Below are 115343 nucleotides of genomic sequence, written 5' to 3'. Positions count from 1 at the left end.
GACCCCGGACGTACGGCTGCCGCTGCTCCCGGCGAGCCCGTCGGCGGCGGCCGCGGTGCTCACGGCCCTCGTGGCGGTGGAGGGCGCCCCGCGGGAAGCCGGAGTCGCGGCCGCGGCCGGCCCCGGCCGTCTCGCCCCGTGAAATCGCGCGGCGCCCCACGCCCGGGCCGGGGGATACTCGAAACGGACGGGCACCCCCAGACAGGCATGATCGGAGAGATACCGCAATGAGGATCGGAATCGTCGGAGCGACCGGACAGGTCGGCGGGGTCGTCCGCAAGGTGCTGGCCGAGCGGAAGTTCCCCGTCACGCAGCTCCGCCTCTTCGCCTCGGCCCGTTCGGCGGGCCGCACCCTTCCGTGGGAGGGCGGCCCGGACGGCGCCACCGTCACCGTCGAGGACGCGGCGAGTGCCGACTACTCCGGTCTGGACATCGTCATCTTCTCCGCGGGCGGCGGCACATCCCGCGCGCTGGCGGAGAAGGTCGCCGCACAGGGCGCCGTCGTGATCGACAACTCCTCCGCGTGGCGACGCGACCCGGACGTCCCGCTGGTGGTCTCCGAGGTCAATCCGCACGCGATCGCGGCCCGCCCGAAGGGCATCATCGCCAACCCGAACTGCACCACGATGGCCTTCATGCCGGTGATGCGCCCGCTGCACGAGGAGGCCGGGCTGGTCGCGCTGGTCGTCGCCACCTACCAGGCCGTATCCGGCTCGGGCCTGGCCGGCGTGGCCGAACTGCACGGCCAGGCGGTGAAGGTCACCGAGCAGGCCGACGGCCTCACCTTCGACGGGTCGGCCGTCGAGTTCCCCGCCCCGGCGGTCTACCAGCGGCCCATCGCCTACAACGTGGTGCCGCTCGCCGGGAACCTGGTGGACGACGGCAGCTTCGAGAGCGACGAGGAGCAGAAGCTGCGCCACGAGTCCCGCAAGATCCTGGAGATCCCCGAGCTGAAGGTGTCCGGCACCTGCGTACGGGTCCCGGTCTTCTCCGGCCACTCGCTGCAGATCAACGCCCGCTTCGCCCGCCCGATCAGCGTCGCGCGGGCGTACGAACTGCTCGCCGCCGCGCCCGGGGTGGAGATCTCGGAGATCCCCACCCCGTTGCAGGCCGCGGGCGCCGACCCCTCCTACGTGGGCCGCATCCGGCAGGACGAGACGGTCGAGAACGGCCTCGCGCTGTTCGTCTCCAACGACAACCTGCGCAAGGGCGCCGCGCTCAACGCGGTGCAGCTCGCGGAGCTGGTGGCGGCGGAGCTCGGGGCGGCGGAGCTCGGAGCGGTCACGGTCTGAGGGGTCATGGTCTGCCAGGTCACCGCCTGGCGTCGGGGCGGTGCCCGGTCGACGTCACCCGTGGGCCACGGCCAGCCGGAAGGCCGCCAGCACCGCCTCGGACTGGACCCGCACCTGCTCGTCGACCGGCACCCAGACCGGGTCGTGGCCGAGGGTCAACTCGTCTGCCCAGCGGACGAGTTGGCGCTCGCATACGACCTTGACCTCGGCGGTGGCCGGGCCCGGGCGGCCGTCGAGGAGCCGTAGCAGCGTGCCGGCGGCCCGCAGGGGAATCCTGCGGGCCGCGATGTCGAGAGCCGCGAGGTGCGCGGCGGTCAGCGGGACCGCGTCCGGGGGCATGCGCTCCCACTCCGCGGCGACCTGCGGGCAGGCCGCGGCCAGTTCCGTCGCGACCCGCAGCAGGTGGGCGCGGTCCGGGGCCGTGGCCGGCAGCACCGCCCGCACCTCCGCGATCAGCACCTCGACCCGGCGCGCGTGAGCCCGCAACTGCCGTCCCAGCCGGGCCAGTTCGCCGGCCGCCTGCGGATGCGGAGCGGGGTCGGTGACCGTACGGGCCGACCACATCGGCACCTCGAACAGCGCGGTCATCCCGCCGTGGCGGTGCGGCCGGGTCCAGGTCGAACGGTCGACGTCCGCCGGCAGCCGGTCCGACCTGGCCCGCGCGCCCGGCTCGGGCAGCACGTAGACACCGGGCCCTGACACCGTCCACCGCAGCGCGTCATAGGTGCCGGTCTGCACCGGAACGTCGTGCTCGGCCGCCAACTTGCCCAGCGGCTCGGCGAGTCCGGGTATGTCGCGGGTCAACTGCACCCAGCAGCCGCCGAGGTCGTTGCCGTGCAGCGAGCACTGGAGGACCGGCCGCAGCTCGTCGATCAGGTCCAGCAGCACCTGGGACTCCGGGAGTTGGTCGTCCGGCGGCCGGATCGACGGGGCCCACTCCGGTTGCTCGTCGGGCGGCGGGCGGTACGCGTGCCGGAAGTGCGCGGCGGGGGTGCGGCGTATCGGCGGCCCGGCTTCGTGGCGCACCGCGCCGTCGGGGTCCAGGCACAGCAGCAGGTGCCAGGTCGCGTCGGCGCCGGCGTGCAGCAGCGGGTCGTGCGCGACGCGTTCGGCCAGCCGCAGGGCGGTCGCCGCCCCCACCCGCTCATCGGAGTGCGGCCCCGCCACCACCAGGACGTTCCGCCGTCCGTGCCCCACGGTCAGTACGTGCAGCGGGCGCCCGGCCCGCGATCGGCCGACCGCCCGCAACTCGCACAGGCCGGGATGGAAACCGGCGAACGCCGCCGCCGTCGCCACCACCCCCGCGACACTCGGATAGGCGTCGGCCATCGCCGAAGTCACGCTCCGCCGGTCGTCGTTGCCACGGGATCTCCTCGCTGTCCAAATCAACGGCCCCACGATGAAGTTGACGGGGTAATCGCCGATTTGCCCGATGCCCCGCCAAGGTTCCGACCCCTTCGTCCCCCTGTCAAGACCGCCTCGCGCCCGGAAGCGGACCGGCACTCCCACGGCGTCTCGTGCCGCCTCACCCGCCTCACCCGAGCCCCGCGGCGGCGGCCAGCACCGTCCGCGCCTGCAATTCCATCTGCTCGGAGATCGGCACCCACACCGCGTCCATCGCCGCGATCAGGTCCCCCGCACCCGCATCGAGGCGCCGCTCCAGCCGGGCCCGCAGCCGGGCGGGCGGGCTGTCCGGGTCCTCGTCCAGCCGCGCCTCGTCGAGCAGCCGCAGCAGCGTCCCCGCCGCCCGCAGCGGCGCCCGCCGCGCGGCGATGTCGAACGCGGCGACGTGCGCCATGGTCAGCGGCACCGGCGACTCCCGCCCGATCGCGTCGAAGTCCTCCGCGAGCGCCGCCCACCCGTTGACCGCCTGCCGTGCGGCCCGCAGCACCGGCCCGTCCGCGGCGTCCCCGAGCAGTTCCAGCGCCTGCTCGAACGCCTCCTCCCCGGTGGTCCCCTCGTTCCGCAGCCGCGCCGCCAGCACGGCCAGCGCGTACGCCGGGTCCGGGTGCGGCTCGGCGTACGCCACCCGCCGGGTCGCCCACATCGGCACCTCGACCCGCAGTTCCGGTCCGTACTGCCGCCCCGGCCCCGCCGGCCGGACGAAGACACCGGGCCCGGCGCCGTGCGAGGACAGCGCTTCGTACGTGCCGGTCTGCACGGGGATGTCGAGTTCGGCGGCGATCTTCCCGAACGGCTCGGCCAGCCCCGCCACTTCGGCGGAGAGCCGGACCCAGGCGCCCCCCACGTCGGTGCCGTGCAGCGAGCAGCGCAGCACCGGCCGCAGCTCGTCGACGAGGGCGGACAGCGCCAGCGTCTCGGGGAGCCGGCCGGCGGCTGCGGGCAACGAGGCGGCGGCGTAAGGGCGTTCGGAGGAGGCGGGGCGGTAGGCGTGCCGGAAGTGCACCGCGGGCGGGCGGGGACCGGCCGGGCCCGTCTCGTTGAGGAGCGCGCCGTCGGGGTCGAGGCAGAGCAGGAAGTCCCAGGTCAGCCCGGCTTCCTTGAGCCGTCGCCGGTCGTGGACGGCCTGCTCGGCCAGCCACAGCACGGTGCCGCCGCCCGCCTGCTCGTCGCAGTTCGCGCCGGCCACCACGAGGATGTGCCGGCCGCTGTCCCGCGGGTGCCCGACGGACAGCAGCCACAGGGGCCGCCCGGACCGGGACTCGCCGGCCAGCCGCATCCGGCACAGGTCCGGGTGGCGCAGCGTGAGCATCCGGGCCGCCGCGGCGACACCCGCCACCGTCGGAAACGCGTCTGGCCCGCGCATGACCGCTCCTTCGCTGCCGTCGCCCGCCGTCCGGCCGTACAGCCGTGCCTGCACGTGCGGGGGCGGTGCCTTGCCTGCTGTGCGTTGCGTGCTGTGCCTGCTGTGCGTGCTGTGCAACGGAGTTGGCGGCGCGGCTCGATCGGCGGTGGTGCGCCCCGCCCCAGCGTCGGCGGGCGGCCCGCGGGTGTCAAGAGTGCCCAGCGGCCACTCCGGCGGCGTGCGAACGGGCGATGTCGGGCCCGCGGTACATGTCCTCGGGGATGCTCGCCAGCGCGGACTCCCGCAACCGGCCGCCGAGTCCGTACAGTTCCTGGAAGCTCATCAGCAGCGGCCGCCAGCGGTCGGGGTCGATCCGGTCGCGCGTGCCGGGCATCCGGATCGCGTCGTGCACGAGCACTCGCTGCACCCGCACCTCGAACACCACGATGCCGCCGCGCTGTTGGGGGTCGTCGTCGGCGAGCGGATGGGTGGCCTCGACCACCGCCTCCATGGCCACCGGGCACTGCGCGGCGCGCGGCGGCCGTACGGTTTCCGAGTCGACCGGGGTGAGCCCGGCGCGGGCGAACTTCTCCTTGTGGAAGCGGTATCCGCGCTTCTGCTTGCCCTCGGGCACGGGGTCGCGGCCGGTGGTCAGGGCGAGCGCGTCCACGGCCGCGGCGAGCGAGTCGTCCGGCAGGTTCAGCACGCATTCGCCGGTCCTGAGCAGGTTCAGCGTGGTCTGCGACCTCGCGCCGAGCCCGAGCATCGCCCGCCAGCCGAGCCAGAACGCGGACGACATCGGCGCGAGGTTCGCGCTGCCGTCCTCGTTCTCGGTGGAGAGCAGCACCACGGGGGTGCCGAAATAGAGGATGCCGGGCTCGATCCGGGTGTGCTGGGCGGCGGGGCCGCCGGTCCGGCCGTCGGCGTGGTTCTGGGCGTTTCGCGTGGTCATACGGCCAGTCTTGTCACGGGTGCGGGACGGTGCTGGCGGGAATCGGACGTCGCGCGGGCCGTACGGGCCGTACGCGGTTGCACGCGTCGCACGCGGTTGTGCCGTCCGGACCGGCCCGCGCGGGGGAGCACCGGCCGGCACGGATCAGGGTGCGGCGTTCCCCGGTGCCCCGCCGACCGTCCAGCCCGTGTCCGCCGCCCACCGTTCGGCACCGGCCATCAGCACCTCCGTGGCCGTCGCCTTGATCTGGCCGTAGTCGAAGATGTCGGGCACGCTCGCGGCCAGCCGCCGCTTGAACGCGCCCCAGCCCGCGCGGGCGGCCTCGTCCGCGCGCAGGTAGTCGCGGAAGAGCAGCGCGAAGCGGGAGTTGGGGCCGTCAGCCCGCCGCAGGTGCACGTTGCAGGAGCGCGCCCCGGGCGGCGGCGCGAAGACGAGCTTGCGGCACTCCCGCCCGCCCGACACCTCCGTCCGGTTCCACGGCTCGGGCCGGCACCGGAAGCCGATCGCGGCGAGCAGCGGCTCCAGCCGTGCCTCGTCCACGTCGCCCACCCGCACCTGCACGTCCACGCAGTCCTTCGCCGCCAGGCCCGGCACGGACGTCGAGCCCACATGGTCGATCGCGACCGCCTCCGCGCCCAGCGCCCCACCCAGCACCCGCGCCAGCTCCACGAAGTCCGCCCACCACGTGCTCTGGTACGGCACGACCCGCACCGGCTTCAACTCGTCCTCGAACGGCATGGTTCGGCACGCTACCAAGCCCGGGCGCCGGAGCCGTCGTAGGATCTTCACCCGCTGCCGGAGGGAGCCGCGCGATGTTCACGGTCGAGGAGCGGGACCGCCTGCGGGAGCGGCTGGTCGCGCGCGCGGAGGCCGATGCCGCCGTGGTGGGGGCCGCGTTCACGGGCTCGTACGCGGCCGGCGCCGGCGACCGCTGGTCGGACACCGACCTGGTGCTGTCCGTACGCGGGGAGGTCGCGGACACGGTGGCGCGCTGGACGCGGTGGCTCACCGCCGAACTCGGCGCCCTGCACCACTGGGACCTGCCGGTCGGCACCGGCACCGTCCGGGCGTTCCTGCTGCCCGGCTGGCTGGAGGCCGACGTCACCTTCGCACCCGAGGCCGAGTTCGGCCCGCGCGGACCCAACTGGCGCCTGCTGTTCGGTACTTCGCAGCCGCTGCGGCCCTACCGGGACCCGGACCCCGACCTGCTGACGGGCCTGCTGTGGCATCACGCCCTGCACGTCCGGATCTGCCTGGCGCGTGGCCGCCTGTGGCAGGCCGAGCACTGGATCGGCGCGATGCGCGAGCACATCCTCACCCTCGCCTGCCTGCGCCTCGGGCTGCCCACGGCCCACGCCAAGGGCGCCCACCTCCTGCCCGACGAGGTCACCGACCCGCTCGCCGCGACCCTCGTCCGCGCCCTCGACGCCGCCGAGATCCACCGCGCGCTGCGCGCCACCCTCACCGCCGCGGGCGCCGAACTCGCCCGCGCCGACCCGCGGACCGCGGCCGCTGCCGCCCGACTGGAGCCGCTGCTCACCGAGTTGGCGGAGGCCGACATCCCCCTCTGATCCGTCTGACCCGTCTGACCGCGGCCACCGGCGGGCCGAGCACGCCGCGGACCGGCTCAGACCGGCTCAGACCGGCTCAGACCGTCGCCTCGTCGAGGAGGAAGGTCCCGCCGGCCGCCTCGGCCAGCTCGGGGCCGAAGAGCGCGCCGGGCGTGTACGCCCCGGGCTTCCCCTCGCCCCGCGCGAGGCGGCTCGCGACCTCCGAGGCCACCGCGGCCGTGAACGACATGCCGTCGCCCGCCCGCAGCCACCCTTCGCGGTGGCCGCCGTCGGCGTCCTGGACCAGGGCGCGCGCCCAGGAGAACTCCCGGTTCCGTTCGCCGGGGCCGACCTGGACCCGGGCGAAGCGGCGCTTCACCGCGTTGCCGAGCGGGCGGCGCGCCAGCAGGAAGGCCGCCGCCGGCAGCACCGCGCGGATCGCCCGCCCGGCCGGCATCGCGCCCGACGCGGCGACCACGAAGGGCGCCCCGCTGGCCCGGTGGGCCGCCTCCAGCTCGCCGGACGGGCCGCCGGCGCTGTGGGCCGCCGAACCGTCGGGCAGGGCGAACCGCTCGAAGTCGCCGCCGAGCCGGGCGGACACCAGTCGCCCCCGCTCGTAACGGCGCCCGCCGACCGAGATCGCGTCGACGATGCTCGCCGCCAGCGCGGCCCCGATCGCGCCGGGCTCGTTCTCGACCGCCGCCAGCGCGTCGACCCGCACCCGCGCCGGCGCCGGCCGGCCCGCGCACAGCTTCAGCACGACGCTCTCGGTGGCGAGCACGCCGAACCCGGCGCCGGTCACCAGGCAGCGGCCGTCGGCGGCGGCCTCGTCGTGCAACCCGAGCAACCCGGTGACCGCGAGGAGTTCGTTGGCGAGATCGAGGTAGTGGGTGCCGGGCGGGCACGCGCGGGCGATCGGCAGCGCCGTCTCCGTGAACGGGCCGATCGTGTTGACGACCACGGCGGGCGCGGCCGCCGCGAGCTGCGCGGTGATCGCGGCGACGGTGGCGGCGGAACCGTTGGTACGTCCCCGGCGGGCATCGCCTGTGCCATTGGTACGGGCTGAACCACGGTTGCCGGCTGTGCCATTGGCATCAGCCGATCCATGGGTATCGGCTGTGCCATGGGGCCCGGCCGCCCCTTCGGTTCCGGCGGCCGGGCCGATCACCACGGTTCGCGAGGTGCCGCCGATCGTCCCGGCCAGCTCGCGCAGCCGCACGGCATCGCGTCCCACCAGGACCAGCGGGGCGTCACCCGCCGCCAGCAGCGCGGCGATCGCGCGTCCGGTCCGGCCGGTCGCTCCCAGAATCCAGATCTCGTTCATGGTCGGCTCGTTCCGCTCGTTCCGCTTGTCCGCTCGTGCCGGTCGCGTTGCCACGGGCCGGGCCGTCCGCGACGTGCCCGGGACGGCCGTACGGTGGCGCCCGGCCCGTGCTGCCACCTTGCGGGCGAGCGGCGCCACGGGTCCAATGAATGTTCCGGAATGCGCATCCCGATATTCGCAACATCGCAGGTCAGGCCGTAGGCAAGCGGTGAAGCGGCCAGGTGCGGCCGCTACGCTGAAGTCATGACAGACCCGCCCGTGCCCCGCGAGGACCTCGACCTGCGGCTCGTGCGCTCCTTCGCCGCCGTCGCCGAGCACCGGCACTTCGGGCGGGCCGCCGCGGCCCTCCACCTCACCCAGTCCTCGCTGAGCCGCCAGATCAGCCGCCTGGAGGAGCAGGTCGGCGCCCGCCTGCTGGACCGCACCCCGCAGGGCAGCCGGCTCACCGGGGCCGGCGAGGTCTTCCTCCCGCTCGCGCGGGCGCTGCTGCGCTCCGCCGCCCAGGCTTCCGCGCGGGCCCGCGCCGCCGCCGAGCCCAGCCGTATCACCATCGGCTACATCACGAACATCATCATCACCCCGGCCGTGCGCGAGCTGCGTCGCAAGCACCCGGACGCCGACGTGCGCACCCACCACCTGCTCTGGCACGAAGCGGGTGAGGCTCTGCGCGACCACCGGATGGACGCGGTGGTCACCCGGCTGCCGTTCGCCACCGGCCGGCTGCACGTGACGGTCCTCTACGACGAGCCGCGCGTCCTGCTGGTGCCCTACGACCACCGCCTCGCCGGGCGGGAGTCGGTCACCCTCGACGACGTCGCCGACGAACCCATGCCCCGCGTCGCCGACCCCGCCTGGAACGCCTTCTGGCGGATCGACCCCCGCCCCGACGGCAGCTCCGCGCCCGGCGGTCCCGTGGTGGACTCCGTCGAGGACAAGATCGAGCTGATCGCCGCCGGGCAGGCCGTGGCGATCGTGCCGCTCGGCTCCGGCACGATCGGCCCCCGCCCCGACCTGGCCCTGATCCCGCTCGAAGGCGTCGAACCGAGCCACGTGGTGCTGGCCACCCGCGCCGGCGACCACAGCCGGCTGGTGACCGCCTTCCGCAAGCACGCCGAGGCCCTCCTCACCGGCCCGGGCGGCGCACCCGGTGGGCCCGCGGGCCGGCCGTAGACTGGCCGGGTGATGATCGAGGACCTCGTCCGGCTCCGCAAGGCCAGAGACGCGATGGACCGCGACTACGCACAGCCCCTCGACGTGCCGGCGCTGGCGCGGGTCGCGCTGATGTCTCCCGGGCACTTCTCCCGCAGCTTCCGCGCCGCCTTCGGCGAGACCCCGTACAGCTACCTGATGACCCGCAGGATCGAACGGGCCAAGGCGCTGCTGCGGCGGGGCGACCTGAGCGTGACGGACGTCTGCTTCGCGGTCGGCTGTACGTCGCTGGGGTCGTTCAGCTCGCGCTTCACCGAACTGGTCGGCGAGAGCCCGAGCGCGTACCGGGCCCGCAGCCATGACCCGGGCGCGGCCATCCCGGCGTGCGTGGCCAAGATCCTCACCCGGCCGGTGCGCAACGGTCCGGCCGGGCGTGGAGGCGCGGATTCCGCCGCCCGCCCGTAGCGTGAAGTCCATGGACATCAGGCTTTCGCAGTGCTTCATCGCCGTCGACGACCACGACAAGGCGCTTGCGTTCTACCGCGATGTGCTCGGTCTCGAGGTGCGCAACGACGTCGGGTTCGAGGGGATGCGCTGGGTGACGGTCGGCTCGCCGTCGCAGCCGGACGTGGAGATCGTGCTCGAACCGCCGCTCGCGAACCCGAACGCCTCGCCCGCCGACAAGGACGCGATGGCCGAACTGCTCGCCAAGGGGATGCTGCGCGGCGTGATCTTCGCCACCGACGACGTGGACGCGACCTTCGAGCGCATCCGCGCGGCGGGCGCCGAGGTGCTCCAGGAGCCGGTCGACCAGCCGTACGGCGTCCGCGACTGCGCCTTCCGCGACCCGGCCGGCAACCTCCTGCGCTTCAACCAGCCGCGCAAGCGCTGACGGAGAGCGAGGGCCGACGGCCCCCACCACCCCGGTGAGGTGTGTGTGGCGACGGTGCGGCTCATCGGCGCGGCCGCGGTCCGGATCGAGCTCGACGGCGAGCCGGCCGCGGTGAGCCTCGTGGTGGCGGACGGGCGGATCACCCGGATCTACGTGGTGCGGAACCCGCGGAAGCTGACGCGGATCGCGGAACCGGCCGAACTCGGCAGGTAGCGGGCGTGGTTGGGGCGCGGTTCGGGCGGTGCGCGCCGTCCGGACCGCGTTGCGGGTGCGTGCCCGTACCCGCGCGGGCGAACTCCCCGCGGTGCGTGGTGCGAAGCGCGGACTGGCCCTCGACCGACTTGAGGGCCCTACGGTCGGCGGCCATGGCCTCACTCGACACCACCGACCCGGTCGTCCCCCCTCCCGCGCGGACGGCGCTTCCCCGGTCGTACCTGCTCTGGCTCGCGGGGACCCGGGCCTCGCTGGCAGGTGACGCGGCTCTCGCCTTCGCCCTGGGGTGGGCGGCCAGTGCGCACGGCGGCCGGACGGCCGCGCTGGTGCTGACCGCGATCACGCTGCCCCGGACCGTGTTCCTGCTGGTGGGCGGGGCCGTCGGGGACCGCTTCGGGGCGCGCCGGGTGATGATCGCTGGGGACGTGGTGATGCTCGCGGCCGTACTCGCTCTCGCTGTGGCGGGCCGGGCGTGGGGCACGCCGCCGGCGATGCTGCTCGGGTTCGCCACGGTTGTCGGGACGGTGGACGCGTTCTATCTGCCCGCGACGGGGTCCATGCCGCGCCGCCTGGTGGGCAAGGAGCAACTGCCCCGGGCGCTGGCCGTGCGGCAGGCCGGCGGCCAGGTCGCCGCCCTGCTCGGGGCTCCGCTGGGGGCGGTGCTGGTCGCGGTGGCGGGCCTGAGCGGCACCGCGCTGGTCGACGCGGCCACGTTCGCGGCGGTCCTCGCCGTCATGGCGTGGGTGCGGCCGGCCGCCGAGGCGCGACGGTCGCCGCGTCGGGAGGACCCGGGCGGGGACGTTCCGGGCGGGGACGTTCCGGGTCGGGAAGCCCTGGGCCGGGAAGACCAGCGTCGGGACGTTCCGGGTCGGGAAGTCCCTTGTACGGAAAGCCTGTTCGCGGGGATCGCCGGCGGGGTGCGGCTGGCCGCGGCCGATCCCGTGCTGCGTCCCGCGCTGCTCCTGACGGCCGTGGCCGCCGCCGGAGTGCTCCCCGTGGTCGGCCTGCTCGCGCCGCTGCTGGCGCGGTCCGACGGCTGGGGGCCGGGTACGGCGGGCCTGGTCGCCGCCGGTCAGGGCGCCGGCGTACTCCTGGCCGCGCTGGTGGCCGCCCGTCGCGGACCGCTGCGGCGGATCGGCGCGGGCGCGGGCCTGGGGCTGGTGTCCGCGGCGGTGGGAGCCGCCGCGCTCGCGGCCGTTCCGGCGTCCGCCCCGGCCGCCGCCGTCGCCGCGGCCGTCCTCGTCGGCACCGGCTCGGGCGTGTTCGCCTGCCACCTGGGCCCCCTGGTCCTCGCGGGCGCCCCCGACACACACCTGTCCCGCGTCCAGTCGCTCCTCGCACTCGTCCAGAGCCTCGCCCTGGTGGTCGGCAACAACGCCCTCGGCTGGCTCGCACACGCCTCCGGCCCCAGACCCGCGATCGCCCTCTGCGCCACCCTCGCCTGGCTGGCCGGCCTCGCCGCCCTCACCACCCCACCCCTGCGATCCCTGCGCCACGAAGGTCCGTAGCACCGGCGCGTCCACGGGCGGAGCCACGTCGGTCCGCCGGCGAACTCACCTTCCGTGGAAGGGGAGTTCGCGGGCCAGGAAGTCGCCGACCACGGCGCGGAACGCGTGGGGCCGCTCCACCCAGGGGAGGTGGCCGGCGCCGTCGAGCAGCGTCCGGGAGACCCGGGGGAGGGCCTGCTCCAACGAGTCGAGCGCCCAGTCCGGCCGGATGTCCTCGGCGCCGTGCACGATCAGCACGGGCACCTCCAACTCCTGGCAGGCCGCGAGCAGTTCGGGTGTGCCCGAGGTGCGGTTCACGTCGGCGTTGACGGTCGCGTTGCAGGCGAAGTTGACGCCGAACCAGGGTGTGGCCGATTCCTCGGCCTGTTCCCGCGCCTTCTCCCGGTCGGCGTAGTCGGCCGACCACTGCAGCACGCACCACTCCCGGATCTCCGCCTCGGTGCGCTGCTCGCGGTCGCCGAGCGCCTCCCAACGGTCCACGTCCGCACCGAGGTTGGCGCGCAGGTTCCGGTGGTAGGCCGACCGCCAGGTGTCGCGCGCGTCGATCCCGCTGCCGGAGACGTAGACCAGCGCGCTGACCCGCTCGGGGTGGTCCAGCGCGTACTGAAGGGCCAGTTGGGCCCCGTACGAATGCCCCAGGAGCGCCATCCGCTCCAGCCCGAAGTGGCGCCGTACGGCATCCAGGTCGGCCACCGACCGGGCGACCGAGTACGGCCCGCGCCGCTGCGACCGCCCGCATCCGCGCTGGTCCCAGCGGTACACGGTGGCCCGGTCCGCCAGCAGCCCGGCCAGGTCCCCCAAGAAGTCCCACAACCCGGGCCCACCGTGGCAGCACACCACCGGGGCCCCCTCGCCGCCCCGGGTCGCCCACAACCGCGTCCCGTCCTCCGCCGTGACCACCTCATCCGCACCCATCCGCCCCACGGTGCCACCCCCACCGACCCCTGTCACCACCCCCCGGCGGGTGGAGGGAAACAGTTGCAAGCGGGTTGCTTGCAAAAGTTAGCGGGGTGGGGCACGCTGGGGATATGGGTGCGTTGAAGGTGGGCGAGCTGGGGGAGTTCCTGCGGGAGCAGCGGCGCAGCGCGCAGTTGAGCCTGCGGCAGCTCGCTGATGCCGCGGGGGTGTCGAACCCCTATCTGAGCCAGATCGAGCGCGGGCTGCGGAAGCCGAGCGCGGAGATCCTGCAGCAGCTGGCGAAGGCGCTGCGGATATCGGCGGAGACCCTCTACGTGCAGGCGGGAATGCTCGACGCGCGGGAGCGGGACGAGCTGGAGGTGCCGGCGGCGATCCTGGCCGACCCGTCGATCAACGAACGGCAGAAGCAGGTGCTGATCCAGATCTACGAGTCCTTCCGCAAGGAGAACGCCGCGGCCCCTGAGGGGGCGGACGGCACGGGCGCCGCGTGGGAAGCGGGTCGGGACGGGGCGGCCGCTTCGGTGGTGGCGGGCCGGGCAGCACCCGGCAGGACCGGCGGGCAACCGCCGAACGAGTGACAAAGCAAGCGATGAGCAAGTGACGTGCAAGCGACGAAGCAAGGAAGAAGAGGGACGAGAGCAATGACGATCACCGATGACATCGTGAAGGGCCTGCGCAACCCGACCCCGCTCTACGCGGTCGCGGGCACCGCGGACCTGGCCGCGGAGAAGCTGCGGGAGGTCCCGGGCCTGCTGGAGAAGCTGCGCGAGCAGGCGCCCGAGCGGTTCGAGAAGCTGCGGGCGACGGACCCGAAGGACGTGCAGCAGCGCGTCACCGAGGGAGCCAAGGACGCCCAGAGCAAGCTCAACGAGACCTTCTCCGACCTGGACCTGAAGGAGCTGCGGCCGGACCTCCGCAAGATCGGCGAGTCCGTGCAGGGCTTCGCGCTCCAGGGCGTCGGCCGCGCCGCGGAGTACGCGGTGCGCACCCGCGAGACGTACGACGAGCTGGCCGTGCGCGGCAAGGACGCCGTGGCGAAGTGGCGTGGCGAGCAGGCCGACGAGGTCGTGGACTTTCCCGCCGTGGGGCACACGTCGAAGTCCGGCTCGGCATCCGGATCGGCCTCGGCGTCCGCCGCCAAGCCGAAGCCGCAGTCGGGCAAGGCCGCGACCGAGTCCCCCAAGCCCGCCGCCCCGAAGAAGCCGGCCGCCCAGCGCCGTACCACCCCGCGCAAGCCGGCGGAGTGACCCGCCCGCCTCGGCGCGGCCGACCGGGACCGACCGGGGCCGCACGAGGTGAAGACCGACCGATGGACCGGGCACCGGATGCGCGCCCGGTCCGTTAGGTGGGTAGGACCGGTACGGTGGCCATGACCAGACAGTGACTGAGAGGCGGTGGACGACTTGCTGATCACAGCGTTCTTTTCGGTGGTCGGCCTGATCTCGTTGGCGCTTTTCCTCTTCGCGCTCTTCGCGTTCGTCGACGCGGCGATCCGTCGTGAGGACGCCTATCGGGCAGCGGACAAGAACACCAAGGCGTTCTGGCTGATCATCCTCGGCATCGCGGCCGCGGTGATGAAGCTGTTCAGCATCATGTCGTTCCTGCCGGTCATCGGCCTGATCGCCGTGATCGTGTACATGGTCGACGTCCGCCCGGCGGTCCGCGCCGTCAGCGGCCGTGGGCGTAGCGCCGGTGGCGGCGGTGGCCGCTTCGGTCGCCGTGGCGGCAGCCGCAGCGGGGGCAGCAGCAGCGACGGCCCGTACGGCCCGTACAACGGCCGCCGCTGAGAGTCCGTACCGGGTCCTACGCCTGCCGCTCCAGCAGCACCACGGCCACGTCGTCCGTCAGCTCACCACCGTTGAGTTCGCGCACCTTCGCCATGGTCGCGTCCAGCAGTTCCTCACCGCCGAGGCCCGCGGCCATCAACTGCCCGGCGAGCCCGATCATGCCCTCCTGGCCCAGCCGCTGCGTGCCCTTGCCGATCCGGCCCTCGATCAGGCCGTCGGTGTAGAGCATCAGCGACCACTCGCCGTCCAGCCGGACCCCGATCCGGTCCCAGGAGGCGTCCGGCAGCAGCCCGAGCGCCGGCCCGCCCGCCTCGAACGGCAGCAACGCCGGCGGCCGGTCGGGGGCGGCGAGCATCGGGGCCGGGTGCCCGGCCAGGTGCAGCTCGGCCGAGCGGCCGTCCGGCGCGATGTCGACCGCGCACAACGTGGCGAAGATCTCCTCGTCGGCCCGCTCGTGCACCAGCACGTCCTGCATGGTGCGCAGCAGTTCCTCGCCGCCCAGCCCGGCGAAGGTCAGCGCCCGCCAGGCGATCCGCAGTTCCACGCCGAGCGCGGCAGCGTCCGGGCCGTGCCCGCACACGTCGCCGATCATCGCGTGCACGGTCCCGTCGGGGGTGCGCACCGTGTCGTAGAAGTCGCCGCCGAGCAGGGCCCGGCTGCGGCCCGGCCGGTAGCGCGAGGCGAACCGCAGCCCGGTCGCGCCCTCCAGCAGCGGGGTGGGCAGCAGCCCGCGCTCCAACCGCCGGTTCTCCTGGGCGAGCAGCCGGGTCTGGGTGAGCTGGCGCTGCGCGAGGTCGGCGCGTTTGCGCTCCACCGCGTAGCGCACGGCGCGGGTGACGGTCCCACCGTCCACGCTGTCCCGTACGAGGTGGTCCTGCGCGCCGACCCGGACCGCCTCGGCGGCGGTCTCCCCGTCGTCCGTGCCGTCGGTGAGGACGAGGACCGCGGTGCCCGGCGCCAGTCGCAGCACCTGCTGGAGGCCGCCGAGCACGTCCGGCAGATCGAGCAGGATGCAGTGCACGTCGTCGGTGAGCAGCCGCCCCGCCGCGGTCAGGTTGCGCGCCCGCAGCACGCGGATACGGGGGCCGCCCGACTCGTGGAAGTAGGGCGCGGTGAACGCGCCGGCCGGGTCGTCGCCGATCACCAGCAGGGTCAGTACGAGCGGGTCCGGGACGGTGTCCTGGCGCTGCCGGGGCAGCGCCAGCGTCTGACCGGCGGCGGTGGAGCCGGTGGCGGTCGCGCCTGCGGGCGCCGGATCGGACGAGGAGGCCGGTGCCGGTTCCGGCGCCGGGGGCTCCTGGGGAGCGTCGTGCCGCGTCGAGGCGTCCGCGGGCACGCCTGCACGGCCCTGGGCACCGCGGTGGGTGTCCGAGGGCCGTTCGGTGCCGCGCCTGGCAGCGGACATCACTCGGCTCCTTCCCTCCCCCTGAGGTCTCGGTCTGGCGACCCTAGTGGTTCAAGCGGACGGGACGGGAGTGCCGAAAGTGAATCCCCCGTGCCATATGCCGGTACGGGCGGGCGGTTTGGGAGCCAATGGGGGTATCCGCCCATGACCAAGGTCACGCGTGACGGGTGCAACCGTGTGGCGTACGCGACCCTCTTCCGGGTCCAGGGTCCTTCTCGGGGCGCCCCGGACCCCGCGAGGCGCGGCCTCTCACGGCGCGACGGACTCCCACGCCAGCGTGATCTCGCCCTGGCGCCAGCGGGTGGGGCCGTCGCGCACCGGCCAGCCCTGGTCGCGCAGGTCGCGTACCGCCCTGATCCAGCGCTGCCGCGCGCCGAGCGAGGAGAGGGGCGCCGCGGACGCCCAGGCGCGGTCGAACGCCGTGAGGAAGGCGTGGACGGGTTCGCCCGGCACGTTGTGGTGGATGAGCGCCTTGGGGAGGCGCTCCGCGAGGTCGGACGGGCGGTGGAGCGAGCCGAGCCGGGTCGCGAAGGTGATGCTGCGCGGACCCTCCGGGCCGAGCGCGACCCAGACGTGCCGGCGCCCGATCTCGTCGCAGGTGCCCTCGACCAGCAGGCCGCCGGGTGCCAGCCGGGCCCGTAGCGCGGCCCAGACGCCGGCCACCTCGGCCTCGTCGTACTGGCGCAGCACGTTCGCCGCGCGGATCAGCAGGGGGCGGCGGCCGCCGGGCAGCGGGAGTTCGAAGCCGCCGTGCAGGAAGGTCAGGCCGTCGCGGATATAGGGGAGTGCCGCGGCGACCCGGGCGGGCTCGATCTCGACGCCGACCACCTCGGCCTGCGGCCGTACCCGGCGCAGCCGCGTCAGCAGCTCGACGGCGGTCCAGGGCGCGGCGCCGTATCCGAGGTCGACGGCGAGCGGGTCGGCGGCGCCGCGCAGCTCCCGGGCGAGGGTGGCGGCGATCCAGCGGTCCATCCGGCGCAGGCGGTTGGGGTTGGTGGTGCCCCTGGTCACCGTGCCCACCGCGCCCACCGCGCGCCCGCCGCTCATGGGCACGAGGGTAGACGAGCGTGAACGGGCGGACCGGACGAGCGTGAACGGGCGGACCGGGGGCATGCGCCCCGCGAAGGGCCCGGCCGCGCGATACACCGGGCGCCGGCCGCCGGGCACGGGGCTTCGCACGAGGGAGCGCACGGTCACGCCGTCGTCGTACCGGCACGGGTACGGTCATGGCCGGTCACGTGGGTCATGCCGATCGTGACCCCGGGCGCCGTGGTAACGACCTGACATCGGTGCGGAAGATCGGAAATGGAATCGCACATTCCGGTGTTGTGCGAGGTTGACGACGGGGGTACGGCTGCCGGAAGGATCGCATGGTGACCACGTACACGTCCCGGCTCGGCGCGCGCCGCGGAACCCCGCACAAGAGGTGGACGGTCGGGCGCCGGGTACGGCGGGTGGCGATGCTGAGCGTGCACACCTCTCCTCTGCACCAGCCGGGCACCGGCGACGCCGGCGGCATGAACGTGTACATCGTGGAGCTGGCCAGACGGCTGGCCGAGCGGGACATCGAGGTGGAGATCTTCACCCGGGCCACCACCGGCGGCGCGCCCCCCGCGGTCGAGCTGGCCCCCGGCGTGCTGGTGCGGCACGTGGACGCCGGCCCGTACGAAGGGCTCGCCAAGGAGGACCTGCCGGCCCAGCTCTGCGCGTTCACGCACGGCGTGATGCAGGCGTGGGCCGGTCACCGCCCGGGGCACTACGACCTGGTGCACTCCCACTACTGGCTCTCCGGCCATGTTGGCTGGCTGGCCGCCGAGCGCTGGGGCGTACCCCTGGTGCACGCCATGCACACCATGGCCAAGGTGAAGAACGCCGCGCTCGCCGCCGACGACTGCCCCGAGCCGACCGCCCGGGTGATCGGCGAGACGCAGGTGGTGGCGGCCGCTGACCGGCTGATCGCGAACACCGACGAGGAGGCCGCCGAGCTGGCGCGGCACTACGACGCGGCGCCCGGCAAGGTCGCCGTCGTCCACCCCGGTGTGAACCTCGACCGCTTCCGGCCCGACGCCGGCGGGCGGTCCGCCGCCCGGGCCCGGCTCGGGCTGCCGCAGGACGCGGTGATCCCGCTCTTCGCCGGGCGGATACAGCCGCTGAAGGCGCCCGACGTGCTGGTCCGCGCCGTGGCCGTGCTGCTGGAGCGCGACCCGGCGCTGCGCGAGCGGCTGGTCGTGCCGATCGTCGGCGGCCCCAGCGGCAGCGGGCTGGCCAAGCCCGAGGCGCTGCACAAGCTGGCCGCGCGGCTCGGCGTGTGCGACGTCATCCGGTTCCAGCCGCCGGTGGACCAGGCGCGGCTCGCGGACTGGTACCGCGCGGCGACGGTCCTGGTCATGCCGTCCTACAGCGAGTCCTTCGGGCTGGTCGCGATCGAGGCGCAGGCGTGCGGCACCCCGGTGGTCGCCGCCGCGGTCGGCGGGCTGCCGGTCGCGGTCGCCGACGGCCGCACCGGCTTCCTCGTCCCCGGGCACGACCCGCGGGACTACGCCGAGGCGCTGCGGCGCTTCGTCGACCACCCGCACCTCGCGGACGACCTCGGCGCGGCAGCGGCCCGGCACGCCCGCGGCTTCGGCTGGGGCGCCGCGGCGGCGGACACGGCCGAGGTGTACGCGGCGGCGCAGCAGGAGCACCGGCGTCACCTACGATCGGCCCATGGCTGACGCTTCCCCGGAGCACCCCGAGTCCACGGAGCCCCCGAAGTCCACGGAGTCCTCCGCGCCGAGCGCGCCGAGCGCGCCGAGCGAGCCGTCCGCGTCCTCCGCGCCGGAGGGGTCTGCCGAGCCGCCGGAGCCCGCGGACGCCGGCCGTGCGCCGTCGCCGGCCGCCGCCCGCGCCCGGGCGGCGGTGGAGCAGGCGCTGCGCGAGGCCGAACTCCCGTGGGAGTCACCCCGCGTGGGCACGTACGTCACCCAACTCCCGGGCACCCGCAAGCTGTCCACCACCACCCAGCTCATCGTCGGCGAGCACACCCTCTCCCTCAACGCCTTCGTGATCCGCCACCCCGACGAGAACCACGACGCCTTCCACCGCTGGCTGCTCGAACGCAACCTCCGTACGTACGGCGTCGGTTACGCCATCGACCGGCTCGGCGACGTCTACCTCGCCGGCCGGCTCCCGCTGGCCGCCGTCACTCCGGCGGAGGTCGACCGGCTCCTGGGCGCGGTCCTGGAGAACGCGGACGGCTCCTTCAACGTGCTGCTCGAACTCGGCTTCGCGTCCGCGATCCGCAAGGAGTACGCCTGGCGGGTGGCCCGCGGCGAGTCCACCCGAAACCTGGACGCGTTCACCCACCTGACCAGGCCGTCCTCCGAGGAGTAGCGGGCCGCCGCCCACCCCGGCGCCCGCCCTCTCCCCAGACGTCCACGTCTGCTGGAGGAATCCGCGGCAGGCGGGTCTTCCCCGTTCCCGTCGGAAGCCATCCCGCGTATCGTACCGGCGGACGCATGAGTGAATCGTATTCAGATTCATGAACTCGGTGGAAGGGCGGGGTCATGGCGGAGCACCCGGGCGGCGGGATGTGGGCGGAGTTCGCGGCGAATCCCTACGCGCACCCGCAGATCCCCTACGTGGCGCAGGCCGGCTGCGCGGACGGCGCCACCGACTTCCCCCGGCGCCAACTCCGGGCGCGCGTCGAGGAGTTCGGTGCACGGGCGGACGGCACGGCGGACGCGGCGCCCGCGATCAACCGGGCACTGCGTGAGGTGGGGGAGTCCGGCGGCGGGGAGGTGCTGCTGGGCCCCGGCACGTACCGGATCGACGACGTGGTGCAGGTCGGCTGGAGCGGTACCGCGCTGCGGGGCGCGGGCAGTGGGCGGACCACGCTGTACGCGACCCGCCCGCTGGAGGAGATCGTCGGTGGCTACGGCAGCAGGTACGGCGGCGACAAGTCCAGCTGGTCGTGGGCGGGCGGCCTGGTCTGGATGTGTCCGGCGGCCCGCTACCGCGAGTTGACCGGCGCGATCCGCGAGCGGGACTGGCCGTTCGAGGGCTGGACCGGCAACCGCCGAACGGACTTCGAGCCGCTGGCCCGGGTCACCACGCAGTCCCGGCAGGGCAGTTGGAGCGTGCGGGTGGACGACCCCTCGTCGCTGCGGGCCGGCGACCGGGTCCTGCTGCAGTACGCCGACACCCCGTCCCATGGCCTGCTGCGGCACATGGCCGGCGATGTGCCGGGCGCGGCGGCGTACGACTGGTCGGACAAGACGAAGCTGCTGTCGTACCTGCCGTACGAGTGGCCGGTGCGGATCGTGTCCGTCGACGGGGACGAGATCGGCCTCGACCGGCCGCTGCCGCTGGACACCCGCTCGGAGTGGCAACCGACGTTCACCACCTGCGTGCGGCCGCTGACCGGCTCCGGGGTGGAGGGCCTGACGATCGCGACGGCGGCCGGCGAGCAGGGCCCGCACCTGCGGGACCGGGGCTGGAACGGCCTTGCCGCGCAATGCACTTGGGACTGCTGGGTGGACGATGTGCACGCGGTCGACGTCGACAACGGCTTTCTGATGGTCGCGGCGAAGGCCACCACCTTCCGGCGTACCCGCGTGGCCGGCCGCGGCTGCCACCACGCGTACGCCTGCCGCGAGGGCTCGCACGACAACCTCGTCACCGACTTCGCCGTCGAGCGCCGCACCACCCCGGCCCCGCCCGACGCCCAGCTGCACGGCATCAACGTGGAGGGGCTGTCGTCCTACAACGTCTGGGCGGGCGGGCGGATGGAGATGGGGACTTTCGACACCCATCGCGGGCTGCCGTTCGCCTGCGTGCGTACCGACATCAGCTGCGAGAACGACGGCCGGCACGGTGGCGACCTGACCGCCGGGCCGCTCTACGGCGCCCGGTTCACCCACTGGAACATCACCGTCACCAACGGCCGGGCGGGCTGCGTCCGCATCGACGAGGTCGCCCCGCGCAGCGCGACGGTCGCGGTCTCCGAGGTCACCGAGTTCGCCCAGACCGACACCCCCGACTTCGCCGGCCCGCTCGACACCAGACTCCAGTCCTACGGTGCCCCCGGTCCGGCCGCGGACGTCCCCGCGGATCTGTACCGGGCGCAGCGCGAACTGCTGCGGTGAAGGGGGTGCGTGGCGGGGGTGCGTGGTGGGGGTGCGTGGCGGGGCGGGCGGAGGCGGTGCGAGGGCAGTGCGGAGGCGGGTGCGGTCAGACCGGGTCGAGGTCGTTCCCGGTCGGCGCGACGGGTGTTGGCGTCTGTGCGGCGAGCGGCGCCGCCGGAGCGGGCACCTCCGCGAGAAGCGGCGCCGCCGGAGCGGGCACCTCCGCGAGAAGCGGCGACGTACGTGTACGGAGCAGGCCGTAGTAGCCCGCGCCCGCCAGGGTGCCGACGGCCGCGCATCCCCACCAGACGGCGCCCCGCCCGAGGTGGTCCAGGGTGACGCCGCCCGCGAGCGGCCCGGCGAAGGCGGCGGCGGACCAGGACAGCGAGAACATGCCCTGGTAGCGGCCGCGCGCGGAGGCGGGGGCGAGGTCGGCGACCACCGACATGGACGCGGGGGCGTGCACGATCTCGCCGACCGTCCAGATCACGACGGTCAGCGCGTAGACCGCCACGGACCCGGCGAAGGCGGTGGCCCCGAACCCCCAGGCCATCAGCAGCGACCCCGTGGCCAGCAGGCCGGCCGCGCTGCGCGAACGCAGTGCCCGGGTGAGCGGGATCTGGAGCAGCACGATCACCAGGCCGTTCAGCGCGATCACCAGGCCGTACTGCCGCGCGGAGTAGCCGTCGGCGCCCATGTCGACCGCGAGGGTGGAGGAGCCCTGCTGCATCACCGCGCCGACCAGGAAGGTCAGGCCGACCACGGCCATGAAGCGGCGGTCGCGGGCGACGTCGGCGAGGGTGATCGGGCGCGCGGGGCCGGTGGTGGTGCGCGGATCGCGCTTCCCGGCCGCGGCGGTGCGTGCGGCCCTGCGGCCGGGCGCGGCACCCGACGTGGCGTGCGGCGCGGCACGTGGCGCGGTGCTCGGCGCGGCATTCGGCGCGGCGCTCGGCACGTCGTTCGGCAGCGTCTCCCGGACCTTGGCGAAGACCACCAGCGCACACAGCAGCGTGGTGACCGCGTCGCCGAGGAACAGCCAGAGGTAGCCCTCGGCGGCGACGAAGCCCGCGACGGCCGCCGAGACGCCGAACCCTATGTTGATCGCCCAGTAGTTGAGGGAGAACGCGCGCACCCGGTCCTCCGGCGGCACCAGGTCGGAGATCATCGCGGAGAGCGCGGGGCGGGAGGCGTTGCCGACGAGGCCGAGGAGCGCGGCGACCGCGGCGACGGCGAGCGGTGCGGTGACCAGGCCGAGCACGGCGGTGGCCGCGGCGGCGCCGACCTGCGCGGTGAGCAGGGTGATCCGGCGCCCGATCCGGTCGGCCAGCACCCCGCCGAGCACGGCGCCGCCGGCCCCGCCCAGGCCGTAGAGCGCGGCCACCAGCCCGGCGTACGAAGGGGAGTAGCCGCGCTGCGCCGTCAGGTACAGCGCGAGGAAGGTCGCGACGAAGCCGCCCAGCCGGTTGACCAGGGTGCTTGTCCACAACCACCAGAACTGCCGGGGCAGCCCCGACATGGTCTCCCGCACCGTCGATGTAATAGTCGCTCTCACGATGCGCAGATTACATAGGCCGGTCGCGGGGCGCCACTCGATTTCCATTACGCTCAGAGGCATGGCTGCTGCTGCGTACAAGCTGATCCTGCTCCGCCACGGCGAGAGTGAGTGGAACGCGAAGAACCTCTTCACCGGCTGGGTGGACGTCAACCTCAACGACAAGGGTGAGAAGGAGGCGGTCCGGGGCGGCGAGCTGCTCAAGGACGCCGGCCTGCTCCCCGACGTGCTGCACACCTCCGTACTCAAGCGCGCGATCCGCACCTCCCAGCTCGCCCTGGAGGCGGCCGACCGGCTGTGGGTTCCGGTGCGGCGCTCCTGGCGGCTGAACGAGCGGCACTACGGTGCCCTCCAGGGCAAGGACAAGGCGCAGACCCTCGCGGAGTTCGGCGAGGAGCAGTTCATGCTCTGGCGCCGTTCCTACGACACCCCGCCGCCGGTGCTCGCCGACGGCGCCGAGTACTCCCAGTCCGACGACCCGCGCTACGCCACGATCCCGCCGGAGCTGCGTCCCCGCACCGAGTGCCTCAAGGACGTCGTCGAGCGGATGCTCCCGTACTGGTACGACGGCATCGTGCCCGACCTGCTCACCGGCCGCACCGTGCTCGTGGTCGCCCACGGCAACTCGCTGCGGGCCCTCGTCAAGCACCTCGACAGCATCTCCGACGCCGACATCGCCGGCCTGAACATCCCCACCGGCATCCCCCTCGCCTACGACCTCGACACCGACTTCCGCCCGGTCACCCCCGGCGGCACCTACCTCGACCCCGACGCCGCGGCCGCCGCGATCGAAGCGGTCAAGAACCAGGGCAAGAAGTAGCCCGTCCACCCCGACCATGCCCCCGACCTGCGGGTTCGTCCGCGGGAAGGGGGCATGCGCGTGTCCGGGGCCGTGTCCGCGCGAAGGCGATCGGGGCTCTGCCGAAGGCCCGAACGTGGGTCGCTGGCGAGTGCGGACAACTGGGAGGCGAAGGGCGCGAGTCGACGCCCCGTTTGCAGTCGATGCCGACCGGGGCGACTGGTTGGGGTGCGAGCCCGGCGACCAGGTGGCGCAGGTAGATGGACTTGTCCGCCAGGGTGGCGCCGAGGGTGAATTGGTGGGGTATCGCGCGGTAGTCCCGCACGAAAGCCGTCGCGTCCTCCCGCAGTGCCACCGGCAGCTTGAGTAGACCGCCGGGCGCACGACGCGGCATGCGGACCTTCCGCAGGACGTCGAAGCCGACGCCATAGTTCGACCACGCCGGGCTTGACCAACTGTCACGTAGATGGCGTGGACTCCCCAGGCGGGCTGGAGCCGTTCGGCTGAGGTCGCCACGTCGGCGGGTTCCTGGCCGAGAGCCAGCCGCAGCCGGAGCCGTAGGCCGGTCGACGTCGGGCGGATGATGCCCCGCCGAGGTGGCGCCCTCAACCCCGCCCAACTCCGACATCGCCGCCAAACTCCGCGCCCAAGCAGACCACCTTGACCACGAAGTCCGCCCCGCCCTCATCGCAGCCCGCGGAGACTGGACCGCCCACCACGCGACCTGAACTTCGTTCGTACCAGACCCCCGGCACCGCCAGCAGACGCGACGGCCGGGGTTTCACCGTCCCCCCACTGAGTAACAAACCTTCTCTACGAGTTCAACGCACCCGGCTGCGCTCCGCCCCGCCGGGCGCTCGTCCGGCTTCCGGCCGCACCCGCTCCTGTCTCCGCCCCGCTCCAGCCCGGCCGAAGCCCGTGCTGCGCTCACAGCAATCAGTGTCTGATGCCAGGTGCGCCCTGGTGCTGAGAGGCCTCAGCCATCCAGATCCCGGAACGCCTGCAGGCGACGGAGGCCTTGTAGATGCGGCAAACTTCTGCATCGAGGCGTACACCGATGCTACATTCAGTGGAATAGTGCCTTTGATGGGGGGAATCCTTCAATGCCGAAGATGCCCAGTAATGCGCAGACCTTGATCCTGCGAATCTTTGACGCATGGAAAGAGGAGAACCTTCCTGCTGCTGACGGAGGAATCGCTTTCGAGGTCTTTTCCTCGGAATTGTCATTGCGGTCTTTTGGGCTCGGGATTGAGGAAATTGAAGCTGGTGTCGTAGGAGGGGGGCAGGACGGTGCGATCGACTCAGTCTATGTTTTTTTCGATGACGCATTGCTAGATGAGGATTCAGACGTTGTCTCGGAAACGAGCCGCCCGTCCGATTTTGGCCAAGATAGAAACTTGGAACTCTGGATAATCCAAGCGAAGAGAACGCCTAGCTTCGCCGAGGACGTGGCGGAGAAGCTTGAGAACACTATGCGTCGGCTGCTGGACCTATCGCTGTCGATCGATTCCTTGTCCGTTCTGTACAACCCTACTCTCCTCACGCGATTTGCCATCTTCCGCGACGCCTGGGAGAAGCTGATCACCCGCCGACCCCGGATCAGCGTGAACGTCATCTACGCAACTCCGGGCGACTCCAGTAGTATCACGCCGCAATTTGAGGCTAAGCTGAGCGCCTTGAAGCAAGTGATCACTTCGTCCGTTCCCGATGCGCGGACAGTATCTGTGGAGCTTCTGGGCGACAAGGAACTGCTGGCGAGATACAACGAGCGCCCGCCGTACACTCTTGCAATGAACTACCAGGAAAGCGCCACGAGCGGGGAGTCGCACGTAGCTATCGTAAAGTTGAGGGACTATTACGATCTTATCGTCGACGATAACGGACGCCTTCGTCGCCACCTCTTCGAGTGGAACGTGAGGGATTATCAAGGGAGTGTGTCGGTGAATCAGGAGATTCGCCAGTCCCTTACGTCGTCTGATAGCCCCGAGTTCTGGTGGCTGAACAACGGCGTCACCATCATTTGCAGCGAAGCCACCAGCACCGCCAAAACATACTCACTCTCGAATATTCAAATTGTAAACGGCCTGCAAACGAGCCACGAAATATTCGAGTCGCTCAGGGGTGGCGATTCGGCAGAAGCCGGAGAGCGCATGTTGCTGGTTCGGATCATCGTGACCGATGATGCCGCAACGAGGGACCTGGTGATCAGGGCCACGAACCGGCAGACTGCAATTACGGATGCCTCTCTTCGCGCAACCGACGAAGTTCAGCGCAATATTGAAAATTACTTCTTGACTCAAGGTTGGTACTACGACAGGAGAAAGGGTTATTACAAGAACGACGGGAAAGATCCCGCAAAGATTGTAAGCATCCAATTTCTCGGGGCATCTGTCACCGCGATGGGTCTGGCGCGACCCGACAAGTCGCGCGGCAAGCCGTCATCGCTACTGAAGAACGACGAGGATTATCGGCTTGTTTTCAATTCGTCAATCGACCTCCAAGTCTACCTCTGGGCTGCCAAGCTTCAGCGTCAAGTAGATAGTTTCATCCTGTCTGAAGCTGCCGAAGCGAACGTCTCGCAGAAAAGCAACCTAAAGTTCCATCTGTCGATGCTCATTGTAGAGCTACTGAATGGTTCCCCCGTTCGTCGACCGCAGCAACTTCGTGCACTATCATCGGCGAATGCTGCGGTGGTCGACGTGGTACTCAAGGATCTTTTCGAGAAGCTCAAAAGGTGGTCTGGTGCTTACCTTCAGCGAGAAGGCGTCATTTTGGAGAGGGCAACGAAATCTCAGCGGTTCAGTGAATATCTGCTGGACCGAGCACGGTATCTCCGGGAAGCCAACTCGTAGCCTTTGGGTGCATGGCGGTGCGTCGGTGTAGCAACGCCGGAAGCCAAGGCCCTTTACCACAGCGGCGCTTCCGTCGGCGTGGCTTGCTCTGGTCTACGGCACCGGCAGCGAGGCTGAGGTGGTGGGGGTGCAGCGAGGCACACGCGCGCCTGATCGATCGTCGCACCCGCGGTCGTGTCTGACAGTCGGCGGCTGAGGTTCAGACGCGCCGCATCAGAAGCTGCCCTGCTGTCACGCGGCCCTGCACCGGGGCAAAGCTGGGCCGTCCCCGGGCCGTGCGAGAGTGCTAAGGAGCTGGCCGATGTCGACTGTTGACGACCGCTGCCGCCGGGGCGTCAATGGGCCTGACTTGGGATGACCCAAGGTCGCTCCCTCGTTCGGCGAGAACCAGGGCGCGAAGTAGCCCTTCGAGCCCGACCATGCCCCCTGCCTGCGGGTTCTCCGCGGGAAGGGGGCATGCGCGTGTCCGGGGCGGCCTGTGGGCCGTCAGGCGCGGCGGTGCGGCGACGGACGCGGATGTCGAAGATGGTCGCAAACGCCACAGGGACCACGATCTCGGCCGAGCAGCGGCCCAGAGTGTGAGCGTGCAACCGGCTGTCCCAATGAGAGTGATTGGCAGGCCACGGGGACGGATTTCGACGGTGACGCATGTAGGTGGTGGGTTCATGGCGATTCCGGATGTGGTCGGCTGCCAGGTGCGGCGTCCGAGCGCGGAACGTAACGCGGATTCTCCGGGACCACTTTGGGACCACACGCTGTGCGCGCGACCGAACAACGCCGGCTCGGGCACGCGGCCGGGCATGAACCAGAATTCCACTGAACTGCGGAAACGCTTGGACCCGTGATCTGGGGGTCAAGTGCGCCAGGGTCGCCTACGATTGGCCCCGGTCTCTCATTAGCCTCTGCGCATGGACGAGGGGCATGGGAGGCGCCAGCGTGAGTGATGAGTTGCTGAGGACAGTGGTGAAGGCGATGGCGCAGATGATCAGTGCCATCGATATGACGACCGATGATGAGGTCGACCCGGACCTGGCCACCACGTGGTTCGAAGATGTTGCGGCACAGTTCGATGGGCTCAGCGATGAGGACCGGCGGGGGCTGGCGCAGCTCTTTCGGCAGGTAGCGGCAGGGGAGACCCAGCTGCGTCTCCGGGAGGCGATGATGTCCATCCCCGAGAGCTTCGGGCTGGAAGACGACGAGGACGCGTAGCCGTCACGCGCCGGCCACCGTCAAACCGGCAGGATTGGGCTTGAACTCGCCCTATTGCTCCCCGCACCCACGTGCTCACACTCGAAGGTATGGGTGGTGGGCGCACCGAACAGCGGCATGTGTGTGAGGACTGCGGTGATCCGAGCCGGCCGGCGCAGAAGCGCGGAGTGGCGATACCGCTTGAGGTGGTGCGGTGCGATCCGTGTTGGAACCGGCTTGCCAATGAGATGGCGGGAATCGACGGGGCAACGGCCCGGCCAAGGCCCGACCCAGGTCCGGAGGGCTTCGAGTCGATCGAGCCCGACGAGTGCCCCAAGTGCGGCATGGAAGTGCGGACCGCGCTCACCAACTACGACCGCTGGGTGCATCTGGCGACCAGACCGATGCGAGCCAAGGAGGTGCCCCGTCGGTACTGGTGGCGGATCGAGCCGAACAGGGCCGGTTGCTCGACATACGTTGTCGGCTCAGTCGCCGTACGGATCAGAGGGATAGAGCCGTTGCCCGACGACCTTGTGGTGCCGGCGCACGCCGTCGTCTGCGCGGACCCCGACGCGATCGAGGAGGTGCGTTGGGCCCGCCTCGCCGACGTGGAACGGCAGTACCGATTGCCGCCGTCCGTCGAGGAGTTCGAGGACGAGTAGCCGGCCCGGCCTCAAAGGCGCCGTACGGTGCCCCACATGGTCGCGGCCAGGGCCGCTGCACTGGTCTTCCGGGGTAGGGATGAGCGGTGCGGCCTCTTGCTGGCATGATTTGCCTCATGTCCGAGTACACGTGGCCGCCGGAGCTCGGATTCTCGGTGCAAGAGGATATCCGCCGAAGTTGGCCGGCGACCGTGTCTGCTCTGCCGATCGGAGCATCGGTCGGCGGCCGTGTCATCGGTCGCCAACCATTCGGCGTGTTCATCCGGATCGATGGCGTGCCCAATGCTCTGGGCCTGGCCGAGATCACGGCTATGCCGCACGAGATGGATCTACCCCCCGTGGATGCCGTGGTCACGGGCCGGGTGATCTGGCATGCCGATCACAATCACCAGGTGAAGCTCAGGCTCGATGATTGGGCGCGCCCGTAGGGGCTTGATCGTCTGCCGGGCCGTCTCTGGGCCGTCCGACGCCGCTCGGGGGTGCCCAACGACGACCGTTGACGACCCTCTGGCACGCACGACATCAGCTCCGACCTGAGAAACCCAGCTCACCCCCACCCCCCAGCAACCAGGGCAAGAAGTAGCCCTGCCACCCCGACCATGCCCCCTGCCTGCGGGTTCGTCCGCGGGAAGGGGGCATGCGTGCGTTCGGGGCCGTCTGTGGGCGATCAGGCGTGGCGGTGCCGGCGACGGACGCGGGGAACCTCCCTTTCCTGAGGCTTGGTTGTGGCGTAGGCAGGGGAGCCAGTAGGCAGGTGCCTGCGCCGGCCTGCGTTCGGGGAGGGGTCTCGCGCGGGTCGGGCGGTGGGGGATGGGATGGGCGAGCGAAGGCGTTGGCGTCTGCTGATCATTGCGCTGTGCGCCTGGGCTGTTTTCTGTGTCGCCGTGGATCGGTGGGTCTTTGGCGAGTCGTGGCGGCAAGTGGCCTTCATTCCCCTGCTCGTGGCACTTCCGATCCCCGTCGGGGAGTTCAGGCGACGGCGGCAGCGGAAGCGTTGCGCGCCGCCACCGCCGTTGTGATTTCCCCTGTCGGAGCTGGGTGGCGGGGTGGGGTCAGGCATGGAGCGCGTCGTGGAGGGTGGTGGCGGCGAGGGCGATCGTGGCCTGGGCGGCGTGGGTTTCGCGGAGGGCGTCGACCATTACGGAGTTGGGGATGATGCCGCTGGTAGCGGACAGCGGTGACCGGTACGCCCGCGGCGCGCAGCACGTCCGCCTCGCCGGTGAGCACCAGGACCGGGGGCAGGTCGGCCGGTTGCTCGGTGGCGGCCCGCAGTGGCGAGGCGGCGATCTCGGCGCGCTCCGCCTCGCTGGTCGTGTGCTGGCCCCAGATCCACCTCATGCCCTCGCGGGCGGCAGCTCACCGCCGACGTGACGGCCGGTTGGCTCCCGCGCGGACGTACGCCGGCGCGGCTGCACCGGCCCGCTGGGCTGCCGGCCCCGGCATGCGTGGGCTCCGCCCGGTCGACCGGGCGGAGCCTGGATACGCGTGCTGGTGGGAGGACCTAGTGGGAGCAGCCGCTGCACTGGCAGGGGCTGCCGGACTGGCAGCCGCAGCCGCAGCCCGAGCCGCAGCCGCAGGCGGCGACCAGGGGGAGCGGGGTGCGCAGGGGGGACGCGTTCTCTGGCGCGGGGCGGTCGCGGTCGCGGACGGGCGGTGGGGTGGGGGACTGCGGCATCGGTGACACCCTCCTCAGGCTTGCCTGACCACCAGTGAACCCCGGCGTGTTCCGGTGTTCAAGGGCGCACGAGCGCATCCCGGGCAGGCGCCGACGTCGCGCGCGCCCCCCTCCGCCTGGCCGTCGCGCGCCCCACGCCGCCGGCCCCGGGCCGCGACTGTCGACCGTTGACCAGGACCCGGACCCGGCGGCCCTGCCGTGCGCCGCCGCCGGCCCGCAGTCGCTGACCGACCCGCCGTAGGACGCGCCTCACCGTAAGACGCGCGCGCCCCCGCCGTTACGCGCCCTCGACCGACGTCGGGGTCGGGCTCAGCTCGTCCGCGTGCTCGCCCGTCACCAGGTAGACCACCCGCTTGGCGACCGAGACCGCGTGGTCGGCGAAGCGCTCGTAGTACCGGCCGACCAGTGTGACGTCGACCGCGGTCTCGATGCCGTGCTTCCAGCGGTCGTCGAGGAGGTGCTGGAAGAGCGTGCGGTGCAACTCGTCCATGCGGTCGTCGTCCGCTTCGAGCTGGAGCGCGTCGTCGACGTCCTTGGTGATGATCACCTCGGCGGCCTTCGCCATCAGCCGCTGCGCGAGCTGGCCCATCTCCAAGATGGTGCTGTGCAGGTCGCGCGGCACGGCCGACTCCGGGAAGCGCAGCCGGGCGAGCTTGGCCACGTGCCGGGCCAGGTCGCCGGAGCGCTCCAGGTCGGCGCTCATCCGCAGGCTCGTCACGACGATCCGCAGATCGGTGGCGACCGGCTGCTGCCGGGCCAGCAGCGTGATCGCGCGGTTCTCCAGCTCGCGCTGGAGGTCGTCGACCTTCTCGTCCGCGGCGATCACGCTCTCCGCGACCTTGAGGTCCGCGTCCAGCATCGCGGTGGTGGCACGGCCGATCGCGGACCCGACCAGCCGGGCCATCTCGACCAGCCCGTCACCGATCGAGTCAAGCTCCTCGTGGTATGCGTCCCGCATCGCTTTCCTTCCGTACAGGCCGAGGGCACACATGCCGTGGCCGAAACGTGTGCTCAGAAACTGTGCTCAAAAGAGAGGCTTCTCCTCCACGCTCACACGCTGATGGGTGTACGCGTACCGATCGCGCCTCGCAGATGAATCAGGACCTTCCTCAAGGTGAACTCTTGGCAACGTACATCCGAGAGCTCGCTCCCGGGGTTGTAAAGCAATTGAGCAGGCCACCTAACCTGTAGGTGTGGACGTGAACGCGGCAGTAGCCGCCGCCAGCGCGATAGCCGGTCTCCTGACCGGCGCCAGCGCCGTACTCGCGTTCCGGTGGAGCGAGCGGGAACAGGCCCGGCCCACCCGCAAAGCGCAACGGACCGACAACATGACCGCTGTACTACCGCCGGGCGTGGACACCGTCCTGTCCGTGCTCCGTTCCTCCGCCGTCGTCCTCGACGAAGGCGACACCGTGGTCAAGGCCAGCTCGGCGGCGTACGCCCTCGGGCTGGTCCGCGGCGGCCGGCTGGCCGTCGACCAGATGCTCCAGATGGCCCGCGAGACCCGCAGGGACGGTGAGATACGCCAGGTCGAGCTGGACCTGCCACGCCGCGGTGCCGGCCGGGGCGAGGGGCTGGCGGTCTCCGCCCGGGTCGCCCCGCTGGGCTCCCGGCTGGTGCTGCTGCTGGTGGAGGACCTGACCGAGGCCCGCCGGATCGAGGCGGTGCGCCGCGACTTCGTGGCGAATGTCAGCCACGAGCTGAAGACCCCGGTCGGCGCCCTTTCGCTGCTCTCCGAAGCGGTGATGGACGCGTCCGACGACCCCGAGGCGGTCAACCGCTTCGCCGGCCGCATGCAGATCGAGGCCACCCGGCTGACCAGCCTGGTGCAGGAGATCATCGACCTGTCCCGGGTCCAGGACGACGACGCCCTCGTCGACGCCGAGCCGGTCGCCGTGGACGACCTCGTCGCCGAGGCCGTCGACCGCTGCCGGCAGCCCGCCAACTCCAAGCAGATCACCATGGCCACCGGCACCACCCCCGATCTCTTCATCTGGGGCAACCGGGGCCAGCTCGCCGCCGCCCTCGGCAATCTCGTCGAGAACGCCGTCAACTACAGTCCGGCCCGCACCCGGGTCGGCATCGCCGGCCGCCGGATCAGCGCGGCCGGCGGGGATCTGATCGAGATCTCCGTGACCGACCAGGGCATCGGCATCTCCGAGCGGGACCGCGAACGGGTCTTCGAGCGCTTCTACCGGGTCGACCCGGCGCGCTCGCGGGCCACCGGCGGCACCGGTCTCGGACTGTCCATCGTCAAACACGTGGCTGCCTCGCACGGCGGGGAGGTCACGGTGTGGAGCGCCGAGGGACAGGGCTCCACCTTCACGCTGCGCCTGCCCGAGGCAGCCCGCGGCCGTCCCCCGGAACCGGGCTCCGGATCGGACCGATCCGACCGCTCCGACCTGCCCCACCAGCCGGAACGGTCCCACCCGTCCGCCCGTTCCGACCCGGACGAGCAGTACGACGACGCCGTCGACGAGCCGACGGACGACAAGCTCTTCCAGACCCTCCCCGAACACATCCCCGCCCCGGAGGTCCTCCCGTGACCCGCGTACTCGTCGTAGAGGACGAAGAGTCCTTCAGCGACGCGCTGTCGTACATGCTCCGCAAGGAGGGCTTCGAGGTCGCGATCTCCGCGACCGGGCCCGACGCGCTGGACGAGTTCGAGCGCAACGGCGCCGACCTGGTACTGCTCGACCTGATGCTGCCGGGCCTGCCCGGCACCGAGGTCTGCCGCCAGCTTCGGCTCAAGTCCAATGTCCCGGTGATCATGGTGACCGCCAAGGACAGCGAGATCGACAAGGTGGTCGGCCTGGAAATAGGTGCCGACGACTATGTGACCAAGCCCTTCTCCTCCCGGGAGCTGGTCGCCCGTATCCGTGCGGTGCTGCGCCGCCGTGGCGAGCCGGAGGAGATCTCGCCGGCCGCCCTGGAGGCCGGTCCGGTCCGGATGGACGTGGACCGGCACGTGGTCACCGTCGGCGGCGGCAAGGTGGACCTCCCGCTGAAGGAGTTCGACCTGCTGGAGATGCTGCTGCGCAACGCCGGGCGCGTGCTCACCCGGATGCAGCTCATCGACCGGGTCTGGGGCGCGGACTACGTCGGCGACACCAAGACCCTCGACGTCCACGTCAAGCGACTGCGGGCGAAGATCGAGCCGGACCCGGGCGCGCCGCGCTACCTGGTGACGGTCCGCGGCCTCGGGTACAAGTTCGAGCCGTAGGCCGGCCCGGCGCGCCGCGAACGGTAAGGGGCTCGACACCTGGTGTCGAGCCCCTTACGTCGTCTACCTGCGCGTGCCTACGCCTTGGGCGTCTCCGTGCCGGTCGGCGTGCCCGTCGACGTGCTCGACGAGGTGCCGGACGTCTTGTCCGAGGACTTGCCGGACGACTTGCCTGACGTCTTGTCCGAGGACTTGCCGGAGGTCTTGTCGGACGACCCGGGCGAGCCGGTCGGCGTGGAACCCGTCGACGGCGTCGTCGGCGCGGTCGTCGTGGGCAGCGAACCCGGCCCGTACGGCGCGAAGTAACTGCTCGCCGGCGTCACGTTGACTTCCATCTTCACCGCGCCGGACGAGCTGAAGGAGAAGACCGCGTTCTGGACGTCGCCGTCGCGCAGCGCCTCGTTCCGCCCGGGCAGGACCGCCGCGGGGTTGCCCTTGCCGCCGATCAGCACGCTGCCGTGCGCCGGCACGCTGATCGTCGACCCGCCGTGCGCGCCCTTGAGCGTGGCCATCGTGGTCCCGCCGATCTGCACGGACTGCAGGCTCTGGGCGGAGGAGCCGTTGTTGAACAGGCGGGCGGTGAGGGTCGCCGGTCCGCTCGGGTCGGTGAGCACGAAGGCGTTCTGCACCTTCACGTTCCCCGTCGACCCCGAGTCGCTGTCCGGGTGAACCTCCAGCGTCGCCGCGTCGTTGCCGGCCGAACAGGCGGCGGCGAGAGGCGCGAGCGAGAGCGCGAGTACGGCGGCGAGAGCGCCGCGACGGATGCTGCGGACCACGGCGGCGGCATCTCCTTGGGCAGGGTACGGAAGATCTTCCAGCGGCCTTACATTACCGACGCCACGCCCTCGGCCGCGCACCGGCCCCGCCATTAGGGCGCGTTGATTACCGGCGCGCCCCAAGATCGGTCACGGGGCCTTTTCCATGATCGGGCAAAATTCGATCTTCGGACGGCCGGTAACCGGCCACCGGCCCGAACGGCGTAGCGATGGTGCACTCCAGTGGAAGCGACAAATCGGGACGTATCGCCCGTTGTTCGGGGCCGTTCGGGGCTGTAACGGGTACGTTTCGGGCCCGGCGTATACCGGCTCCGACCTGCGAATACCCCGTCGCGGGCGCCCCCTCCAGCACGTTCCGGGGGCGGTTGTCAAGCCCCGAGATATGCCCTGACCTGCGGAAACGCCATTCAGAAGACGCCGTTCCCGTGTTACCCTGGATAGCCACGGAAGGGGTACCTGTCACATGACGTTCAAGGTTGGCGACACCGTGGTCTATCCCCATCACGGGGCCGCGCTGATCGAAGCGATCGAAATTCGCCAGATCAAAGGCGTGGACAAGACCTACTTGGTGCTCAAGGTCGCCCAGGGCGACTTGACGGTACGCGTGCCCGCGGACAATGCGGAGTTCGTCGGCGTACGCGACGTGGTCGGTCAGGACGGTTTGGACCGGGTCTTCGAGGTGCTGCGCGCGCCGTACACCGAGGAGCCCACCAACTGGTCCCGCCGCTACAAGGCAAATCTGGAGAAGCTCGCGTCCGGCGACGTCATCAAGGTCGCGGAGGTCGTGCGCGACTTGTGGCGGCGCGAGCGCGAGCGCGGCCTGTCGGCGGGTGAGAAGCGCATGCTCGCCAAGGCGCGACAGATCCTGGTCAGCGAACTCGCACTGGCCGAGAACACCAACGAGGACAAGGCCGAGACGCTGCTCGACGAGGTCCTCGCGTCGTAAGACCGTCCCTTTTCGGACGTTCTCGTGTCGCGTCCTTGCCGGTGTGAGACCCCACGCCGCCCCATGTGACGTACCGACTTACGCAGACGCACCCCCGGCCACCCCCGGGGGACCTGCCGCGGCACCCGGTTGAGCAGGATGACCGGGTGCTGCGGCGTGCTGATGCCACGGCATGCCCCTCGTGCCGGGCGAGCGAAGGTCCTCCGGAGGTCACGGAAGGGGTCCGGAGGAACACCGCGCCAGGCACTCTGAGTGCGATACCCATCTGACACAAGGACACAAACCTGCGTACCGCCGCTGTCATTCCCGCCGCCGGACGTGGCGTCCGGCTCGGCCCCGGCGCGCCCAAGGCGCTGCGCACCCTTGGCGGGGTGCCGATCCTCGTCCACGCGGTCCGCGCGATGGCCGCGGCCCGGGCCGTCCAGGTCATCGTCGTGGTCGCCCCGCCCGACGGCGCGGCCGAGGTCAGGGCGCTGCTCGACGCCCACGAACTGCCCGAGACGACCGCCGTCACCGTCGTCCCCGGCGGCGAGTCCCGGCAGGACTCGGTACGGCTCGGCCTGGCCGCGCTGCCCGACGACGTCGACGTGGTGCTGGTCCACGACGCGGCCCGCCCGCTGGTGCCGGTGGAGACCGTCGAGGGCGTGGTCGAGGCGGTGCGGGCCGGCGCGCCGGCCGTCGTCCCCGGCCTCCCGCTCGCCGACACCGTCAAGAGCGTGGAACCGGAGACCGGCGCGGTCACCGGCACCCCGCAGCGCGCTCTGCTGCGCGCCGTGCAGACCCCGCAGGGCTTCGACCGGGCCGTACTCGCCAAGGCGCACGCCACCGTCACCCAGGACGTCACGGACGACGCGAGCATGGTCGAGCAGCTCGGCGTGCCGGTCCGGGTGGTGCCCGGACACGAAGAGGCGTTCAAGGTGACCCGTCCGCTGGACCTCGTGCTCGCCGAGGCCGTACTCGCCCGCAGGAGGGCCCATGGCCACTGAGGAGCACAGCGCAGGACCGTACGACGGCGGGCTGCCGGGGCTGCCGCAGGTCGGCGTCGGCACCGACATCCACGCCTTCGAGGAGGGCCGCGAGCTGTGGTGCGCGGGCCTGAGGTGGGAGGGCGAGGGGACCGGCCTCGCCGGGCACTCCGACGCCGACGTGGTCGCGCACGCCGCGTGCAACGCGCTGTTCTCCGCGGCCGGGCTCGGCGACCTCGGCGCGCACTTCGGCACCGGGCGGCCCGAGTGGGCGGGGGCGTCGGGGCTGACGCTCCTCGCCGAGGCCGCCCGGATCGTCCGGGACGCGGGGTTCGTGGTCGGGAACGTGGCCGTCCAGGTGGTCGGGCAGCGGCCCAAGATCGGGAAGCGGCGCGACGAGGCGCAGCGGGTACTGGCCACCGCCGTGGGGGCGCCGGTCTTCGTCAGCGCCGCCACCACGGACGGGCTGGGCTTCACCGGCCGCGGTGAAGGGCTCGCCGCGATCGCCACGGCGCTGGTGGTACGGACCGCGCGCACGACCGCGTCCTGACGGTTCCCGGACCGTCCGTGCGGGGCCGGCCGGCCGTGGTGTGTCGAGGAGATGTCAGGATCGGGCAGAGGGGGCGGGCCGCTCACGTGGAGCCACTACCCTTGTCCCCGTGACTATTCGCCTGTACGACACCAACGCGCGCCAGGTTCGTGATTTCGCCCCGCTCACGCCGGGCCGCGTCTCGATCTACCTGTGTGGCGCCACCGTGCAGGCGGCCCCGCACATCGGCCATATCCGGTCCGGTCTGAACTTCGACATCATGCGCCGGTGGTTCGGCTACCGCGGCTACGAAGTGACCTTCGTGCGCAACGTGACGGACATCGACGACAAGATCATCAGGAAGGCGGCCGAGCAGGACCGCCCCTGGTGGGCGATCGGGTACGAGAACGAGCGCGCCTTCACCAGTGGTTACGACGCGCTCGGCTGCCTCCCGCCGACGTACGAGCCGCGGGCCACCGGCCACGTGCCGGAGATGATCGCGATGATGCGCGGCCTGATCGAGCGCGGCCACGCCTACGAGGCCGACGGGAACGTCTACTTCGACGTGCGCTCGTTCCCCGACTACCTGGAGCTGTCCAACCAGGAGCTGGACAACCTGCGGCAGCCGGAGGGCGACGGCGAGACCGGCAAGCGCGACCAGCGGGACTTCGCGATGTGGAAGGCCGCCAAGCCCGGCGAGCCGTCGTGGGAGACCCCGTGGGGCCGCGGCCGGCCCGGCTGGCACCTGGAGTGCTCGGCGATGGCCCACAAGTACCTGGGCCGCGTCTTCGACATCCACGGCGGCGGCATCGACCTGATCTTCCCGCACCACGAGAACGAGATCGCCCAGGCGAAGGCGTACGGTGACGAGTTCGCCCGGTACTGGGTGCACAACGCGTGGGTCACCATGAGCGGCGAGAAGATGAGCAAGTCGCTCGGCAACTCGGTGCTGGTCTCCGAGATGGTGCGGCGCTGGCGGCCGATCGTGCTGCGCTACTACCTGGGCACCCCGCACTACCGCTCGATGATCGAGTACAGCGAGGAGGCCCTGCGCGAGGCCGAGTCGGCGTTCGCCCGGATCGAGGGCTTCGCGCAGCGCGTGGTGGAGAAGGCGGGTGTGGTCGAGCCGGCCGCCGAGGTCCCGCCGGCCTTCGCCGAGGCGATGGACGACGACATGGGCGTCCCGCAGGCACTGGCCGTGGTGCACACCACGGTCCGGCAGGGCAACAGCGCGCTCACCGCCGACGACAAGGAGACGGCGGTCGCGCGTCTGGCCGAGGTCCGTGCGATGCTCGGAGTACTGGGTCTCGACCCTCTCGACCCGCACTGGAGCGGCTCCGAGGGCGGCGACGACCTGCACGGCGTCGTCGACTCCCTGGTGCAGCTGGTCCTGGAGCAGCGGCAGTCCGCGCGGTCCCGCAAGGACTACGGCACCGCCGACGCCATCCGCGACCAGCTCGTCCAGGCGGGTCTGGAGATCGAGGACACCCCGACCGGCTCGCGCTGGACGCTCAGGGGCTGACCTCGGCGACCGGCCCGCAGGGGCCGGTCTTCCAGGGGTTGGCCTCCGGGGTCGGCCTCCGGTGTTCACCGGCTCGCGGGACCCGTGGAGCTTTGCAGCGTTCGACCGAAGAAGTGAGAGTGTCCCATGGCCGGGAACAGCCAGCGCAGGAACCGCCGTACGTCCAACAAGAAGGGCGCCACGGTCGGCAGTGGCGGGCAGCGCCGCAAGGCCCTCGAGGGCAAGGGCCCCACGCCGCCGGCCGAGGTGCGCAAGGGGCACAAGAAGAACCGGGTCGCCAACGCGCAGGCCCGCAGGACCGTCTCGTCGCAGTCCCGCCGGCCCTCGGGCCGCGGTGCCAAGTCGACCTCGGAGATGGTGGTCGGGCGCAACCCGGTGGTCGAGGCGCTGCGCGCCGACATCCCCGCGACGGCCGTCTACGTCCAGCAGTACATCGAGAACGACGAACGGGTGCGCGAGGCCGTGACGCTCGCCACCGACCGCGGGGTGCCGCTGCTGGAGGCGCCGCGGCCGGAGCTCGACCGGATCACCGCGGGGCTGAACCACCAGGGGCTGGTGCTCCAGATCCCGCCCTACGAGTACGCCCACCCCGAGGACCTGGTGGCGTCCGCCGCCGGCCGCGGCGAGGACCCGCTGATCGTGGCGCTCGACGGCGTCACCGACCCGCGCAACCTCGGCGCCGTGGTGCGCTCGGTCGCCGCGTTCGGCGGGCACGGCGTAGTGGTGCCCGAGCGGCGCGCGGCGGGTATGACCGCGGGCGCCTGGAAGACCTCCGCGGGCACCGCCGCCCGGGTGCCGGTGGCCCGCGCCACCAACCTCACCCGCACCCTTGAGGCGTACCAGAAGGCCGGGCTGACCGTGGTCGGGCTGGCCGCCGACGGGGAACTGGAACTCCAGGACCTGGAACTGCTGGACGGCCCGGTGGTCGTGGTGGCCGGCAGCGAGGGCAAGGGGCTGTCCCGGCTGGTCGGCGAGACGTGCGACGTGCGGGTGCGGATTCCGATGCCGGGCGGCGCCGAGTCGCTCAACGCGGGTGTCGCGGCCGGCGTGGTGCTGTACGAGGCGTCCCGCCGCCGCGCGTCACGCTGACGCCGCCAGGGGAGCACGGGGTGAACGGGGTGCCAGCGGGGTACGGGTGCGGGGTGCCAGGGGTGTAAGGGCTGCCGCCCAGGCGCGGTGCCCTTACCGGCCGGGCGAGCCCGGGAGTGGCCCACCGGGTTCCTAGCAGGGGTACTCCCACTTGCGGGTGATCGCGCGCAGCGGCTCCGGGACGTCCTCCGGGCTCGGCAGCGGACGCGGTGCCTGGACCCGCCCCGACTTGATCTTGTCGCTCCAGTCGCCCATCGCGACCTGGAACGGGCCGTGGTCCTGGCGCCCGTAACGCACCATCTTCGGCGTCCAGTCGACGCCCAGGAACGTACACAGCCGCCGGCACTCCGCCTCGGGGTCGGCGGTCAGGTCCTCGTAGCGGACGGTGAGGCCGTCGAGCGCGCCGCGGGCGGCGTCGACCTGCTCGACGTAGCGCCGGATGTGCCGGACCGTCCAGTCGATGCCCTTGTCCGGCCGGGAGTCCATCTGGGAGGCGACCACCGAGGCGGGGTGGCGCAGCAGGAAGATGAACCGGGCCCGGGGCCACGCCTCGTGCAGCCGCTGCCACTGGTCGGCGTTGCCCGGCGTCTTGTCGACGATGACCTTCTTCTCGCTGCGCACCAGCTCGCGGTGGAGCACCCGGTCCCACAGCAGGTGCTCCAACTCCCGCTGGTCCAGGTCGAGCAGGCCCATCGCCTTCTCGGTGTAGGGCTCGGCGTAGGTCAGGGTGAGGGTGCGCAGGTGCATCTCGTGCGGGGCGCGGACGTCGGGATGGCTGTTGAGCAGCACCCGCAGCAGCGTGGAGCCCGAGCGGATCGAGGAGATGACGAACACCGGGTCGGGCACCAGGCGGGTCGCCTCGGGCCCGAGCACCGGGGGAGGCGCGGTGATCACCCGCCGGGCCTTGAGGCGGACCCGCCGGGCGAGCCGGCGCACTCGGGGGTCGTGCAGGATCATCGCACCGCTCCTGGACCGGGACTTGGGCTGTCCACCGCATCCTGCTGGCGGTTTCTTGGTGCCGCCTTGGTGACACCATGGGAGGGGATGAGATTTCGGTGAGATCCGCCGACGGGTGGAACGGATCGGCCGGTTCCTCCCTCGGGGTCCGACGGCCCGAGGGCTCGACCGGTCCGCGGCGCGGGTGGTCTGACGGGGGACCGTCAGGCAGTGTCCTAAACGACCGTCACTCGGTTAGATGAGTGTGGACACCAGAACACCCCGCACCTCCACGGGGGGAGGGGCGCCCGGGTTTGATGAGCGCGTGATGACCATGGCACGGGTGCCGAGCGATCCCGCCCAGGTCATCGTCAACCACGCGAGCTTCCGGGTGCAGCTCGGCGCCGCCTCGACCCGCGCCCTCGGCGTCGCGGACACGGTACGGATGCCGTCCGCGCGTCGCGGCAAGCCCGTTGTGTGGTCCGGCCACACCTCGCCCGAGTTGACGCAGGCGGTGCGCCGGCAGGCCGGCGCCGCGGCCGGTCCGGGGAGCGCCGGAGCCGCGACGCAGGTGCTGCCGCGGATCGACGACACGTCCGTACTGCCTGCCGCGGCTCCCACGGTGATCGGCCAACGCGCCCCCTTCGACGAGCCGTTGATCGGCAGGAGCGGTCGCGGTTACGACGACCGCGACGGCGACGGGCCCGACAGCGGCGACCGCGGCCGCGCGCGCGGGCGCCGCGGCGACGCGGTCAGGCACGCGTACTACCCGCACCGGCGGATGAACCTCGGCATCGTGCTGCTGCCGCTGCGGGTCTTCCTCGGCTTCGTGTCGATCTACGCGGGCATGGGCAAGCTGTGCGACCGGGTCTACTTCGACGGCGGCCACCGCGGCTCGATGGTCAAGTGGCTCTCCTCGCTGCACCCTTGGGGCGCGGCCGAGCCGCTGCGCGACGCCGCGCTCAACCACCCGGTGGGCGCGGGTCTGTCCATCGCCTTCCTGCAGGTCGTGGTGGGCGTGCTCACCGTCTTCGGTCTCTGGCAGCGGATCGCCGCGGCGTTCGGTGCCGCCGTGTCGATCGCCCTGCTGGTCACGGTGAGCTGGCGGACCGTCCCGGTCTACGACGCGCCCGACTTCATCTACCTGGCCGCCTGGAGCCCGCTGGTGATCGCGGGTGCCCCGGTCTACTCGATCGACGGCCACCTCGCGAGCGACGCCTGGCGCCGGCTCGGTCCCCGCGTCACCCTGTGGGACCTGCGCCGCCGCGTGCTGCGCAGGGGCGCCGTGCTCGCCACGGTCACCATCGGCCTGACGCTGCTGGTCGGTTCGGTGCTCGGCGCGGCCGTCCGCTCCAGCAGCACGGAGCACGGCCACTCCGGCCCCGCGTCGACTCCCGTGAACAACCTGCCCGGTTCGCCGCTGCCCGAGGTCTCCGGCGGTGACAGCGACGGGGGTACGACCGGTGCCTCGGCCGACCCGACGCGGTCGTCCGGCGCCGGCAAGCACGGGAAGGGCGGCGCCGACGGGGCGCAGCCCGGCGCGGAGCCGAGCCACACGCACTCGTCGGTCGGCAGCACCGCGCCGCAGAGCACCCACACCACCATCGGTACGGGAGGCGGCTCCACGGGGTCCGGCACCGGTACCGGGTCCGGGTCCGGCGGCTCGTCCGGGGGCTCCTCCGGCAGTTCCCCGGTGACGCACGCGCCGCCGCCCGCCGAGACGCAGGCTCCGCCGCCGCCCGCACCGCCGGCGAAGCCCTCGCAGGGCGCGATCGGCGGGCTGCTCGGCAGCGGGCCGCTGCTGGGTCTTTCGGCGGGGCCCGCGGGCCACTCGGAAGCCCCGCAGAACATGGCCTGACCGTCTGGCACACCGCGCAGGGGCGCCCCCTTTCGAAGGGGGCGCCCCTGCGCGTTCGTTCTGCCTGCCGCGAGGGGGAGGGGCGGCCTGGGCCGGGGCCGCGGAACGGGCCCTGAGGACGGCTCCGCGGAACGGGCCCTGGGACGCCTTCCGGGGTGCGGTGCTCCGGGATGGCCGTGGGAGGGCCCTGGCGCGGTCCCGACGCGGCTCTGGAAGGGCCCTGGGACGGCTGCCGGGGTGCGGCGCCTGGGACATCACCCCTGGTGCGAACCCAGCTCCTTGGCGGCCTCGTTGAGGTCCTTGGCAGTGTCGATGGCCCGCCAGTACGCACCGTGGGGGATCGGGAACCCGGCGAGCCGGCGTTCGCGGGCGAGCCGGGGGAAGGTGGTCCGCTCGTGGTCCCCGAGGTCGGGCAGCATCGCGGTGAACTCGGGCGCGAAGACGTACACGCCGGCGTTGATCAGGTAAGGCGACGGGGGCGCCTCGATGAAGTCCAGCACCTGCCCGAACTCGTTGGTCTCCACGGCGCCCCAGGGGATACGGGGGCGGGCCAGCGCGAGCGTCGCGACGGCGCCGCGCTCCTCGTGGAACTCGGCCATCTCGTGCAGCGGGAAGCGGGTCCAGATGTCGCCGTTGGTGGCGTACCAGGACTCGTCGGGGCGGGGCAGCGAGGCGGCCGCGTACTTCAACCCGCCGCCGCGGCCCAGCGGTTCGCGTTCGATGACGGTGGTGACGTTGAGCGGGAGCGGGGTCCCGTCCAGCCACTCCTGCAGTACCTCGGCGAGGTGGCCGCAGGAGATCACGGCGTCCGTGACGCCTTCCGCGGCCAGCCAGGCCAGTTGGTGGCCGATGATCGGCGTCCCGGTGCCGGGGATCTCCACCATCGGCTTGGGCCGGTCGTCGGTGTACGGCCGCAGCCGTGACCCCTGGCCGCCGGCGAGCAGTACCGCCTGGGTGACCGAGGTGGAAGCTCCGCCACCGGTGTCCCGGGCGGCGGTGGATGAGGCGGTGGTACGGGGTCGTTGGTCGGCGCGCTTCATGGAGCGCACCCTATGCGACGAGGGGCGTACGGCCCGTGTGGTGCGGGCCGTACGCCTGTCCGCGTGCCGTCAGGGCGGGGACCGTTCAGCCGACGGACGCCACGCCCGTCGCGAACGAGGTGTCGCACACCGGGCGCGACCACGCCTGGGCGCGGTGGGCGGCACCGTCGTACTTGGCGACGGCCGCGCGGCCCAGCGAGCGGGCGATGTCGACGCAGTAGCGCGCCAGGCTGGGCTGCTTGGCCATGGCCACCTGGAGGTCGGTCAGGGCGGCGCCCGGGTCCTTCTCCTGGAGTTCGGCCAGCAGTTTCTGGCGCAGCGCCTCCTGGGGCGCGAGGGCCGCTTGCTTCTTCGACGACGCCGCGGTCAGCACCTGTCCGTCCGAGGACGAACCGGCCCACGGCACGCGGGTGACGGCGAGCGTCCCCGACAGCACGAGGACGACCGGAAGAACGAGCGCGAATGTCTTGCCGAGACGGCGAGCTACCTGGTTCACGCATCGGATCGTAGCGACTGGTGATGATTTGGCGACATTTAGTCACTCTGACGAGGGAGGTGAAACAGGGCAGGCGCAGTCACCGTGTTGACGAACCCACCCGAAAGGCCGGATTTGCGGATTTATGTCGGGTGGTGGGGCGGGCCGGGGTGAACGGTGCCGAGCGGAGCGGGGCATACGCATACGGCGGCGGGCCGGTACGTCCGTCCTGGGCGTACCGGCCCGCCGCCGTGTCGCTCGTGTCAGCGCTGGTGTCAGCCGCTGAGGCGCTCGGTCGCTCAGTCGCTGAGGCGCTCGCCGGTGGAGGTGGCGAACACGTGGCTCTCACCCGGGCGCGGCACGACGTGCAGCACGGCGCCCTTCTCCGGGATCTCGCGGCCGCCGACGCGGAGCACCAGGTCCTTGTGCTCGCCGCCGACCTCGGCGGAGCCGTACACGTAACCGTCGGCGCCGAGTTCCTCGACGACGTTGACGGTCACGGCCAGGCCCTCCGGGCCCTCCTTCGACAGGCCGCCGGCGCCGGAGGTGATGTCGAAGTGCTCGGGGCGGACGCCGACGGTGACCGTCTTGTCACCCTTGTCGGCCGCGGCCTTCACCGCGTCGCGCGCCACGTTCACCACGGTGTTGCCGAACTTCACGCCACCGTCGGTGATCGGCACCTCGACCAGGTTCATCGCCGGGGAGCCGATGAAGCCCGCGACGAAGAGGTTGGCCGGGCGGTCGTACATGTTGCGGGGGCTGTCGACCTGCTGGAGCAGACCGTCCTTGAGCACCGCCACGCGGTCGCCCATCGTCATGGCCTCGACCTGGTCGTGGGTGACGTAGACGGTGGTGACGCCCAGCCGGCGCTGGAGGCTGGCGATCTGGGTACGGGTCTGCACACGCAGCTTCGCGTCGAGGTTCGACAGCGGCTCGTCCATGAGGAAGACCTGCGGCTCACGCACGATCGCGCGGCCCATCGCGACACGCTGCCGCTGACCACCGGAGAGCGCCTTCGGCTTGCGCGCGAGGTACTCGGTGAGGTCGAGGATCTTCGCGGCCTCTTCCACCCGCTTGCGGATGTCGGCCTTGTTGACGCCCGCGATCTTCAGGGCGAAGCCCATGTTGTCCGCGACGGTCATGTGCGGGTACAGCGCGTAGTTCTGGAACACCATCGCGATGTCCCGGTCCTTCGGCGGCAGGTGCGTGACGTCGCGCTCACCGATGCGGATGGCGCCGGCGTTGACGTCCTCCAGCCCCGCGAGCATGCGGAGCGAGGTCGACTTGCCGCAGCCGGACGGGCCGACCAGCACCAGGAACTCGCCGTCCCCGACCTCGATCTCGAGCCCGTCCACCGCGGGCTTGTCGCCGCCCGGGTAGATCCGGGTCGCCTTGTCGAACGTGACAGTTGCCATGACTGTTCACAGTCCCTTCACCGGCAGGAACGTGCCGGACGATCCGAGTAAAGGAAGCTTCCGGAGTGGCTCCGGAGGTGTTCCGCGAAATCGAACAGCCCGCCTCACCAGCGGGCTCACCGTGACGCTACCTGCCGATTTCCGTCTTGTCACCAGCCCCCGGGGCAAGATTTTCGCCACACCCCCACACCCCTGGCCCGGTACACTGGCCCCCGCGCCTCCTTAGCTCAGTTGGCCAGAGCGACGCTCTTGTAAAGCGTAGGTCGTCGGTTCGAACCCGACAGGGGGCTCCATATTTGTCCCTTTCGCGGCTTTCCCGGCGGTGGGCCGCCGCCGCGAGGGGTGCCGATGGCCGGCGGTGACGAGGCGGCCGCGGGCCGCGGGCCGCTTCCCCGGACGGGTCGACCGCGTGGGGATCGTATGCGGACCGTCGAGACCGAGACCGAGACCGAAACCGAGTGGGCGCGGCATGGGCTGCCCGCTGCCTGTTTCGGTTGGGGACGGCGGTGCGGTGGTGCCTGCGGTGCCGGCGGGTGTCCGGCCCGGGCCGGGCGGTAGGGGCAGCGTGACCGGTCGGGCTGCTGTCGGGGCCGAGGGTGGGGCCGATCGGGCTGGGAAAAGGCCGGGCCCGTCGAATGAGCGCTTTGTTCGGTCCTCGCACCGGGCGTCCCCGTATCTGCCTGTATGACGCGGCAACGGATCTGGGCCGTTCAGGGGGGAGTTGTCGACCTACGGTTTTCCCGTAACCGCCCGCCGGCCGGCTTGCGAGGGAGCTGCCGTCGGGAACGCCCCCCTGTTCCGCATGAGTTGAGGAGAAAACTGGTGTCATCGCCTTGCAGCCCCGAGTTCGCCCCGGTGGGCGACGTGGGTACGGCCCTCATGATGATCGACTCCCGGCTCAAGGCCGTCCACGGCAACAGGACCGGGGTCGATCCTGAACAGCAGCTCCTGATCGACCAGTTCACCGCGTCGATGAGCCCCAAGGAAGCCGATGCCGTGCTGGACGGCGCCTGCACGCTCGTCTACATGTTCATGCGGTGGCTTCAGGCGGCCTACGACGACCACGGCAAGGACGCCATCGAACACGTGGTGCCCGACCTCGTGGGCACGATGCGCAAGATGCCCAATAGCGTCCGCCCGGAGACCATTCCCACCATGGCCGGCCTGGTGATTGCCGCGGCCACCGGCCTGGGCCCCGGCCTGTGGCGCAAGCAGTACGGCTACTGGACCGAGAGCGAGATGACCCCGCTGGAAGCCACCGCCTTCCTCCTCGCGGAGCACATCAACCAGCTCACCGAAGACCCCGAGTTCGCCACCCGCCTGATCGGCAACGCCCTGGCCGGCGTGGACATGGATTGACGGCCGGATGCGCGGGGCCGGCTGCGACGTCCACGGTCCGGCCGGCCCGCCGGGGTGTCCTTGCTGAGCGCTGAGCGCTGAGCGCTGGCCGCTGAGCGCAGGCCGCTGACCGCTGGCCGCCAACTGTTGCCGCCGCGTACGACGACCGGCGTCGTGCCTGCGAGCAGCGGAAGTTCCGGCCCGAAGTACCGAGTCTGCCTATGCTGTTGAAGCCTCTCAGGGGGCTCTCTTTCTTGATCGGCGAGGCCATGGGGGTTCGGGATGCGGGTCGGGCTGTCGCGTTGGCGGGTGGCGGTCACCGCCGTGCTGGTGGCCGCGGTGGTCGCGGCGTGCGGGGGCGGGGACGGGGGGAGCAAGGCCGATCCGACGCCGACCCCCGATCCGCCGGTGTCTCTCAAGCTGCAAGCGCTCGACACCTACGCGCGGGGCACCGACGGCCTGCTGGCCCTGTCGATGCACACCAACGGAGCGCACCCTCCGAAGGTGAAGGTCGCGCTGCGGTTCGACGTCCCGGCCGGCAAGTCGCTGAAGACCCAGTACGAGCCGGTGGGGTCCACCGGCTGGGACGGCTGGCCCGCCCTGAAGCTCGCCAGGTCCGCAGGACCCAAGGCCGGGCTCGACACCCTGTCCGGCAGTTACACCGTGCCCATCAAGGACGAGGACATCTGGCGCCTCTACCTCAACCCGCAGTACGGGCCGTCCGGCGCGGACGACGCCGTGGCCGTACACGCGACGCTCAGCTCGGCCGGCCGCACCCTGGCGAGCGACAGTGTGAAGGCGCCGCTCGCGGCCCTCACCGTCAGCGTGCTCGACATGAAGGGCACCACGCTGCACCGCGACGGGCGCTGGACCGAGGCGACGTATGCCGTCCACAACGTGTCCACCCGGGACATCGCGCACGTGGACGCCGGGCTCAACATCTCCCCGTGCAGCGCGGACGACGTCGTCGGCTGCGACCCGACCGGCGCCGATGTGGCCGATGGCTTCACCATGCAGCAGTACGACGGCCACCGGTGGGTCGCGGTGACGCGGTCCGCCAACGCGGTCGGCCATGTGCTGAGCACGTCGCTCAAGGCGGGTGCCAGCGCGCGGGTCCGCGTCCGGGTCGCCGCGGCGGCCGGACTCGGCAAGGACGTGACGCGGGTCGACATCAGCCTCGCGGCCGGGGGGAAGATGCCCGGCGCGAAGACCTCCTCCTACGACTCCGCCGCCCGGACGTTCGACATCGCCCGGTAACGCTGACGGCGCCGCGGTCTTTGAACCGCGCCGCCGTCTTTGAGGCGCGCCGCCGACGACGCGCAGGGCGCCCACGGCGCAGCGCACCACGCTCGGCCGTACCGCCGCCGGTCCGGTCGGCCGTACCGCTTGCCCTAACGCCGGCCGTACCGCCGGTCCGGGGACTTCCGCGACGTTCACCGACTTCCGCGGACGAGGACCGCCATGTCCGGCAAGGGCCGGACGAGCGCCATGAACAACCGTGTCCGGATGCCCGCGCCGGGCCTCTGCGTCTACCAGAGCGAGCCCGCGGAACCGCCCGGGAGGCCGCCCGGCCGTACCACCCGGTTCCGGAGCGAGGCGCTCCGCATTGAATCCCGTTCAATGACGGAGGGGTTCGTAAAACGTATTGACAAACTCGGCGGGCGGTTCGTAGGTTCGAACGGCACTACACCGACACCTGCCGTGCGGAGGACCTGATCGCCATGACCTGGCGCCAGGACGGCTGGTGGCCGATGCCGTAAGAACCCGACCGCTGCGCTCTGCCGCGCAGCGCCGATGGGAGCGTGCAACCACGTTGACCACCGACACCCGGCGGGCGCTCGTCGTCCGCGGCGGCTGGGCCGGTCGTCATCCCCTGGTGAGCCGCGGCGGGTTCGTCCCGTCGCCCAAGGGGCACGAATCGACCGTCCGGAATGTTCGTCATATGCGGAACGCCGAGAATGTCTCGGTCGCCGAAGGTGGACCTCGTGCCGGACGTACGCTGCCCGTTCCCCCGTAGACGTCAAAGGTCGAACCCCATCTGCGAGCGCCCGGACCCGGGCGCCGCAACCGGCCTCTGACCGGCACCCCGCCCTGTCGAGCCCAGCTATCAGGAGACCGTCCTCATGCATGACGACCGCAAACTGGTCGAGGCACGCTTGGAGCGCGTCCTGCGGGAGCGCATCCGTCCGGCGATCCACCCGGAGACGACGCCGCTGACCGTGGAGATCTGGTCCACCTCCGGCGAGCCCGTGCCCGTAGCGGAGGGGCTGTCGGCGACGACGCAGCCCATCTCCGCCGGCACGCCGTGGGGTTCGCCCTGGGGGACGAGCTGGTTCAAGGTCAGCGGCACCGTGCCCGCCGAGTGGGCCGGCCGGACCGTCGAGGCCGTGCTCGACCTCGGATTCACCCCGCGCACCCCCGGATTCCAGTGCGAGGGCCTCGTCTACCGGCCCGACGGCACCCCGGTGAAGGGGCTCCACCCGCGCAACTCCGCCGTACGCGTCGGCTCGCCGGTCGCGGGCGGCGAGACGGTCCGCTGGCACATCGAGGCCGCGTCCAACCCCGACATCGACGGCGAGGTGCCGTTCCAGCCCACCGTGCTCGGTGACCGCGCGACCGCCGGCGACGCGCCTCAGTACGTACTCGGGCAGATGGTGCTGGCGGTCTTCGACGAGACGGTGTGGAACCTGGTCCTGGACCTGGAGGTGCTCGGCGAGCTGATGGCGGAGCTGCCCCTGGAGGGGGCGCGCCGCTGGGAGATCCTCCGCGCGGTCAGCCGCGCGCTGGACGCCGTGGACCTGCAGCACGTGAACGCCACCGCGCAGGCCGCGCGGGACGAGTTGGCGGGAGTGCTCGCCGCGCCCGCGGTTCCGGCCGCGCACCGGATCAGCGCGGTCGGCCACGCCCACATCGACTCGGCCTGGCTGTGGCCGCTGCGGGAGACGGTCCGCAAGGTCGCGCGCACCGTGTCCAACATGACGGCCCTGCTGGACGACGATCCCGACTTCATCTTCACGATGTCGCAGGCCCAGCAGTTCGCGTGGATCAAGGAACACCGGCCCGAGGTGTTCGCCCGGGTCAAGCAGGCGGTCACGGACGGCAGGTTCGTGCCCACCGGCGGGATGTGGGTGGAGTCCGACACCAACATGCCCGGGTCCGAGGCCATGGCCCGCCAGTTCGTGCACGGCAAGCGCTTCTTCATCGAAGAGTTCGGCGTGGACAACGAGGAGGTGTGGCTCCCCGACACCTTCGGCTTCGCCGCCGGCCTGCCGCAGATCATCAAGGCCGCCGGCTCCAAGTGGCTGCTCACCCAGAAGATCTCGTGGAGCCGCACCAACACCTTCCCGCACCACACCTTCGCGTGGGAGGGCATCGACGGCACCCGGGTCTTCACCCACTTCCCGCCCGTCGACAGCTACAACTGCGAGATGGCCGGCCGCCAGATCGCCCATGCGGCACGCAACTTCAAGGAGAAGGGCGTCGCCAGCCGCTCCCTCGCGCCGACCGGATACGGCGACGGAGGCGGCGGCACCACCCGGGAGATGGTCGCGAAGGCCGCTCGGCTGCGCAGCCTCGAAGGGTCGGCGACCGTCGAGTGGGAGGCGCCCGCGGACTTCTTCGCCAAGGCGGAGGCGGAGTACCCCGATCCGCCGGTGTGGGTCGGCGAGCTCTACCTGGAACTGCACCGCGCCACGCTGACCAGCCAGGCGCAGACCAAGCGCGGCAACCGGCGCAGCGAGCACCTGCTGTACGAGGCCGAGCTGTGGGCCACCACCGCGGCCGTACGCACCGGGGCGCCGTACCCCTACGAGGCGCTGGACCGGATCTGGAAGACGGTGCTGCTGCACCAGTTCCACGACATCCTGCCCGGCTCGTCGATCGCCTGGGTGCACAGTGAGGCGCGGCGGACCTATGCGCTCGTGGCCGAGGAGCTCGAAGGCATCATCGGCGAGGCGCAGCGCGCGCTCGCGGGGACCGGAGAGGGCGCGGGGAACTCGGGGGAGCGGGCCGGCGTCGGCGACGTGGTCTTCAACTCGGCTCCGCACGGGCGCGGAGGCGTTCCGGCCGGTGGCGCGGGTGTCTCCGGCTCGCCGGAGACGGTGACCCCGGCCGTGCGCGAGGGCGGCGGCTACATCCTGGACAACGGTCTGCTGCGGGTCGAGATCGACGCGCGCGGACTGGTGGTGTCGGCCTACGACATCGCGGCCGGACGCGAGTCCATCGCCCCCGGGCAGGCGGGCAACCTGCTCCAGCTCCACCCCGACCTGCCCAACCAGTGGGACGCGTGGGACGTCGACGCCTTCTACCGGAATGTCGGCGCCGACCTCACGGACGTCGCGGACCTCCGTGTCGACGGCGCCTCGGTCCGCGTCGAACGTGCCTTCGGCGACTCCCGGGTCGTCCAGTTGCTGTCGCTTCCGGCGGACGCCAAGCGGATCGACATCGACACCGAGGTGGACTGGCACGAGACCGAGCGGTTCCTCAAGCTCGCCTTCCCGCTGGACGTACGCGCCGACCGGTACGCGTCCGAGACCCAGTTCGGCCATGTCTACCGGCCCACCCACCAGAACACGAGCTGGGAGTGGGCCAAGTTCGAGGCGTGCAACCACCGGTTCGTGCACCTCGACGAGCCGGGCTGGGGCGTCGCGCTCGTCAACGACGCGACATACGGCCACGACGTCACCCGTGCGGTGCGCGCCGGAGCCGACGCCGGTACGACGACCACGGTGCGCGCCTCGCTGCTGCGGGCCCCGCGCTTCCCCGACCCGGAGACCGACCAGGGCGTCCACCGCTTCCGCCACGCGCTGGTGCCGGGCGCCACCATCGCCGACGCCGTCCGCGAGGGCTACCGGGCCAACCTCCCCGAGCGCCGCACCTCCGGCGCGAACGCCGTGGCCCCCCTGGTGACCGTGGACGACGACGCGATCGTGGTGAGCGCGGTGAAGCTCGCCGACGACCGCAGCGGCGACCTCGTCGTCCGCCTCTACGAGGCGAACGGCGGCCGTGCCCGCGCCACACTCCGCGCCGACGGCTTCGCCGCCGACCGTGCCGTGCTGACCGACCTGCTGGAGCGGCCGCTCACCGACACCGCGGGCCTCGAAACGGCGGAGGGCGGGGCGGTCCTCACCCTGCGGCCCTTCCAGATGGTGACCCTGCGCCTGCCCCGCGCCTGACCGCGACCACACCCAGCGAACGGAGCGAACGATGTCGGCCGCCGGCACGGGAAGCGACCCCGGACCGGCGGCTCGGCGGACCGGTCCGGACGGAGAATCCGGTGGCGTACCATGCCACCCATCAACGCCGTCGAAGGGGCGGTGGCCTGGTGCCGCGTCCGCCATCCGAGGCTGGGAGAGGCACGGTTGACGACCATCGACAGCGCCGGCAACGACAGACCGCCGATCCGCCGCGGCACCAACCTGCCGCGGATGGGCGACTACAACGAGTCCGTCGTCCTTGATGCCATCCGCCGACACCCGTCCGGGCTGAGTCGGGTCGAACTCGCCCAGGCCACCGGCCTGTCCGCCCAAACCGTCTCGAACATCACCCGCCGACTGCTCGACCAGGGCGTGGCGCGGGAGTCCGGGAAGCGGAGTACGGGTCCCGGCAAGCCGCGCACCCTCCTGGAGGTCGTCCCCACGGCCCGGCACGCTGTGGGGGTGCACCTCGACCCGGCGGTCATCACCTATGTCCTGGTCGACCTGCTGGGCGCGGTGGTGGCGCAGTACAGCGAGCGGACGCCGAGAGGTGGCGGCTCCGACCAGATCGTGTCGGGCATGGCGGCCTCGGTGGCCGCCCTGGTCGGCGAGTCCGGCGTCGACGCCGAACGGATACTGGGCCTCGGCGTTGCCGCACCCGGTCCCGTCGACACCGTGGCCGGCCAGGTACTCGACCCTCCTGAACTGCACGGGTGGGGCAGCTTCCCCCTCCGTGACCGGCTCAGTGAGGCCACCGGCTACCCGGTACTCCTCGACAAGGACGTCACCGCCGCAGTCGTCGCCGAACGCTGGGCCGGCGCGGCCACCGCGAGTCGCAACCTCCTCTTCTTCTACTTCGGTACTGGCTCGGGCATGGGACTCGTGGTGCAGGACACCGTGCTGCGCGGTGTCTCCGGCAACGCGGGCGAGGTCGGCGGCCTCGGCGCGGGCTGCTCGATCCGGACCCTCGTCGACGAGGCCATCTCACTCGGCGTGCTCGGTGCGGAGTTCACCGTGCTGGACCCGGCCGACGCCCCGCGCGGTGTGGAACGGCTGGCCTCACTCACCGCCGAGGGCGACGAGGCGGCGAAGTCCATCATCGATCAACTTGCTGTCCGTATCGGCCGTGGTGTCTGCGCTGCCGCGACCCTGCTGGACGTCGACACCATCGTCTTCGGTGGTACGACCTGGCAGGTGCTCGCCGATCATCTCCTTCCTGTCATAGAACCGATGGTTGCGCGCTCGCCGTTCGTCAAGGCGACCCACCCGACTGCGGTCGTCACCACCACCCTCGGCGAGAACGTGGCCGCCGTGGGAGCGGCGTCCCTGGTACTGGACCAGGCGCTCTCGGCTCAGCCCACATCGCTGCTGCTGGGCTGAACCCGTCGCCGGACCCTCTCTTGGCCGTGTCCTTTGCTGGACCTGGGCCGTCATGTCCCGGCTCCGTCCTCGCCTGTCCGGGTGCGGGTGCGGGTGCAGGTGCGCGGGTGCGGGCGGGCGTGGACGGGCGTGGCCGGGTCGGGAGCACGGCGGGACCGGGAGCGGGACCGGGTCAGACGATCCCGCTGATGGTGACGCTGACCGTGACCGGCGGCGGTGACTGGCCATTCACCGAGGTCACGGCCAGAGCGGCCGTGGCCGCTTCCCGTATCGCGCGGGCGACGTCGAGCGCGCGATGGCCGCGCCGGGCGACGACGTGGACGCTCACCGTCCACGACGGCCGGCCCTCACCGGGGGTGAGGCGGACACCCTCGGTGGAATGGCGCGATGCTCCCTGTGTCGTGGAGCGTATGGACGCTCTCAGCAGTCCGCTGAGACTGGGCTTGAGGAATGCGACGCCGGGCACTTCGCAGACGGCGGTGGCGACCTGGGCGGTGAGTACCTCGCGGGCGGCGGGTTGGGTCATCGGGTCCGTCCTTCGCTGGCCGCATCGTCAAGGAGATCGGTGAGGCGTACGTCGACCGCCGCCACGCGCATGCCCAGTTGGCGGTCTGCGGCTGCGAAGACCTCCTGGCGTACCTGGTCGGCGAGTTCATCGAGGTCGGGGGCGAACGGGAACGTCACTTCCAGGAGCACCCGGACCGGCTCCCGGCCGGGCAGCCCGGGGCGAGCCGGTAGGAGCGGATCGTTCAGCTCGTCCATCGCCACGGGCGCGATTCGGCATGACCCGGCCCGTACTCCCGGCAGCGACTCGGCCGCGGCGCGGAGAACCCTGGCCGCCGTGGCCTCGGTGATCCACGCGTCCTCCTCGGGTTCGCCGAGAGGCAGTGTGCGACCGGGCCGCAGCTCCAAGCGGACCACGTCCATGACGCGTTCGGAGAGGGAGGCGGTGTCCATCGGTGGAGGCGTGCTGGAGCGCAACTCCCTGATCGCGCCGCCGAGCAGATCGAGGTCGGCCAACGCGGCCGAGCAATAAGGGCAGCGGAGGGCGTGCTGGTCGCTCTCACCGCTGTCGGTGGACTCCCACACCTCGGAGAGCATGCGGCCGCAAAGCAATTGCTCGTCGTCGGGGAGTGGCTCCGGTGTCTGGCCGGGCAGGCGGCCGGCTCCGCCCGGGTTGCTGGTCATCGCCATGCGCCCATCGCCTCCGTCAGGCCGCGTCGTGCACGGAAGATGCGCCCGCGAACCGCCTGAGGGCTGATTCCGACCAGTTCGGCGATCTCCTCGTACGTCTGTCCGTTCAACTCTCTGAGCACCCAGCAGGCTCGCTGTTCCGGCGAGAGCAGAGACATCGCCTCGGCCAAGGCGCGCGTGGCCGCGCGGGACTCGGTCACGCGCTCGGGTGAGGTCTGGTGGTCCGGCGCCGGGAGCTCGGGGGTGCCGTCGAGCGGGACGAGCGGGCGGCGCGAGCGCAGGACGTTCAGACAGCGGTTGGTGACGATTCGGTACATCCAGGTCTTGAACCGTGCCTCGCCGCGGAACTCCGGCAGTCTGCGCCAGGCGCTGACGAAGCCGTCCTGAACGGCGTCCTCGGCCTCCACGCGGTTGCCCAGCAGCCGCTCGGCGAGTTGCAGCAGCGGTCCGGCATGCCGCTGTACGAGTGTGGCGAAGGCGTCCTCGTCCCCTTCTCCCGCGCGTACGGCCAGCAATTCGTCGGCCAGCAATTCCTCGGTCAGCAATCCGTCGACCGGCGGGTCGGACAACGGTGGCTCGGACAAAGGCAGATCGGCCGGTGCTTCCGCCGGCGGCAGTTCTACCTTGGCCGCGGGCGCGGCGACGGCTTTCGAGGCGCCGGGCGGCGCTGTGCTGCCGGTGTCTGCGCTGCCCGGCCTGGTGATTTTGCGGTACCCCGACACGCGGCGGCTCCTTTCGTTCGCTCATTGTCTTCGACACGCGAGATCGCCGGATGTCACGCCGTGCGGGCGGATCAGCTCGGAAAAAAATCTTCGCCGCGGATGCGTGACGAATCTCCGCCAGCCGGGTCCAACTCATTAACCGCACGTCACGACAACGCACGATCAAGGAGACAGTGATGGTTGCACAGCAGGTTGAGGCGCCCGTACGAAAGATGGTGGAGAGCGGCGTGAAGCCCGGTCAGGGCTCCACGACGGTCAGCGGTGGCAGTGCCGGCGCGAGCGAGCCGGCTGCGAACAGGGGGAAGACGTCCATCGCCGATGTCGTGGTCGTCAAGATCGCGGGCATGGCTGCGCGCGAGATCCCCGGTGTCTACGACATGGGTGGTGGCCTGTCCCGCACGATTGGTGCTGTCCGCGACCGTGTGCCCGGCTCCCGTCCCAATGTGGGGCGGGGAGTGAAGGTCGAGGTCGGCGAGCGCCAGGCCGCGGTGGACCTGGATGTGATCGTCGAGTACGGCGTCCCGATCGCCGACGTCGCCCGTGACGTCCGCGAGAACGTCATAGTGGCCGTGGAGCGCATTACCGGCCTCGAAGTGGTCGAAGTCAACGTCGCTGTCAACGACGTGCATCTGCTCGACGGCGACGAGCCGGTCTCTGACTCGCGCGTCGAGTGACGCAAGCCTCGGGCCTCGGAGCCGAAGCGCGCAATCCAGAGGCCCAGGTCGGCATCGGTCCCGGGATTCAGACTCAGACTCAGATCCGAGTTCGCCATGAGGTTCGGTTCCTCGTCCAAGTCCGGAGTTGGCACATCATGTGAGGTGAAGTATGAGTAGGGCAGTTATCGGGTTGCTGGTGGGCATGGCGCTGGCCTTTGTCGGGTGGTTCGGGGGATTCGGCGCGTTCATACTCGTGGCCGCGCTCGGGGCGGTCGGCTTCGCCGTCGGCCGACTGATCGAGGGCGACGTCGAGTGGAAGGCGGCGAGGCGTAGTCCGACCTCGATCAGCCGCTGCGCGGGCCTGCGCTGAAGCCTTCTGCCCTGCGACCGCGCCGACTTGGGCGACGTGTGCGGGCAGCGCGACGTCTGCCTGCGGCCGTCGTGTCGCTGCTGATCGCGGTCCGCTCTGCCCTTCTGTTGTCCGATCTCTTGTCCGATGTCGTCGCCGTCCACGCCGCCGGACGCTCTCCTGCACTCCCGCCCCCCGCCGCACGCGCCCCGCGCCCCCCGCGCCAGACATCGGATGACGCGCCCCCGACCCCGAACAACCCGCCCGAACACTCCCAAGCGTCGCACCAACCACCTACGTTGCCGCACTCTGCGCCGACACCCCCCAAGCCGCACCATCCCCGCCCCCGCCCCCGGTGCCCCCAACCCCGCCGCGAATCCCGCCGCGAAGCCCCACCCCCTCATTGGTCCGACCGCTTGCACGGGTCATTGACGTGTTCCTGCCGCGTGGCTAACTTCGCCGAGAGCGCTCTCCTCTCGTCGGCGTCCTTGGGCGCCCCTGAGCCCCGGAGTCCCCCCATGTACGCACTCGCATCAGCACGCGTTCCATCTCCGTATGGCCTGACAACGTTGTCGGATCTCGCTTATCACTCCGGAGTCGCGCTCCTGTGGAGCCAGACAACGATGTCGAACTCACGAGCAGAGGAGAAGTACCCGCGATGACACGACTGTCGAGACCACCCGGAGCGGCCGTGATCGGCGTGCTCGCGGCTGCGGCGCTGGCCGTGGCCGGGATGTGTACTCCCGCGTCGGCGGCCGGGAAGGCCGCGCTCGTCACGTCGCCGGCCACCCTGGTCAACCCGTTCATCGGGACTTCGAACCAGGCCGACGACTTCCCGGGCGCCGACGTGCCGTTCGGCATGGTGCAGTGGAGCCCGGACACGCCGTCGCGTCCGTCCGGTGGTGGTTACGAGTACAACGACTCGACGATCACCGGTTTCAGCCTCACCCATATCGCCGGGCCCGGCTGCGGTGCGGCCGGTGACGTACCGGTGCTGCCCACGGTGGGTGCGGTGAACACGGGCGCGACGGACGCGTTCTCGCACTCCAACGAGTCGGCGTCCGCTGGGTCGTACAAGGTCACGCTCAACAATCAGGTGACCACCGAGCTGACCGCTACGACGCGCAGCGGGATGGCGCGCTTCACGTTCCCGTCCAGTACCCAGTCCAACCTGGTCTTCAAGCTGAACGGCAGCCAGAACGGCGACACGTCGACGCAGTTCACCAAGGTCTCGGACACCGAGGTGAGCGGTCAGGTCACCAGCGGGCACTTCTGCGGCGCGGGCAACACGTACACCGTGTACTTCGACATGGTCTTCGACCAGCCGTTCGCGTCGCAGGGAAGCTCGGTCGTGAAGCCGTCGGCGACCGCACCCGCGACGTCGGGCAAGACCTCCAAGAACGCCGCCGAGAAGCCCAACAAGCCGGTGCTGCACGGCAAGGCGCCGAAGGCCGCGACATCGAAGTCGCCGGACGCTGCCGCGTCGAACGGGTACGTCACGTTCAACACCACGTCCAACCCGGTCGTGCAGGCCAAGGTGGGTGTGTCGTACGTGTCGGTCGCCAACGCGGTCGCCAACCGCACGGCGGAGAACAGCGGCTGGGACTTCGACGCGACCCGCACCGCCGCGCAGGGCTCCTGGAACAGCGCGCTCGGCAAGGTGCAGATCGCGGGCGGGACCTCCGCGCAGCAGCAGAGTTTCTACACCGCGCTCTACCACTCGCTGCTGCACCCGAACGTGATCAGTGACACCAACGGCCAGTACTACGGCTTCGACGGCAAGACGCACACCGTGGACTCCGGCCACAGCGCGGCGTACGCCAACTACTCCGGCTGGGACATCTACCGCTCCCAGGCCCAACTCGAGGCGCTGGTCGACCCGCAGGCCGCTTCGGACACCGCGCAGTCGATGGTCGACGACTACGCGCAGACCGGGATCTTCCCCAAGTGGTCCGAGGACAACGGCGAGTCGTACGTCATGGTCGGGGACCCCGCGGACGCCATCCTCGCGGACTACCACGCCTTCGGCGCCACGAAGTTCGACACCGCCACCGCGCTGGCGGACATGGTCGCTCAGGCGAGCAAGACCAACAACGACCGGCCGGGCCTGAACTACCTGAACTCGCCCGGATACATGCCGCACGACGGCAGCTACGGCTGCTGCAACTTCTACGGCCCGGTGGCCACGACGCTGGAGTACAACACCGCCGACTTCGCGCTCTCGGCCTTCGCCGGTGCGCTCGGCGACACCGGCAACCAGAAGACGTACGCCAATCGCGCGCAGGACTGGCGCAACGTGCTCAACCCGGCGTCCGGCTTCGTCGAGCCGCGCAACGCGGACGGCTCCTGGACCGGCGGCTTCGACCCCACCAGCGGCACCGACATGGTCGAGGCCGACTCCTGGATCTACACCGGGATGGTGCCGTTCGACATCGGCGGCCTGGCGAAGGCCAAGGGCGGCAACGCGGCCATGAACGACTACCTGGACACCACGCTGCGCAGCTTCACCGGTGACGACGGCTACGCCTGGGTCGGCAACGAGCCCAGCATCGAACTGCCGTGGGAGTACGACTACACCGGCGCGCCCTACAAGACGCAGGGCACAGTGCGGGCGATCCAGGACCAGATCTGGGCGAACACCCCCGGAGGGCTGGCCGACGGCAACGACGACCTGGGTGCGATGAGCGCCTGGTACGTCTGGGCCGCGCTCGGCATGTACCCCGAGACTCCGGGCACGTCCGATCTGGCCCTCGGCTCACCGCTGTTCACCCAGGTCGTGGTCACGCTGCCGTCCGGCAACACGCTCACGATCAACGGTAACGGCGCCGCCGACAACGCCCCTTACGTGCAGTCCGCGACGTGGAACGGTACGGCCTGGAACAACGCCTACGCCCCCACCACGGCGATCACCGCGGGCGGCACGCTCGACTACACCCTTGGCACCACCGCCAACACCTCCTGGGCGACGGCGGCGTCCGCGGCCCCGCCGTCGTACGCCGGTGACACCACGGCGCCGGTCTCGCCGAAGATCGGCCCGATCGCCGCCGGGGTGGGGTCGAACCTGTGCGTGGACGACGCGACCTCCGGTACCGCCGACGGCACCCACGTCCAGATCTGGGGCTGCGACGGCACCTATGCGCAGGACTGGATCGTCGCCGCCGACGGCACGCTCCGGACCCTCGGCAAGTGCCTGGACGCCGACCACAGCGGGACCACCAACGGCACGCTGATTCAGCTGTGGACCTGCAACGGCAGCGGTGCCCAGCAGTGGACCGCGGGCTCGAACGGATCGCTGGTCAACCCGGAGTCCGGGCTGTGCCTCGACGACCCGAACTCGTCCACGGCCAACGGTACCCAGCTCCAGTTGTACGGCTGCAACGGCTCGGCGGCGCAGAACTGGAAGGTGCCGAGCTGAGCCGCACGCCCGCACCCGCACCCGCACCCGTATAGCGCCGTCCGCTCGCCCTGTACGTCGGACGGGCACGACGTGCACCGCGCCCCCGTGCGTCCCGTCCCACCGGTCGGGTCGCACGGGGGCGTTCTCGCGCGCCCGCGGGATACGCGGTCGGCTCGGACCGGCGCGCCGAGGAGGTCGATGCCGACCGCGTACGGCTGGCACTGGCGTACGTCGGCGGCGCCCGCCCGGGGGTGCCACCGAGGGGGCCCGACCGTGATAGGGATGCAGTTCGCCCTGCCCGAAAAACCAGGAGTGTCCCGGTATGACAATCGCTACGACGCGGGCCGCGCTGCCCGGCCAAACGGGTCCCGGCCAAACGGGTCCCGGGCAACCGGGGTTCGGGCGGCCGGAACCGGAGCGACCTGACCGCGAACTGCCCGACCGCGAACCGTCCGACCGCGAACCGTCCGACCGCGAAGCATCCGGGTGCGTCGGCCACCGCGGGGTCGAGGAACGCGAACTCAGCGCCGACGGCTTCCGTTTCGTCTCCCGGGTCGCCTGGTGCGAGCACCCGAGCACCGAACCGTTCCTGATCCTCGGCGGCTCCTCCCAGGACCGGCTGTCCTGGACCCGGTTCGAGCGCGCGCTGCTCCCGCTGGGCCATGTGATCACCATCGACCTGCCCGGATACGGCGGCGCCGCCTTCCTGCCCGCCCGGCACGGCATCGACTTCCTCGCCGACGCGGTGCTCGGGACCCTCGACGACCTCGGGGTCTCCCGGGCGAACCTGCTGGGCGCCTGCTTCGGCGGCGCGATCGGGCTGCGCTTCGCCCAGCGCCACCCCGATCGGGTACGGCGGCTGATGCTGGTCGGCATGACCAGGGACCTGCCGAAGGACTACACCGACTGCGTGCCGCGCTGGATGGCGATGCTCGCCGAGGGCCGCAGCGACGACATCGCCCGCGAGCTGGTGGACCGCTTCATGTCCCCGCCCGGCACCGGGACCGTACGGCGGTACGCCGCCGTGTCCCGGCTGCTGTACCGGCAGTTCGCCGGGCGCAGCGCCGAGGAGGTGCGGATGGACGTGGAGCACAACCACCGTCTGATGTCCCACGACTGGTACGTGCCGCGGCCGGCGCCCCGCGTGCCCGCGCTCGTGCTGACGGGTGAGCACGACACGCTGACGCCGCCCGCCATGGGCCTGGCCGCCGCGCGTTGCCTGGAGGGTGCCTGGTTCACCACCGTCAAGGAGGCCGACCACCTCCTGCCGGTGGAGCGCAGCGACGAACTCGGCGACCTGATTGCGCGGTTCTGCACCGACCGGGCGATCGACCCGCTGCCCTACTGCCACCCGGCGACCTTCGTTCCCGCGGCGGGTCAGGAACTGCCGGGGAACGGGGCGCCGTTGGGCATGCCCGCCGCGACGTAGGCGTCGTAGCGCCGCTGCCAGGTGGGCGGCGGGCCGCTGCGCCGCTGCCGCGCGGGCCGCTCGCCGGATCGTCGGTTCGCCGCCGCGCCGGCCGCTTCACCTGCTGCTTCGCCCGCTACCGAGCCCGCGGTCTCGCTCGCCGCTCGGGCGTCGAGGGCGGCCAGGCACAGGTCCCAGCCGGCCGCGTTGCGCGCCGCCGCGTCCGGGCTCTCCAGGAAGTCGGTGAGGGTGAGGCGGGTACGGGCGCCGTCCAGCCGGGTCAGGTCGAACCGCAACTCGTCGCCGCCCCAGGTGAAGGCGAACAGGTGCGGCGGGTCGACCGCGGTGACCTCGCCGGTCAGCACCATGTCCGGCATGTTGGGGTCGCCGGCGAAGGTGATCTCGCCGCCCACCGCCAGGTCGACGGTGATCCGGGGGAACGGGAACCAGTGCGCCAGTTCGGTCGGTTCGCTCACCAGCGCCCACACCCGGTCGATCGGGTGGTCGTAGACACGCTCGAAGCGGACCGCGGACCGTCCGCCGTCCAGTTCGAGGTAGCTGCCGGGGTCGATGACGTTCATGGCTGCTTCCTGTCTCTCGGTTGCCTCGGTTGCCTCGGTTGCCTCGGTTGCCTCGGCGGTGTCGGGCGTGCCGGTCGCGTCGGTGGCGTGAGCGGAGCCCGCTCCTCGGGATCGGCCGCAGCCGGCGCGGACCGCTCGACGGAACCCGCGTGCGCCTCGTCCAAGCGGCGGCCGAGCGCGTCCAGACTCCGGTTCCACAGCCGCCGGTACGGTGCCAGCCACGCGTCCAGCTCCGCCATCGGCGCGGGCTCCAGGGCGTACACCCGGCGCTGCGCGTCGACCTGCACGCGGACCAGTCCCGCCTCGCGCAGCACCCGCAGGTGCTTGGACATGCTGGGCTGGCTCAGCCCGCACCGTTCGGCCAGTTCGCCGACGGGCTGCGGGCCGGTCAGCAGCCGGCCGAGTATCGCCCGCCGGTTCTCGTCGGCGAGCGCGCCCCACACCGCGGTGTCCATACGACCTAATATTCCCCATCGGGTATATAACCGTCAAGGCATACGCGAGCCTGGCCGCGCCGCCCGACCGCTGGATCGCCTGACCGCTGGATCACCCGTCCGCGCGCCTGACCGCCCGCCCGGCCAGCCGTCCGCCCGACCGCCCGCCCGCCCGGCAGGGCGTTACGGCGCCGCGCAGTCCCTGGTGTCAGTGCCGCCGTTCTTCCCCGGCGTGACCGCCATCGCGGCCAGGTAGGTCCCCTTCTTCGGCAACTGGCCCTTGGGAACCTTGAGCACGTGGCCGTGCCCTGACCAGTGCCGTCCGGCCAGTGGGTCGACCAGGGTGACGGTGGTGGCGGTGGTGGGGCCGACCACCGTCAGCCCGCCCGCATCGGTGACGCAGCCGATGGAGACCGCGGGGGCGTAGCGACCGGAAGTGTCGTAGTTCGAGCCGAGGTCGGTGTAGACCGACGCCTTGTCGATGCCGACCTCCAGCAGTCCACTGCGGGAGTCCTCGCCGTAGTCACCGCCGGAGGGATACGAGACCTTCTGCTGGACCACTGCCACCTCACCGTCGGGGGAGGTGGTGCCGTGCCACTCCTGGGTCCACTCGACCTCCGAGGCCGGGGGATCTCCCTCGTCCATGCCGGACGTCCCGCACAGCAGATCTCCGGCCATCCGGCGGATGTAGGGCTGGTCGAGCGGCGCCGGCCCGGCGGGTCCGGGCAGATCGGCGTTGGACGGCGCGTACGTGAGGCTGACCGCGTACGGCCAGCCCGGGGCGTAGACGAAGGTGACCTTGCGGGGCTTGCCCAACGACGTGTCATCGGCCTGGATCAGCGCACCGATCCCGCAGTCGCTGTGCATGTCGACGATGTGCTGGCCCCCGACGGTGGTCGACCGGTAGCCGAACGGGGGGACAGGGGCGCTGAGTCCGTCGGTGACCTTCAGGGGCCGCCAGCCGAGATCCTTGCCGTCGAAGCCCTCGACCTGGACGTGGGTCAGCCACGGCGGTATGGCCAGCGGGAAAGGCGCGCCCGACTGGTGTTCCCAGTTGAGCGCGAGCGGTGGACTGAACAAGGGAGTGTCGTCCCAGGGCGCGGGCGCGCGGTAGACGATCTTCTCCGACCCTGCTCCGGGGCCGCTTTCGTACTGCAGCAGTTCGCCGCCGGTCGACACCAGGGTCACGTGGGGGAGATGCGGCACCGTGCCGGAGAACAGGATCTCGCCGCTCGGGTGGTGGTTGTCGTAGACGAGGGGGGTCTGTGAATCGGGCCTGAAGTCGGGGTAGTTGACCCAGGAGTGCGGGCCGAAGCCGTTGGAGAGCAGGATCTCCATGGCCGCGTGCCCCGGGCCGCGGTCGTTCGGCCGGTTGCCGAGCGTCGGCCAGGAGGACACGCCCTGGTGGGCCTGTGCGGCGGTCACCGTGACCGGCTGCGAGGCCGCCACCTGTGGTGTGTACGTGTGGTCCGGCGGCGCGGCGAACCATCCGCCGCTGAACGCCCCGGCCACCACGGCCGCCACCGCCACCCCTGCGGTCCAACGCGGGTGCCGGCGCCACCACGTGGAGCCTGAGCCGAGGCCGGGGTCGGGATCAGAGTCGGGGCCCTCCGCGCCGGAATCGTCCGGGCGGGAATCCCCTGAGCCCGAATCCCCTGGGCGGGAATCGTCTGAGCCCGAATCCCCTGGGCCGGAATCGCCCGGGCCGGAATCCCCGGAACCCGATTCCTCGGCCGTCTCCGCAGCCGTCTCCTCGGCCGTCTCCGCAGCCTTGTCCGCCGACTCTTCCATCCGCTTCATCTCCCCCACGACCGCGGTGCCACCGCGCTCTCCGACGATGAGTGACGGCGGGACAGCGCCTGGTGGTTCCCTTCCCCCGCCAAGTCTCCACCGGAGTCCCGGCTGCCGCATCGTCGTCACAGACGCGGGTTCGGGTGTCCATATTGGTACGTGTCGCTTTTTGGACAAGGCTGCCCGTCGAAGGACGAAATCCCTGGTCGTGGTGGGGTTGGAGACGTGCGTCCGGGATGGAGGAGGCCAAACGCAGCTAGGCATCCCCTGGCTTGTTCGGATATCAATTCAGTACGGCACCTCGCGGCGTGACTCCCCGCCTCCCGAAGGTGCCGAGGCGCCTTGGCGCCGCCGGCCGCGGTTTCCCCGTATTGCTGTGGCCGGGTGCCGCCGAGGGCACGACCGGTCTGCTCGCCCGGTCGCCCGGGGGGGAGTCCTCGGCGGACGTCATGGGGGCCGACCGGCCCAACGGCCCCCAGTGCCGCTCGTTCCCGCGCGTCCACCGCACGGGAACGAGCGGCCGGACAGCCGGCCCACCCAGGCGACTCGCCCGCCACAGCCCCGGCCACAGCCCCGGCCACAGCCCCGGCCACAGCCACAGCCACCGCCGCAGCTACAGCCACCGCCGCCCCCGACTCGGCCGACTCAGCCGACGGCCACGCCGGACCCGCTCCGGCTCGGCGGCAGCACCCGTGCCAAGCCCTTGTCCTGCCCGAGCTTCAGGCCCGCCTCGAAGCGGCTTCCGGCGTGCAGCCGGTCCATCAGTTTCGCCACCGCCCGCTGCACGGTGCGACGGTGCACGCCCATCTTGCGGGCGATCTGGTCGTCGCTCAGACCGGTGGCCATCAGCCGGATCACCACCCGCTCCTGCGGGGTGAAGACCGACGTGTCGGTGCCGGAGGAGGCCGCGTCCGCCAGCGGGACGGCGCGCAGCCAGTAGTCCTCGAAGATCACCTGGAGGGGCCACACCAGTTTGGTGCTGCGGACCAGCAGCATCGGCGAACCACCGGGGTGATCGGGATTCGCCGGCAGGCAGGCCACCTCCCGGTCCTGGAGCAGGATGTCGAACGGCGCGTGGTCGAGGAGCCGGACCGCCACGCCGAGGCCGGACAACCGCTCCAGGTACCGGAGGTGCTTGGACGACTGGAGAACGGCCTCCGGGTATATCGCGCGCAGCCGCACACCCCGCTTGAGCATCTGGGTGTCCTGCTCGATGGACAGCTCCAGCAGCTCCATCGGCGGCATGGGACCCGGGTGCAACGAGTCGGCGCTGGTCTGGGCGATCGCGTTCATCGCGGCGACCATCCGCACCTTCGCCCGGGGGTCCGTGATGGACTCGATCTCCACCTTGTTCGACACGCGCTCGACGGCGGGCCGGTAGACGTAGAGGAGGGCCTGGGTGGCCCGGTACAAGGACTCGGCTCGGCTCGCGTGGTCCTCGGCGGCCCGGTGGTACACGTCCATGGCGCGCACCAGCGCGGTGTCGGGCTCCACGGGCTCCAGTTGGCCGTCGGGGCGCCCGTGGACCAGGCCGAGTTCGGTCAGCCGCCCCAGTGCCGCGGTGGCCCGCTCCTGGTCGAGGTCGGTCGCGCGGCCCATCTCGCCCGGCAGTGCGCTGCCCAGTTGGCGCAGCGCTTCGTACACCGCCAGCGCCTGTTCCTCGTCATCCGGCATCCACCGGCCCTCCCCGCGTCAGAGGTCGAACTCCGCGGGGTTGAGGCCCACCGCGAAGCACGCCTCGCGTACCACTCCCTGCTCGGACTTGTCGAACACGCCGTCCGCGCCGCCGATGACGATACCGATCTGGATGACCGCCCGTGCCTCGGTAGGCTTCTTCTGCACCTTGGCGATCTCCTGGAGCACGGCCACCTTGCCGAAGTCGAAGTCCGCGGCCAGCCGGTCGAGGTAGTCGTCGAAACGGCGCTGGAGGTCGGCGGCCGGGAAGTTCTGCAGGACGTCGTTGCTCGCGATGAGCGAGGCCACCCGGCGCCGCTCCTCGGGCGCGACGCTGCCGTCGGCCGCGGCCACCAGCGCGCAGATCGCCATGCTGGCGTCGCGGAAGGCGCCGCTCTTGAGGTCGTTCTTCTTCGCGTTGAGCTGTGTCTGCATGCCCTGGGCGGATTCCTTGAAGCGGTCCCACAGTGCCATGGCGTCTCTCCTGAGCGTGTGTCGGTACGGGGCCGCGCTGCGGTCGTACGGTTCGTCGCTGTTCCCTACCGAGAACTCATCGGAAGCGTAAAGGAGTTCCCAAGGACGGCAGGCCGATCATGCGACCGATCGGTCCGATCGGCCGACTGCTCCGCCGAACCGCGCCGCCGGCCCCCCATGTTCGCTGAGGGCGAACACGCGGACGGCTCCCGTCGCACCGGAGATGCCGGGCGGGGGAGCCGTCCGCGGGTCCGCCGAACCGCTGAGCGCGGCCAGGGGTCGAGCGGTCAGAGGTCGAGCGGTCCAGACGTCGAGCGGTCGGACGTCGAGTGGTCAGAGGTTGACGCCGAAGTCGCTCGCGATGCCGACCAGGCCGGAGGCGTACCCCTGGCCGATGGCGCGGAACTTCCACTCCGCCCCGTTCCGGTACAGCTCGCCGAAGACCATGGCGGTCTCGGTGGCGGCGTCCTCGCTCAGGTCGTAGCGCGCGATCTCGGCGCCGCCGGCCTGGTTGAGGACGCGGATGTAGGCGTTGCGGACCTGGCCGAAGTTCTGGCTGCGGGTCTCGGCGTCGTAGATCGAGACCGGGAAGACGACCTTGTCGATGTCGGCCGGCAGCGCGGCGAGGTTGACGTTGATCTGCTCGTCGTCGCCGTCGCCCTCGCCGGTGACGTTGTCACCGGTGTGCACGATGGACTGGTCGGGGCTCTGCTTGTTGTTGAAGAAGACGAAGAAGCCGTCCGAGTAGACCTTGCCGGTCGCGTTCACCGCGATCGCGCTGGCGTCGAGGTCGAAGTCCGTGCCGGTGGTGGTCCGGACGTCCCAGCCGAGGCCGACGGTGACGGCGGTCAGACCGGGCGCCTCCTTCGTCAGTGAGACGTTGCCGCCCTTGGTCAGGCTTACCGCCATGGGAAGTCCCCTTTGTGTGGTCGTAGGTGTTCCGGACGAAACTACCGTCACCCGTCTGAACGCCAAGGGGGGTTCGTACGGTTCCGATCCGGCGGGGAAATCCCCGTGACGCGGAGGGGGTGGTGGCGGGATCATGGAGTCATGCCCGGGCCACTGATCATTCGCGGCTCGGTCTCCGTTCCGGAGGCCGAGCTGATGTGGCGTTTCTCCCGCTCGTCCGGGCCCGGCGGCCAGCATGTGAACACCAGCGACAGCCAGGTCGAGTTGCGGTTCGACCTCGCGGCCAACGAGTCGCTGCCGCCGGTGTGGCGGGCGCGGGCGCTGGAGCGGTTGTCGGGCCGCCTGGTGGGCGGGGTGCTCACGGTGCGGGCGTCGGAGCACCGCTCGCAGTGGCGCAACCGCGAGACGGCCGCGGCCCGGATGGCCGCGATCCTCGCGCAGGCGACCGCCCCGCCGCCCAAGACGCGCCGCCCCACCCGCATCCCCCGGGGGATCAACGAGAAGCGGTTGCGCGAGAAGAAGCAGCGCAGCCAGACGAAGAAGGGCCGCGGCGGCGCCTGGGACTGAGCGGTTCTGGACCGAATCGTCCGGCGACCCGGCCGTCCGGCGACCCGCCCATCCGGGACCCGGCTATCCAGGACCGGCCGTCCGGGACCCGGATGGCCAGGACCCGGCCCCGCCCGCCGCCAGGTGAGCAATCAGGAGAGGAAGCGGTAGCGGCCGCGGAAATAGGTGAGCGGGCCGCCCTCGGCGCTCGGCGTGCGGGCGGTCAGCACCCGGCCGATGACGAGCACATGGTCGCCCGCGAGCACATGCTGCTCGGTCTCGCACTCGAGTATCGCCAGGGCGCCGCCGAGGATGGGGGCGCCGGACGCCTCACCGCGGTAGTAGGACACGTCCTCGAACAGCAGCCGGTCGCTGATCCGCCCGCGCATCGCGAACCGCCCGGCGATGTGCCGCTGGCTCTCGCTGAGCACGGACACCGCCCACCGGGGCTGCCGGTCGAGCAGCTCCTCCATCCGCGACCCGACCCGCACGCTGGCCAGTACCAGCGGCGGTTCGAGCGACACGGACATGAACGCGGTCGCGGTCATGCCGACGTCCTCGCCGCGCGGCCCGTCCTCCGGGTCGTGCGCGGTGATGAGGACGACGCCCGCGGACAGGCGTGTCATGGCGGCGCGGAAGTCATCGGTGCTGACGGTCTGACCCATGGTGGTCCCAGGATGCCGTCCAGGCGGAGTGTGAAGCACGTTTCCCTACGTTACGGGCCGGTAGGAAGGCGTCGCATCGGGCTGCGGTCCCATCCCGCGCGGGTATCGGGTCCTAGGACCGGTGCTCTACGTTCTGTACTCAACTGCCTACCTGTGGGTGTGACTTGAGTCACAAGCGGCAGGAATTGTTGACCCTGTGTACCGACTGGACAGCTCGCTGTGATTCAGTGGCGTTGTAATTGGAAGACTGTGAATTACGACGCGGTCGCTACGGCGACCGGGGCATGGGAAACCTCGCTGGAGTTGCCGCCGGACCCGTGGGGAGGGCACTAGGGCATGGACACCGAGTCGGAGCCGTATGTCCGTCTCGCGACCCTGCGTCAGCTCCATCAGGTCGTGGCGGACCTCAACACCGCGCGCAGCCTCGCGGACGCGCTCCAGGCGGTCGCCGACGGAGTGGTCCGCGGCCTGGGGTACGAACTGGCCGCCGTGAACCTGGTCCGGCCCGACGGCGACCTCGTGGTGGCCGCGTTCGCCGGGAGCGCGGCGGGCGAGGCGCTGCTGTCCGGGCGGGTCGGCTCGCGCGCGTCCTGGGACCGCCGGCTGGCCATGGGCGAGCAGTGGGGCACCCTGCGCTTCATCCCGCACACCGAGGGCTGGGTGCTGATCGACGACGACGTGCCGCAGTGGCACACCGAGGGCCCGCTGCCCCGCTTCCCCGACGAGTGGCACCCCGGCGACCGCCTCTACGCGCCCATGTACGCCTCCCAGACGGTCGGCAGCGAGCTGATCGGGGTGATATCCGTCGACCGGCCCACCAGCGGCCGCCACCCCGGTCCCTGGGGCTGTGAGGCCCTCCAGATGTACGCCTTCCAGTCCGGCATCGCGATCAGCAACGCCCGGCTGCGGGCGAACATGCAGCGCGCCCTGGTCCGGCTGGAGCGCGACCAGCAGGCGCTGCGGGCGAGCGAGGAGAGCTTCCGGCAGGCGTTCGAGTACGCCCCGAGCGGCATGGCCATCGCCGAGATGGGCGGCGACCAGCACGGCAAGCTGCTGCGCGCCAACGACGCGCTCTGCCGCCTGCTGGGCCGTTCCGCCTCCGTGATGCGGCGCTACTCCTTCTCCGACCTGGTGCACCCCGAGGACGTCGGGCTGCTGCTGCGCACATCCGCCGAGGGCGGCCGGGCCGAGCTGCGGCTCGCGCGGCGCGACGGCAGCTACGTATGGGTAAGCCTGCGCAACTCGGTGGTCGCCGACACGACCGACGGGCCGCGGTTCCTGCTCACCCACGTCGAGGACATCGAGGAGCGCAAGAGCCGCGAGCTCCAGCTCGCCCACCGCGCCAGCCACGACTCCCTGACCGGGCTGCCCAACAGCGCGGAACTGCGGTCCCGGCTGTCCGCACGGCTGTGCTCGCACCCGCAGGAGCGCGGCCCCGCCGACCCCTCGGGGCTGCCCGCCGAGCCCGAGGGCGGCGACGGCTTCGCCTTCAGTTACGGCTACGGGCCCGACGAACTGGCCGCGCCGCTCTCCTTCGACTCCCACGTCCACACGGTCGCGCCCGACGAGGGCGACGAGGAAGCGGCCGGCAAGGGGCTCGCCGTGCTCTTCTGCGACCTCGACGGCTTCAAGTCCATCAACGACCGGTTCGGGCACCACACCGGCGACGCCGTCCTCATCGAGGTCGCCCGCCGTCTCACCGGGGCCGTCCGCGACGGCGACACCGTCGCCAGGCTCGGCGGCGACGAGTTCGTGGTCCTCGCCGACGGGCTCGCCCCGGCGGACGCCACCGACCTCACGGTGCGGCTGCGCAACGCGATCATCCCGCCCATCCGCGTGGACGGCCGCGCGGTCCGGGTCGGCGCCTCCTTCGGCATCGGCTGGGCCGGCTGCGGCATGACCGCGGAGGAGGTCCTGCACTCCGCCGACCAACGCATGTACGTCGAGAAGCGCGCGCGCTCCACCTCCCGCCCCAACCACCGCCGCGCGGGCTGAGGGCGCCCCCTCCCCGGGGCAGGGCTGCCCAGGCGGGCGGACGGCCGCCGTCCAGGGGCGTGGGGAACTCCCCCCGAGGATGTGCCCCCAGCGCCCCTGGTGGGGCACCGTCGCTCCGGGAGCGGGGCACCCTCTCCTCGGGAAGAGGGCACCGCCGCCCGCGGGGGCGCCCCGGAAGCGGCCGACCCGACCGGAGGTCCACCTTGGGGAGTAGCGCGGATCGCTCTGGGGGCTGACCCCGCGACGGGTTGCCATGCCTACGCTGGGTTATGTGCAGCGCGTCTACGACTTTTTCCGCCGACACCCGACGTGGGTCGACAGCTTCTGGGCCGTCGTCCTGCTGGTGTCGTGCGCGCTGTGGGTCGTCGTGGACAGCACCCCTTCGAGGCCGGCCCGCCTCGCCGCGATCCCCTTGTCGTTCGCGCTGGCCGCCGTCGTCGCACTGCGCCGCAAGGCCCCGGAGCGGCTGCTGCTGCTCGCGGTGGCCGTCGGTCTGCTGCAACTCCTCCTGGACGTGCACGCCAACCCGGGCAACTTCGCCTTCCTGGTGATCATCTACACCTGCGCGTCGAACGGCGCGCGCTGGTCCTCCCGGCTCGCCCTGATCGGCGGCCTGGCCGCCGCGCCGGTGTCGATGCTCCGCTGGCCGCCGCACACCGAGTACTCCACGATCTGGACCACGCTGCTCCAGACCTTCTTCCTGACCGTGATCTTCGCGCTGTCCTGGGTGGTCGGCGACCGCCTGCGCACCCGGAAGGCGTACTACGCCGAGCTGGAGGAGCGGGCCGCGCGGCTGCACCGGGAGCGCGAGGCCCAGTCGAAGGCGGCGGTGGCCGCCGAGCGGGCCCGTATCGCCCGGGAACTGCACGACGTGGTGGCGCACAACGTGTCGGTGATGGTCGTCCAGGCCGACGGCGCCGCGTACGTGCTGGACGCCGCGCCGGACCAGGCCAAGCAGGCCCTCTCCACGATCTCGACCACCGGACGGCAGGCGCTCGCCGAGATGCGGCGGCTGCTCGGGCTGCTGCGCGCCGGGGACGACGCGGGCGGCGAGTACGTCCCGCAGCCCGGCGTCGACCAACTCGCGGACCTTATCGACCAGGTGCGCGGCGCCGGCCTGCCGGTGCGTTTCGAGGTGGCCGGGCAGGCCCGCCCGCTGTCCAGCGGCGTCGAGCTGACCGCGTACCGCATCGTGCAGGAGGCGCTGACCAACGTGCGCAAGCACGGCGGCGACGGCGCCAGCGCCAGCGTGCTGCTCGGCTTCGGGGACGCCTCGCTCGACCTGCTGATCGAGGACGACGGCCGGGGCGCGCGGCGCGAGCTGTACGCGCAGGGCGGCCGGGACGGCATGGGCCAGGGGCTGATCGGCATGCGGGAGCGGATCGGCATGGTCGGCGGCACCCTCACGGCGGGGCCGCGCCCCGGCGGCGGTTTCCGGATCAGCGCGGTGCTGCCGCTGCGCGGCGCCGGATGACTCTCCCGGCCGCTGCCGCCCCGTCGCGCCCCTGCTGCCCGCCGGACCCCGCCGCCGCCCCCGTGCGCCCCGGGCACCGGCGGCGGCCCCTGACGGTCCCCTGACCGCCGCCGCGGCACCTCGCGACCCCACCACCCGACCACGAAAGGACCCCGACCGATGGCGATCCGCGTCATGCTCGTTGACGACCAGGTGCTGCTGCGCACCGGCTTCCGGATGGTGCTCGCCGCCCAGCCGGACATGGAGGTCGTGGCCGAGGCGGGCGACGGCGCCGAGGCGCTTGAGGTGCTCCGGCACACCCGGGTCGACGTGGTGCTGATGGATGTGCGGATGCCCCGGATGGACGGCGTGGAGGCCACCCGCCGGATCTGCGGCGGCGACCGCCACACGGACCGCGGCGCGGCCCAGGACGCGGCCCGCGCCGGGTCGCCCGCCGTGCCCCGGGTGCTGATCCTGACCACCTTCGACCTCGACGAGTACGCCTTCACTGCGCTCAAGGCGGGCGCCAGCGGGTTCATGCTCAAGGACGTGCCGCCGGACGAACTGCTGACCGCGATCCGCGCGGTGCACAGCGGCGACGCGGTGGTCGCCCCGAGCACCACCCGCCGGCTGCTGGACCGTTTCACCCCGATGCTGCCCAACGCGGCGGAGCCCGCCGGCCACCCCGGGATCGACCGGCTCACCGAGCGCGAGCGCGAGGTGCTGCTGCTGGTCGCCCAGGGCATGTCCAACGGCGAGATCGCCAGGAAGCTGGTGCTGTCCGAGGCGACGGTCAAGACCCATGTCGGCCGCATCCTCACCAAGCTCGAACTGCGCGACCGGGTACAGGCGGTGGTGCTCGCCTACGAGTCCGGCCTGGTGCGCGCGGGAGGCGGCGGCGCGCAGTGAGCCTCCAGTGCGGTGATCTTCCGGTGAAGGTCGGGAACAAGCAGGCGGCACAGGGGAGTTCCCAGGGAAGAATGCACTCAGTTCACACCGGCACAGCGGCAACACCCGACCAGGTACGGACCGACCGTAGGCGCCGCGCCCGCAGCACCTCGGCGCGGTGGCCGACCAGCTAGGGGGAGCACCACATGCGCGCCATCGTCATCGAGGAGTTCGGCGGACCCGAGGTACTCACCCTCGTCGACGTGCCCGAACCACGCCCGGGGCCAGGCCAGGTGACCATCGACATCGCCTACGCCGGGGTCAACTTCGCCGACATACTGGCCCGTTCCATCGGCTACCGGGTGGCGGAACTGCCCTTCCGCCCGGGCCTCGAGGTCTCCGGCCTGGTCCGCGAAGTCGGCGACGGCGTCAGCGAGTTCACCCCCGGCCAGGAGGTCGCCGCCTTCCTCGACGGTGGCGGTTACGCCGACGTGGTGGTCGCCCCCGCCTCCGCCGTCTTCGTCCTCCCCGGCGGCATCGACCTGCGCACCGCCGCCACCCTGCCCAGCGTGCTGCCGACCGCGTACGGCCTGCTGCACGAGGTGGCCAGGCTCCGCGAGGGCGACACCGTCCTGGTGCAGAGCGCGGCCGGCGGGGTCGGCACCGTCGCCGGCCAGCTCGCCCGGGCCGGCGGCGCCAGCGCGGTCTACGGGGTCGTCTCCAGCCTGGAGAAGGCCGAGCACGCCCTCAAGTCCGGTTACGACCAGGTGTTCACCATCGACACCTTCGACCAGGAGGTGCTGGCCGCGACCGGCGGCCGCGGTGTGGACATCGCCCTCGACCCGGTCGGCGGCGAGACCTTCCGCCGTACGAAGGCGGTGGTCGCGCGGTTCGGCCGGCTGATCTCCTTCGGCAACGCCGGGGGCGCCGAGCCGTGGCGGATCGGCGCCGAGGACGTCATGCCGACGGCCCTCACGGTGGGCGGCTTCTCCCTTCTCGGGCTGGCCGCCGCCGATCCGGCGCTGCTGCGCGTGATGGCCGACCGGGCGTTCCACACCGTCACCGAGGGCGGGGTGGAGCTGCCGGTCAGCGCGGAGTTCGGCCTGGCGGACGCCGCGCAGGCGCATGTGCTGGTCGAGTCGCGGACCAGCACCGGCAAGCTGCTGATCCGGGTGGCGGACTGATCCGGCCCGGTGGGCGGGGCCGACGACGAGGCCGGCCGACGAGGCCGCGCGGCCTGGGGCGCCACCGGGCCGGACCGTATGGACATGGGGGTCATACGGTCCGGGAGCCCGGGTTCGCCCGGCCGTTCCGAACGGCCGGTCAGCCCAGCCGTTCGGCGAACGCCGCCGCGGCCGCGCGGATGTCGGCGTCCGTCCAGTCGAGGGCGGACCCGGCCACGGAGACCTCGGTCATCGACAGCCCGGGCGGCCCGGGTTCCATGAAGCGCCGCAGGCCGAAGAGGCTGATCCCGGTCTCTTCGGCCATCCGCAGCCCGGCGTCGTCCAGCGCCTCGGCCGGGTACGGCAGCCACAGCTGGAACTCGTGGGTGTGCGGCTCGGCCGGGTGCACCCGCGGCAGCGTCACCCCCGCGTCCGCCAGACCCTCGCGCAGCGCCCGCGCCACGGTCTTCGCGTGCGCGACGTACTCAGGCAGCCGCGGCAACTCCCGCTCCAGGCCGGCCAGCGCGGACAGCACCGCCGGGAACTGGTGCGCGAGCCGGCCGCCGTAGCGGTGCTGCCACGCCTTCGCCTCCGCCACGAAGTCGGCCGAGCCGGCGAGCGCGGCGCCCGAAAGCCCCCCGAGCGACTTGTAGAAGCTCACGTACACGCTGTCGGCGAGCGCGACGATCTCCGGCAGCGTGTGGCCGAAGTGCGGTGCGCACTCCCACAGTCGGGCGCCGTCGAAGTGCACGACCGCGTCGCGCTCGCGGGCGGCGGCCACGGTCGCGCCCAGCTCCTCCCAGGTCGGCAGCACGAACCCCGCGTCGCGCAGCGGGAGTTCCAGCATCAGGGTGCCGAACGGCTCCTCGAAGTCGCGTACTTCGGTCGCGTCCGGCAGCCGCGGGGCCCTCGTCGGGTGCACCGTGCGCAGCCCGCTCACCGTGCGCAGCGCGTCCCGCTCGTACATCTCCGGGTGCGCGAGCGGGTGCAGGGCGACCGTGGGGTTCCCGGTCCGGCCGGCCCACGCCCGCAGGGCCACCTGCTGGGCCATCGTGCCGGTCGGGAAGAACGCGGCGGACTCCATGCCGAGCAGGGTGGCGACCCTCGCTTCCAGTTCCTCCACCACGCCGTTCCCGTACAGGTCCGCGGGGGCGTCCAGGTCCACCCCCGCGGTGGTGGCGTCCTCGCTGAGCCGTGCGGTCCACTCCCGCAGCGTGCGGTCGTGGCCGAAGGCCAGCACCCGCGAACACGCTTCCACGGCAGCGCGTCGCCGGGCCCGTAGTTGTTCCGTCGTATCCATCCCCCGATTCTGCTCTGCCGTGACCGGACCCCCCGGGCGCCCCCGTCCTGCCGGCCGGGGGACCGGCCGCCCACCGCGGGGCCCTGTGACGAAGGGGACGGGGGCGCCCGGGGGTCAGGGGCACCCTGTTCGCGTAAGGTTGACGAGAAGGGGGTCGCCGAGGCTGGGAGGCGTGGTGGAGGAGAAGCCGGCGAGGCTCACCGTGGGCGTGGTGGGTGCGGGGCGAGTCGGCCCCGTACTGGCCGCCGCGCTGAAGCTAGCGGGGCACCACCCCGTGGCCGCCAGCGGAGTGTCGGAGGCGTCCCGCCGCCGCGCGGAAGCGCTGCTGCCGGGCGTGCCACTGGTGGAGCCCGCCGAGGTGCTGGCCCGGGCTGACCTGGTGCTGCTGACCGTCCCGGATGACGCGCTGCCCGCGCTGGTGCGCGGCCTGGCCGAGACCGGCGCCGTACGACCGGGCCAGCTCCTGGTGCACGCGTCGGGGCGGTACGGCACCTCCGTACTGGAGCCCGCGCTGCGTGCCGGGGCGTTGCCGCTCGCGCTGCACCCGGCGATGACGTTCACGGGCACGCCCGTCGACGTGCAGCGCCTGGCCGGCTGCTGCTTCGGCGTCACCGCGCCGGGCGAGCTGCGTACGGCCGCGTTGGCGCTGGTCATCGAGATGGGCGGCGAGCCCGAGTGGATCGAGGAGTCCGCCCGCCCGCTGTACCACGCGGCCCTCGCGATCGGCGCGAACCACCTGGTCACGCTGGTCGCCCAGGCGATGGACCTGCTGCGGCAGGCCGGCGTGCAGGAGCCGGGCCGCATGCTCGGCCCGCTGCTGGGCGCCGCGCTCGACAACGCGCTGCGCTCGGGCGACGCCGCCCTCACCGGCCCGGTGGCCCGCGGCGACGCCGGCACGGTCACCGCCCACCTGACCGAACTGCGCACCCACGCACCGGAGACCGTCGCGTCGTACGTGGCGATGGCCCGCGCCACCGCGGACCGCGCGCTCGCCAACGGAATGCTCAAGGCCGAATACGCGGAGGCGCTGCTGGGCGCCCTCGCCGACGGGGGGACCCGATGACCCGACTCGTCCACCACGCCCGCGACCTGGCCCCCGCCGCGGCCGTGGTCATGACGATGGGCGCGCTCCACGACGGCCACGCCGCCCTGATCCGTGCCGCCCGCGCGCACGCCGGCAGCGGCGTCGTCACGGTCACGGTCTTCGTCAACCCGCTCCAGTTCGGGCCGCACGAGGACCTGGACCGCTACCCGCGCACCCTGGAGGCCGACGTGAAGCTCGCCGAGGCGGCGGGCGCCGACTTCGTCTTCGCGCCGGACACCGACGAGGTGTACCCGGGCGGCCCGCCGCAGGTGCGGATCACGGCCGGCCCGATGGGGGAGCGGTTCGAGGGCGCGTCCCGGCCCGGCCACTTCGACGGCATGCTCACGGTCGTCGCGAAGCTGCTGCACCTGACGAACCCGCTTCCGCCGGGGCCCGGGGTGACGCCGACCGCCGCGTTCTTCGGGCAGAAGGACGCCCAGCAGCTCGCGCTGGTCCGCCGGATGGCCACCGACCTGAACTTCCCGGTCGACATCGTCGCCGTGCCGACCGTCCGAGAGGGCGACGGCGTGGCGCGCTCCAGCCGCAACCGCTACCTGTCCGAGGCCGAGCGGATCTCGGCCCGCGAGCTGTCCCGGGCGCTGTTCACCGGCCGTGAGGCCGCCCCGCGCGGCCCGCAGGCGACGGTGCGCGCCGCCCGCGCGGTCCTGGACGCCGCCGCTTCGGCCGAACCTCCGGTCGAGCTGGACTACGTCGCGCTGATCGACCCCGCCACCTTCACCGAGGCCGCGCCGGACCACACCGGCCCCGCCGTGCTGGCCGTCGCCGCCAAGGTCGGCGGCACCCGTCTGATCGACAACCTCCCCCTGGAGTTCGGAGCCCCCGAATGACCACCTCCTCCGCCGGTTCCGCCGGCCCCGGCGACGCCACCGGCATACGCCTGCACGCCCCCGCCCCCGGCTGGTCGCTCGACTCCGACGTGGTCGTGGTCGGCTCGGGTGTGGCGGGGCTGACGGTGGCGCTGCGCTGCGCCGCGGCCGGCGCGAAGGTCATCGTGGTGACCAAGGCGCATCTGGACGACGGCTCCACCCGCTGGGCGCAGGGCGGCATCGCCGCCGCGCTCGGCGACGGCGACACCCCGGCCCAGCACCTGGACGACACCCTGGTGGCGGGCGCGGGCCTGTGCGACGAGGACGCGGTGCGGGTCCTGGTCACCGAGGGCCCGGACGCGGTCCGCCGGCTGATCGCGACCGGCGCCCACTTCGACACCGACGCGGCCGGCACGATCCTGCTCACCCGCGAGGGTGGCCACCACCGCCGCCGCATCGCCCACGCGGGCGGTGACGCGACCGGCGCCGAGGTGTCCCGCGCGCTGATCGCCGCGGTGGTGGACGCCGGGGCGTCCCACCCTCAGGACCAGGCCGCCGACACGGCTCCGGTGGCTGCCGCCGCCGGCACGGATACCGCAGCCGCTGCCGATGCCGATGCCGCTGCCGAGGGGAGCATCGAGTTCGTCGAGAACGCCCTCGTGCTCGACCTGCTCACCGACGCCCAGGGCCGTACCGCCGGCGTCTCCCTGCACGTGATGGGCGCGGGCGCCCGGGACGGCGTGGGGGCGGTGCGCGCGGGCGCGGTCGTGCTGGCCACCGGCGGGATGGGGCAGGTCTTCTCCGCGACCACCAACCCCGCTGTGTCCACCGGCGACGGTGTGGCGCTGGCGCTGCGGGCCGGTGCCGAGGTGAGCGACCTGGAGTTCGTGCAGTTCCACCCGACCGTGCTGTGGCTGGGCGCGGACGCCGAGGGCCAGCAGCCGCTGGTGTCCGAGGCGGTCCGCGGCGAGGGCGCGCACCTGATCGACGCCGAGGGCGTGCGCTTCATGGTCGGGCAGCACGAACTGGCCGAGCTGGCGCCGCGCGACATCGTCGCCAAGGGCATCATGCGCCGGATGCAGGAGACCGGTGCCGAGCACATGTACCTCGACGCCCGGCACTTCGGCGCGCGGATGTGGGCCGAGCGGTTCCCGACCATCCTGGCCGCGTGCCGCGCGCACGGCATCGACCCGGTCACCGAGCCGATCCCGGTCGCGCCCGCCGCGCACTACGCGTCCGGAGGGGTGCGCACCGACCTGCGCGGGCGGACCACCGTGCCGGGCCTGTACGCCTGCGGCGAGGTCGCCTGCACCGGCGTGCACGGCGCGAACCGGCTCGCCTCCAACTCCCTGCTCGAAGGGCTGGTCTTCGCCGAGCGGATCGCCGCCGACGTGATGGCGGGCACCCGGCCCGTGCCGGGCGAGCCGGTTCCGCCGGCCCCCGCCGACGCCCCGCTGCTGGCCTCCGAGGCGCGCTACGAGGTGCAGCGGATCATGACCGCGGGCGCCGGCGTGCTGCGCAGCGCGGACAGCCTCGCGACGGCCGCGGGCGCCCTGGAGCGGCTGCACACCGCGGCGGTGGAGGCGTACGACCGGGACGGCAAGACCGCGGAGCCGTGCGTGGAGACGTGGGAGGCGACCAACCTGGGCCTGGTGGCCCGGGTGCTGGTGGCCGCCGCCCGGCGCCGCGAGGAGACCCGCGGCTGCCACTGGCGCGAGGACCGGCCCGACCGCGACGACCGCGACTGGCGCCGCCACCTGGTGGTCCGGCTCACCCCGCACGGCACGTTGGACGTCCGCGCCACCGACGGCCCGGCCCTGCCGGCCACCCGTCCCGGCCCGCTTCCGGCGGCGGTCACCCCGGCCGCCGGGATCGGGGATGATGGGGCCGCCCCCACCCTCCGGCGGACCCGGCCGTGAGAAGCGGACGAAGCCGTGGGACGCGGTGGCACGAAGCGGCCGTGGGACGCGGCAGCACGCACGAGCAGTGGACGAAGCAACGCCCGCAGCAACGCACGCAGCACACGAAGGAGCTTCCGTGACACCCCCCGCTGGCCCCGTGGGCCCCGATCGGCCTCAGCCCGTCGCCCTCCCGCTGCCGACGCTCGGCCCGCCCCCCGCCGACTCCGCGGGCGGCTGCGGTGACGGCTGCGGCTGCGGCGACGCCCACGACCCGTACGACCTGGACCCGCTGGAGTGCGGCCTCGACCCGGACCTCGCCGCGCTGATCATCGACGCGGGCCTGGACCCCGTACAGGTCGAGGACATCGCGCACATGGCGATCGAGGAGGACCTCGACCAGGGCGTGGACGTCACCACGGTGGCGACCGTGCCCGAGGAGGCGTTCTCCACCGGGGACTTCACCGCGCGGGAGGACGGCACCGTGGCGGGGCTGCGGGTCGCCGAGGCCGTGCTGTCGGTGGTGTGCACCGACGAGTTCGAGGTGGAGCGGCACGTCGAGGACGGCGACCGGGTCACCGCCGGGCAGAAGCTGCTGACCGTACGCACCCGCACCCGCGACCTGCTCACCGCCGAGCGCAGCGCGCTGAACCTGCTGTGCCGGCTGTCCGGCATCGCCACCGCCACCCGCGCCTGGGCCGACGCCCTGGCCGGCACCCAGGCGCAGGTGCGCGACACCCGCAAGACCACGCCGGGCCTGCGCGCGCTGGAGAAGTACGCGGTGCGCTGCGGCGGCGGCGCCAACCACCGGATGTCGCTGTCGGACGCGGCCCTGGTCAAGGACAACCACGTGGTCGCCGCAGGAGGTGTCTCGGCGGCCTTCAAGCTGGTCCGCGAGGAGTTCCCGGACGTGCCGATCGAGGTCGAGGTGGACACCCTGCACCAGGTCCGCGAGGTGCTGGAGGCCGGCGCCGACCTGATCCTGCTGGACAACTTCACGCCCGCCGAGACCGCCGAGGCGGTCGCCATCGTCGGCGGCCGGGCGCTGCTGGAGTCCTCCGGCCGGCTCACCCTGGACACCGCCCGCGCCTACGCCGACACCGGGGTGCACTTCCTGGCGGTCGGCGCGCTGACCCACTCGTCCCCGATCCTCGACATCGGCCTCGACCTGCGAGCGGAAGCGTAGAGGCGGATGCTGCTCACCATCGACGTCGGCAACACCCACACCGTGCTCGGGCTCTTCGACGGCGAGGAGATCGTGGAGCACTGGCGGATCTCCACCGATCCACGGCGCACCGCCGACGAGTTGGCGGTCCTGCTGCAGGGCCTGATGGGCATGCATCCGCTGCTCGGCGACCTCGGCGACGGCATCGACGGCATCGCGATCTGCTCCACGGTGCCGTCGGTGCTGCACGAACTGCGCGAGGTGACCCGGCGGTACTACGGCGACGTGCCGGCGATCCTCGTCGAGCCCGGCGTGAAGACCGGCGTGCCGATCCTGGTCGACCACCCCAAGGAGGTCGGCTCCGACCGGATCATCAACTCGCTCGCCGCGGTGCACCTCTACGGCGGCCCGTGCATCGTGGTGGACTTCGGCACCGCCACCACCTTCGACGCGGTCTCCTCGCGCGGCGAGTACGTGGGCGGCGCGATCGCCCCCGGCATCGAGATCTCCGTCGACGCGCTCGGCATGCGCGGCGCCCAGCTCCGCAAGATCGAGCTGGCCCGGCCGCGCAGCGTCATCGGCAAGAACACCATCGAGGCCATGCAGTCCGGCATCCTCTACGGCTTCGCGGGACAGGCCGACGGGATCGCCGAGCGGATGGCCCGCGAGCTGGCCGACGACCCCGACGACGTCACCGTCATCGCCACCGGCGGCCTCGCGCCCCTGGTGCTGGGCGAGGCGTCCCTCATCGACGCGCACGAGCCCTGGCTCACCCTCATCGGCCTGCGGCTGGTCTACGCCCGCAACGCCCCGCCGACCGCGTAGCCCCGCCGACAGCCCTGCCGCCCGCGCAGCCGCGCGGACAGCCCCGCCGACCGGGTAGCCGCGCAGCCGCGCGGACGGCGCGGCTTCCCGGCGAGCCGCGCGGCGATACGTGAGGTTTGTCCGCTTAACGATTAATGTCCATGCATGCCAACGCCACATGGAAACCGAGGGGGAATGGCGTTCAGCGCGGACGAGGTGCGCGTGCTGCGGCGCGCGCTCGCGGAGGTGCTGGGCCCGCACAGAAGGGCGGGGGTGCCCACTTTGGTGGTCGCGCCCCGCCCCGCGGAGTACGTGCAGGACTGCCTGCGGCTCGCGGACGGCCTGGAGGACGCCGTACGGGAGGCGGGCCGGATGCGCGCCTTCCAGCAGGCCGAGCTGCACCGCTACCGGCTGGCACTGCCCGGCGCGGTGAGCGGCTATCTGGACCGCCTCGCCACCGCCCTCGCCGGCGGCTACCTGCCCGGTCCTGACGACCTCGCCGCACTGCGCCGGCTGCGCGTACTGCCCAGCGGAACCCCGGAGCACCACCGCCGCACCGCCCTGCTGCGCCGCTGCGAAACCCTCGCGGAGAACGACGTACGCCAGCGTCTGGAGGCCCACATGCCCGCCCCGCGCCGCCTGCTGACCCTGCCCCTGCCGGCCGCCGCCACCGCGGCCGGAGCCGCCGACGATCCGAAGCCGCGGCCGGCCCCGACCCCGGGTGCCAAGCCGAAACCGGCCACCCCGCCGCCCGCCGCCGAACCCCGCGACCCGGGCCGTCGCACCCCCACCCCGGCCGAGATCTGGCCGCCGAACCGGCGGGACCGCAAACCGGACGAGGCCCGCTCCGCCTAGCGCGAACGGGGGTGGCTACGCTGGGCGGCATGGACTACATCTCGGCCATCGTGCCGCCGCTGGTGATGGCGGTGCTTTTCACCGCCCTGATCGTCACCATCGTCAAGAACCAGGGCGGCGCCAACAAGGCCAAGGAGGACGCGGCCGTGGACGCCGCGCTCGCCGCGGCCGAGGCCGCCCGGGCCGCCCGGGTCGCCACCCCCGAAGAGCGCTGACCGGCCCAGGTGCGCCGCCACCCGGCGCACCGGCCCGCCGCTCGACCGCCTCGCCACTGCCCCGAAAGTCGCGAAGAGCGGTAATTACGACATTCGTCGCGTTCCGCCCGTAGTATTTCCGGTGTGCCCCGACCACTCGGAGAACTCGAAGACGCCGTGATGACCCGGGTGTGGGAGTGGAACCGCGCGGTCACGGTTCGTGAGGTACTCGAAGACCTCTCACGGGACCGTTCCATCGCCTACACAACGGTGATGACCGTAATGGACAACCTCCGGCAGAAGGGGTGGCTGCGCCGTGAGGCGGAAGGCCGCGCATATCGCTATGAGGCGGTATCGACGCGCGCGGCGTACTCGGCCGCACTGATGAACGAAGCCTGGGCGGCGAGCGACAACCCCGCCGAGGCCCTCGTGCACTTCTTCGGCATGATGTCGCCGGAACAGCGCGAAGCCGTGCGGGACGCATTGCGCATCATCCAGTCCGTGGACCCTGGCGGACCGGAGGAACCCGAAGGGCGATAGCGTCCGCCCATGCCCCTGATGTCGAATGACGTGACCATCCGCCGGGCCCGAACCGGCGATGTCCCCGCTCTGCGGCGGCTGCTGGACTCCTATGCCAGGGACGGCATCCTGCTGGACAAGGCCACGGTGACCCTTTATGAGGACATCCAGGAGTTCTGGGTCGCCGAACGCGACGAGGACGCGGATGTGGTCGCCTGCGGCGCGCTGCACGTGATGTGGGAGGACCTGGCCGAGGTCAGGACGCTCGCCGTGCACCGCTCGCTGCGCGGGGCCGGTGTCGGGCACCAGTTGCTGGCGAAGTTGCTGCACACTGCCGGCTGGCTCGGCGTCAGACGTATTTTCTGCCTCACCTTCGAAGTCGACTTCTTCGCCCGGCACGGCTTCGTGGAGATCGGTGAGACCCCGGTGGACGGCGATGTCTTCGGCGAGCTGCTGCGTTCCAATGACGAGGGTGTCGCCGAGTTCCTCGACCTGGAGCGAGTGAAACCCAACACCTTGGGTAACAGCCGGATGCTGCTGCAACTCTGAGACCGGTATGTCCGGATCGCGCTGGCGCACGGGGGAGCCACTTCGCGCAAGGGGTTTGTGTTTTTCGGTGAAAGGCGCTTTGCTTTTACCGTTAATCCGTTTTCGATGAAAGGGAAGCCGGTGGCACAGAAGGTTCAGGTCCTTCTTGTGGACGACCTCGACGGTGGCGAGGCCGACGAGACCGTGACGTTCGCGCTCGACGGCGTGACGTACGAGATCGACCTCACTACGGAGAATGCCGACAAGCTGCGCGGGCTGCTCAACCCGTACACGGACAGTGGTCGCCGCACCGGCGGTCGCGCCGGACGCGGGCGCACCAAGGCCGTGCGCGGTGGCAGCAGCTCGGGTCAGGACACCGCGAAGATCCGCGCGTGGGCCAAGGAGAAGGGCTACGAGGTCAACGACCGCGGCCGCGTCCCCGCGACCATCCGTGAGGCGTACGAGAAGGCCCACGGCTGATCGGGGCAGCGGGCCCGCAGCGTGACGCGGTGGCAGGCGGTCGCCAATGCGGCCACCAGCGTGCCGAGCCCGACGGGAACCCCCGTTTCGTCGGCCTCGGGAGCGACACGCAGCGCGGGCACGGTCGACTCCACGTCGAACCCAGGCCGAGGAGGCCGCAGCCACACCGGTGCGGATCGGTCGTACGCGGCCTCCCTGCGGCCCCACTCGGGGTGCGCGGGGGCCCGCAGGCTCTGCCCGGCGCCCAGGGCCGCGAGGTCCAGCTCGATGCCCCCCCACTCAAGCCACTCCAGCAGCCCGGGCAGCTCCTCGGCCGTTCCGGCGGCGACCAGCAGCCGCACCCGGTGGCCGTCCAGCGCGACCGGCCCGAGCAGACCCGGGCGGGAGAACCGGCTCAGCATCGCGAAACCCGCCTCCGCCGGCACGTCGAGCGCGTCGAACCGCACCCCCGTGACCAGCGCCGGGGGCGGGCCCCCGACCAGCGGCCACCCCAGCTCGTGCTCGTACCAGCCCATGCCGTGTCAACTGCCGCTCCAGCGCGCTGGTTACGTGCCGTCCGGATTCGAACACACCTGGTGATGCGGGTGGCGGCGGAGCTTCCGGCCGGGGTGACGGCAGGGGTGACGGCGGGGGAGACGGCAGGTTGGTCGCAGATGGCCGGAAAGCGGCGCGGGTTGTTCGCCCGTAGCGCAGAGCCGAGTGCCCTCGCGGTGTGGATTGTCGGCCACCGAGGGTAAGAAGTACCTAGTGGGACGGGCTGGTGTTCGGGCAGGCGGGGCGGGCGTTCGCCACGGGCGTACTGATTAAGGGGGCATTCGCCTGGCCTGCGGGAACATCGTCTCGCACCATCGAGGTTGTGGGAGTGACGTCAGCCGGTTGCGCGGCTTTCCTCGCGAGAGCGGGGGTGATTCGTGAGCGGCGCCGCTGTGCGGGACTAGCATGCGGAAGGACAGGGAGGGGACCGACCCCTCACTGCCCGACCGCTCTGAGGAGCGATTAACGATGTTCGAGAGGTTCACCGACCGCGCGCGGCGGGTTGTCGTCCTGGCTCAGGAAGAAGCCCGGATGCTCAACCACAACTACATCGGCACCGAGCACATCCTCCTGGGCCTGATCCATGAGGGTGAGGGTGTCGCCGCTAAGGCCCTGGAGAGCCTCGGGATTTCTCTTGAGGCGGTCCGCCAGCAGGTGGAGGAGATCATCGGGCAGGGGCAGCAGGCCCCGTCCGGCCACATCCCCTTCACTCCCCGTGCCAAGAAGGTGCTGGAGCTGTCGCTCCGCGAAGCCCTTCAGCTCGGCCACAACTACATCGGCACCGAGCACATCCTGCTCGGCCTGATTCGCGAGGGCGAGGGCGTCGCCGCCCAGGTCCTGGTGAAGCTGGGCGCCGATCTGAACCGAGTCAGGCAGCAGGTCATCCAGCTGCTGTCCGGTTACTCCGGCGGGAAGGAGTCGGCCACGGCCGGCGGGCCGGCCGAGGGCACTCCCTCGACCTCGCTCGTCCTGGACCAGTTCGGCCGCAACCTCACCCAGGCCGCTCGTGAGTCCAAGCTCGACCCGGTGATCGGGCGCGAGAAGGAGATCGAGCGGGTCATGCAGGTGCTGTCCCGCCGGACGAAGAACAACCCGGTGCTCATCGGCGAGCCCGGCGTCGGCAAGACCGCCGTCGTGGAGGGTCTGGCCCAGGCGATCGTGAAGGGCGAGGTGCCCGAGACGCTGAAGGACAAGCAGCTCTACACGCTTGACCTCGGCGCCCTGGTGGCCGGCTCGCGGTACCGCGGTGACTTCGAGGAGCGCCTGAAGAAGGTGCTCAAGGAGATCCGCACCCGCGGCGACATCATCCTGTTCATCGACGAGCTGCACACCCTGGTGGGCGCCGGCGCGGCCGAGGGCGCGATCGACGCGGCCTCGATCCTGAAGCCGATGCTGGCCCGCGGTGAGCTGCAGACCATCGGTGCCACCACGCTCGACGAGTACCGCAAGTACCTGGAGAAGGACGCCGCGCTCGAGCGCCGCTTCCAGCCGATCCAGGTCGCGGAGCCGTCGCTGCCGCACACCATCGAGATCCTCAAGGGCCTGCGGGACCGGTACGAAGCACACCACCGCGTCTCCATCACCGACGAGGCCCTGGTGCAGGCGGCCACGCTCGCCGACCGCTACATCTCGGACCGGTTCCTGCCGGACAAGGCGATCGACCTGATCGACGAGGCGGGCTCGCGGATGCGCATCCGCCGGATGACCGCGCCGCCGGACCTGCGCGAGTTCGACGAGAAGATCGCCGAGGTGCGCCGGGAGAAGGAGTCCGCGATCGACTCGCAGGACTTCGAGAAGGCCGCCTCCCTGCGGGACAACGAGAAGCAGCTCCTCGCCGCGAAGTCCAAGCGCGAGAAGGAGTGGAAGGCCGGCGACATGGACGTCGTCGCCGAGGTCGACGGCGAGCTGATCGCCGAGGTCCTGGCGACCGCCACCGGCATCCCGGTCTTCAAGCTGACCGAGGAGGAGTCCACCCGGCTGCTGCACATGGAGGACGAGCTCCACAAGCGCATCATCGGGCAGGTCGACGCGGTCAAGGCGCTCTCCAAGGCGATCCGCCGCACCCGTGCCGGCCTGAAGGACCCCAAGCGTCCCGGCGGCTCGTTCATCTTCGCCGGCCCGTCCGGCGTCGGTAAGACCGAGCTGTCCAAGGCGCTCGCGGAGTTCCTCTTCGGCGACGAGGACGCGCTGATCTCGCTCGACATGTCCGAGTTCAGCGAGAAGCACACCGTCTCGCGGCTCTTCGGCTCCCCGCCCGGATACGTGGGATACGAAGAGGGCGGCCAGCTCACCGAGAAGGTCCGCCGCAAGCCGTTCTCGGTCGTGCTCTTCGACGAGGTCGAGAAGGCCCACCCCGACATCTTCAACAGCCTGTTGCAGATCCTGGAGGACGGTCGGCTGACCGACTCCCAGGGCCGGGTGGTGGACTTCAAGAACACCGTCATCATCATGACCACGAACCTCGGCACCCGGGACATCTCCAAGGGCTTCAACCTGGGCTTCGCCGCCCAGGGCGACACCAAGTCCGGGTACGAGCGGATGAAGAACAAGGTCAGCGACGAGCTGAAGCAGCACTTCCGCCCCGAGTTCCTCAACCGTGTGGACGACGTCATCGTCTTCCCGCAGCTCAGCCAGGAGGACATCCTCCAGATCGTCGACCTGATGATCGGTGCGGTGGACGAGCGGCTGCGCGACCGCGACATGGGCATCGAGCTGAGCATGGAGGCGAAGGAACTCCTCTCCAAGCACGGCTACGACCCGGTGATGGGCGCCCGGCCGCTGCGCCGGACGATCCAGCGCGAGATCGAGGACACGCTCTCCGAGAAGATCCTCTTCGGCGAGCTGCGCCCCGGCCACATCGTGGTCGTGGACGTCGAGGGCGAAGGCGAGAGTGCGACCTTCACCTTCCGCGGCGAGGAGAAGGTCACCGTGGCCGACGCCCCGCCCGTGGAGACGGCCGGCGGCGCGCCGAACCTCTCCAAGGAGTGACGCCGCGCTCGGCGTGAGCCGAGCGCGCGTGTGCGCCTACCAGGGCCCGGCCCCGGCACCCCGCGAGGGGAGCCGGGGCCGGGCCTTTCGGGTTCGGCGCGGGGGCCTGGTCAGAACGTGACGGTGACGTGCGCGGGGAGGGCGTCGGCGTTCAGGTTCGCTGCCGGGGCGATGCCGTGCAGGGTGATCCGGCTGAGCCGGGGCAGCGCCGCGAAGGGCGCCAGGTCGATGGGCGGCCGGCTGGCACTGCCGTAACGCTCCAGGGGGCGGATCGACAGATCCTCCACGCCCGGGAAGTGCCGTGGCACGTCGACCGGCAGTCCGTCCCGCACCGCCGTCACGTACAGCACGCGGATGCCTGGCAGCGGTGGGAAGTCCTCCTCGAACAGCTCGGCGATGTCGTCGCTGACGGCCAGGGAGGTCAGCTCGGGCAGCGATGCGAGCCGGTCCCAGTCGGCGCGGGCGAACCGGCCTGTCAGCGGCGAGTGACAGCCGAGGTGCACGATCTTGGTCAGCCGCTCGATGCCCTCCAGCCCCCGGGCCCCGTACGCCGTGTAGAAGTGCGTGACGGACAGCCCGTCGGGGAGCGCGACCGGGCCCGGCCAGGTGGGGTCGTCGCCGCTGATCGCGAGGGACGTGAGGAGCGGGAGGTTACCGAGGCCGCTGAGGTCGATGCTGGGCGATAGTCCGTTCAAGTTGAGGCCGATCAGTGGCCGGCCCGTCAACGGCGACAGATCCGTGAGGCCGGCGCATTTGCCGAGCCGCAGGTCGCCCAGCTTCGGCAGCGCGCCCAGCTTCGTCAGCATCTCGTCGGTGACGGGGTCCGCCCATTCGAGGGCAGTCAGACCCTGGGCGCTGAGGAGGTCGTCGAATCCGCCGCCAAGTGTTGCGAAGGCGCTAAGGATCTCGATTCCGCCGAGCGTGAGCACTGCGCGCAGATCGTCGATGGACCCGACGAAATACCGCGTGTCAGCTCGCGGCAGCCGGTCCATGACTTCTGCCGCGAAGTGCTGCCGGTCGACACCGAGGGGGAAATGGGCCAACCGCTCGCGCACGCTGTCCACGGGGTGATCCGTGAAGCGTGCCAGTACGGGCACTGCCGGGTCGCCGCCGATCAGCCAGGCGGTGTACACCACGGCCTCCGCCTGATCGTCGTCCAGCCCCTCCGGTCCCGGCAGGAGCTCCAGCACCATGGGGCCGACTTCGGCCAGCTTCTTCGCCTCGCCGAAAGAGCGTGGCGGGATCAGCGCGGCCCCCCGCTTCTCGACCTCCGACCGGACCGACGGGTCCAGCTCCGTCGCGTGTTCGAGACAGGCGAGCGCGAGGAGGTGGAGGCGGCTGCGGTGGGTCTTCGTGCGGTCGCCGCGGGTGAGGAGCTTCTTGAGCAGGCGGGCGCGCTCGTCGGGGCGGGCGTGGGCGACGGCCATCCGGATCACGTCGGCCCACTGGTCGTGGTGGGCGTTGCGGACCATGAGGTCGAAGTCGCGCTCCTCGATCGCGGCCTTCGCGGCGAGGTAGTCCTGGAAGGTGCGGTGGACGAAGTCCACGGTGGTGCCGGCGACCGGTTCGCGGATCAGGCCGCTGCGGTCGAGCAGGTGGCGGTAGACGTCGGGGGCGGAGCCGAGCGCGGCCTCGACCGCGGGCATCGCGGGCAGCGAGGCGGCCACCAGCTCGACCGCGTCGGCCCGGTCCATCTCCGCCTGGCCGTTCTTCACCAGCCAGTACGCCAGCCGTTGCAGCAGCTGGATCTGCGGGGCCTCGGTGAGCAGGGGTTCGAGGTCGCGCTCGCGGTCGCGGCGGTTGAGCAGCATCGACAGGGCGGCGTCGTACAGCTCCTTGCGGCCGGTGGGGAGGTAGCCGTTGCGGTCGCGGTGCAGGGCGCAGATGAGGCCGCACATGAGGGGGTTGGTGGCGAGCCGGGCGAGGTCCTGCTTGGTGTGCAGGGCGTCGTGCAGGGAGCGCTCGTACGCGTCGAGGCGGGCCAGCTCCTCGGGGTCGCCGGGCACGGTGGCGCGGGCCGCGTCGTGCCAGCGGGCGGTGAACGCGCGGATGTCGGCGCGGCTCATCGGGGCGAGGGTCAGCTCGGTGAAGCCCATGTCGGCGAGCCAGGAGTCCTCGACGGCGGAGGGGCGGGAGGTGACCAGCCAGCGGTTGCCCGGGTAGGTGTCGAGCAGCAGGCGCAGCCACTCGCCGACCCGGGTCCGGGTGCGCTCGTCGACCTCGTCCAGGCCGTCGACCAGCACCAGCGCGCGCCGGTCGGTGAGCACCTGCTCGGTCCAGCCCGGGGGAGCGGTGAGCGGGGTGCCCACCGAGGTCAGGAATTCCGCGGGCATCGGCAGCCGCTCCTGGCGGGCGATGGTCCGCAGCGGGAGGACGTACGGCACCAGGCCGTGCAGATGGCGCAGGTGCTCGCCGAGGTCCTGGCGGGCGGCGCCGACCGCGAGCCACTGCACCAGCGTGCTCTTGCCGGAGCCGGCCACCCCGCGCAGCAGCACCCGGTCCTGCCCGGCGAGCGCCCGCTCGGCGGGGAGCGGCCCGGTACGGACGGCGGCGCCGCCCGCGATGTCGGTCGCGGCCCGGCCGGGCGCCCAGCCGTCGGCGCCGGTGCCGCGGTCGGCGGTGACCTCCAGGCCGTAGTACGCGCTGTCCAGCGGCCAGGTGACGCGGGAGCGGGCGGTGAAGTCGATGCCGAAGATCCGCAGGGTGCCGTGGTGCCGGGCGAGGTGGTCGGCGTAGCGGGTCTCGAAGTCCGGGGGGCGGCGGGGCGGGCTGACCAGGCGCGGGACGCGGTATCCGTGGGCGGTCAGGGCGTCGACGAAGGTCTCGTCGCCGAGCAGGCGGGCGAGCGGGGTGAAGGCGATCCGGCTCTGCTGCCAGCCGTTCTGCTGGGCGACGACCACGCCGAGCAGGGCGCCGCCGGTGAGGACAGCGGCACCGGACAGGCCCGCCCACGGCGAGGGGCCGTCGGTGGCGGTCGTGGGTGGGGCGCCGTCCACGACGAGCACGCCGTACTCGCTGAAGAGGTTCGAGCCGGGCTTGTAGGTGCCGATGACCTGCTCGGTGTCCAGCCGGTCGCCGTCGAAGCGCTGCACGTGCGGGAAGCCGATCGCCTCGCAGCCGGCGATCGGGTCGAGGGACGCGGTGTCGGCCCAGCGGTCGGCGGGGACGGCGCGGCCGGAGAGGGCGTCGGGGAAGGCGTCGTCGGGGGCGAGCCGCTGCTCGCCGGCGACCAGCGCCACGTCGATGCCGCGCCCCGGGTCGTACCAGGTGCCCACGCGCCGGCCCTCGGCGCCGATCGGCCCGCCGGGCGTGGTGAGCCGTACGGGGGCGTCGCCGGCGACGACGTGGGCGGCGGTCAGCACCAGGGTCGGGGTCAGCAGGTAGCCGCTGCCCTGGACGTGGCCGGACTGGAGGACGGCGAGGCGGCGGGGCGCGACGTGCGCTGCGACGCGGGGTGCCGGGTGGGCGGGCACGGGGCGGTCAGCCCTCGTACTGCACGCTCGACGCGTCCCCGTCCCGCGGGGCTCCGATCACGAGGAAGTCGCCGGTGGCGGACTTCGGGTGCAGGGTCAGGGAGACGGTGTGGGTGGCGCCGGAGGTGCGGGCGGCCTCCGCGCCGGCCTCGACGATCCACGCCTTGACGCCGCCGCGGCCGGTCCTGGTCCGCTGTAGCTCCACCGTGAACTCCATGTGGATCTCGCCGACCTCGAACCGTACGTTCGCGCCGGCGCCGCGCACCGCGCCCTCCATCAGCCCGGCCCGTACCGCCTCGACGGCGTCGGCCAGCTCCATGCCGGTCAGCGCGGGCCCGGCCGCGTCCTGGGTCTGGTCCTGTGCGGTCATGGTTCTTCCGCCCCCCTCTCGGCCCGGACCCGCCGGTCCGGGAACGCTCGGAATCCTCCGCCGGAGCCGCGTCCGATGCTCCACGGAAAGCCGTTCCCACCGTAGTGCCGGTGAGGTGTCCCACGTGACGCGGACCACTTACTAACGGAAATAGTGCGTGGGGCGGGGGTGTGTACCTACAAGGAACCTGCATCGGGCAATTCGGACATCAAGCATCTTTTCGGCTACGAATGTCCGTAGTAAGGGGGGTCCTTGCCAGTGCCCGGAATGTCGGGTTACCAAGGATTCGCGACGGACCGCTGCCGGATTCGCCGCTCCCCCATCCAGTGAGGTCATTTCTTCATGCGCAAGAACTCAACGACGCAGAACCGCTCCCCGAAGACCGTCACCCGCGGCCGGGTCGCCGTAGTGGGCGGCGGCCTGGTGGTGGCGCTCGCGCTGGGCTCTACGGCGGCGTTCGCCGCCACGTCGCACTCCTCCTCCCAGGACGCCGCGGCCTCCCAGAGCGCCTCGGGCTTCATGTCGGCCGAAACGGTCGCCAGCATCTCCGACGCCGTGCACGCCCAGGCGGTCAGCCAGAAGACCGCCGCGGACCAGACCGCGGCCAAGGCGAAGGCCGACGCCAAGGCGAAGGCGGACGCGAAGGTGAAGGCCGCCGAGAAGGCCAAGAAGCTCCAGGCGTCGTGGGTCACCCCGACCACCGGCTACAAGCTGGGCGCGGGCTACGCGCAGGCGGGTCCGCACTGGATTCACACCCACTCCGGCCAGGACTTCGTCGTCAACAGCGGCACCACCGTCCGCGCCGCGCACGAGGGCACCGTGGTGACGGCCGGCTGGGGCGGCGCCTACGGCAACAACATCGTGATCAAGCACGGGTCGCACCTGTACACGCAGTACGGCCACCTGTCGAAGATAGGCGTGCACGTGGGCGAGCACGTGAACACCGCGGAGAAGATCGGCCTGTCCGGCTCCACCGGCAACTCGACCGGCCCGCACCTGCACTTCGAGGTCCGGACCACTCCGTACTACGGCTCCTCGGTCGAGCCGCTGCACTTCCTGCGCGCGCACGGCGTCAACCCGTAAGGCGGGCGCGACCCTCGAAATGGGGACCCGGGCATCGGTGATGCCCGGGTCCCCTTCGCGTGTTCCGCCGCCGTGCCCGCCCTGGTGCGGTGGTGCCGGGGCCCGGGGGCCCCCGTAGTCCCGAGCCCCGCGGCCCCGCGTCCCTATGCCGGGCGTCCGGCCTCAGCCGGTGACGAGGTCGGCGTCCGCCTGGGCGACCAGGTCGAGGGCGACCGCGAGGACGGCCGCGCGCTTCTCCTCGGCGCCGCCCGCGATGTTCTGCATGGCGAACATCCCCGCGTGCATCGCGAAGAGCGCGGTCAGCGAGCGCACCTGCGCGGTCATCGGCGAGTCCGGCTCCTTCAGCAGCTCGCTGAGCGCGGTGATCCGGCTCTTGAAGGACTCGCCGATGGCCAGGTCGCGAACGGTGGCCTGGTTCTCCTGGAAGAACCGGAAGAGGTCGGTGGCGCCCCACAGCGCGTCGCCGTAGCGGCGCAGCAGCTCCTGCTTGGTGTCCAGCGTGCGCGGCTGACCCTGGGCCCAGGCGATCAGCTCGTCGATCGGGGCCGTGAGGTCCTCCGAGACGCTGATCAGGATGTCTTCCTTGGTCTTGAAGTGGTAGTACAGCGCGGCCTTGGTGACATCCAGTCGCTCGGCGATCTCTCGCAGCGACGTCTTCTCGTACCCCTGCTCGGCGAAGAGCTTCAGGGCGACGTCCTGGATGCGGCGGCGCGTATCGCTGCGCCGAGCGTGGTGCGGTGTAGCCATGGCGGTCGCTCTCCTGCTGCACTACGCGTGACCTCGGACGGTCACGGCGTGACGGGCCCACTCACGGTACGGCCCCACCACGACCTTACGCACTTACTTGACGCCCGGCTAGTTAGGGTCCTACCTTGCTGCTGGACGAGATAACTAGCCGGGCGGCAAGTAAGTTCAGTGAACGACTCCGCCCTCCTCCCGGAGGAAGGGACGCCGGTCATGACCCAGACCGACACGCCTCGCAGTGACACACCGCCTGCTGCCGCCGAACCGCGCCAGCGCAGCGTGCGGGTGGTGATGGGGGGTCTGCTGATCGCCATGCTGCTCGCGATGCTCGACAACATGATCGTGGGCACCGCGATGCCCACCATCGTCGGCGAGCTGGGTGGCCTCAACCACCTGTCGTGGGTGGTCACCGCCTACACCCTGGCCACCGCCGCCTCCACCCCGATCTGGGGCAAGCTCGGCGACATGTACGGCCGCAAGGGGATCTTCCTCACCTCGATCGTGCTGTTCCTGGTCGGCTCGGCGCTGTCCGGGATGTCCCAGTCGATGGACCAGCTCATCGCCTTCCGGGCGATCCAGGGGCTGGGCGCCGGCGGCCTGATGGTCGGCGTGATGGCGATCATGGGCGACCTGATCCCGCCCCGCGAGCGCGGCAAGTACCAGGGCATGATGGCCGGCGTGATGGCCGTGGCGATGATCGGCGGCCCGCTGGTCGGCGGCTCCATCACCGACAACTGGGGCTGGCGCTGGAGCTTCTACATCAACCTGCCGATCGGCGCGGTCGCGCTGACCGTGATCACCATCGTGCTGCACCTGCCGAAGAAGAAGCCCGGCGGCGCGGTCCGGATCGACTACCTCGGCGCCGGCCTGCTCACCGTCGCGATCACCTCGCTGGTGCTGCTCACCACCTGGGGCGGCACGCAGTACGCCTGGGGCTCCGCGCAGATCCTCGGCCTGCTGGTGCTCGGCCTGGTCGCGCTGGCCGGCTTCCTCTTCGTCGAGACCCGTGCCGCGGAGCCGGTGCTGCCGCTGCGCATCTTCCGCAGCCGCAACTTCTCGCTGATCTCGGTGGTCGGCTTCCTCGTCGGCTTCACGATGTTCGGCGCGATGACCTTCCTGCCGCTCTACCAGCAGACCGTGCAGGGTGCCTCCGCCACCAACTCCGGCCTGCTCCTGCTGCCGATGCTGCTCGCGATGATGCTGGTGTCCATGGTCGCCGGGCGGCTCACCTCCAGCACCGGCCGGTACAAGGTCTTCCCGATCGTCGGCGGCGTGCTGATCACCGTCGGGCTCTACCTGCTGTCGACGATGGGCGTCGACACCTCCCGCACCACCTCCGGCATCTACATGGCCGTGCTCGGCGCCGGTATGGGCTGCATCATGCAGATCACCCTGCTGGTGGCGCAGAACAGCGTGGAGATGCGGGACATGGGTGTCGGCTCCTCCTCGGCGACGCTCTTCCGCACCATCGGGGGCTCCTTCGGCGTCTCGCTGTTCGGCGCGCTCTTCTCGCACCGGGTGCAGGACGTCATGACCGCACGCCTGGGCGACAAGGGCTCGGCCGCGCTCGGCGGCGGCGCCCAGCTCGACCCCAAGGCGGTCGCGCGCCTGTCGTCCACGGTGAAGGACGGGTACTTCCACGCGGTGTCCTCCGGCACCCACCAGGTCTTCCTGTGGGGCGCGATGGTCAGCGTGCTCGGCTTCATCGCCGCGCTGTTCGTCATCGAGACGCCGCTGCGCGGGTCCGGTCCCAAGGCCGCGGACCCGGCGGACGGCGGGGCGCCGGTGCCGGTCGACGCGATCTGAGAGCGCGGTCCCGGGAGTACGGGGCCGGGAGTACGGGGCTGGGCCTTGGGAGTACGGCGCCGGGCCGGGGGTGGATGGGGCTGGGGGCCGGGCCCCCGGCCCCGCTGGGCTGACGTGCCCGGCTGAGCCTCCTGGCCGCGTCGAGCCGACCGGCCAGGATCAGGCGCGGGGGAGCAGGAGCTGGGCGATGGCGCCCCCGCCCTCCGAGGCGGGGGCGTTGCGGAAGGTGAGGCGGGCGCCGAGCACCCGGGTCTGGCCGACCGCGATGGTCAGCCCCAGGCCGTGGCCGCCGCCGGCGCGGTCGGTGCGGCCGGTACGGAAGCGGCTCGGCCCCTCGCGCAGCAGGTCGGCCGGGAAACCGGGTCCGTGGTCGCGGACCCGGACGAACGCACCGTCGACCAGGACCTCGATCCGGGGCGCGCCGTGCCGCAGCGCGTTGGCCAGGAGGTTGCCGAGCACCCGCTCCAGGCGGCGCGGGTCGGTCTGCACGACGGCGTCCTCGGCGACCACCACCTCGGCGTCGGGCGCGAGCACGGGCACGCGGCGGCGGACGAACTCGCCGAGCGCGATCTCCTGGAGCTCGGGGTGCTCGGCGGCGCCGTCCAGCCGGGCCACTTCGAGGACGTCCTCCACGAGGGTGCGCAGCGCGTGCACCCGGTCCCGGACGAGCTCCGACGGGCGGCCGGGCGGGAGCAGTTCGGCGGCGGTGAGCAGGCCGGTGACGGGGGTGCGCAGCTCGTGCGCGATGTCGGCGGTGACCCGGCGCTCGGCCTCCAGCCGCAGCTGGAGCGCGTCGGCCATGCCGTCGACCGCGCGGGCCAGTTCGTCGGTCTCGTCGCGGACCCGGCGGCCTCCGATCGCCTCGCGCACCCGCACCTGGGTGTCGCCGTCGGCGACCTTGCGGGCCGCGGTGGCGGCCTTGCGCAGCCGGCGCGACATCCGGCCACCGATCAGCACGCCGATCGCGGTGCCGCCGACCACCACCGTGATGGAGCCGACGATGAGCGCCTGGTCGAGGTCGACCAGTACGGAGTAGCGGTCGCTGAAGGCGCTCTTGAGCGACAGCACGTGGTGGCCGCCGGCCGGGGTCTCGGCCCAAACGGTCGGGGCGCCGTGGCGGCCGGCGGCGACGTAGGTGGCGCGCTGGCCCTTGGCGGCGTAGCTCTTGAGCGCCGGGGGCAGGTCGGGGTCGTCGAGCCGGGCGTAGAAGACCAGTCGGCCGGTGGCCTCGTAGATCCGCAGCGCGGACTGGACGCGTTCGTCCTGGACGTCCCGGGTGGAGTTGATCATGCTGACCCGGGCGGCGTTGTGCACGACCAGGCTGAGGGTGAGGACGACCAGGGCGGAGACCGCGGCGATGGCCGCGCTGATCTTCCAGCGCAGGCCGCGGCGCAGGAGCAGGCGGCGCAGCAGCGGGTGGCGCCGCAGGACGCGGCGGGCCCTGCGGGTCAGGCGGGCGGAGAGCCGGCCGAGGCGGCCGAGCCGGGTGGACAGGGACGGGCGGGTGCCGCGGGGGGCCGGGCGGTCCGAGGGGCGCCGGCGGCGACGGGACGAGGGGCCCGGGTCGCCCGGGTCGGTGAGGTCGGAAGGGTCGGACCGGTCATCGCCGGGGGCGCCGGGGAACGCGTGGAACGGCTCGCCGTCGAGGAGTTCGCGATCGAGCGGGTCGAGCGGGTCCGGCGGGCCCGGTACGTCCGGTACGTCCGGTGAACCCGGTGCGGGCGGCGCGGCCGGCGGATCGGGCGGCGCGGGGAAGCGCTCGCGGGCCGGGCGCGGTATCGCGGCCGGTGCCGGAACGGTGGCGGCCGGATCGCGGGCGGGCCCGGGAACCGGCGAACGCGGCGGCTCGTACGCGGCCACCTCAGGCCCTCAGCTTGTAGCCGAAGCCGCGTACGGTCTCCAGCCGGTCCTGGCCGATCTTCGTTCGCAGCCGCTGCACGTGGACGTCGACCACGCGGGTGTCGCCGCCCCAGGCGTAGTCCCAGACCCGGGCCAGCAGGCGGTCGCGGGACAGCACGGTGCCGGGGGCGCCGGCGAACTCCAGCAGCAGCCGCATCTCGGTGGGGGTCAGCGCCAGCCGGCGGCCGGCCCGGGTGACCTCCATGCCCTCCGGGTCGATCTCGATGTCCCCGAAGGACAGCACGGCGCCCTCGTCGATCTCCTCGCTGGGGGAGGCGGCGCGGAAACGGCGCAGCACCGCGCGGATGCGGGCGACCAGCACCGCGCCGTCGAACGGCTTGGTGACGTAGTCGTCGGCGCCGGCCTCCAGGCCGAGCACCACGTCGATCGCGTCGGCCCGCGCCGAGACCATGATCACCGGGACCATGGACTCGTCGCGGATGCGGCGGCAGAGGCTCACCCCGTCGATGCCCGGCACCATCACGTCGAGCAGGGCGAGGTCGGGCTGCCGTGCCCGGAACGACTCCAGCCCGGCGACGCCGTCGGGGGCCGCGGTGACCTGGAAGCCGTCGCGTTCCAGGGCGAGCGTGGTCGCCTCGCGGATGACGTCGTCGTCCTCGACGAACAACACGTGGGTGGCGGCCATGTCCCTATCGTCCCCCACTCGCGCTGCCGACCCGCGCGGCGCCGGCCGAGGACCTGGGTTCCGCGGTGGCGGAGGGCGTCCGGGAGGGCGACGTGGTCGGGTCGGTGTCCGACGGCAGTCCCGGGTCGAGCGGTTCGGAGCTGGGCAGCGGCGCGGGCTCGGTGGAGGTCGGCTCGGGCTTCGCGGAGGGCGTCTTCGCGCCGAAGTCGAAGTAGGAGCGGGAGACCTGGAGGAAGTGGGTGCCGTGCCAGGCGTAGGTGACCGTTTCCTCACCGGTCGGGTACGCCACCGCGTCGTCGGTCCGGTAGACCTCGTGGACGACCTGGAGCCGGCCGTTGATCACGCTGCCGTAGACGGGGGAGCGCTCGTCGGCGAACACGCAGCGGTACTTCGTGCCGGTCATCCGGTACACGTAGGCGGCGATGCCGAGGCCGTCGCCGCAGGTGGTGACGTTGACCACCAGGTCCGGGCCGTCGCCCGAGGTGAGGTCGCCGGAGTCGGTGTCCAGCGGGTAGGTGGCGTCGGACGCGTCGGACGGGCTGGTGCCGTCGGAGTCGTCGTCGGCGTCGCCGGCCGTGCACGGCTCCAGGTCCTCCCGCACGTCGGCGCTCACGCTGGAGTCGCGCCGCACCATCCCGGCCAGCGCGGCGGGGTCGGCGGCGAGCGCGGGCGCGCCGGTGTCCGGCGTCTTCATCGTCGCGGTGGGCGCCGGGCCCTCCTGCCGCGCACCGGTCACCGTCGTACCGCAGCCCGCGGCCGTGACGCAGGCGAAGGCACCCACGGCGGCGGTCAGCGCTATGCGGCGCACTGGCTCTCCCTCCGCGTGTACCCGTACCTGCCGTGCTCCAGCTCGTGCCGCAGCCGGGCCAGCGCCCGGTGCAGCGTGCTCTTCACGGTACCCGCCGACATCCCCAACGCACGGGCCGTCTCCTCGGTGCTGAGCTGGCCGTAGTGCCGCATGATCACCACCTGCCGCTGCTGCGGCGCCAGCACCCGCATCACGTCGCGCAGCATCTCCCGGTCGGCGCGCTGCTCGGCGCCGTCGTCGACGCTCGACTCGGGCAGGTCGCCGGTCGGCACCTCCTCCAGCCGCCGGCTGCGCCACCACTCGGTCCTGGTGTTGATCATCACCCGGCGCATGTACGCGTCCGCGAGCCGCTTGTCGGCGATGCCGTCCCAGCGCGGGTAGGTACGCACCAGCGCGGTCTGCACCAGGTCCTGGGCGTCCACCGGGTCCGGCACCAGTCGCCGGGCACTGCGCAACAGGGCGTCCTGCCGGGTCCGTACGTACTCCTCGAACTCCAGAACCCCGCTGCTCGCCGCCATCTGTGCCGCCTCCACCCCGCCGATAACGCTCTACCGTTCACGGGCCGACGAGAACGCCTCCCACGGCCGCTATCGACGCTACGAACCGGATGTTGGGCTTTGGCGACCAGCACCGCACGACGACCGCACAGCAACCCATCGGTTGTGTAACAGCGCCTGGGGGAGGGGGCGGAGAGGGGCGCGGCACCGATATGCGGGCGGGCGTCCCGGGCGTCCCGGCGGTCGAGCGGCGGGGGAGCGGACGGCGGGGGAGCGGGACGCCGGGCGGCGGTAAAACGGTCGCCGGGGCCGGGCGGTGGCGTGAGCGTGCGGGGCGGTGACACCAGGGTGCGGGCTGTGGCAGAGCGGCCCCTTGCGCCGCCCGGGCGGAGGTACCCCCGCCCGGGCGGTCGCGGGGGAGCGGCGGGATCTGCCGTGACACCCTCCGGGGGTTCGCATCCCTCCGGCCCGCACCTGCACCCGCACCCGCACCCGCACTGCGCACGGGAGTCGGCCGGGTCGGTCAGACCGGCAGGCGAAAGTGGTCGTCGGGCAGTTGCTCCACGAGACCGTCCGCGATCAGGCCGTCGAGCGCGCGGGCACGCTGTACGGGCTCGCTCCAGGCGGTGTCCAGCAGGGCGCGCGGCACCGGGTTGCGGCTCGCCCGCAGGATCGCCAGCAGCCGGCCGCGCACCTGCCGGTCGGTGCCCGCGTACGTCTGGCCGCGCCGCGGCGGGCCCTCGTGCGCGGGGGAGCCGGCCAACCGCCAGGCGCAGCGGGCCGCCAGGGGACAGCTGCCGCACCGCGGGGAGCGCGCCGCGCACACCAGCGCGCCCAACTCCATGGTGGCCGCGGCCCATCGCGCCGCGGTGCTGTCGTCCTCGGGCAGCAGGGCGGCCGCGATCTTGCGCTCCGCAGCCGTCGTGGCGTTCGGCGGGTACTCCACACCGGTGACGACCCGTGCGAAGACCCGTCGCACGTTCGTGTCGAGAACGATGTGCCGCCGGCCGTACGCGAACGATGCCACGGCTGCCGCGGTGTACTCCCCGATGCCCGGCAGGGCCAGCAACTCGCTGTGCTCGCGGGGTACTTCGCCGTCGTGCTGATGTGCTATGGCCGTCGCGGCGGCGTGCAGCCGCAGGGCGCGCCGGGGGTAGCCGAGCCGGCCCCAGGCCCGGACCGCCTCGCCCGGCGACTCCGCGGCGAGGTCGGCCGGGCGCGGCCAGCGCTCCAGCCACTCCGCGTGCACCGGCAGCACCCGGTTCACCGGGGTCTGCTGCAACATGAACTCGCTCACCATCACCGACCAGGCGCCCGCGTCGGGCCGCCGCCAGGGCAGGTCCCGCGCGTGTTCGTCGAACCAGTCGATCACGGTGCCGTGCAGGGCCCCGGCGGCGGGCAGCACGACGGGAACGGGCGCCGGGGAGTCGGATGAGGGAGCGGGCGCGGGTTCGGGTTCGGGTTCGGGTGCGGGCGTGGAGGAAGGGGTGGTCACCGGCGCGGGGCGGGCGGAGCCGCCGGGGGCGCCGGCCGCGGCGTCGTCCGTCGAGAGGGGCGACGCCGGAAGCTGGGTGGAGGAGAGGTCGTTGCTCATCGCGGGTCGATCCTCGCACATGCCAGGGACAATGGACACGGACAGCTACCGATGATCACGTCAGAGTGACGACGGGGTCGGGGGTGCCGCGGATGGCGCCGGGCGGCGGCGAGTTGGGGTGCCGAGAGGGGCAACTTCGGGGCGATGTAAACGTGATGATCGGCAAAGAGCGGACGTATGGCGGCGGGTGGTGCGACACCACGGTACTGATCTCCCCTAGAGTGCGTCTGTGGGCTCTGTGCGCAATCCCGTCGGACCTCTGCCATCGTCTATCTACTGGCGGCGGCGGGCTGTTTTGCTGTGCCTGCTCGCGCTGGCGGCGGCGATCGCGGTATGGGTGGTCAACTTCCGTGGTGGCGGCGGAGGCCACGGGGCGAGCGCCCCCGCCGACTCGCACACCCCGGCGGCCACGATCACCCCGGGTCCCACGCCGTCCGGCCCGCACAACGGCGGGGAGCCCGGCGGCCGCGACACCGCGCCGAGCGACTCCTCCGGCGGCTCGTCCGGCGGCGGCGACAACGGCGGTGCGGGCGACGGCTCTTCGAGCGGCGCGGGTGACGGCGGCGCGGGTGACGGCGGCTCCGCGGCAGGCGCGGGTACGGCCGGCTCCGGCAGCGGCGGCACCGGCGGCACGGTGCCGGCGCCCGGCCAGGAAGTGCCGGCCGGTTCCTCGCTGCCGACCTGCGCACCGGGCACCGTCACGCTCTCGCTCAGCAGCGTGCGCAACTCCTACCAGCCCGGCCAGAACCCGGAGTTCCGGCTGGTGGCGACGAACTCCGGCGCGGCCGGCTGCAAGATCGACGTCGGGCCGAAGAGCGCGGTGTTCACGGTCACCGGCGCGCCGGGCGCCAGCCACGTCTGGGCGTCGGACGACTGCCCGACCACCGGCTCCCACCTGCTCCAGGTCCCCGCGCACTCCTCGATGTCCTACACGCTGAGCTGGAACGGCAAGACCAGCTCGCCGCAGTGCGCGAAGCCGAAGGGCGCGCAGGCCAAGCCCGGCACCTACCTGGTGCAGCTGCAGAAGCCCGGGTACGGCAGCAAGCAGGCGTCCTTCCAGCTCACGGACGACTGAACCGACCGGACGTCGACTGAACCGGCCGGACGCCGGCCGGACCGGCTGAACGGCCGGACTTACACGTACCGTTCGAGGATCGAGGACTCGGCCAGCCGGGACAGGCCCTCGCGGACCGACCGGGCGCGGGCCTCGCCAACGCCCTCGACGGTCTGGAGGTCGTCCACGCTGGCGGCGAGCAGCTTCTGCAGGCCACCGAAGTGCTCGACCAGCCGCTCGATGATGGTGTTCGGCAGCCGCGGCACCTTGGCCAGCAGCCGGTAACCGCGCGGCGAGACCGCGGAGTCCAACGACTCCGGAGACCCGGTGTAGCCCAACGCGCGTGCCACCGTGGTGAGTTCGATCAACTCGTTCTGCGGCAGCGCGTCCAGTTCGGCCATCGCCTCCACGACGGTACGGCTGCGCTTGGCGGTCGGCTCGGGGACGTAGTCGCGCGCGACGAGCTCGCGTTCGGGCTCCACGCCGGCGATCAACTCGTCGAGCTGGAGCGCGAGCAGGCGCCCGTCGGAGCCCAACTCCACGACGTACTCGGCGATTTCGGTGGCGATCCGGCGGACCATCTCCAACCGCTGGGCGACGGCGGTGACATCGCGCACCGTCACCAGGTCCTCGATCTCCAGCGCGGACAGGGTGCCGGCCACTTCGTCGAGCCGGAGCTTGTACCGCTCCAGGGTGGCCAGGGCCTGGTTGGCGCGGGACAGGATCGCCGCGGAGTCCTCCAGGACGCGGCGCTGCCCGTCGACGTACAGCGCGATCAGCCGCATCGACTGGCTGACCGACACCACCGGGAAGTTGACCTGGCGGCTGACCCGGTCCGCGGTGCGGTGCCGGGTGCCGGTCTCCTCGGTGGGGATGGTCGGGTCCGGCACGAGTTGCACGCCGGCCCGCAGGATCTTGGTGATGTCCTTGTCGAGGATCAGGGCGCCGTCGAGCTTGCACAGCTCGCGCAGCCGGGTCGCGGTGAACTCCACGTCCAGGACGAAGCCGCCGGTGCAGAGCGATTCGACGGTCTTGTCCATGCCGAGGACGATCAGGCCGCCGGTGTTGCCGCGGACGATCCGTTCCAGGCCGTCCCGCAGGCCGGTGCCCGGGGCGACCGCGCTCAGTGAGGCGCGCATCAGGCCGCCGTCGCTGCCCAGCCCGCTGCCGGCGCGCCCGGAGGAGTCGCCCGCTGCCCTACGAGCCGGGGCGGCGCCCCCTGCCCGGTCGTTGGCTGCCACTCTGCTCCTCACGGTCGCTGCGTTTGGGCAAAGTTTACGACTCCCTGCGGGGGGCTTGGGCGGACCCGCCCGGGGTGGGGGGTGCTGTCGGTTGAGGGACCACCTGTTTGTGGGGGGTACGAAGGGGTCTCGCCGCTACGGTTTCCCGCCGTTGCCGGGTGCTCCTGGTGGCCTGCTGGGCGCGCAGTTCCCCGCGCCCCTGGGTATGCCCGGGTCCCTTCGGGGTGAGCGCGGGGGAGCCGCACTTACACCCCGGGGGGTCAGGCGCGGCGGGGGAGGGTGCGGAGGGCGTCGGAGATGTCGGCTACTTCGGTGACGCGCATGCCCGCAGGGATCTTGCCGGGGTCGGGGGGAACGAGGGCATGGGTGAAGCCGAGGCGGTGGGCCTCGGAGAGGCGGCGCTGGACGCCGGTGACGCGCCGCACCTCGCCGGCGAGGCCGACCTCGCCGACGGCGACGAGGTTCTTCGGCAGAGGCGTGTCGATCGCGGCACTGGCCAGCGCCAGCGCCACCGCCAGGTCGGCCGCGGGCTCGGTGAGCTTCACCCCGCCGACGGTGGCGGTGTAGATGTCCTGCTTGCCGATGGACTTGATCCGGCCGCGCTGTTCGAGGACGGCCAGCATCATGGACACCCGGGAGTTCTCCAGGCCGGAGGTGGTGCGGCGCGGGGAGGGGATCTGGGTGTCCACGGTGAGCGCCTGCACCTCGGCGACCAGGGGCCGGCGCCCTTCGAGGGTGACGGTCAGGCAGGTGCCGGGCACGGGTTCGTCGCGGCGGGTGAGGAAGAGCCCGGAGGGGTCGGCGAGCCCGGTGATGCCCTCGTCGTGGAGCTCGAAGCAGCCGACCTCCTCGGTGGCGCCGTAGCGGTTCTTCACCCCGCGGATCAGCCGGAGCCGGGCGTGCCGGTCGCCTTCGAAGCTGAGCACGACGTCGACCAGGTGCTCCAGCAGCCGGGGCCCGGCGATCGCGCCGTCCTTGGTGACGTGGCCGACCAGCAGCGTGGACATGCCGCGTTCCTTGGACGCCCGGATCAGGGCGCCGGCGACCTCGCGGACCTGGGCCATGCCGCCGGGCGCGCCGTCGATCTCGGGCGAGGCGACGGTCTGCACGGAGTCCAGGACGAGCAGGGCCGGCTTGACGTCGTCGAGGTGGCCGAGGACCGCGGACAGGTCGGTCTCGGCGGCGAGGTAGAGGTGGTCGGCGAGGGCGCCGATCCGGTCGGCGCGCAGCCGCACCTGGGAGGCGGACTCCTCGCCGGTGACGTAGAGCGTCGGGTGCTGCGGCCCGGACGCCTTCGCGGCCACGTCGAGCAGCAGCGTGGACTTGCCGACCCCGGGCTCGCCGGCCAGCAGGACGACGGCGCCGGGCACCAGGCCGCCGCCGAGCACCCGGTCCAACTCGGGTACGCCGGTGGAGCGGGCGGTGGCCTGGGTGCCGTCGACCTGGGCGATCGGGCGGGCGGCTGATGTCACCCGGCCGGGGGCGGTGGTGCGGACCGCGGGCGCGCCGCCGAACTCCTCGACGGTGCCCCAGGCCTGGCACTCGCCGCAGCGGCCGAGCCACTTCACCGTGGTCCAGCCGCACTCGGTGCAGCGATAGGAGGGGCGGTCCTTGGACGCGGGTTTGCGGGTGGCCATGCGGTTCACCGTAGCGGGCGGGGCGGACAACCGCGTTCACTCGTACGTGTGGCCGTCCTGTCCCCTTTTTGTGGTGGATCATTACCCATATGGGTTAAACAAGGCCGGGAGTGCTGAACCGAGGGCGTTCGCGGGCCTACCGTCGCCCGGTGATGAGCAGGCAGGAAAGCCCCAACCCGACGCAGAGCACCGGAGCCCACCGCAAACACCGCGCTCCGGCCGGACGGCCGTGTGCCGACGCGGAGCCCGAGCGGGCCGGCCGGGTGCACGGCGGCCGCCGTGAGGGCCGTGCCCGGCGGCCGCAGGGCACGCTGCCCATGCAGCCTCCTGCGCACTACGAGCCGTATCTCGACGGCCTGTTCACGTACTGCCTGTCCATCCTGTGCGAGCACGACGCGGCGTCCGGCGCGCTCGGCGAGGTGCTGGCGCTGGCCGAGCGGCAGCGGGTCAGGCTGCGGGACCCCGGGCTGCGCAGGCCGTGGCTGTACGCGCTGGCCCGGTGGGTGTGCCTGCGCCGGCTCGCGGCGGGCAAGCCGGTCGCGCCGCACACCTCGGAGTCGGTGGCCGAGCAGCGGCGGGCCCAACTCGCCTCGCTGGCCTGGCCGGAGTCGGCCGGCACCAGTCCGGAGCAGCGTGAGGCGCTGGAGCTGGCGGTACGCCACCAGCTCGCGCCGCGTGAAGTCGCGCATGTGGTCGGGCTCGACGCGGAAGCGGCCAGGACCCGGCTGGCCCGGGCCGCCTGCGAGGTGGAGCGGACCCGTACGGCGATGGCCGTCGTGGACACCGGCAGCTGCCCGGAGGTGGCGCAGCTGGCCGGGGACACGCAGGTGCTGCTCGGTACCGCGCTGCGCACCGAACTGGTCCGGCACGTGGACGACTGCCCGGTGTGCCGGCGCACCGCCGAGCGGGTCGTCGCCGACGGGCCGTGGCCGGGCGCGGCCGACGCCGCGGCGGTGCTGCCGCTGGTGGAGGCGCCGCGCTCGGCGGCGTACGCGGCGCTGCTGCACGCCATGGACACCGGGTTCGGGCGGGCCCGGGAGTCCACGCCGCGCTTCGATCGGCGCGGCTTCCCCACCGATCTCGGCGACAAGGCGGCCCGGCGGGCGGTGCTGCGGCACCGGGCGGTGACCACCACGGTGGTCGCGGCGGTCGTCGCCGCACCCGTGCTCGCGGTGTGGGCGGCCTACCGGGCCACCCCGCTGGGCGAGAACTCGCACGACGGGCGCAGCGCGTCCGCGCCGGACGGGATCGACGGGGTGCCGTACGAGAAGGCGGGGAACGCCGGGCCGTCACCGAGCGCGCCCGCCGCGCCGGAGGGCTCGGGGGCGCCGTCGTCCGCGGGGGCGCCGCAGGACGCGACCGTGGCGGTCAGCGGGGGCACCGCGCCGCCGGCCTCCTCGGTGCCCAAGGGCGCGGGGTGGCTGGAGGTCTCGGCGCGGCCTGGCTACGGGCGTACGTACGTCACGCTCACCGCGGGGGGCGCCGCGCCGGTGAGGTGGGTGGCGGCCACGTCCGCGTACTGGCTGGAGTTCTCGGCGCGTTCGGGCACCTTGAAGCCAGGGGAAACGGTCACTCTGGAGGTCCGGGTGGACCGCTCCCTGGAGCCGTCCGGGTCGTGGTCGGCGCAGATCCGGTTCACGCCGGGCGACGCGACGGTCACCTTGCAGGGGTCCTCCCGGCGGTCGGTGCCACCGGTCTCCGCGCCGCCGACCGGGGGGAGCACCGAGAGCAGCTCCCCGCCGCCGAGTTCGTCCTCTCCGCCGCCGAGCAGCACCCCTCCGACGCAGTCGGCCACTCCCACGGACAGCTCCACGCCGTCCGCATCGGCGACCCCCTCCGGGTGAGCGGGCGGGGAACCCTCGAACACGGGGGACCCCCGGACACAGGGAACCCCCGGACACAGTCGGCGGCTACTCCCGGGGGGTCGCCGGGTCCGCCGGGTGCGGCGCCACCAGGGGCAGCGCGGACGCCAGCCGCGCCTCGCACAGCGCCGCCAGTTCCGCGTACCCGGCCGCCCCCATCAGCTCCGTGAGCTCGGGCCGGTAGGAGACGAAGACCGGCTCCCCCGCGCCGTGCGCGGAGGTCGCCGAGGTGCACCACCAGTGCAGGTCGTGGCCCCCGGGGCCCCACCCGCGCCGGTCGTACTCCCCGATCGACACGACCAGCACCCGGCTGTCGTCGGGCCGGTCCACCCAGTCGAAGGTGCGGCGGATCGGCAGCTGCCAGCACACGTCGGGCTTGGTCTCCAGCGGTTCGCGGCCCTCGCGCAGCGCGAGCGCGTGCAGCGCGCAGCCCTGCCCGCCGGCGAACCCGGGCCGGTTGGAGAAGACGCAGGCGCCGTCCACCACGCGGGTCTGCCGCTCGCCGTCCTCGTTCTCCTCGGCCCAGAACCCGTCCGCGCCGGTGCCGATGTCGTGGAACTGCCAGTCGTCCGCGGTGAGTCGGGCCACGTGCCCGGCGACCCGCTTCTCGTCGTCGTCGTCCGAGAAGTGCGCGCCGAGCGAGCAGCAGCCGTCCTCCGCCCGGCCGGCCACGATGCCCTGGCAGCCGCTGCCGAAGACGCACGTCCAGCGCGAGGTGAGCCAGGTCAGGTCGCACCGGAAGACCTGTTCCTCGTCGGCGGGGTCGACGAACTCCACCCAGGCCCGGGCGAAGTCCAGCCCGGCCTCGTCGGGCACGCCTGCCTTGCTCGCCGCGGTCGTCCCGGCGCTCTTCTTCGTGCCCTTGCGGGTCTTCACCTTCGCCACGCGCCCAAGCGTAAGACCGTAATGCGCCGAATGCGGTCACGCGGGTCCGGGGCGCCGGACCGGAGCGGGCCGGCGGGTACGAAGAAGGCCGCCGAACGCGGGTGCCGGACGCGGCGCCGAATACGGGCGGCGGCGCCGGCCGGCGCCACCCGGGAGCACCGCTGGCTACAGTGCTGCCCATGCGACTGGGAGTGCTCGACGTGGGTTCCAACACCGTTCACCTCTTGGTGGTGGACGCGCACCCGGGCGCGCGGCCGCTGCCGGCGTACTCGCACAAGGCCGAGCTGCGGCTGGCCGAACTGCTCGACGTGCGCGGCGCGATCGGCGGGACCGGGGTGGACCGGCTGGTGAGCACCGTCGCGGACGCGATGCGGGTGGCGGAGGACAAGGGCGTCGAGGACGTCCTGGCGTTCGCCACCTCCGCGATCCGCGAGGCCGCCAACGGCGAGGAGGTGCTGGACCGGGTCGAGCGCGAGACCGGTGTACGGCTGACGGTGCTGTCCGGCGCCGACGAGGCCCGGCTGACCTTCCTCGCGGTACGCCGCTGGTTCGGCTGGTCCGCGGGCCGGCTGCTGGTGCTGGACATCGGTGGCGGCTCGCTGGAGGTCGCCTTCGGCATGGACGAGTACCCGGACGCGGCCGTCTCCCTGCCGCTCGGCGCCGGCCGGCTGACCGGCAGCTGGCTGCCCGGCGACCCGCCCGCCACCGCCGACGTGCGCGCCCTGCGCAAGCACGCCCGGGCCGAGATAGCGCGTGCCGTGCCGGAGTTCGCCCGGCTGGGCCGCCCCGACCACGCCGTCGGTACCTCCAAGACGTTCCGCCAGCTCGCCCGGATCGGCGGCGCCGCCCGCAGCGCGGACGGCCTGTACGTGCAGCGCACGCTGCGGCGCGAGGTGCTGGAGGAGTGGGTGCCGCGGCTGGCCGCGATGAGCGCCGCCCGCCGCTCCGCGCTGCCCGGCGTCTCCGAGGGCCGCGCCCGGCAACTGCTGGCGGGCGCGCTGGTCGCCGAGGGCGCGATGGACCTCTTCGACGTCGACGAGCTGGAGATCTGCCCGTGGGCGCTGCGCGAAGGGGTGATCCTGCGCAAGCTCGACGTGATGGTGGGCGAGGTGGCCTCGGCCGCGCGGGACCGGGCCGCAGGTCCAGGCCCGGCCGCCTCCTCGGTGGCCCCGGAGGACCTGCCCGCCTCCTCGGTGGCCCGCCGCCCCGCCTGAGCCGGCGCCGCCGCGGGCTGTCGTACGAGCGGTCGCCCGCGGGCGTACGAGCGACCGCGCGGCCGTCCACGTGGCGCGTGTCATACGGGGGCCGTCCGGCGGCTCCACGAGCGGCCGGGCGGCGGTCGGCCGGGCGCCGTCTCACCGGCGGCGGTGCCGTTCGTCCGGCCGGTCGCCGTACGCTGGCTTGCGTGCCAGAAGCAGCGGACCGACCCGAGGCGCGCGACGCCCGCCGAGGCCGCGTCGCCGCCGTGTCCGGTATTTCGGGAATGCGCGATTCGTCCGGCAGGAAGGACGTGAAGGTCGCGCTGTCCACCGCCTCGGTCTACCCCGAGTCCACCGCGACCGCGTTCGAGATCGCCGCGCGGCTCGGCTACGACGGCGTCGAGGTCATGGTGTGGACCGACCCGGTCAGCCAGGACGTCGAGGCGCTGCGCCGGCTGTCGGACTACCACCAGGTGCCGATCCTCGCGGTGCACGCGCCGTGCCTGCTGATCACCCAGCGGGTGTGGTCCACCGACCCGTGGACCAAGCTCCTGCGGGCCCGCGCCGCCGCCCAGCGGCTGGGCGCCTCCACCGTCGTGGTGCACCCGCCCTTCCGCTGGCAGCGCGGGTACGCCCGCGACTTCGTGCGCGGGGTGTGGCGGATGGCCGACGAGACGGACATCCGGTTCGCCGTGGAGAACATGTACCCCTGGCGCTACCGCGACCGCGAGATGCTCGCGTACGCCCCCGACTGGGACGTGACCAAGGAGGACTACCGGCACTTCACGGTCGACCTCTCGCACGCGGCCACCTCGCGCAGCGAGGCGCTGGAGATGGCCGCGCGGATGGGCGACCGGCTGGCCCATGTGCACATGGCCGACGGCAACGGCTCGGCGAAGGACGAGCACCTGGTGCCCGGGCGCGGTTCGCAGCCCTGCGCGGAACTGCTGGGCGCGCTGGCCTCCGGCGGTTTCGGCGGGCACGTGGTGATCGAGGTGAACACCCGGCGGGCGATGTCCGCGGCCGAACGCGAGGAGGACCTCGCGGAGGCCCTGGCCTTCACCCGGCTGCACCTCGCTGCCGTCCGGGTGCCCTGACCCTCCCCGCCGGCCCGACCTCCTCTCCGGGCCCGACCCTCCTCCCGGCCCGGGGCCACCATGCGGACGGGACGTCCGAATCCTGGGCCGCGGGCGTAGGCTCGTCGTCCAGGCAGTCGCGAGTCCCGGCAGCGCAGACTCGTACGAGCGAAGTGGACCCGAGGGGCGAAACCCGGGTCCAAGAAGGAGGGGAAACCGTGCCCGAGCTGAGGTCACGTACGGTCACCCACGGCCGCAACATGGCCGGCGCCCGCGCGTTGATGCGCGCGTCCGGCGTCGCCAACTCCGACATCGGCAAGCCGATCGTCGCGGTCGCCAACAGCTTCACCGAGTTCGTACCGGGTCACACGCACCTCCAGCCGGTCGGCCGGATCGTCTCCGAGGCGATCCTCGCGGCGGGCGCGGTGCCGCGCGAGTTCAACACGATCGCCGTGGACGACGGCATCGCGATGGGCCACGGCGGCATGCTCTACTCGCTGCCCTCCCGCGACCTGATCGCCGACTCCGTGGAGTACATGGTCCAGGCGCACTGCGCGGACGCCCTGATCTGCATCTCCAACTGCGACAAGATCACCCCGGGCATGCTGATGGCCGCGCTGCGCCTCAACATCCCGACGGTCTTCGTCTCCGGCGGGCCCATGGAGGCCGGCCGCGCCACCCTCGTCGACGGCACCGTCCGCAAGCTCGACCTGATCAACGCGATCTCCGACGCCGTCAACGACGACGTCTCCGACGAGGACATCCTCCGCATCGAGGAGAACGCCTGCCCGACCTGCGGCTCGTGTTCCGGCATGTTCACCGCCAACTCGATGAACTGCCTCACCGAGGCGATCGGCCTGGCCCTGCCCGGCAACGGCTCGGTGCTCGCCACCCACACCGCCCGCCGCGCGCTGTACGAGAAGGCCGGCGCCACCGTGGTGGACCTGGCCAAGCGGTACTACGAGCAGGACGACGCGTCGGTGCTGCCGCGCGCCATCGCCACCCCGGCCGCCTTCGAGAACGCGATGGCGCTGGACATCTCGATGGGCGGCTCCACCAACACGATCCTGCACCTGCTGGCGGCGGCCCAGGAGGCCGAGGTCACCTACGGCCTCAGCGAGATGGACGAGGTCTCGCGCCGCGTGCCGTGCCTGGCCAAGGTCGCGCCCAACGTGGCACCCGGCGGCACGTACTACATGGAGGACGTGCACCGGGCCGGCGGCATCCCCGCCATCCTCGGCGAGCTCTACCGCGGCGGGCTGCTCAACGAGGACGTGCACACCGTGCACTCGCCCTCGATCAAGCAGTGGCTCGACACCTGGGACGTGCGCGGCGGCTCCCCGTCGCCGGAAGCCGTCGAGCTGTGGCACGCCGCCCCCGGCTGCGTCCGCTCCGCCGAGGCGTTCTCCCAGTCCGAGCGGTGGGACACCCTCGACACCGACGCGGCCGGCGGCTGCATCCGCGACGTCGAGCACGCCTACTCCAAGGACGGCGGCCTCGCGGTGCTGCGCGGCAACCTCGCCGTGGACGGCGCCGTGGTGAAGACCGCGGGCGTCGACGAGTCGATCTGGACCTTCGAGGGCCCGGCCGTCGTCTGCGAGTCGCAGGAGGAGGCCGTCGAGAAGATCCTCGCCAAGCAGGTCACCCCCGGCGACGTGGTGGTCATCCGCTACGAGGGTCCGCGCGGCGGCCCGGGCATGCAGGAGATGCTCTACCCGACGTCCTTCCTCAAGGGCCGCGGCCTGGGCAAGGTCTGCGCGCTGGTCACCGACGGCCGCTTCTCCGGCGGCACTTCGGGCCTGTCCATCGGCCACGCCTCGCCCGAGGCGGCCTCCGGCGGCACCATCGCGCTGGTCGAGGACGGTGACCGGATCAGGATCGACATCCCGAACCGCACCATGGAACTGCTCGTCTCCGACGAGGAGTTGGCCACCCGCCGGGAGGCCCTGAACGGCGTGTACGCGCCCCGCGACCGCACCCGCCACGTCTCCACCGCGCTGCGCGCGTACGCGGCGATGGCGACCAGCGCGGACAAGGGCGCCGTGCGCGACGTCACCCTGCTGGAGCGCTGAAGCCCTGAACCCGGCCTCGCCGAGCCCCCGTTGATCGATCGGCGCGATCAGATCAGCGGGGGCCGGCCGAGCCGGGTCATCCGCCACGCGGTGGACCACCGCATCGGGCGGCGCGGCGGGCACGGCGTACGCACGCCCTCGACGAACCCCGCGCACCACGCCTTGAGCCCGGCCCCCGAACGGGTGCGCGCCACGGTCAGCGCCGTCCACACCCCCAGGTACGCGGGCACCAGCAGCACCGGGAGGTGGCGCTTGGCCAGCCAGACCCGGTTCCTCGCGAGGTTGCGGTAGTAGACCGCGTGCCGGGTCGGCGAGGTCCACGGGTGCTGGAGCACCAGCTCCGGCGCGTACCGGACGTTCCAGCGCGCGTCCAGCGCGCGCCAGGCGAGGTCGGTCTCCTCGTGCGCGTAGAAGAACGGGTCCGGCCAGCCGCCGATCTCGTCGAGCATCCGCATCGACAGGCCGTGCCCGCCGCCCAGGAACGTGGTCACCAGCCCGCCGCGCATCGGATCGGACGCCCGCAGCCGCGGCACGTGCCGGCGGGCGGTGCGCCCCCGCTCGTCCGCGATCCGGAAACCCACCACGCCCAGCCGGTCGTCGGCCTCGTACAGCGCGCACAGCCGGGTGAAGACGTCGGTGCCCAGCAGCAGCCCGTCGTCGTCCAGGTCGACCACGACGTCCACGTCGCCGAACTCCCGCAGGGCCTCGATCGCCACGTTGCGGCCGCCGGGAATCCCGAGGTTCTCGCTCAGCTCGACCGTGGCCACCTCCTTGGGCAGATCCGGCAGCGGCGAGCCGTTCCCCACGACCACCACCCGCGTCGCCGGGGTCTCCTGCGCCGCCACGGACTCCAGCAGCGCGAGGAGCTCCGCGGGCCGGGTGCCCATCGTCAGAATGGCAACACCTACACGAGGGTGGCGCACGGGTGAAGTCTCCGTTCCTCGGGTCCGACCCGCAGATGCTAACGCCACGGCCTACGCAACCCCGTCGCGAATCCACGAGCTTTAACGGCTCTGGGGCTACTCCTGACACGGAACGGCCCGCGCCGCGCCGGTGACCGGGCCGGCGGCCGGACGGGCCCGCCGGGCCGATCCCGCATAATCGATGACGTGAGCGACACCCATGGGCCCGGCGAGGACCGCGACCGTACGGCCGGAGCCCCGCGGCCCGAGCCGATCCGGTTCTTCGGGACGACCTGGGTCGGCCACGATGGCGGCTACGCGCTGCGGCGGGTGGGCGTGGCGGTCGGGTCGCTGGTGAGCGCGGTGATCGGCGCGCTGGTGCTGCTCTTCGGCTTCCAGGGCCTGACGGACGCCGACGTCGGCCTGTTCGTGAACGTCCTGGCCATCGCCGGTTTCGCGGTGTGCAGCGTGCTGATGTTCGCCCGGACGTGGCGCGGCTACGTACGCGGCCGCCCCTCGGCGTCCGGCGCCGACCCGGACACGGGCGGCTCGATGCAGGGCCTGTACGTGATCGGCTTCGTCGGCGCGCTGCTGGCGTACTTCGTCCGGAGCCTGTACGAGGCGCCGGGGGAGCGGCTGCTCCGGGCGGAATACGAACAGGCGCGGGAGCAGTACGAGCGCCGCCGGGCGCAGCGCACCGGCAACCCGGCCGGCCGCGGCAAGGTCCGCGGCGCCGCCAAGCGCCGCCGGTAGCGCCGCGGCCCGACCGCATCACCGTATCCGAGCGCCGTAACGGCCTCGCGCCCTCGGTCGCGCCGCCGTCCGCCCGCCGCTCGCCGCCGTGCGCCCGCCTCTCGCCGCCGTCCCCCGCCGCCGTGCGCCCTCGTCACGCCACCGTGAACCCGCCGTCCACCGGCAGGATCGAGCCCGTCACGTAGTCCGCGCCGATCACGTAGCGGATCGCGCCCGCGACGTCCTCGGAGGTGCCGACCCGCCCGGACGGGACGGACTCCGCGGCGGCGGCGAACTGGGCCGCGCGCTGCTCCTCGGGCAGGAACGCCCACCAGTCGGTGTCGATGACGCCCGGCGAGACCGCGTTGACCCGGACCGGGGCGAGGTCGGCGGCCAGCGGGGAGACGATCCGCTCGATGGCGCCGTTCACCGCCGCGAGCCCGGCCAGCCCCGGCAGGCCGGCGCGCGCGGACGCCGCCGAGAGCAGCGTCACCGACCCGGTGACCCGCGCCCGCTGGACGGCGAACAGGTAGGCGAAGAGCTTGCCGTCGAACGCGGCGCGTATGTCGGCGAGTTCGGTGTCCTTGATCGGGCCGACGCCGACATGGCCCGAGCTGAAGGCGAGCACCAGGTGCTCGAAGGCGCCGATCCGCTCGAAGAACGCGGCGACCGCGTCCTCGTCGGTCCCGTCGACGCGCTCGGCGGTCAGCCCCTCGGCGCCGGCCGCCGCCAGCCGCTCCCGGTTCCGCCCGGTCACGACGACCTCGGCGCCGTCCGCCCGCAGCGCCCGGGCCGTCGCGAGCCCGATGCCGGCCGTGCCGCCCATGATCACCACACGCATGTCAGTGCTCCCTCGTTGATTCGATACGCGATGTCTCGTTTCTATATCGAGACGCATCGTCTTGTAAAGTAAGGTGAGCGCATGACGGGTGACCGGCGGCCGGGGCGGCCACGCAGCGAGGCCGCGCGCCAGGCGATCCTGGGCGCGGCGATCGACGAGTTGAAGGAGCGCGGATACGCCGCGCTGACGGTGGAGGGCATCGCCGCGCGGGCCGGCGTCGGCAAGCAGACGATCTACCGCTGGTGGCCGTCGAAGGCGGACGTCGTGCTGACCGCGCTGCTCGACCTGTCCGAGACCACGATCGCGGTGCCGGACGAGGGCTCGCTGGCGGACGACCTGAGGGGATTCCTCGCCGAGACCTTCCGGCAGCGCGGGCAGCGGCCGGTGCTGGCCGGCCTGATGGCGCAGGCGCTGCTCGACCCGGTCTTCGCGACGGCGTTCCGGGAGCGCTTCCTGTTCCGGCGGCGCGCGGTGCTCCGGGAGATCCTCGAACGGGCCGCCGCCCGCAGCGAGATCGCGTCCGACCTCTCGCTGGAACTGCTGATCGACGTGGTCTACGGCGTGCTGTGGTACCGGCTGCTGATCGAACACGCGCCCCTGGACGACGAGGCGGGTCGCCGGCTCGCGGACCTGGTGCTGCGGGCGGTGCGTTAGCGGAGCCGGTGGGGATAGGGGAGCCGGTGGGGCTGGGGGAGCCGGTGGCGGCTGGGGAGCCGGTGGGATCGGCGGGTGTGGGGGAGCCCGTGGGGCGGGCGCGGGTCGCCGGCGGTCGCCCCCGTACGCGTACCGCCGTCGCCCGCGAACCGTGCCCGCGGTTCGACGCCCGTGGAGGGTGCTCGCGGAGGGTGCTCGCGCGTTACGCCCGAGACCTGCTGAACGTGCCCGCGACGCCGACCACCGCCGCCACCACGGCACCGTGCCACAGGCCGGTCCACACCGACCCGAAGAAGCCCTGGCTGGTGAGCACCTGCCGCACCACCACGTCGGTCAGGAACATCATCCCGGCCGGCACGGCGGCCACCTGCCACGGGTGCGAGCGCGCCCAGCGCCTGATGCGGTGGTCCCGGCCGGCGCCCCGCGAGGAGTAGCCGAGCACCGAGCCCGCCCCGCCCACGCAGAAGAACAGCAGCGCGGCCACCGACAGCGCGCTGCTCAGGATGCCGAGCCCGAAGTGCCCGCCCACGAGGTGCAGGACCAGCGACACTCCACCGCCCAGCGCGCCCACGACGGCGGCCGGCCGCCAGGGTCCGAGGGTCACGGAAGCCACGGCCAAGTGCCGCTTCTCCGCGCCCGATACAGAGATTTCACGGGATGAACGACTCATACCGCAACGGTCCACCCCGCCCCGCCCGCACGCCATAGGGGATGACCCTGAGCCGCCCCCTACCGGTCCCTACCGCCCCGGGAGTACCCGCCGTACGGCGTGACCGCGTGCGGCATGATGGCGGCCATGACCTCGTACGACGCGCACGCCGCGGCCGAAGCGACCCGGCTGCGCGAGGCAGGGGACCGAGACGCCCTGCTCGCCCTCGCCGCACGGCACCCGCAGGACCCCGCCGTCGCGTACCAGACCGCCTGGCTGCACGACCGCCTCGGCCTCGAAGCCGAAGCCGTCCTGTTCTACGAGACCGCGCTCGCCGTCGGCGGCCTGGACGACGAGGACCGGCTCGGCGCCCACACCGGCCTCGCCAGCACCTACCGGGTACTGGGCCGGTACGACGACGCGCTCGCCGCCTTCGACCGCGCCCTCGCCGAGTACCCGGGCGACCCGGCCCTGACCGCATTCCGCGCGATCGCCCTGCACAACCTCGGCCGCTCCGGCGACGCTGTGGCCGACCTGCTCAAACTCCTCACCGCCACCAGCTCCGCACCCGCCGTCGCCCGCTACCGCCGCGCGCTCGACCACTACGCCGACCACCTCGACGAGACGGTCTGACCCCCGGTTCACCTGCCCGAGGAGTGGACGCGGCGACCACCTCGCCCCTGCCCCTGCGAGGATGACCGGACAGGGAGCCCCGTACCGCTTGAGGTGAACCGCCATGACCGCCACCACCGCCCTGACGCAGACCGTCGCCGTGCTCGGCACCGGGAAGATCGGCGAGGCGCTGCTCTCCGGGATGATCAGGGCCGGCTGGGCCCCCGAGAACCTGCTGGTCACCGCCCGCCGCACCGAACGCGCCGAGGAACTGCGGACCCGCTACGGCGTCGAGGCCGTCGGCAACGCGCACGCCGCCAAGACCGCCGACACCCTCATCCTCGCCGTCAAGCCCCAGGACATGGGCGCCCTGCTCGCCGAGCTCGCCCCGCACGTCGGCGCCGACAAGCTCGTGATCAGCGCCGCCGCCGGCATCCCCACCGCCTTCTTCGAGGAACGCCTCACCGAGGGCACGGCGGTCGTCCGGGTCATGCCCAACACCCCCGTGCTCGTGGACGAGGGCATGTCCGTGATCTCCGCGGGACGGCACGCCGACGAGACCCACCTGGCGCGCACCGAGGCGATCTTCCAGCCGGTCGGCAAGACCCTGCGCGTCCCCGAGAAGCAGCAGGACGCCGCCACCGCGCTCTCCGGCTCAGGCCCCGCCTACTTCTACTACCTGGTCGAGGCGATGACGGACGCCGGCATCCTGCTCGGGCTGCCCCGCGCCCAGGCCCACGACCTCATCGTCCAGTCCGCGATCGGCGCCGCCGTCATGCTGCGCGACAGCGGCGAGCACCCGGTGAAGCTCCGCGAGGCGGTCACCTCGCCGGCCGGCACCACCATCAGCGCCATCCGCGAGCTGGAGAACCACGGCGTGCGCGCCGCCCTGATCGCGGCGCTGGAGGCCGCCCGCGACCGCAGCCGCGAACTGGCCACCGGCGTCTAGCCGTTCATACGGCAGCGGCGGGCCGGCCGGCCTTCGGAGCCGCGCGCCGGGTCACCCACGTGGGTGACCCGGCACACCACGTGGGTGACCCGCGGCCCGCCCTTGCTCACGCCGGACGCAGCAGCCCGATCGCGTCGTACGCCGCGTCGACCGTCGGCCGGGCCAGCGCCCGGGCCCGGGCCGCACCCTCGCGCAGCACCCCGTCGACATACGACGGATCGGCGCTGATGGCGGCGTGCCGCGCCCGCAGAGGCCGCAGCAGCTCCACCACCGCCTCGGCCGTGTCCGCCTTCAGCACCCCGATCCCGTCGTACCGCTCCGCCAGCG

At 72.3% G+C, this 115343-nt stretch carries 102 protein-coding genes, 1 tRNA gene and 4 pseudogenes (2 of these 107 running past the window's edge); 63 read left to right on the top strand and 44 right to left on the bottom strand.

Annotated elements, in window-relative coordinates:
* Both OG896_RS16575 and OG896_RS16570 read left to right on the top strand, forming a co-directional pair.
* Positions 1-142, top strand: partial view of a dihydrodipicolinate synthase family protein gene (locus OG896_RS16575; RefSeq protein ID WP_329366223.1) — the end only. It extends 785 nt beyond the left edge of the window; 142 of the gene's 927 nt are visible here — the last part of the coding sequence; its start codon lies beyond the left edge, outside the window; its stop codon occupies positions 140-142.
* A gap of 85 nt (positions 143-227) precedes the next feature.
* The gene (locus tag OG896_RS16570) at positions 228-1292 is read left to right on the top strand and encodes an aspartate-semialdehyde dehydrogenase (protein ID WP_329366221.1); all 1065 of its coding nucleotides are present in this window, start codon (positions 228-230) and stop codon (positions 1290-1292) included.
* A 54-nt stretch (positions 1293-1346) separates the two neighbouring features.
* On the opposite strand, the gene OG896_RS16565 is transcribed toward OG896_RS16570, so the two are convergent.
* The 4 genes from OG896_RS16565 to OG896_RS16550 form a co-directional block, all read right to left on the bottom strand.
* Positions 1347-2633 (bottom strand): M14 family zinc carboxypeptidase, encoded by a 1287-nt coding sequence (locus OG896_RS16565; protein WP_329366219.1) that lies wholly within the window; start codon positions 2631-2633, stop codon positions 1347-1349.
* Between the two features lie 193 nt (positions 2634-2826).
* On the bottom strand, positions 2827-4059 hold the full coding sequence (locus OG896_RS16560; RefSeq protein ID WP_329366217.1) for a M14 family zinc carboxypeptidase: 1233 nt from the start codon (positions 4057-4059) through the stop codon (positions 2827-2829).
* Between the two features lie 187 nt (positions 4060-4246).
* The gene (locus OG896_RS16555) at positions 4247-4990 is read right to left on the bottom strand and encodes a flavin reductase family protein (RefSeq protein ID WP_329366215.1); all 744 of its coding nucleotides are present in this window, start codon (positions 4988-4990) and stop codon (positions 4247-4249) included.
* Between the two features lie 144 nt (positions 4991-5134).
* Positions 5135-5728 carry a GrpB family protein gene (locus OG896_RS16550; protein ID WP_329366213.1) on the bottom strand — a complete coding sequence of 198 codons (594 nt, stop codon included), beginning with the start codon at positions 5726-5728 and terminating at the stop codon, positions 5135-5137.
* Between the two features lie 74 nt (positions 5729-5802).
* Between OG896_RS16550 and OG896_RS16545 the strand changes: the two genes are divergently transcribed.
* Positions 5803-6561 carry a hypothetical protein gene (locus OG896_RS16545; protein ID WP_329366211.1) on the top strand — a complete coding sequence of 253 codons (759 nt, stop codon included), beginning with the start codon at positions 5803-5805 and terminating at the stop codon, positions 6559-6561.
* 76 nt (positions 6562-6637) lie between these two features.
* Here the strand turns inward: OG896_RS16545 and OG896_RS16540 are convergent, their stop codons facing one another.
* A complete protein-coding gene (locus OG896_RS16540) occupies positions 6638-7864 on the bottom strand; it encodes a hypothetical protein (RefSeq protein ID WP_329366209.1) in 1227 nt (408 codons plus the stop codon).
* A gap of 243 nt (positions 7865-8107) precedes the next feature.
* Between OG896_RS16540 and OG896_RS16535 the strand changes: the two genes are divergently transcribed.
* The 5 genes and pseudogenes from OG896_RS16535 (at position 8108) to OG896_RS16515 (ending at position 11626) form a co-directional block, all read left to right on the top strand.
* Positions 8108-9034: a LysR family transcriptional regulator gene (locus tag OG896_RS16535; RefSeq protein WP_329366208.1), complete on the top strand. Its 927-nt coding sequence runs from the start codon at positions 8108-8110 to the stop codon at positions 9032-9034.
* Between the two features lie 9 nt (positions 9035-9043).
* Entirely contained in the window at positions 9044-9478 is a 435-nt protein-coding gene (locus OG896_RS16530) for a helix-turn-helix transcriptional regulator (RefSeq protein ID WP_329366207.1), read from the top strand.
* Between the two features lie 10 nt (positions 9479-9488).
* Complete coding sequence (locus tag OG896_RS16525) at positions 9489-9905, top strand: VOC family protein (protein ID WP_328467554.1); 417 nt, start codon at positions 9489-9491, stop codon at positions 9903-9905.
* Positions 9906-9956: 51 nt separating this feature from the next.
* Positions 9957-10118: pseudogene (locus tag OG896_RS16520) on the top strand (RNA polymerase subunit sigma-24); the annotation flags it as partial.
* A gap of 152 nt (positions 10119-10270) precedes the next feature.
* On the top strand, positions 10271-11626 hold the full coding sequence (locus OG896_RS16515; protein WP_329366204.1) for an MFS transporter: 1356 nt from the start codon (positions 10271-10273) through the stop codon (positions 11624-11626).
* 45 nt (positions 11627-11671) lie between these two features.
* On the opposite strand, the gene OG896_RS16510 is transcribed toward OG896_RS16515, so the two are convergent.
* Positions 11672-12541, bottom strand: a complete 870-nt coding sequence (locus tag OG896_RS16510; RefSeq protein WP_329366202.1) for an alpha/beta fold hydrolase — start codon at positions 12539-12541, stop codon at positions 11672-11674.
* Between the two features lie 113 nt (positions 12542-12654).
* On the opposite strand from OG896_RS16510, the gene OG896_RS16505 reads away from it, so the two are divergent.
* The 3 genes from OG896_RS16505 (at position 12655) to OG896_RS16495 (ending at position 14331) form a co-directional block, all read left to right on the top strand.
* Entirely contained in the window at positions 12655-13122 is a 468-nt protein-coding gene (locus OG896_RS16505) for a helix-turn-helix domain-containing protein (protein WP_329366200.1), read from the top strand.
* Positions 13123-13185: 63 nt separating this feature from the next.
* Positions 13186-13791 carry a hypothetical protein gene (locus OG896_RS16500; protein WP_329366198.1) on the top strand — a complete coding sequence of 202 codons (606 nt, stop codon included), beginning with the start codon at positions 13186-13188 and terminating at the stop codon, positions 13789-13791.
* A 156-nt stretch (positions 13792-13947) separates the two neighbouring features.
* Positions 13948-14331: a DUF2516 family protein gene (locus OG896_RS16495; RefSeq protein ID WP_328467566.1), complete on the top strand. Its 384-nt coding sequence runs from the start codon at positions 13948-13950 to the stop codon at positions 14329-14331.
* A gap of 16 nt (positions 14332-14347) precedes the next feature.
* Here OG896_RS16495 and OG896_RS16490 read toward each other — a convergent pair whose 3' ends face one another.
* On the bottom strand, positions 14348-15736 hold the full coding sequence (locus OG896_RS16490) for a PP2C family protein-serine/threonine phosphatase (protein WP_329366196.1): 1389 nt from the start codon (positions 15734-15736) through the stop codon (positions 14348-14350).
* A gap of 249 nt (positions 15737-15985) precedes the next feature.
* Complete coding sequence (locus OG896_RS16485; protein ID WP_329366194.1) at positions 15986-16783, bottom strand: class I SAM-dependent methyltransferase; 798 nt, start codon at positions 16781-16783, stop codon at positions 15986-15988.
* A gap of 326 nt (positions 16784-17109) precedes the next feature.
* Here OG896_RS16485 and mshA point away from each other — a divergent pair, with 326 nt between their 5' ends.
* From mshA to OG896_RS16470, 3 genes are all read left to right on the top strand, one after another.
* The gene (gene mshA, locus OG896_RS16480) at positions 17110-18450 is read left to right on the top strand and encodes a D-inositol-3-phosphate glycosyltransferase (protein ID WP_329374072.1); all 1341 of its coding nucleotides are present in this window, start codon (positions 17110-17112) and stop codon (positions 18448-18450) included.
* Between the two features lie 184 nt (positions 18451-18634).
* On the top strand, positions 18635-19108 hold the full coding sequence (locus tag OG896_RS16475; RefSeq protein WP_328474350.1) for a YbjN domain-containing protein: 474 nt from the start codon (positions 18635-18637) through the stop codon (positions 19106-19108).
* A 173-nt stretch (positions 19109-19281) separates the two neighbouring features.
* Positions 19282-20862 (top strand): glycosyl hydrolase family 28-related protein, encoded by a 1581-nt coding sequence (locus OG896_RS16470; protein ID WP_329366192.1) that lies wholly within the window; start codon positions 19282-19284, stop codon positions 20860-20862.
* An 85-nt stretch (positions 20863-20947) separates the two neighbouring features.
* On the opposite strand, the gene OG896_RS16465 is transcribed toward OG896_RS16470, so the two are convergent.
* Positions 20948-22357: an MDR family MFS transporter gene (locus tag OG896_RS16465; RefSeq protein WP_329374069.1), complete on the bottom strand. Its 1410-nt coding sequence runs from the start codon at positions 22355-22357 to the stop codon at positions 20948-20950.
* 97 nt (positions 22358-22454) lie between these two features.
* Between OG896_RS16465 and OG896_RS16460 the strand changes: the two genes are divergently transcribed.
* Positions 22455-23213: a phosphoglyceromutase gene (locus tag OG896_RS16460; protein WP_329366190.1), complete on the top strand. Its 759-nt coding sequence runs from the start codon at positions 22455-22457 to the stop codon at positions 23211-23213.
* A gap of 116 nt (positions 23214-23329) precedes the next feature.
* On the opposite strand, the pseudogene OG896_RS16455 reads toward OG896_RS16460, so the two are convergent.
* Positions 23330-23792, bottom strand: a pseudogene (locus OG896_RS16455) (FtsK/SpoIIIE domain-containing protein); the annotation flags it as partial.
* Positions 23793-24295: 503 nt separating this feature from the next.
* On the opposite strand from OG896_RS16455, the gene OG896_RS16450 reads away from it, so the two are divergent.
* The 4 genes from OG896_RS16450 (at position 24296) to OG896_RS16435 (ending at position 28322) form a co-directional block, all read left to right on the top strand.
* On the top strand, positions 24296-26044 hold the full coding sequence (locus OG896_RS16450; RefSeq protein ID WP_329366188.1) for an AIPR family protein: 1749 nt from the start codon (positions 24296-24298) through the stop codon (positions 26042-26044).
* A 936-nt stretch (positions 26045-26980) separates the two neighbouring features.
* Entirely contained in the window at positions 26981-27253 is a 273-nt protein-coding gene (locus OG896_RS16445) for a hypothetical protein (protein ID WP_329366186.1), read from the top strand.
* A 497-nt stretch (positions 27254-27750) separates the two neighbouring features.
* Positions 27751-27894, top strand: coding sequence for a hypothetical protein (locus OG896_RS16440; RefSeq protein ID WP_329366184.1), 144 nt, complete (start codon positions 27751-27753; stop codon positions 27892-27894).
* Between the two features lie 116 nt (positions 27895-28010).
* Positions 28011-28322 carry a hypothetical protein gene (locus OG896_RS16435; RefSeq protein ID WP_329366183.1) on the top strand — a complete coding sequence of 104 codons (312 nt, stop codon included), beginning with the start codon at positions 28011-28013 and terminating at the stop codon, positions 28320-28322.
* A gap of 624 nt (positions 28323-28946) precedes the next feature.
* Here the strand turns inward: OG896_RS16435 and OG896_RS16430 are convergent.
* Positions 28947-29241: pseudogene (locus OG896_RS16430) on the bottom strand (alpha/beta hydrolase fold domain-containing protein); the annotation flags it as partial.
* A 605-nt stretch (positions 29242-29846) separates the two neighbouring features.
* Positions 29847-30527, bottom strand: coding sequence for a phosphate signaling complex protein PhoU (gene phoU / locus OG896_RS16425; protein ID WP_328467578.1), 681 nt, complete (start codon positions 30525-30527; stop codon positions 29847-29849).
* A gap of 235 nt (positions 30528-30762) precedes the next feature.
* Here phoU and OG896_RS16420 point away from each other — a divergent pair, with 235 nt between their 5' ends.
* Both OG896_RS16420 and OG896_RS16415 read left to right on the top strand, forming a co-directional pair.
* Entirely contained in the window at positions 30763-32115 is a 1353-nt protein-coding gene (locus OG896_RS16420; RefSeq protein ID WP_329366180.1) for a sensor histidine kinase, read from the top strand.
* Positions 32112-32792: a response regulator transcription factor gene (locus tag OG896_RS16415; protein ID WP_031525271.1), complete on the top strand. Its 681-nt coding sequence runs from the start codon at positions 32112-32114 to the stop codon at positions 32790-32792. The genes OG896_RS16420 and OG896_RS16415 overlap by 4 nt, the downstream gene beginning before the upstream one ends.
* A 77-nt stretch (positions 32793-32869) precedes the next feature.
* On the opposite strand, the gene OG896_RS16410 is transcribed toward OG896_RS16415, so the two are convergent.
* A complete protein-coding gene (locus OG896_RS16410; RefSeq protein ID WP_329366179.1) occupies positions 32870-33568 on the bottom strand; it encodes a DUF461 domain-containing protein in 699 nt (232 codons plus the stop codon).
* 463 nt (positions 33569-34031) lie between these two features.
* Here OG896_RS16410 and OG896_RS16405 point away from each other — a divergent pair, with 463 nt between their 5' ends.
* The 5 genes from OG896_RS16405 to rlmB all read left to right on the top strand — a co-directional run bounded on the left by OG896_RS16405 (position 34032) and on the right by rlmB (position 38619).
* A complete protein-coding gene (locus OG896_RS16405) occupies positions 34032-34514 on the top strand; it encodes a CarD family transcriptional regulator (RefSeq protein ID WP_103889522.1) in 483 nt (160 codons plus the stop codon).
* Between the two features lie 284 nt (positions 34515-34798).
* Complete coding sequence (gene ispD, locus OG896_RS16400) at positions 34799-35500, top strand: 2-C-methyl-D-erythritol 4-phosphate cytidylyltransferase (protein ID WP_329374067.1); 702 nt, start codon at positions 34799-34801, stop codon at positions 35498-35500.
* Positions 35490-36029 (top strand): 2-C-methyl-D-erythritol 2,4-cyclodiphosphate synthase, encoded by a 540-nt coding sequence (ispF, locus tag OG896_RS16395; RefSeq protein WP_329366176.1) that lies wholly within the window; start codon positions 35490-35492, stop codon positions 36027-36029. Before ispD ends, ispF begins: the two co-directional genes overlap by 11 nt.
* 109 nt (positions 36030-36138) lie before the next feature.
* A complete protein-coding gene (cysS, locus tag OG896_RS16390; protein ID WP_329366174.1) occupies positions 36139-37530 on the top strand; it encodes a cysteine--tRNA ligase in 1392 nt (463 codons plus the stop codon).
* 126 nt (positions 37531-37656) lie between these two features.
* Complete coding sequence (gene rlmB, locus OG896_RS16385; RefSeq protein WP_329366172.1) at positions 37657-38619, top strand: 23S rRNA (guanosine(2251)-2'-O)-methyltransferase RlmB; 963 nt, start codon at positions 37657-37659, stop codon at positions 38617-38619.
* A 132-nt stretch (positions 38620-38751) separates the two neighbouring features.
* Here the strand turns inward: rlmB and OG896_RS16380 are convergent, their stop codons facing one another.
* Positions 38752-39576: a sulfotransferase family protein gene (locus OG896_RS16380; protein ID WP_329366170.1), complete on the bottom strand. Its 825-nt coding sequence runs from the start codon at positions 39574-39576 to the stop codon at positions 38752-38754.
* A gap of 238 nt (positions 39577-39814) precedes the next feature.
* Between OG896_RS16380 and OG896_RS16375 the strand changes: the two genes are divergently transcribed.
* Positions 39815-41413, top strand: coding sequence for a DoxX family protein (locus OG896_RS16375; RefSeq protein ID WP_443057060.1), 1599 nt, complete (start codon positions 39815-39817; stop codon positions 41411-41413).
* A gap of 254 nt (positions 41414-41667) precedes the next feature.
* Here OG896_RS16375 and OG896_RS16370 read toward each other — a convergent pair whose 3' ends face one another.
* The 3 genes from OG896_RS16370 to OG896_RS16360 form a co-directional block, all read right to left on the bottom strand.
* Entirely contained in the window at positions 41668-42453 is a 786-nt protein-coding gene (locus tag OG896_RS16370) for a nucleotidyltransferase family protein (protein WP_329366168.1), read from the bottom strand.
* Between the two features lie 85 nt (positions 42454-42538).
* Positions 42539-42949, bottom strand: a complete 411-nt coding sequence (locus OG896_RS16365; protein WP_328467598.1) for a hypothetical protein — start codon at positions 42947-42949, stop codon at positions 42539-42541.
* A 278-nt stretch (positions 42950-43227) separates the two neighbouring features.
* The gene (locus tag OG896_RS16360; RefSeq protein ID WP_329366166.1) at positions 43228-44343 is read right to left on the bottom strand and encodes an ABC transporter ATP-binding protein; all 1116 of its coding nucleotides are present in this window, start codon (positions 44341-44343) and stop codon (positions 43228-43230) included.
* Between the two features lie 216 nt (positions 44344-44559).
* On the opposite strand from OG896_RS16360, the gene OG896_RS16355 reads away from it, so the two are divergent.
* From OG896_RS16355 to OG896_RS16335, 5 genes are all read left to right on the top strand, one after another.
* Positions 44560-44636: transfer RNA gene (locus OG896_RS16355), tRNA-Thr, on the top strand.
* A 529-nt stretch (positions 44637-45165) separates the two neighbouring features.
* On the top strand, positions 45166-45702 hold the full coding sequence (locus OG896_RS16350) for a hypothetical protein (protein WP_329366164.1): 537 nt from the start codon (positions 45166-45168) through the stop codon (positions 45700-45702).
* A 261-nt stretch (positions 45703-45963) separates the two neighbouring features.
* On the top strand, positions 45964-46938 hold the full coding sequence (locus OG896_RS16345) for a hypothetical protein (protein ID WP_329366162.1): 975 nt from the start codon (positions 45964-45966) through the stop codon (positions 46936-46938).
* Between the two features lie 866 nt (positions 46939-47804).
* Positions 47805-50855 carry an alpha-mannosidase gene (locus OG896_RS16340; RefSeq protein ID WP_329366160.1) on the top strand — a complete coding sequence of 1017 codons (3051 nt, stop codon included), beginning with the start codon at positions 47805-47807 and terminating at the stop codon, positions 50853-50855.
* A gap of 252 nt (positions 50856-51107) precedes the next feature.
* Positions 51108-52256, top strand: a complete 1149-nt coding sequence (locus tag OG896_RS16335; protein ID WP_329374064.1) for an ROK family transcriptional regulator — start codon at positions 51108-51110, stop codon at positions 52254-52256.
* A gap of 172 nt (positions 52257-52428) precedes the next feature.
* On the opposite strand, the gene OG896_RS16330 is transcribed toward OG896_RS16335, so the two are convergent.
* From OG896_RS16330 to OG896_RS16320, 3 genes are read right to left on the bottom strand one after another with little or no spacing between them, the layout of a single operon-like run.
* Complete coding sequence (locus tag OG896_RS16330; protein ID WP_329366158.1) at positions 52429-52782, bottom strand: hypothetical protein; 354 nt, start codon at positions 52780-52782, stop codon at positions 52429-52431.
* Entirely contained in the window at positions 52779-53450 is a 672-nt protein-coding gene (locus OG896_RS16325) for an Asp23/Gls24 family envelope stress response protein (protein WP_329366156.1), read from the bottom strand. The genes OG896_RS16330 and OG896_RS16325 overlap by 4 nt, the downstream gene beginning before the upstream one ends.
* The gene (locus OG896_RS16320; RefSeq protein WP_329374062.1) at positions 53441-54019 is read right to left on the bottom strand and encodes an RNA polymerase sigma factor; all 579 of its coding nucleotides are present in this window, start codon (positions 54017-54019) and stop codon (positions 53441-53443) included. Before OG896_RS16320 ends, OG896_RS16325 begins: the two co-directional genes overlap by 10 nt.
* 365 nt (positions 54020-54384) lie before the next feature.
* Between OG896_RS16320 and OG896_RS16315 the strand changes: the two genes are divergently transcribed.
* The 4 genes from OG896_RS16315 to OG896_RS16300 all read left to right on the top strand — a co-directional run bounded on the left by OG896_RS16315 (position 54385) and on the right by OG896_RS16300 (position 60003).
* Positions 54385-54846: an Asp23/Gls24 family envelope stress response protein gene (locus tag OG896_RS16315; RefSeq protein WP_329374060.1), complete on the top strand. Its 462-nt coding sequence runs from the start codon at positions 54385-54387 to the stop codon at positions 54844-54846.
* A 151-nt stretch (positions 54847-54997) separates the two neighbouring features.
* A complete protein-coding gene (locus tag OG896_RS16310) occupies positions 54998-55198 on the top strand; it encodes a hypothetical protein (RefSeq protein WP_329366154.1) in 201 nt (66 codons plus the stop codon).
* A 637-nt stretch (positions 55199-55835) separates the two neighbouring features.
* Positions 55836-58592, top strand: coding sequence for a lectin (locus OG896_RS16305; protein ID WP_329366152.1), 2757 nt, complete (start codon positions 55836-55838; stop codon positions 58590-58592).
* Positions 58593-58896: 304 nt separating this feature from the next.
* A complete protein-coding gene (locus OG896_RS16300; protein ID WP_329366150.1) occupies positions 58897-60003 on the top strand; it encodes an alpha/beta fold hydrolase in 1107 nt (368 codons plus the stop codon).
* Here OG896_RS16300 and OG896_RS16295 read toward each other — a convergent pair.
* The 6 genes and pseudogenes from OG896_RS16295 to OG896_RS16270 all read right to left on the bottom strand — a co-directional run bounded on the left by OG896_RS16295 (position 59952) and on the right by OG896_RS16270 (position 65845).
* Positions 59952-60563 carry an SRPBCC family protein gene (locus OG896_RS16295; protein WP_329366148.1) on the bottom strand — a complete coding sequence of 204 codons (612 nt, stop codon included), beginning with the start codon at positions 60561-60563 and terminating at the stop codon, positions 59952-59954. The two genes, OG896_RS16300 and OG896_RS16295, sit on opposite strands and share 52 nt — an antisense overlap.
* 155 nt (positions 60564-60718) lie before the next feature.
* A pseudogene (locus tag OG896_RS16290) lies at positions 60719-61018 on the bottom strand (ArsR/SmtB family transcription factor); the annotation flags it as partial.
* Positions 61019-61180: 162 nt separating this feature from the next.
* Positions 61181-62521 (bottom strand): hypothetical protein, encoded by a 1341-nt coding sequence (locus OG896_RS16285; RefSeq protein ID WP_329366144.1) that lies wholly within the window; start codon positions 62519-62521, stop codon positions 61181-61183.
* Positions 62522-63433: 912 nt separating this feature from the next.
* Positions 63434-64462: a helix-turn-helix transcriptional regulator gene (locus OG896_RS16280; protein ID WP_329366142.1), complete on the bottom strand. Its 1029-nt coding sequence runs from the start codon at positions 64460-64462 to the stop codon at positions 63434-63436.
* Between the two features lie 18 nt (positions 64463-64480).
* A complete protein-coding gene (locus OG896_RS16275; protein WP_328467618.1) occupies positions 64481-64936 on the bottom strand; it encodes a tellurite resistance TerB family protein in 456 nt (151 codons plus the stop codon).
* Between the two features lie 333 nt (positions 64937-65269).
* Positions 65270-65845, bottom strand: a complete 576-nt coding sequence (locus OG896_RS16270) for a TerD family protein (protein ID WP_328467620.1) — start codon at positions 65843-65845, stop codon at positions 65270-65272.
* A gap of 141 nt (positions 65846-65986) precedes the next feature.
* On the opposite strand from OG896_RS16270, the gene arfB reads away from it, so the two are divergent.
* On the top strand, positions 65987-66412 hold the full coding sequence (gene arfB, locus OG896_RS16265; protein ID WP_328467622.1) for an alternative ribosome rescue aminoacyl-tRNA hydrolase ArfB: 426 nt from the start codon (positions 65987-65989) through the stop codon (positions 66410-66412).
* A gap of 131 nt (positions 66413-66543) precedes the next feature.
* On the opposite strand, the gene OG896_RS16260 is transcribed toward arfB, so the two are convergent.
* Complete coding sequence (locus tag OG896_RS16260) at positions 66544-67056, bottom strand: flavin reductase family protein (RefSeq protein WP_328467624.1); 513 nt, start codon at positions 67054-67056, stop codon at positions 66544-66546.
* Positions 67057-67392: 336 nt separating this feature from the next.
* Between OG896_RS16260 and cdgB the strand changes: the two genes are divergently transcribed.
* The 4 genes from cdgB to OG896_RS16240 all read left to right on the top strand — a co-directional run bounded on the left by cdgB (position 67393) and on the right by OG896_RS16240 (position 72576).
* On the top strand, positions 67393-69051 hold the full coding sequence (gene cdgB / locus OG896_RS16255; RefSeq protein WP_329366137.1) for a diguanylate cyclase CdgB: 1659 nt from the start codon (positions 67393-67395) through the stop codon (positions 69049-69051).
* Positions 69052-69322: 271 nt separating this feature from the next.
* Positions 69323-70525: a sensor histidine kinase gene (locus OG896_RS16250; RefSeq protein WP_329374058.1), complete on the top strand. Its 1203-nt coding sequence runs from the start codon at positions 69323-69325 to the stop codon at positions 70523-70525.
* Positions 70526-70684: 159 nt separating this feature from the next.
* Positions 70685-71413 carry a response regulator transcription factor gene (locus OG896_RS16245; RefSeq protein ID WP_329366135.1) on the top strand — a complete coding sequence of 243 codons (729 nt, stop codon included), beginning with the start codon at positions 70685-70687 and terminating at the stop codon, positions 71411-71413.
* Positions 71414-71598: 185 nt separating this feature from the next.
* Positions 71599-72576, top strand: a complete 978-nt coding sequence (locus OG896_RS16240) for a quinone oxidoreductase family protein (RefSeq protein ID WP_329366133.1) — start codon at positions 71599-71601, stop codon at positions 72574-72576.
* A gap of 139 nt (positions 72577-72715) precedes the next feature.
* Here OG896_RS16240 and OG896_RS16235 read toward each other — a convergent pair whose 3' ends face one another.
* Positions 72716-73855 (bottom strand): threonine aldolase family protein, encoded by a 1140-nt coding sequence (locus OG896_RS16235; RefSeq protein WP_329366132.1) that lies wholly within the window; start codon positions 73853-73855, stop codon positions 72716-72718.
* 172 nt (positions 73856-74027) lie between these two features.
* Between OG896_RS16235 and OG896_RS16230 the strand changes: the two genes are divergently transcribed.
* From OG896_RS16230 to OG896_RS16185, 10 genes are all read left to right on the top strand, one after another.
* Positions 74028-74918: a Rossmann-like and DUF2520 domain-containing protein gene (locus tag OG896_RS16230; protein ID WP_443057057.1), complete on the top strand. Its 891-nt coding sequence runs from the start codon at positions 74028-74030 to the stop codon at positions 74916-74918.
* Positions 74915-75787: a pantoate--beta-alanine ligase gene (panC, locus tag OG896_RS16225; RefSeq protein WP_329366130.1), complete on the top strand. Its 873-nt coding sequence runs from the start codon at positions 74915-74917 to the stop codon at positions 75785-75787. The genes OG896_RS16230 and panC overlap by 4 nt, the downstream gene beginning before the upstream one ends.
* Complete coding sequence (locus tag OG896_RS16220; RefSeq protein WP_329366128.1) at positions 75784-77685, top strand: L-aspartate oxidase; 1902 nt, start codon at positions 75784-75786, stop codon at positions 77683-77685. The genes panC and OG896_RS16220 overlap by 4 nt, the downstream gene beginning before the upstream one ends.
* Before the next feature lie 175 nt (positions 77686-77860).
* Positions 77861-78850: a carboxylating nicotinate-nucleotide diphosphorylase gene (nadC, locus tag OG896_RS16215; RefSeq protein WP_443057252.1), complete on the top strand. Its 990-nt coding sequence runs from the start codon at positions 77861-77863 to the stop codon at positions 78848-78850.
* A 6-nt stretch (positions 78851-78856) separates the two neighbouring features.
* Positions 78857-79654 (top strand): type III pantothenate kinase, encoded by a 798-nt coding sequence (locus OG896_RS16210; RefSeq protein ID WP_328467641.1) that lies wholly within the window; start codon positions 78857-78859, stop codon positions 79652-79654.
* Between the two features lie 174 nt (positions 79655-79828).
* Positions 79829-80488: a hypothetical protein gene (locus OG896_RS16205; RefSeq protein ID WP_329366123.1), complete on the top strand. Its 660-nt coding sequence runs from the start codon at positions 79829-79831 to the stop codon at positions 80486-80488.
* A gap of 29 nt (positions 80489-80517) precedes the next feature.
* On the top strand, positions 80518-80703 hold the full coding sequence (locus tag OG896_RS16200) for a hypothetical protein (protein WP_328467645.1): 186 nt from the start codon (positions 80518-80520) through the stop codon (positions 80701-80703).
* Between the two features lie 123 nt (positions 80704-80826).
* Positions 80827-81222 carry a BlaI/MecI/CopY family transcriptional regulator gene (locus OG896_RS16195; RefSeq protein ID WP_328467647.1) on the top strand — a complete coding sequence of 132 codons (396 nt, stop codon included), beginning with the start codon at positions 80827-80829 and terminating at the stop codon, positions 81220-81222.
* 9 nt (positions 81223-81231) lie between these two features.
* On the top strand, positions 81232-81750 hold the full coding sequence (locus OG896_RS16190) for an amino-acid N-acetyltransferase (RefSeq protein WP_328467649.1): 519 nt from the start codon (positions 81232-81234) through the stop codon (positions 81748-81750).
* A gap of 120 nt (positions 81751-81870) precedes the next feature.
* Complete coding sequence (locus OG896_RS16185; RefSeq protein ID WP_328467651.1) at positions 81871-82209, top strand: histone-like nucleoid-structuring protein Lsr2; 339 nt, start codon at positions 81871-81873, stop codon at positions 82207-82209.
* On the opposite strand, the gene OG896_RS16180 is transcribed toward OG896_RS16185, so the two are convergent.
* Positions 82140-82724 carry an SCO3374 family protein gene (locus tag OG896_RS16180; RefSeq protein WP_329366119.1) on the bottom strand — a complete coding sequence of 195 codons (585 nt, stop codon included), beginning with the start codon at positions 82722-82724 and terminating at the stop codon, positions 82140-82142. The two genes, OG896_RS16185 and OG896_RS16180, sit on opposite strands and share 70 nt — an antisense overlap.
* Before the next feature lie 487 nt (positions 82725-83211).
* On the opposite strand from OG896_RS16180, the gene OG896_RS16175 reads away from it, so the two are divergent.
* Positions 83212-85731 carry an ATP-dependent Clp protease ATP-binding subunit gene (locus OG896_RS16175; RefSeq protein ID WP_328467655.1) on the top strand — a complete coding sequence of 840 codons (2520 nt, stop codon included), beginning with the start codon at positions 83212-83214 and terminating at the stop codon, positions 85729-85731.
* Positions 85732-85841: 110 nt separating this feature from the next.
* On the opposite strand, the gene OG896_RS16170 is transcribed toward OG896_RS16175, so the two are convergent.
* A complete protein-coding gene (locus OG896_RS16170) occupies positions 85842-89204 on the bottom strand; it encodes an NACHT domain-containing protein (RefSeq protein WP_329366116.1) in 3363 nt (1120 codons plus the stop codon).
* 7 nt (positions 89205-89211) lie between these two features.
* On the bottom strand, positions 89212-89574 hold the full coding sequence (locus OG896_RS16165) for a trypco2 family protein (RefSeq protein ID WP_329366114.1): 363 nt from the start codon (positions 89572-89574) through the stop codon (positions 89212-89214).
* A gap of 342 nt (positions 89575-89916) precedes the next feature.
* Here OG896_RS16165 and OG896_RS16160 point away from each other — a divergent pair, with 342 nt between their 5' ends.
* Positions 89917-90657, top strand: a complete 741-nt coding sequence (locus OG896_RS16160; protein ID WP_329366112.1) for a M23 family metallopeptidase — start codon at positions 89917-89919, stop codon at positions 90655-90657.
* Positions 90658-90819: 162 nt separating this feature from the next.
* Here OG896_RS16160 and OG896_RS16155 read toward each other — a convergent pair whose 3' ends face one another.
* Positions 90820-91404 (bottom strand): TetR/AcrR family transcriptional regulator, encoded by a 585-nt coding sequence (locus OG896_RS16155; protein ID WP_329366110.1) that lies wholly within the window; start codon positions 91402-91404, stop codon positions 90820-90822.
* A gap of 210 nt (positions 91405-91614) precedes the next feature.
* Between OG896_RS16155 and OG896_RS16150 the strand changes: the two genes are divergently transcribed.
* On the top strand, positions 91615-93207 hold the full coding sequence (locus tag OG896_RS16150) for an MDR family MFS transporter (protein WP_329366109.1): 1593 nt from the start codon (positions 91615-91617) through the stop codon (positions 93205-93207).
* A gap of 159 nt (positions 93208-93366) precedes the next feature.
* Here OG896_RS16150 and OG896_RS16145 read toward each other — a convergent pair whose 3' ends face one another.
* The 5 genes from OG896_RS16145 to OG896_RS16125 form a co-directional block, all read right to left on the bottom strand.
* Positions 93367-94617, bottom strand: coding sequence for a sensor histidine kinase (locus OG896_RS16145; protein WP_329374054.1), 1251 nt, complete (start codon positions 94615-94617; stop codon positions 93367-93369).
* 451 nt (positions 94618-95068) lie between these two features.
* Entirely contained in the window at positions 95069-95752 is a 684-nt protein-coding gene (gene cseB, locus OG896_RS16140; protein WP_329366106.1) for a two-component system response regulator CseB, read from the bottom strand.
* A 4-nt stretch (positions 95753-95756) separates the two neighbouring features.
* Positions 95757-96560, bottom strand: coding sequence for a hypothetical protein (locus OG896_RS16135; protein WP_329366103.1), 804 nt, complete (start codon positions 96558-96560; stop codon positions 95757-95759).
* Entirely contained in the window at positions 96548-97078 is a 531-nt protein-coding gene (locus OG896_RS16130; RefSeq protein WP_329366101.1) for a SigE family RNA polymerase sigma factor, read from the bottom strand. The genes OG896_RS16135 and OG896_RS16130 overlap by 13 nt, the downstream gene beginning before the upstream one ends.
* Positions 97079-97580: 502 nt before the next feature.
* On the bottom strand, positions 97581-98651 hold the full coding sequence (locus OG896_RS16125; protein ID WP_329366099.1) for an A/G-specific adenine glycosylase: 1071 nt from the start codon (positions 98649-98651) through the stop codon (positions 97581-97583).
* A gap of 295 nt (positions 98652-98946) precedes the next feature.
* Here OG896_RS16125 and OG896_RS16120 point away from each other — a divergent pair, with 295 nt between their 5' ends.
* Positions 98947-99726: a hypothetical protein gene (locus tag OG896_RS16120; RefSeq protein ID WP_329366097.1), complete on the top strand. Its 780-nt coding sequence runs from the start codon at positions 98947-98949 to the stop codon at positions 99724-99726.
* 59 nt (positions 99727-99785) lie between these two features.
* Here the strand turns inward: OG896_RS16120 and disA are convergent, their stop codons facing one another.
* On the bottom strand, positions 99786-100946 hold the full coding sequence (gene disA, locus OG896_RS16115) for a DNA integrity scanning diadenylate cyclase DisA (protein WP_402450564.1): 1161 nt from the start codon (positions 100944-100946) through the stop codon (positions 99786-99788).
* Between the two features lie 260 nt (positions 100947-101206).
* Positions 101207-102583, bottom strand: coding sequence for a DNA repair protein RadA (gene radA / locus OG896_RS16110; RefSeq protein ID WP_328467672.1), 1377 nt, complete (start codon positions 102581-102583; stop codon positions 101207-101209).
* 152 nt (positions 102584-102735) lie between these two features.
* Between radA and OG896_RS16105 the strand changes: the two genes are divergently transcribed.
* A complete protein-coding gene (locus OG896_RS16105; protein WP_329366094.1) occupies positions 102736-104427 on the top strand; it encodes a BACON domain-containing protein in 1692 nt (563 codons plus the stop codon).
* A 66-nt stretch (positions 104428-104493) separates the two neighbouring features.
* Here OG896_RS16105 and OG896_RS16100 read toward each other — a convergent pair whose 3' ends face one another.
* Positions 104494-105330 carry a hypothetical protein gene (locus OG896_RS16100; RefSeq protein WP_443057056.1) on the bottom strand — a complete coding sequence of 279 codons (837 nt, stop codon included), beginning with the start codon at positions 105328-105330 and terminating at the stop codon, positions 104494-104496.
* Between the two features lie 179 nt (positions 105331-105509).
* Between OG896_RS16100 and OG896_RS16095 the strand changes: the two genes are divergently transcribed.
* The 3 genes from OG896_RS16095 to ilvD all read left to right on the top strand — a co-directional run bounded on the left by OG896_RS16095 (position 105510) and on the right by ilvD (position 109677).
* Positions 105510-106544 (top strand): Ppx/GppA phosphatase family protein, encoded by a 1035-nt coding sequence (locus OG896_RS16095; protein ID WP_329366092.1) that lies wholly within the window; start codon positions 105510-105512, stop codon positions 106542-106544.
* 269 nt (positions 106545-106813) lie between these two features.
* Positions 106814-107626 (top strand): sugar phosphate isomerase/epimerase family protein, encoded by an 813-nt coding sequence (locus tag OG896_RS16090; RefSeq protein WP_328467678.1) that lies wholly within the window; start codon positions 106814-106816, stop codon positions 107624-107626.
* Between the two features lie 197 nt (positions 107627-107823).
* Positions 107824-109677 carry a dihydroxy-acid dehydratase gene (gene ilvD / locus OG896_RS16085; RefSeq protein WP_329366089.1) on the top strand — a complete coding sequence of 618 codons (1854 nt, stop codon included), beginning with the start codon at positions 107824-107826 and terminating at the stop codon, positions 109675-109677.
* Positions 109678-109724: 47 nt separating this feature from the next.
* Here the strand turns inward: ilvD and OG896_RS16080 are convergent, their stop codons facing one another.
* Entirely contained in the window at positions 109725-110600 is an 876-nt protein-coding gene (locus OG896_RS16080) for a glycosyltransferase family 2 protein (RefSeq protein WP_329366087.1), read from the bottom strand.
* Between the two features lie 186 nt (positions 110601-110786).
* Between OG896_RS16080 and OG896_RS16075 the strand changes: the two genes are divergently transcribed.
* Complete coding sequence (locus OG896_RS16075; RefSeq protein WP_329366085.1) at positions 110787-111332, top strand: hypothetical protein; 546 nt, start codon at positions 110787-110789, stop codon at positions 111330-111332.
* 133 nt (positions 111333-111465) lie between these two features.
* On the opposite strand, the gene OG896_RS16070 is transcribed toward OG896_RS16075, so the two are convergent.
* Positions 111466-112152 carry an SDR family oxidoreductase gene (locus OG896_RS16070; protein WP_329366083.1) on the bottom strand — a complete coding sequence of 229 codons (687 nt, stop codon included), beginning with the start codon at positions 112150-112152 and terminating at the stop codon, positions 111466-111468.
* Positions 112153-112233: 81 nt separating this feature from the next.
* Here OG896_RS16070 and OG896_RS16065 point away from each other — a divergent pair, with 81 nt between their 5' ends.
* Positions 112234-112806, top strand: coding sequence for a TetR/AcrR family transcriptional regulator (locus OG896_RS16065; protein ID WP_329366081.1), 573 nt, complete (start codon positions 112234-112236; stop codon positions 112804-112806).
* A 202-nt stretch (positions 112807-113008) separates the two neighbouring features.
* On the opposite strand, the gene OG896_RS16060 is transcribed toward OG896_RS16065, so the two are convergent.
* Positions 113009-113419 carry a hypothetical protein gene (locus OG896_RS16060; protein WP_329366078.1) on the bottom strand — a complete coding sequence of 137 codons (411 nt, stop codon included), beginning with the start codon at positions 113417-113419 and terminating at the stop codon, positions 113009-113011.
* Positions 113420-113602: 183 nt separating this feature from the next.
* Here OG896_RS16060 and OG896_RS16055 point away from each other — a divergent pair, with 183 nt between their 5' ends.
* Together OG896_RS16055 and proC are read left to right on the top strand one after the other, a co-directional pair.
* Positions 113603-114088 (top strand): tetratricopeptide repeat protein, encoded by a 486-nt coding sequence (locus tag OG896_RS16055; RefSeq protein ID WP_329366076.1) that lies wholly within the window; start codon positions 113603-113605, stop codon positions 114086-114088.
* Between the two features lie 121 nt (positions 114089-114209).
* A complete protein-coding gene (proC, locus tag OG896_RS16050; RefSeq protein ID WP_329374048.1) occupies positions 114210-115016 on the top strand; it encodes a pyrroline-5-carboxylate reductase in 807 nt (268 codons plus the stop codon).
* Between the two features lie 106 nt (positions 115017-115122).
* Here the strand turns inward: proC and trpS are convergent, their stop codons facing one another.
* Positions 115123-115343, bottom strand: the end of a protein-coding gene (gene trpS, locus OG896_RS16045) for a tryptophan--tRNA ligase (RefSeq protein WP_329366074.1). It continues 859 nt past the right edge of the window; 221 of the gene's 1080 nt are visible here — the last part of the coding sequence; its start codon lies off the right edge, out of view; the stop codon is at positions 115123-115125.

It is taken from the genome of Streptomyces sp. NBC_00669, assembly GCF_036226785.1.
GTDB lineage: Bacteria > Actinomycetota > Actinomycetes > Streptomycetales > Streptomycetaceae > Actinacidiphila.
Note: the sequence above shows the minus strand (reverse complement) of the source record. Positions and strands in the feature narration are given on the sequence as shown.

Coding starts and splice junctions, on each gene's coding strand:
- OG896_RS16570 (WP_329366221.1), top strand. CDS start 228: ATGAGGATCGGAATCGTCGGAGCGACCGGACAGGTCGGCGGGGTCGTC.
- OG896_RS16560 (WP_329366217.1), bottom strand. CDS start 4,059: ATGCGCGGGCCAGACGCGTTTCCGACGGTGGCGGGTGTCGCCGCGGCG.
- OG896_RS16555 (WP_329366215.1), bottom strand. CDS start 4,990: ATGACCACGCGAAACGCCCAGAACCACGCCGACGGCCGGACCGGCGGC.
- OG896_RS16550 (WP_329366213.1), bottom strand. CDS start 5,728: ATGCCGTTCGAGGACGAGTTGAAGCCGGTGCGGGTCGTGCCGTACCAG.
- OG896_RS16545 (WP_329366211.1), top strand. CDS start 5,803: ATGTTCACGGTCGAGGAGCGGGACCGCCTGCGGGAGCGGCTGGTCGCG.
- OG896_RS16540 (WP_329366209.1), bottom strand. CDS start 7,864: ATGAACGAGATCTGGATTCTGGGAGCGACCGGCCGGACCGGACGCGCG.
- OG896_RS16535 (WP_329366208.1), top strand. CDS start 8,108: ATGACAGACCCGCCCGTGCCCCGCGAGGACCTCGACCTGCGGCTCGTG.
- OG896_RS16525 (WP_328467554.1), top strand. CDS start 9,489: ATGGACATCAGGCTTTCGCAGTGCTTCATCGCCGTCGACGACCACGAC.
- OG896_RS16515 (WP_329366204.1), top strand. CDS start 10,271: ATGGCCTCACTCGACACCACCGACCCGGTCGTCCCCCCTCCCGCGCGG.
- OG896_RS16510 (WP_329366202.1), bottom strand. CDS start 12,541: ATGGGTGCGGATGAGGTGGTCACGGCGGAGGACGGGACGCGGTTGTGG.
- OG896_RS16505 (WP_329366200.1), top strand. CDS start 12,655: ATGGGTGCGTTGAAGGTGGGCGAGCTGGGGGAGTTCCTGCGGGAGCAG.
- OG896_RS16500 (WP_329366198.1), top strand. CDS start 13,186: ATGACGATCACCGATGACATCGTGAAGGGCCTGCGCAACCCGACCCCG.
- OG896_RS16490 (WP_329366196.1), bottom strand. CDS start 15,736: ATGTCCGCTGCCAGGCGCGGCACCGAACGGCCCTCGGACACCCACCGC.
- OG896_RS16485 (WP_329366194.1), bottom strand. CDS start 16,783: ATGAGCGGCGGGCGCGCGGTGGGCGCGGTGGGCACGGTGACCAGGGGC.
- OG896_RS16470 (WP_329366192.1), top strand. CDS start 19,282: ATGGCGGAGCACCCGGGCGGCGGGATGTGGGCGGAGTTCGCGGCGAAT.
- OG896_RS16465 (WP_329374069.1), bottom strand. CDS start 22,357: ATGTCGGGGCTGCCCCGGCAGTTCTGGTGGTTGTGGACAAGCACCCTG.
- OG896_RS16460 (WP_329366190.1), top strand. CDS start 22,455: ATGGCTGCTGCTGCGTACAAGCTGATCCTGCTCCGCCACGGCGAGAGT.
- OG896_RS16450 (WP_329366188.1), top strand. CDS start 24,296: ATGCCGAAGATGCCCAGTAATGCGCAGACCTTGATCCTGCGAATCTTT.
- OG896_RS16435 (WP_329366183.1), top strand. CDS start 28,011: ATGTCCGAGTACACGTGGCCGCCGGAGCTCGGATTCTCGGTGCAAGAG.
- phoU (WP_328467578.1), bottom strand. CDS start 30,527: ATGCGGGACGCATACCACGAGGAGCTTGACTCGATCGGTGACGGGCTG.
- OG896_RS16405 (WP_103889522.1), top strand. CDS start 34,032: ATGACGTTCAAGGTTGGCGACACCGTGGTCTATCCCCATCACGGGGCC.
- ispF (WP_329366176.1), top strand. CDS start 35,490: ATGGCCACTGAGGAGCACAGCGCAGGACCGTACGACGGCGGGCTGCCG.
- rlmB (WP_329366172.1), top strand. CDS start 37,657: ATGGCCGGGAACAGCCAGCGCAGGAACCGCCGTACGTCCAACAAGAAG.
- OG896_RS16380 (WP_329366170.1), bottom strand. CDS start 39,576: ATGATCCTGCACGACCCCCGAGTGCGCCGGCTCGCCCGGCGGGTCCGC.
- OG896_RS16375 (WP_443057060.1), top strand. CDS start 39,815: ATGAGTGTGGACACCAGAACACCCCGCACCTCCACGGGGGGAGGGGCG.
- OG896_RS16370 (WP_329366168.1), bottom strand. CDS start 42,453: ATGAAGCGCGCCGACCAACGACCCCGTACCACCGCCTCATCCACCGCC.
- OG896_RS16360 (WP_329366166.1), bottom strand. CDS start 44,343: ATGGCAACTGTCACGTTCGACAAGGCGACCCGGATCTACCCGGGCGGC.
- OG896_RS16345 (WP_329366162.1), top strand. CDS start 45,964: ATGCGGGTCGGGCTGTCGCGTTGGCGGGTGGCGGTCACCGCCGTGCTG.
- OG896_RS16340 (WP_329366160.1), top strand. CDS start 47,805: ATGCATGACGACCGCAAACTGGTCGAGGCACGCTTGGAGCGCGTCCTG.
- OG896_RS16335 (WP_329374064.1), top strand. CDS start 51,108: ATGGGCGACTACAACGAGTCCGTCGTCCTTGATGCCATCCGCCGACAC.
- OG896_RS16330 (WP_329366158.1), bottom strand. CDS start 52,782: ATGACCCAACCCGCCGCCCGCGAGGTACTCACCGCCCAGGTCGCCACC.
- OG896_RS16325 (WP_329366156.1), bottom strand. CDS start 53,450: ATGGCGATGACCAGCAACCCGGGCGGAGCCGGCCGCCTGCCCGGCCAG.
- OG896_RS16315 (WP_329374060.1), top strand. CDS start 54,385: ATGGTGGAGAGCGGCGTGAAGCCCGGTCAGGGCTCCACGACGGTCAGC.
- OG896_RS16310 (WP_329366154.1), top strand. CDS start 54,998: ATGAGTAGGGCAGTTATCGGGTTGCTGGTGGGCATGGCGCTGGCCTTT.
- OG896_RS16305 (WP_329366152.1), top strand. CDS start 55,836: ATGACACGACTGTCGAGACCACCCGGAGCGGCCGTGATCGGCGTGCTC.
- OG896_RS16300 (WP_329366150.1), top strand. CDS start 58,897: ATGACAATCGCTACGACGCGGGCCGCGCTGCCCGGCCAAACGGGTCCC.
- OG896_RS16295 (WP_329366148.1), bottom strand. CDS start 60,563: ATGAACGTCATCGACCCCGGCAGCTACCTCGAACTGGACGGCGGACGG.
- OG896_RS16280 (WP_329366142.1), bottom strand. CDS start 64,462: ATGCCGGATGACGAGGAACAGGCGCTGGCGGTGTACGAAGCGCTGCGC.
- OG896_RS16275 (WP_328467618.1), bottom strand. CDS start 64,936: ATGGCACTGTGGGACCGCTTCAAGGAATCCGCCCAGGGCATGCAGACA.
- OG896_RS16270 (WP_328467620.1), bottom strand. CDS start 65,845: ATGGCGGTAAGCCTGACCAAGGGCGGCAACGTCTCACTGACGAAGGAG.
- arfB (WP_328467622.1), top strand. CDS start 65,987: ATGCCCGGGCCACTGATCATTCGCGGCTCGGTCTCCGTTCCGGAGGCC.
- OG896_RS16260 (WP_328467624.1), bottom strand. CDS start 67,056: ATGGGTCAGACCGTCAGCACCGATGACTTCCGCGCCGCCATGACACGC.
- cdgB (WP_329366137.1), top strand. CDS start 67,393: ATGGACACCGAGTCGGAGCCGTATGTCCGTCTCGCGACCCTGCGTCAG.
- OG896_RS16245 (WP_329366135.1), top strand. CDS start 70,685: ATGGCGATCCGCGTCATGCTCGTTGACGACCAGGTGCTGCTGCGCACC.
- OG896_RS16240 (WP_329366133.1), top strand. CDS start 71,599: ATGCGCGCCATCGTCATCGAGGAGTTCGGCGGACCCGAGGTACTCACC.
- OG896_RS16235 (WP_329366132.1), bottom strand. CDS start 73,855: ATGGATACGACGGAACAACTACGGGCCCGGCGACGCGCTGCCGTGGAA.
- panC (WP_329366130.1), top strand. CDS start 74,915: ATGACCCGACTCGTCCACCACGCCCGCGACCTGGCCCCCGCCGCGGCC.
- OG896_RS16220 (WP_329366128.1), top strand. CDS start 75,784: ATGACCACCTCCTCCGCCGGTTCCGCCGGCCCCGGCGACGCCACCGGC.
- OG896_RS16210 (WP_328467641.1), top strand. CDS start 78,857: ATGCTGCTCACCATCGACGTCGGCAACACCCACACCGTGCTCGGGCTC.
- OG896_RS16205 (WP_329366123.1), top strand. CDS start 79,829: ATGGCGTTCAGCGCGGACGAGGTGCGCGTGCTGCGGCGCGCGCTCGCG.
- OG896_RS16200 (WP_328467645.1), top strand. CDS start 80,518: ATGGACTACATCTCGGCCATCGTGCCGCCGCTGGTGATGGCGGTGCTT.
- OG896_RS16190 (WP_328467649.1), top strand. CDS start 81,232: ATGCCCCTGATGTCGAATGACGTGACCATCCGCCGGGCCCGAACCGGC.
- OG896_RS16180 (WP_329366119.1), bottom strand. CDS start 82,724: ATGGGCTGGTACGAGCACGAGCTGGGGTGGCCGCTGGTCGGGGGCCCG.
- OG896_RS16175 (WP_328467655.1), top strand. CDS start 83,212: ATGTTCGAGAGGTTCACCGACCGCGCGCGGCGGGTTGTCGTCCTGGCT.
- OG896_RS16165 (WP_329366114.1), bottom strand. CDS start 89,574: ATGACCGCACAGGACCAGACCCAGGACGCGGCCGGGCCCGCGCTGACC.
- OG896_RS16160 (WP_329366112.1), top strand. CDS start 89,917: ATGCGCAAGAACTCAACGACGCAGAACCGCTCCCCGAAGACCGTCACC.
- OG896_RS16155 (WP_329366110.1), bottom strand. CDS start 91,404: ATGGCTACACCGCACCACGCTCGGCGCAGCGATACGCGCCGCCGCATC.
- OG896_RS16150 (WP_329366109.1), top strand. CDS start 91,615: ATGACCCAGACCGACACGCCTCGCAGTGACACACCGCCTGCTGCCGCC.
- cseB (WP_329366106.1), bottom strand. CDS start 95,752: ATGGCCGCCACCCACGTGTTGTTCGTCGAGGACGACGACGTCATCCGC.
- OG896_RS16130 (WP_329366101.1), bottom strand. CDS start 97,078: ATGGCGGCGAGCAGCGGGGTTCTGGAGTTCGAGGAGTACGTACGGACC.
- OG896_RS16125 (WP_329366099.1), bottom strand. CDS start 98,651: ATGAGCAACGACCTCTCCTCCACCCAGCTTCCGGCGTCGCCCCTCTCG.
- radA (WP_328467672.1), bottom strand. CDS start 102,583: ATGGCCACCCGCAAACCCGCGTCCAAGGACCGCCCCTCCTATCGCTGC.
- OG896_RS16105 (WP_329366094.1), top strand. CDS start 102,736: ATGAGCAGGCAGGAAAGCCCCAACCCGACGCAGAGCACCGGAGCCCAC.
- OG896_RS16095 (WP_329366092.1), top strand. CDS start 105,510: ATGCGACTGGGAGTGCTCGACGTGGGTTCCAACACCGTTCACCTCTTG.
- OG896_RS16090 (WP_328467678.1), top strand. CDS start 106,814: ATGCGCGATTCGTCCGGCAGGAAGGACGTGAAGGTCGCGCTGTCCACC.
- OG896_RS16070 (WP_329366083.1), bottom strand. CDS start 112,152: ATGCGTGTGGTGATCATGGGCGGCACGGCCGGCATCGGGCTCGCGACG.
- OG896_RS16065 (WP_329366081.1), top strand. CDS start 112,234: ATGACGGGTGACCGGCGGCCGGGGCGGCCACGCAGCGAGGCCGCGCGC.
- OG896_RS16055 (WP_329366076.1), top strand. CDS start 113,603: ATGACCTCGTACGACGCGCACGCCGCGGCCGAAGCGACCCGGCTGCGC.